Origin of the sequence: Variovorax sp. 22077, from assembly GCF_052044195.1 — a bacterium.
Taxonomy (GTDB): domain Bacteria; phylum Pseudomonadota; class Gammaproteobacteria; order Burkholderiales; family Burkholderiaceae_C; genus Variovorax; species Variovorax atrisoli.
Genome location: NZ_JBQEQC010000002.1, coordinates 1 through 96,225 on the forward strand (window position 1 = coordinate 1; position 96,225 = coordinate 96,225).

Annotated in this window: 89 protein-coding genes, 2 tRNA genes and 3 pseudogenes; 34 read left to right on the forward strand and 60 right to left on the reverse strand. The window is 67.7% G+C overall.

The window, feature by feature from the left end:
- Window positions 1–116, reverse strand: a pseudogene (locus ACTJLF_RS02460) (superoxide dismutase [Fe]); the annotation flags it as partial.
- 50 nt (window positions 117–166) lie between these two features.
- Window positions 167–1,480, reverse strand: coding sequence for an exodeoxyribonuclease VII large subunit (gene xseA / locus ACTJLF_RS02465; RefSeq protein ID WP_132751114.1), 1,314 nt, complete (start codon window positions 1,478–1,480; stop codon window positions 167–169).
- 313 nt (window positions 1,481–1,793) lie between these two features.
- On the opposite strand from xseA, the gene ACTJLF_RS02470 reads away from it, so the two are divergent.
- The 6 genes from ACTJLF_RS02470 (at window position 1,794) to adk (ending at window position 5,702) form a co-directional block, all read left to right on the forward strand.
- The gene (locus ACTJLF_RS02470) at window positions 1,794–2,426 is read left to right on the forward strand and encodes a MotA/TolQ/ExbB proton channel family protein (RefSeq protein ID WP_019652464.1); all 633 of its coding nucleotides are present in this window, start codon (window positions 1,794–1,796) and stop codon (window positions 2,424–2,426) included.
- Window positions 2,427–2,526: 100 nt separating this feature from the next.
- Window positions 2,527–2,952, forward strand: coding sequence for an ExbD/TolR family protein (locus tag ACTJLF_RS02475; protein ID WP_409327440.1), 426 nt, complete (start codon window positions 2,527–2,529; stop codon window positions 2,950–2,952).
- Window positions 2,953–3,975, forward strand: a complete 1,023-nt coding sequence (lpxK, locus tag ACTJLF_RS02480) for a tetraacyldisaccharide 4'-kinase (RefSeq protein ID WP_132751115.1) — start codon at window positions 2,953–2,955, stop codon at window positions 3,973–3,975.
- Window positions 3,956–4,138, forward strand: coding sequence for a Trm112 family protein (locus ACTJLF_RS02485; protein WP_019652461.1), 183 nt, complete (start codon window positions 3,956–3,958; stop codon window positions 4,136–4,138). The genes lpxK and ACTJLF_RS02485 overlap by 20 nt, the downstream gene beginning before the upstream one ends.
- On the forward strand, window positions 4,135–4,908 hold the full coding sequence (gene kdsB / locus ACTJLF_RS02490) for a 3-deoxy-manno-octulosonate cytidylyltransferase (RefSeq protein WP_132751116.1): 774 nt from the start codon (window positions 4,135–4,137) through the stop codon (window positions 4,906–4,908). The genes ACTJLF_RS02485 and kdsB overlap by 4 nt, the downstream gene beginning before the upstream one ends.
- A gap of 137 nt (window positions 4,909–5,045) precedes the next feature.
- Complete coding sequence (adk, locus tag ACTJLF_RS02495; RefSeq protein ID WP_019652459.1) at window positions 5,046–5,702, forward strand: adenylate kinase; 657 nt, start codon at window positions 5,046–5,048, stop codon at window positions 5,700–5,702.
- A gap of 63 nt (window positions 5,703–5,765) precedes the next feature.
- On the opposite strand, the gene ACTJLF_RS02500 is transcribed toward adk, so the two are convergent.
- Window positions 5,766–6,731, reverse strand: a complete 966-nt coding sequence (locus tag ACTJLF_RS02500) for an asparaginase (protein ID WP_132797969.1) — start codon at window positions 6,729–6,731, stop codon at window positions 5,766–5,768.
- 73 nt (window positions 6,732–6,804) lie between these two features.
- Between ACTJLF_RS02500 and lexA the strand changes: the two genes are divergently transcribed.
- From lexA to ACTJLF_RS02545, 9 genes are all read left to right on the forward strand, one after another.
- Entirely contained in the window at window positions 6,805–7,488 is a 684-nt protein-coding gene (gene lexA, locus ACTJLF_RS02505; RefSeq protein WP_019652457.1) for a transcriptional repressor LexA, read from the forward strand.
- Window positions 7,489–7,636: 148 nt separating this feature from the next.
- Window positions 7,637–8,014 carry a hypothetical protein gene (locus ACTJLF_RS02510; RefSeq protein ID WP_019652456.1) on the forward strand — a complete coding sequence of 126 codons (378 nt, stop codon included), beginning with the start codon at window positions 7,637–7,639 and terminating at the stop codon, window positions 8,012–8,014.
- Window positions 8,015–8,126: 112 nt separating this feature from the next.
- Complete coding sequence (locus ACTJLF_RS02515) at window positions 8,127–9,134, forward strand: D-2-hydroxyacid dehydrogenase family protein (protein WP_132797971.1); 1,008 nt, start codon at window positions 8,127–8,129, stop codon at window positions 9,132–9,134.
- Window positions 9,131–10,288, forward strand: coding sequence for an MFS transporter (locus tag ACTJLF_RS02520; RefSeq protein ID WP_132751118.1), 1,158 nt, complete (start codon window positions 9,131–9,133; stop codon window positions 10,286–10,288). Before ACTJLF_RS02515 ends, ACTJLF_RS02520 begins: the two co-directional genes overlap by 4 nt.
- Before the next feature lie 155 nt (window positions 10,289–10,443).
- Window positions 10,444–11,964, forward strand: coding sequence for a 3-hydroxyacyl-CoA dehydrogenase (locus ACTJLF_RS02525; protein WP_354408806.1), 1,521 nt, complete (start codon window positions 10,444–10,446; stop codon window positions 11,962–11,964).
- A gap of 33 nt (window positions 11,965–11,997) precedes the next feature.
- Window positions 11,998–12,780 (forward strand): oxepin-CoA hydrolase, alternative type, encoded by a 783-nt coding sequence (locus ACTJLF_RS02530; protein ID WP_019652452.1) that lies wholly within the window; start codon window positions 11,998–12,000, stop codon window positions 12,778–12,780.
- A gap of 81 nt (window positions 12,781–12,861) precedes the next feature.
- The gene (locus ACTJLF_RS02535; protein WP_019652451.1) at window positions 12,862–13,581 is read left to right on the forward strand and encodes a Crp/Fnr family transcriptional regulator; all 720 of its coding nucleotides are present in this window, start codon (window positions 12,862–12,864) and stop codon (window positions 13,579–13,581) included.
- Between the two features lie 50 nt (window positions 13,582–13,631).
- A complete protein-coding gene (locus ACTJLF_RS02540; RefSeq protein WP_132797973.1) occupies window positions 13,632–14,738 on the forward strand; it encodes a phosphotransferase in 1,107 nt (368 codons plus the stop codon).
- Between the two features lie 28 nt (window positions 14,739–14,766).
- Complete coding sequence (locus tag ACTJLF_RS02545; RefSeq protein ID WP_019652449.1) at window positions 14,767–16,038, forward strand: acyl-CoA dehydrogenase family protein; 1,272 nt, start codon at window positions 14,767–14,769, stop codon at window positions 16,036–16,038.
- Between the two features lie 80 nt (window positions 16,039–16,118).
- Here ACTJLF_RS02545 and ACTJLF_RS02550 read toward each other — a convergent pair whose 3' ends face one another.
- From ACTJLF_RS02550 to ACTJLF_RS02570, 5 genes are all read right to left on the reverse strand, one after another.
- A complete protein-coding gene (locus ACTJLF_RS02550; protein WP_132797975.1) occupies window positions 16,119–16,616 on the reverse strand; it encodes a GNAT family N-acetyltransferase in 498 nt (165 codons plus the stop codon).
- On the reverse strand, window positions 16,613–17,950 hold the full coding sequence (glmM, locus tag ACTJLF_RS02555; protein WP_132751124.1) for a phosphoglucosamine mutase: 1,338 nt from the start codon (window positions 17,948–17,950) through the stop codon (window positions 16,613–16,615). Before glmM ends, ACTJLF_RS02550 begins: the two co-directional genes overlap by 4 nt.
- Entirely contained in the window at window positions 17,947–18,831 is an 885-nt protein-coding gene (gene folP / locus ACTJLF_RS02560) for a dihydropteroate synthase (protein WP_132751125.1), read from the reverse strand. Before folP ends, glmM begins: the two co-directional genes overlap by 4 nt.
- 59 nt (window positions 18,832–18,890) lie before the next feature.
- A complete protein-coding gene (gene ftsH / locus ACTJLF_RS02565) occupies window positions 18,891–20,810 on the reverse strand; it encodes an ATP-dependent zinc metalloprotease FtsH (protein ID WP_019652445.1) in 1,920 nt (639 codons plus the stop codon).
- Window positions 20,811–20,976: 166 nt separating this feature from the next.
- Window positions 20,977–21,645 carry an RlmE family RNA methyltransferase gene (locus tag ACTJLF_RS02570; protein ID WP_126181958.1) on the reverse strand — a complete coding sequence of 223 codons (669 nt, stop codon included), beginning with the start codon at window positions 21,643–21,645 and terminating at the stop codon, window positions 20,977–20,979.
- A 33-nt stretch (window positions 21,646–21,678) separates the two neighbouring features.
- Between ACTJLF_RS02570 and ACTJLF_RS02575 the strand changes: the two genes are divergently transcribed.
- Entirely contained in the window at window positions 21,679–22,158 is a 480-nt protein-coding gene (locus ACTJLF_RS02575; RefSeq protein ID WP_019652443.1) for a YhbY family RNA-binding protein, read from the forward strand.
- Between the two features lie 5 nt (window positions 22,159–22,163).
- A complete protein-coding gene (locus ACTJLF_RS02580) occupies window positions 22,164–22,922 on the forward strand; it encodes a hypothetical protein (protein WP_019652442.1) in 759 nt (252 codons plus the stop codon).
- Between the two features lie 63 nt (window positions 22,923–22,985).
- On the opposite strand, the gene ACTJLF_RS02585 is transcribed toward ACTJLF_RS02580, so the two are convergent.
- The 21 genes from ACTJLF_RS02585 to rpsB form a co-directional block, all read right to left on the reverse strand.
- Window positions 22,986–23,411, reverse strand: coding sequence for a DUF4149 domain-containing protein (locus tag ACTJLF_RS02585; RefSeq protein ID WP_165940848.1), 426 nt, complete (start codon window positions 23,409–23,411; stop codon window positions 22,986–22,988).
- Between the two features lie 11 nt (window positions 23,412–23,422).
- The gene (gene greA, locus ACTJLF_RS02590; RefSeq protein WP_019652440.1) at window positions 23,423–23,899 is read right to left on the reverse strand and encodes a transcription elongation factor GreA; all 477 of its coding nucleotides are present in this window, start codon (window positions 23,897–23,899) and stop codon (window positions 23,423–23,425) included.
- A gap of 68 nt (window positions 23,900–23,967) precedes the next feature.
- Complete coding sequence (locus ACTJLF_RS02595; RefSeq protein WP_132797977.1) at window positions 23,968–24,837, reverse strand: Kdo hydroxylase family protein; 870 nt, start codon at window positions 24,835–24,837, stop codon at window positions 23,968–23,970.
- 14 nt (window positions 24,838–24,851) lie between these two features.
- Complete coding sequence (gene carB / locus ACTJLF_RS02600) at window positions 24,852–28,100, reverse strand: carbamoyl-phosphate synthase large subunit (RefSeq protein ID WP_019652438.1); 3,249 nt, start codon at window positions 28,098–28,100, stop codon at window positions 24,852–24,854.
- On the reverse strand, window positions 28,093–29,286 hold the full coding sequence (carA, locus tag ACTJLF_RS02605; protein WP_019652437.1) for a glutamine-hydrolyzing carbamoyl-phosphate synthase small subunit: 1,194 nt from the start codon (window positions 29,284–29,286) through the stop codon (window positions 28,093–28,095). Before carA ends, carB begins: the two co-directional genes overlap by 8 nt.
- 141 nt (window positions 29,287–29,427) lie before the next feature.
- Window positions 29,428–30,213 carry a TrmH family RNA methyltransferase gene (locus ACTJLF_RS02610; protein WP_354408824.1) on the reverse strand — a complete coding sequence of 262 codons (786 nt, stop codon included), beginning with the start codon at window positions 30,211–30,213 and terminating at the stop codon, window positions 29,428–29,430.
- 11 nt (window positions 30,214–30,224) lie between these two features.
- Window positions 30,225–30,950, reverse strand: a complete 726-nt coding sequence (rnhB, locus tag ACTJLF_RS02615) for a ribonuclease HII (RefSeq protein ID WP_019653463.1) — start codon at window positions 30,948–30,950, stop codon at window positions 30,225–30,227.
- The gene (gene lpxB / locus ACTJLF_RS02620; RefSeq protein ID WP_184603589.1) at window positions 30,922–32,070 is read right to left on the reverse strand and encodes a lipid-A-disaccharide synthase; all 1,149 of its coding nucleotides are present in this window, start codon (window positions 32,068–32,070) and stop codon (window positions 30,922–30,924) included. The genes rnhB and lpxB overlap by 29 nt, the downstream gene beginning before the upstream one ends.
- Window positions 32,071–32,080: 10 nt before the next feature.
- On the reverse strand, window positions 32,081–32,869 hold the full coding sequence (gene lpxA, locus ACTJLF_RS02625) for an acyl-ACP--UDP-N-acetylglucosamine O-acyltransferase (RefSeq protein WP_019652434.1): 789 nt from the start codon (window positions 32,867–32,869) through the stop codon (window positions 32,081–32,083).
- A gap of 34 nt (window positions 32,870–32,903) precedes the next feature.
- Window positions 32,904–33,353 carry a 3-hydroxyacyl-ACP dehydratase FabZ gene (gene fabZ / locus ACTJLF_RS02630; protein WP_038113972.1) on the reverse strand — a complete coding sequence of 150 codons (450 nt, stop codon included), beginning with the start codon at window positions 33,351–33,353 and terminating at the stop codon, window positions 32,904–32,906.
- A gap of 23 nt (window positions 33,354–33,376) precedes the next feature.
- Window positions 33,377–34,354 carry a UDP-3-O-(3-hydroxymyristoyl)glucosamine N-acyltransferase gene (gene lpxD / locus ACTJLF_RS02635; protein WP_440882432.1) on the reverse strand — a complete coding sequence of 326 codons (978 nt, stop codon included), beginning with the start codon at window positions 34,352–34,354 and terminating at the stop codon, window positions 33,377–33,379.
- 14 nt (window positions 34,355–34,368) lie between these two features.
- Window positions 34,369–34,920 carry an OmpH family outer membrane protein gene (locus ACTJLF_RS02640; protein ID WP_126181965.1) on the reverse strand — a complete coding sequence of 184 codons (552 nt, stop codon included), beginning with the start codon at window positions 34,918–34,920 and terminating at the stop codon, window positions 34,369–34,371.
- A complete protein-coding gene (gene bamA / locus ACTJLF_RS02645) occupies window positions 34,921–37,353 on the reverse strand; it encodes an outer membrane protein assembly factor BamA (RefSeq protein WP_019652430.1) in 2,433 nt (810 codons plus the stop codon).
- Between the two features lie 38 nt (window positions 37,354–37,391).
- The gene (gene rseP / locus ACTJLF_RS02650; protein ID WP_440882433.1) at window positions 37,392–38,765 is read right to left on the reverse strand and encodes an RIP metalloprotease RseP; all 1,374 of its coding nucleotides are present in this window, start codon (window positions 38,763–38,765) and stop codon (window positions 37,392–37,394) included.
- Between the two features lie 45 nt (window positions 38,766–38,810).
- The gene (gene ispC, locus ACTJLF_RS02655; RefSeq protein WP_440882434.1) at window positions 38,811–39,971 is read right to left on the reverse strand and encodes a 1-deoxy-D-xylulose-5-phosphate reductoisomerase; all 1,161 of its coding nucleotides are present in this window, start codon (window positions 39,969–39,971) and stop codon (window positions 38,811–38,813) included.
- A 26-nt stretch (window positions 39,972–39,997) separates the two neighbouring features.
- Complete coding sequence (locus tag ACTJLF_RS02660; RefSeq protein WP_440882435.1) at window positions 39,998–40,843, reverse strand: phosphatidate cytidylyltransferase; 846 nt, start codon at window positions 40,841–40,843, stop codon at window positions 39,998–40,000.
- A gap of 18 nt (window positions 40,844–40,861) precedes the next feature.
- Window positions 40,862–41,584, reverse strand: a complete 723-nt coding sequence (gene uppS, locus ACTJLF_RS02665; RefSeq protein ID WP_019652426.1) for a polyprenyl diphosphate synthase — start codon at window positions 41,582–41,584, stop codon at window positions 40,862–40,864.
- Window positions 41,585–41,592: 8 nt separating this feature from the next.
- The gene (gene frr / locus ACTJLF_RS02670; RefSeq protein ID WP_019652425.1) at window positions 41,593–42,153 is read right to left on the reverse strand and encodes a ribosome recycling factor; all 561 of its coding nucleotides are present in this window, start codon (window positions 42,151–42,153) and stop codon (window positions 41,593–41,595) included.
- A gap of 11 nt (window positions 42,154–42,164) precedes the next feature.
- The gene (gene pyrH / locus ACTJLF_RS02675; RefSeq protein WP_019652424.1) at window positions 42,165–42,887 is read right to left on the reverse strand and encodes a UMP kinase; all 723 of its coding nucleotides are present in this window, start codon (window positions 42,885–42,887) and stop codon (window positions 42,165–42,167) included.
- 95 nt (window positions 42,888–42,982) lie between these two features.
- Window positions 42,983–43,906 (reverse strand): translation elongation factor Ts, encoded by a 924-nt coding sequence (gene tsf, locus ACTJLF_RS02680; protein ID WP_126181970.1) that lies wholly within the window; start codon window positions 43,904–43,906, stop codon window positions 42,983–42,985.
- A gap of 80 nt (window positions 43,907–43,986) precedes the next feature.
- Window positions 43,987–44,739 carry a 30S ribosomal protein S2 gene (rpsB, locus tag ACTJLF_RS02685; RefSeq protein WP_126181971.1) on the reverse strand — a complete coding sequence of 251 codons (753 nt, stop codon included), beginning with the start codon at window positions 44,737–44,739 and terminating at the stop codon, window positions 43,987–43,989.
- Window positions 44,740–44,945: 206 nt separating this feature from the next.
- Between rpsB and ACTJLF_RS02690 the strand changes: the two genes are divergently transcribed.
- Together ACTJLF_RS02690 and ACTJLF_RS02695 are read left to right on the forward strand one after the other, a co-directional pair.
- The gene (locus ACTJLF_RS02690; protein ID WP_132797992.1) at window positions 44,946–46,268 is read left to right on the forward strand and encodes an amidase; all 1,323 of its coding nucleotides are present in this window, start codon (window positions 44,946–44,948) and stop codon (window positions 46,266–46,268) included.
- 56 nt (window positions 46,269–46,324) lie between these two features.
- A complete protein-coding gene (locus ACTJLF_RS02695; RefSeq protein WP_019652420.1) occupies window positions 46,325–47,578 on the forward strand; it encodes a D-amino acid dehydrogenase in 1,254 nt (417 codons plus the stop codon).
- Here ACTJLF_RS02695 and ACTJLF_RS02700 read toward each other — a convergent pair.
- Complete coding sequence (locus ACTJLF_RS02700) at window positions 47,568–47,996, reverse strand: hypothetical protein (protein ID WP_440882436.1); 429 nt, start codon at window positions 47,994–47,996, stop codon at window positions 47,568–47,570. The two genes, ACTJLF_RS02695 and ACTJLF_RS02700, sit on opposite strands and share 11 nt — an antisense overlap.
- A gap of 52 nt (window positions 47,997–48,048) precedes the next feature.
- On the opposite strand from ACTJLF_RS02700, the gene ACTJLF_RS02705 reads away from it, so the two are divergent.
- Window positions 48,049–49,509 (forward strand): NAD(P)H-hydrate dehydratase, encoded by a 1,461-nt coding sequence (locus ACTJLF_RS02705; RefSeq protein ID WP_440882437.1) that lies wholly within the window; start codon window positions 48,049–48,051, stop codon window positions 49,507–49,509.
- 6 nt (window positions 49,510–49,515) lie between these two features.
- On the opposite strand, the gene ACTJLF_RS02710 is transcribed toward ACTJLF_RS02705, so the two are convergent.
- Together ACTJLF_RS02710 and rnr are read right to left on the reverse strand one after the other, a co-directional pair.
- A complete protein-coding gene (locus ACTJLF_RS02710) occupies window positions 49,516–50,280 on the reverse strand; it encodes an SDR family oxidoreductase (protein ID WP_019652417.1) in 765 nt (254 codons plus the stop codon).
- A gap of 67 nt (window positions 50,281–50,347) precedes the next feature.
- A complete protein-coding gene (gene rnr / locus ACTJLF_RS02715) occupies window positions 50,348–52,618 on the reverse strand; it encodes a ribonuclease R (protein ID WP_240649879.1) in 2,271 nt (756 codons plus the stop codon).
- 81 nt (window positions 52,619–52,699) lie between these two features.
- On the opposite strand from rnr, the gene ACTJLF_RS02720 reads away from it, so the two are divergent.
- Window positions 52,700–52,784, forward strand: a tRNA-Leu gene (locus ACTJLF_RS02720).
- A gap of 81 nt (window positions 52,785–52,865) precedes the next feature.
- On the opposite strand, the gene rimO is transcribed toward ACTJLF_RS02720, so the two are convergent.
- The 6 genes from rimO to ACTJLF_RS02750 form a co-directional block, all read right to left on the reverse strand.
- A complete protein-coding gene (gene rimO, locus ACTJLF_RS02725) occupies window positions 52,866–54,272 on the reverse strand; it encodes a 30S ribosomal protein S12 methylthiotransferase RimO (RefSeq protein WP_132751135.1) in 1,407 nt (468 codons plus the stop codon).
- A gap of 66 nt (window positions 54,273–54,338) precedes the next feature.
- Window positions 54,339–54,899: a polyhydroxyalkanoate synthesis repressor PhaR gene (phaR, locus tag ACTJLF_RS02730; RefSeq protein ID WP_019652414.1), complete on the reverse strand. Its 561-nt coding sequence runs from the start codon at window positions 54,897–54,899 to the stop codon at window positions 54,339–54,341.
- A 74-nt stretch (window positions 54,900–54,973) separates the two neighbouring features.
- A complete protein-coding gene (locus ACTJLF_RS02735) occupies window positions 54,974–55,324 on the reverse strand; it encodes a hypothetical protein (protein ID WP_165924454.1) in 351 nt (116 codons plus the stop codon).
- A 188-nt stretch (window positions 55,325–55,512) separates the two neighbouring features.
- A tRNA-Val gene (locus ACTJLF_RS02740) sits at window positions 55,513–55,589 on the reverse strand.
- A gap of 48 nt (window positions 55,590–55,637) precedes the next feature.
- On the reverse strand, window positions 55,638–57,827 hold the full coding sequence (locus ACTJLF_RS02745; protein ID WP_051127524.1) for a RelA/SpoT family protein: 2,190 nt from the start codon (window positions 57,825–57,827) through the stop codon (window positions 55,638–55,640).
- A 94-nt stretch (window positions 57,828–57,921) separates the two neighbouring features.
- On the reverse strand, window positions 57,922–58,923 hold the full coding sequence (locus ACTJLF_RS02750; RefSeq protein WP_132751136.1) for an alpha/beta fold hydrolase: 1,002 nt from the start codon (window positions 58,921–58,923) through the stop codon (window positions 57,922–57,924).
- Between the two features lie 26 nt (window positions 58,924–58,949).
- Here ACTJLF_RS02750 and ACTJLF_RS02755 point away from each other — a divergent pair, with 26 nt between their 5' ends.
- Entirely contained in the window at window positions 58,950–59,720 is a 771-nt protein-coding gene (locus ACTJLF_RS02755; protein ID WP_132751137.1) for a 3-hydroxybutyrate dehydrogenase, read from the forward strand.
- A gap of 47 nt (window positions 59,721–59,767) precedes the next feature.
- On the opposite strand, the gene ACTJLF_RS02760 is transcribed toward ACTJLF_RS02755, so the two are convergent.
- Window positions 59,768–60,478, reverse strand: coding sequence for an SIMPL domain-containing protein (locus ACTJLF_RS02760; RefSeq protein ID WP_440882438.1), 711 nt, complete (start codon window positions 60,476–60,478; stop codon window positions 59,768–59,770).
- A 79-nt stretch (window positions 60,479–60,557) separates the two neighbouring features.
- Window positions 60,558–60,917 carry a hypothetical protein gene (locus tag ACTJLF_RS02765; RefSeq protein WP_019652408.1) on the reverse strand — a complete coding sequence of 120 codons (360 nt, stop codon included), beginning with the start codon at window positions 60,915–60,917 and terminating at the stop codon, window positions 60,558–60,560.
- A gap of 173 nt (window positions 60,918–61,090) precedes the next feature.
- Between ACTJLF_RS02765 and ompR the strand changes: the two genes are divergently transcribed.
- Together ompR and ACTJLF_RS02775 are read left to right on the forward strand one after the other, a co-directional pair.
- Complete coding sequence (gene ompR, locus ACTJLF_RS02770) at window positions 61,091–61,822, forward strand: osmolarity response regulator transcription factor OmpR (protein ID WP_007837017.1); 732 nt, start codon at window positions 61,091–61,093, stop codon at window positions 61,820–61,822.
- Between the two features lie 74 nt (window positions 61,823–61,896).
- Window positions 61,897–63,321, forward strand: coding sequence for a sensor histidine kinase (locus ACTJLF_RS02775; protein WP_019652407.1), 1,425 nt, complete (start codon window positions 61,897–61,899; stop codon window positions 63,319–63,321).
- A 29-nt stretch (window positions 63,322–63,350) separates the two neighbouring features.
- Here the strand turns inward: ACTJLF_RS02775 and ispF are convergent, their stop codons facing one another.
- Together ispF and ispD are read right to left on the reverse strand one after the other, a co-directional pair.
- The gene (gene ispF, locus ACTJLF_RS02780) at window positions 63,351–63,842 is read right to left on the reverse strand and encodes a 2-C-methyl-D-erythritol 2,4-cyclodiphosphate synthase (RefSeq protein WP_019652406.1); all 492 of its coding nucleotides are present in this window, start codon (window positions 63,840–63,842) and stop codon (window positions 63,351–63,353) included.
- Entirely contained in the window at window positions 63,839–64,561 is a 723-nt protein-coding gene (ispD, locus tag ACTJLF_RS02785; protein ID WP_126181982.1) for a 2-C-methyl-D-erythritol 4-phosphate cytidylyltransferase, read from the reverse strand. Before ispD ends, ispF begins: the two co-directional genes overlap by 4 nt.
- A gap of 118 nt (window positions 64,562–64,679) precedes the next feature.
- Here ispD and mfd point away from each other — a divergent pair, with 118 nt between their 5' ends.
- From mfd to ACTJLF_RS02800, 3 genes are read left to right on the forward strand one after another with little or no spacing between them, the layout of a single operon-like run.
- Complete coding sequence (mfd, locus tag ACTJLF_RS02790; RefSeq protein WP_132751140.1) at window positions 64,680–68,162, forward strand: transcription-repair coupling factor; 3,483 nt, start codon at window positions 64,680–64,682, stop codon at window positions 68,160–68,162.
- Window positions 68,159–68,869, forward strand: coding sequence for a phosphoserine phosphatase SerB (gene serB, locus ACTJLF_RS02795; protein ID WP_019652403.1), 711 nt, complete (start codon window positions 68,159–68,161; stop codon window positions 68,867–68,869). The genes mfd and serB overlap by 4 nt, the downstream gene beginning before the upstream one ends.
- On the forward strand, window positions 68,866–69,948 hold the full coding sequence (locus ACTJLF_RS02800; RefSeq protein ID WP_440882439.1) for an Ldh family oxidoreductase: 1,083 nt from the start codon (window positions 68,866–68,868) through the stop codon (window positions 69,946–69,948). The genes serB and ACTJLF_RS02800 overlap by 4 nt, the downstream gene beginning before the upstream one ends.
- A 7-nt stretch (window positions 69,949–69,955) precedes the next feature.
- Here ACTJLF_RS02800 and ACTJLF_RS02805 read toward each other — a convergent pair.
- A pseudogene (locus tag ACTJLF_RS02805) lies at window positions 69,956–70,278 on the reverse strand (DUF6172 family protein).
- A 62-nt stretch (window positions 70,279–70,340) separates the two neighbouring features.
- Between ACTJLF_RS02805 and ACTJLF_RS02810 the strand changes: the two are divergent.
- Entirely contained in the window at window positions 70,341–70,568 is a 228-nt protein-coding gene (locus tag ACTJLF_RS02810; protein WP_019652400.1) for a hypothetical protein, read from the forward strand.
- A 15-nt stretch (window positions 70,569–70,583) separates the two neighbouring features.
- Here ACTJLF_RS02810 and ACTJLF_RS02815 read toward each other — a convergent pair whose 3' ends face one another.
- Window positions 70,584–71,771: an aminotransferase-like domain-containing protein gene (locus tag ACTJLF_RS02815; RefSeq protein WP_019652399.1), complete on the reverse strand. Its 1,188-nt coding sequence runs from the start codon at window positions 71,769–71,771 to the stop codon at window positions 70,584–70,586.
- Between the two features lie 121 nt (window positions 71,772–71,892).
- Between ACTJLF_RS02815 and nth the strand changes: the two genes are divergently transcribed.
- A complete protein-coding gene (nth, locus tag ACTJLF_RS02820; RefSeq protein WP_019652398.1) occupies window positions 71,893–72,540 on the forward strand; it encodes an endonuclease III in 648 nt (215 codons plus the stop codon).
- Between the two features lie 35 nt (window positions 72,541–72,575).
- Entirely contained in the window at window positions 72,576–73,433 is an 858-nt protein-coding gene (locus tag ACTJLF_RS02825) for an Ivy family c-type lysozyme inhibitor (protein ID WP_020722928.1), read from the forward strand.
- A 15-nt stretch (window positions 73,434–73,448) separates the two neighbouring features.
- Here ACTJLF_RS02825 and ACTJLF_RS02830 read toward each other — a convergent pair whose 3' ends face one another.
- Window positions 73,449–75,011, reverse strand: a complete 1,563-nt coding sequence (locus ACTJLF_RS02830) for a methyl-accepting chemotaxis protein (RefSeq protein WP_019652396.1) — start codon at window positions 75,009–75,011, stop codon at window positions 73,449–73,451.
- A gap of 146 nt (window positions 75,012–75,157) precedes the next feature.
- Between ACTJLF_RS02830 and ACTJLF_RS02835 the strand changes: the two genes are divergently transcribed.
- On the forward strand, window positions 75,158–77,911 hold the full coding sequence (locus tag ACTJLF_RS02835) for a LuxR C-terminal-related transcriptional regulator (RefSeq protein ID WP_440882440.1): 2,754 nt from the start codon (window positions 75,158–75,160) through the stop codon (window positions 77,909–77,911).
- A gap of 30 nt (window positions 77,912–77,941) precedes the next feature.
- Here ACTJLF_RS02835 and ACTJLF_RS02840 read toward each other — a convergent pair whose 3' ends face one another.
- The 4 genes from ACTJLF_RS02840 to ACTJLF_RS02855 form a co-directional block, all read right to left on the reverse strand.
- Window positions 77,942–78,499 carry a histidine phosphatase family protein gene (locus ACTJLF_RS02840; RefSeq protein ID WP_440882441.1) on the reverse strand — a complete coding sequence of 186 codons (558 nt, stop codon included), beginning with the start codon at window positions 78,497–78,499 and terminating at the stop codon, window positions 77,942–77,944.
- A complete protein-coding gene (locus ACTJLF_RS02845; protein WP_132798001.1) occupies window positions 78,496–79,290 on the reverse strand; it encodes an adenosylcobinamide-GDP ribazoletransferase in 795 nt (264 codons plus the stop codon). The genes ACTJLF_RS02840 and ACTJLF_RS02845 overlap by 4 nt, the downstream gene beginning before the upstream one ends.
- 191 nt (window positions 79,291–79,481) lie before the next feature.
- Window positions 79,482–80,522, reverse strand: coding sequence for a nicotinate-nucleotide--dimethylbenzimidazole phosphoribosyltransferase (gene cobT / locus ACTJLF_RS02850; RefSeq protein ID WP_440882442.1), 1,041 nt, complete (start codon window positions 80,520–80,522; stop codon window positions 79,482–79,484).
- Window positions 80,519–81,985, reverse strand: coding sequence for a cobyric acid synthase (locus ACTJLF_RS02855; RefSeq protein WP_440882443.1), 1,467 nt, complete (start codon window positions 81,983–81,985; stop codon window positions 80,519–80,521). Before ACTJLF_RS02855 ends, cobT begins: the two co-directional genes overlap by 4 nt.
- Before the next feature lie 152 nt (window positions 81,986–82,137).
- Here ACTJLF_RS02855 and ACTJLF_RS02860 point away from each other — a divergent pair, with 152 nt between their 5' ends.
- Window positions 82,138–82,368, forward strand: coding sequence for a hypothetical protein (locus ACTJLF_RS02860; protein WP_440882444.1), 231 nt, complete (start codon window positions 82,138–82,140; stop codon window positions 82,366–82,368).
- Window positions 82,369–82,530: 162 nt separating this feature from the next.
- Here the strand turns inward: ACTJLF_RS02860 and ACTJLF_RS02865 are convergent, their stop codons facing one another.
- The 4 genes from ACTJLF_RS02865 to ACTJLF_RS02880 all read right to left on the reverse strand — a co-directional run bounded on the left by ACTJLF_RS02865 (window position 82,531) and on the right by ACTJLF_RS02880 (window position 89,673).
- A complete protein-coding gene (locus ACTJLF_RS02865; RefSeq protein ID WP_440882445.1) occupies window positions 82,531–84,045 on the reverse strand; it encodes an efflux transporter outer membrane subunit in 1,515 nt (504 codons plus the stop codon).
- A 25-nt stretch (window positions 84,046–84,070) separates the two neighbouring features.
- Entirely contained in the window at window positions 84,071–87,349 is a 3,279-nt protein-coding gene (locus ACTJLF_RS02870; protein ID WP_019652388.1) for an efflux RND transporter permease subunit, read from the reverse strand.
- A 40-nt stretch (window positions 87,350–87,389) separates the two neighbouring features.
- Window positions 87,390–88,640: an efflux RND transporter periplasmic adaptor subunit gene (locus tag ACTJLF_RS02875; protein ID WP_019652387.1), complete on the reverse strand. Its 1,251-nt coding sequence runs from the start codon at window positions 88,638–88,640 to the stop codon at window positions 87,390–87,392.
- 148 nt (window positions 88,641–88,788) lie between these two features.
- Window positions 88,789–89,673, reverse strand: coding sequence for an alpha/beta hydrolase (locus tag ACTJLF_RS02880; RefSeq protein WP_440882446.1), 885 nt, complete (start codon window positions 89,671–89,673; stop codon window positions 88,789–88,791).
- Between the two features lie 203 nt (window positions 89,674–89,876).
- Here ACTJLF_RS02880 and ACTJLF_RS02885 point away from each other — a divergent pair, with 203 nt between their 5' ends.
- The gene (locus ACTJLF_RS02885; protein WP_019652385.1) at window positions 89,877–90,791 is read left to right on the forward strand and encodes a LysR family transcriptional regulator; all 915 of its coding nucleotides are present in this window, start codon (window positions 89,877–89,879) and stop codon (window positions 90,789–90,791) included.
- Window positions 90,792–90,997: 206 nt separating this feature from the next.
- The gene (locus tag ACTJLF_RS02890; RefSeq protein WP_240649856.1) at window positions 90,998–91,735 is read left to right on the forward strand and encodes a flagellar brake protein; all 738 of its coding nucleotides are present in this window, start codon (window positions 90,998–91,000) and stop codon (window positions 91,733–91,735) included.
- Between the two features lie 15 nt (window positions 91,736–91,750).
- Here ACTJLF_RS02890 and ACTJLF_RS02895 read toward each other — a convergent pair whose 3' ends face one another.
- The 7 genes and pseudogenes from ACTJLF_RS02895 to ACTJLF_RS02925 form a co-directional block, all read right to left on the reverse strand.
- Window positions 91,751–92,215 carry an OsmC family protein gene (locus ACTJLF_RS02895; protein WP_145758578.1) on the reverse strand — a complete coding sequence of 155 codons (465 nt, stop codon included), beginning with the start codon at window positions 92,213–92,215 and terminating at the stop codon, window positions 91,751–91,753.
- A 53-nt stretch (window positions 92,216–92,268) separates the two neighbouring features.
- Window positions 92,269–92,853, reverse strand: a complete 585-nt coding sequence (locus ACTJLF_RS02900; protein WP_440882447.1) for a GNAT family N-acetyltransferase — start codon at window positions 92,851–92,853, stop codon at window positions 92,269–92,271.
- A gap of 7 nt (window positions 92,854–92,860) precedes the next feature.
- Entirely contained in the window at window positions 92,861–93,589 is a 729-nt protein-coding gene (locus tag ACTJLF_RS02905) for an LrgB family protein (protein ID WP_440882448.1), read from the reverse strand.
- Window positions 93,590–93,943 carry a CidA/LrgA family protein gene (locus tag ACTJLF_RS02910; protein ID WP_440882449.1) on the reverse strand — a complete coding sequence of 118 codons (354 nt, stop codon included), beginning with the start codon at window positions 93,941–93,943 and terminating at the stop codon, window positions 93,590–93,592. It lies immediately after the preceding gene.
- 48 nt (window positions 93,944–93,991) lie between these two features.
- Window positions 93,992–95,008 (reverse strand): aminotransferase class I/II-fold pyridoxal phosphate-dependent enzyme, encoded by a 1,017-nt coding sequence (locus tag ACTJLF_RS02915; RefSeq protein ID WP_440882450.1) that lies wholly within the window; start codon window positions 95,006–95,008, stop codon window positions 93,992–93,994.
- On the reverse strand, window positions 95,005–95,973 hold the full coding sequence (cbiB, locus tag ACTJLF_RS02920) for an adenosylcobinamide-phosphate synthase CbiB (RefSeq protein WP_019652378.1): 969 nt from the start codon (window positions 95,971–95,973) through the stop codon (window positions 95,005–95,007). Before cbiB ends, ACTJLF_RS02915 begins: the two co-directional genes overlap by 4 nt.
- A 21-nt stretch (window positions 95,974–95,994) precedes the next feature.
- Window positions 95,995–96,225 (reverse strand): annotated as a pseudogene (locus ACTJLF_RS02925) (hypothetical protein); the annotation flags it as partial.

The following is a 96,225-nucleotide window of genomic DNA, read 5'->3' on the forward strand; positions in this document are numbered from 1 at the left end:
AGGTTCACCACGTAGGCGTTGTGGTGCTTGCCGTAGTGGTACTCGAGGGTTTCCTTCGAATACTCGGGTGCCAGTGCGTCCAGGGCGTACGGCAGGGGTGGGAGCACATGTTCCATGGTTTTTTACTCGTGGGTTGGTTGCGGGAAAGAGGGATTCTAGGAAGTAATCATCGAGACGGCGTCGGACGCGTTCCCGTCGCACCGCCCGGTGTGACGGTCAGGTCGACCTCGCCGTCGGCGAGCCGCGCCTTGACGGCATCGCCGGGCCCAAGCTGCCCTGCGCTGACGATCGCATGGCCGTCCACATCGGTGAGCCAGGCGTAGCCGCGCTGCAGCACCAGCGCCGGATCGAGCAGCCGCATGCGCAGAGCCACGCGCTCCAGCCGATCGCGGCGCTGGGTCACCGCGCGCTCAAGCTTCTGCGGAAAGTCGGCGGCGATCCGGCGCGGCGCCTGCGTGAGGCGCTCCCTGCGGGCCAGCACCGTGTAGCGCAGGCGCTGCGCATGATGGGCAAGGCGCACCTGCTGCCGGCTCACCAGGCCCGACGGACGCCCCAGGCGCCCCGCTGCCTGGTCGAGCCGCTGCCCGAGCGTATCGAGGCGCCCGCCCAAGGCATCGCCCAAGCGCTCCTCGATCAGGTCTAGAGCTCCCAGCCACACGTCGCGCGGCGCGCTGACCAGCTCCGCGGCGGCGGTGGGCGTCGGCGCGCGCAGGTCGGCGCAGAAATCGGCGATGGTGAAGTCGGTTTCGTGCCCCACCCCGCTGACCAGCGGCACCGGGCTGCGCACGATGGTGCGGGCCAGCGTCTCGTCGTTGAAGGCCCAGAGGTCTTCGATGGAGCCGCCGCCACGCACCAGCAAGATCACATCGACGGCAGGCGTCAGTTCGTACAGCGACTGCAGCGCCCGCACCAGCTCTCCCGGCGCATTGGCGCCCTGCACCGCCGCAGGCGCAAGCACGACCGGGATGTGCGGAACACGTCTTCGCAGCGCAGTGACCACGTCGTGCAGCGCGGCCGCGCCAAGCGAAGTGACGATGCCGATCGAACGCGGCATGGTCGGCAGCGCACGCTTGCGTGCCGGATCGAAGAGGCCTTCCGCTTCGAGGCGCGCCTTGCGCTGAAGGAACTGCTCGAACAGGGCGCCCTGCCCCGCCCGGCGCAGGCTCTCGACCACCAATTGCAGATCGCCGCGCGGCTCGTAGACGGCGAGCCGCCCGCGCACCTCGACCTGGTCGCCGTCGCGCGGCGAAAAATCGAGCAGGCCGGCAGCACGACGAAACATCGCGCAGCGCAGTTGGCCGGATTCGTCCTTGAGCGCGAAATAACAATGTCCGCTCGAAGCACGGGAAAAGCCCGAGATTTCGCCGCGCACGGACACCGGGTTGAAGCGCGCGTCGAGCGCATCGGCAACAGCTCGGCACAGCGCGCCGACAGCCCAGACGCGCGGCCCCGGCACGGAATTCGGTTCACGCAAGCTCACAAAGTGCACGCTCGGCCGAATGCCACTCTTCCACAACGGGCGCCATGGCCCCCGCATTCAGCCCTCGGGGCAGGACAGCTGCACGGTTTCTCGTGCAACCTGTTGATTTCATTGAAAAAAGTGCTGCTCAAAATTCAGTCGATCCAGCGAAAAGGCCGTCCCATGCGGGTCCGGACACGTTGCGCAGCAGGTTAATCACAAAGTTATCCACAGAATCTGTGCGTCCTTGCTGACACAAAAACAAGGCGCGTGACGATGGTGACCTCAGTGGATAATCGCCGCGCATTTGCAGTCTACGGGCCGGAGGATTTTCTTGTTTTCCATCATAGTTGCCGCAGGTTGGCCGATCTGGCCCCTGCTTGCTTGTTCGGTCATCGCGCTCGCGCTGGTTATAGAACGTTTCACGAGCCTCAAGACGGTGAGGGTCCTTCCGCCGAAGCTGCTCGATGAAACCATCACCGCTTCGCATGGCGCGATTCCCGGGCCCGATGTGGTGACCAAACTGGAACGCAACTCGATGCTCGGCCAGGTGCTGGCCGCCGGCCTGCGCGCGCTGAACGCCAATCCGCGCTGCACCGAGGACGACCTGCGCGCCGCGATGGAAGCCTCGGGTCGCACCGTGGCGCACAGGCTAGAGCGCTACCTTCCTGCGCTGGCCACCATCGCCTCGGCAGCCCCGCTGCTGGGCCTGCTGGGTACCGTGATCGGCATGATCGAGATCTTCGGCTCGCAGTCGCCCGGCAGCGGCGCCGTAGGCTCGGGCAACCCGGCCCAGCTGGCGCACGGCATCTCGATCGCGCTCTACAACACTGCCTTCGGCCTGATCGTCGCCATTCCGACGCTGATCTTCTGGCGCTACTTCCGCAGCAGGGTCGACGAGTACCTGTTGAACCTCGAGCTCTCCGGCGAGCGCTTCGCCCGCCATCTGAACGCACTGCGCAAATGATGGCCCCAACGCCTGTCACTGCGTGCTCTGCGCTGCCGCCCGAGCGGGCAGCCGCCTCCTTGCAGCGTCGCGACGGAGACTTGTCATGACCCGCGGCCGCATGCAGTTCCGCCACGGCGCGCGCGACGAGCCGGAGATCAACCTGATCCCGTTCATCGACGTGCTGCTGGTGATCCTGATCTTCCTGATGCTGTCGACCACCTACAGCAAGTTCACCGAGATGCAGCTGCGCCTGCCCACGGCGGACGTCGACGCGCAGCGCGACTATCCGAAGGAAGTGATCGTTTCGGTGTCGGCCGACGGCCGCTATTCGATCAACAAGAATCCCGTGGCCGACCGCAGCGTGGAGACCGTGACGGCCGCTCTCGCCGCCGCGGCCACCGGCGGCAAGGACAGCGTCGTGATCATCAGCGCCGACGCGACCAGCCCGCACCAGGCCGTGGTGACGGTGATGGAGGCCGCGCGCCGCGCGGGCCTGATGCAGATCACCTTCGCGGCCCAGTCGACGGCGCAGGCCGGCCGCTGAGTGCCTTCCGAAGGCAGCGGCAACAGCGGCCACACAGGTTCGCGCCTGCAGCAGGCCTGGCTGCACCGCGGCCTCCTGGCCTGCCTGCTCTGGCCCCTGTCGCTCGTCTATGCCGCGCTGTTCGCCTTGCGCGGCCTGCTCTATCGCGCGGGATTGCTGAGGGTTGAGCGAGTGCAGGTACCCGTGATCGTGGTCGGCAACGTGATCGCGGGGGGTGCAGGAAAAACGCCGGTCGTGATGGCCGTCGTGCGTCACCTGCAGGCGCGCGGCAAGCGGGTCGGCGTGGTGTCGCGCGGCTATGGCCGGCGCACCGACGACTGCCGCGAAGTGCTCGGCGACAGCGATCCGCAGGACGTTGGCGACGAACCGGCGCTGATCCACCATGCGACCGGGGCACCGGTGTTCGTGGCGCGCCGGCGCATCGATGCGGCGCGCGCCCTGCTCGAGCGGCATCCGGCCACGCAGGTCATCGTCAGCGACGACGGGCTGCAGCACCTGGCCCTGGCGCGCGACATCGAGATCTGCGTATTCGACGACCGCGGAATCGGAAACGGCTGGCGCCTGCCTGCCGGCCCGTTGCGAGAAGCCTGGCCGCGCCGCTGCGACCTGGTGCTGCACAGCGGATCGCGGCCGGCTTTCGCGGGCGGGCATACCGCCACGCGTGCTCTTTCGGACACCGCCGTGGGCAGCGACGGCAAGCGCGTGCCCCTGGCATCCCTGGCCGGCAGGCCCCTGGTCGCACTGGCGGCGATCGCGCGGCCCGAGGCCTTCTTCGAGATGCTGCGCGCCCGCGGCCTGACGCTTGCCGACACCATCGCGCTGCCCGATCACTTCGATTTCGAGAGCTGGCAACGCCCATCGGGTCTGGACCAGACCCTCGTCTGCACCGAGAAAGACGCCGTCAAGCTGTGGCGCAAGGCGCCCGACGCACTGGCAGTGCCGCTGGAGTTCTCGCCCTCTGCGGATTTCTTCGCGGCACTCGACGCAAAGCTATCATCGCTCGATGGATACCAAGCTGCTTGAACTGCTCGTCTGCCCCGTCACCAAGGGGCCGCTGACCTGGAACCCCGAGAAGCAGGAGCTGTGGTCGCGCAGCGCCCGACTCGCGTATCCGGTGCGAGACGGCATTCCGGTGCTGCTCGAGAACGAGGCACGCGCGCTCTCCGACGAAGAGCTCGGACTGTGAGCTTCACCGTTCTGGTTCCGGCGCGGCTCGCGTCGACGAGGCTCCCCAACAAACCCCTGGCCGACATCGCAGGCGTGCCGATGGTGGTACGCGTGGCGCGGCGGGCAAGCGAATCGGGCGCGGCACGCGTGGTGGTCGCGGGCGACGATCCCTCCATCATCGAGGCCTGCAAGGCGCACGGCGTCGATGTCGTCCTCACACGACAGGACCATCCCAGCGGCACCGACCGGCTGGCCGAAGCCTGCGAACAGCTGGGTCTCGATGGCGACGACATCGTCGTCAATGTCCAGGGCGACGAGCCGCTGATCGACCCCGCGCTGATCGATGCCGTGGCATCCACGCTGGCCACGCATGCCCAGGCGGCGATGAGCACCGCCGCCCACGAGATCGACTCGGTCGGCGACTTCATGAATCCCAACGTGGTGAAGGTCGTGCTCGACGCTCAGGGCGACGCGATGTATTTCAGCCGCGCGCCCATTCCATGGTGGCGCGACGGCTCGGCCAATGGTGCCGCACCCACGGTGCTGCCTGCAGCCCCTGCCCCGCTGCGCCACATCGGCATCTACGGGTACCGCGCGGGCTTCGTACGGCGCTTTCCTTCCCTGCCGCCTTCCCCCGTGGAGGCGACGGAAGCGCTCGAACAGCTGCGCGCCCTGTGGCACGGCCATCGCATCGCGGTGCACGTGAGTGACGCTGCCCCGGGGCCCGGCATCGACACGCCCGAGGACCTGGCACGCGTCCGTGCGGTCTTCGCGGCCGCCGGGCACTGAGCCTTCGCGTCCTTCCGGCTGCAAGTAGCGGGATTTCCCGAAGGGCACGCATGCTATCCTCGAAGCAACTCCGCCCAGCCCAGCCATGGGGCCGAAGCTCGGCGCGACACAAGATCTAAGAACCGTCCGAGGACACCATGAGACTAATTTTGCTGGGCGCGCCCGGGGCGGGCAAAGGCACGCAAGCGGCCTTCATTTGCCAGAAATACAGCATTCCCCAGATTTCCACGGGCGACATGCTGCGCGCAGCCGTCAAGGCCGGCACGCCGCTCGGACTGCAGGCCAAGGCGGTCATGGACGCCGGCGCTCTGGTCAGCGACGACCTGATCATCAACCTCGTAAAGGAACGCATCGCGCAGCCCGACTGTGCCAGCGGCTTCCTGTTCGACGGTTTTCCTCGCACCATCCCCCAGGCCGACGCCATGAAGGCGGCAGGCGTCAAGCTCGACTACGTGCTCGAGATCGACGTGCCCTTCAGCGACATCATCGAGCGCATGAGCGGCCGCCGTTCGCATCCGGCTTCGGGCCGCACCTACCACGTCAAGTTCAATCCACCCAAGGTGGAAGGCAAGGACGACGTGACCGGCGAGGACCTGATCCAGCGCGAGGACGACAAGGAAGAAACCGTTCGCAAGCGGCTCGACGTGTACAGCCAGCAGACGCGTCCGCTGGTCGACTACTACTCGGCCTGGGCCAAGGCCGATCCGGCCGCCGCGCCGAAATACCGCGCCATCAAGGGCGTGGGCACGGTCGACGAGATCACCCAGCGTGCCTTGGCCGCGCTGAGCAGCTGATCGAAACATCGACCGAGCATCCGACCCGCACCGAACCGCCCCTCCAGAGGGGCGGTTCTGCTTTCAGCCCAGCAACTCGAGCACCAGGGCGATTCGGGCCTTCACGGGCGTCAGCTCGCCCGCATCGCGAAGCAGGTCGCCCGTCTTCGGCAGGATGCGCCCGTTCGAGCAGCGCGTCGCGCGGAGCACTGCGATACCCGCATCCTGCGCCTTGAACGCGGCAGCTTCCAGCGCATGGTGCAAGGTGCCGTTGCCGGTGGTCGCCAGCACCAGTCCGCGCAGAGGGTCCGGTCCGCCCGCCTGAAGCAGTGCTTCGACCACGGCGCCGCTGGCGCCGGCGTGGCTCATCACGATCTCCACCCTTGGCCATTGCAGCTCGGCCGCTTCGAAGAGCTTCGCGACCGACATTCCGCCACCCTGCGGCCACGGCCGGACAAGGCGCAGTTCGCCCTCCTCCACATAGCCCACGGGCCCCGCATCGCCCGAAGCGAAAGCGTCGAGGCGGTAGGTGTGGACCTTCTGAATGTCGACGCCGGAATGGATCGCACCGGCGCACACCACCGTCACGCCGCTCGCACCCCGGGTCGCGGCGACACCGATGGCGTCGCGCACGTTCTGGGGGCCGTCAGGCGACAGTGCGGTGGCCGGGCGCATCGCGCAGGTCAGCACCACCGGTTTGGAGGAGGCGAGCACCGAGTGCAGGAAGAAGGCCGTCTCCTCGATCGTGTCGGTGCCGTGGGTGATCACCACGCCTGCCACGTCGGGCTGCGCCAGCCAGTGCGCGCAGCGCCTGGCCAGTTGCTGCCAGATGGCGAAGGACATGTCCTTGCTGTCGACCTGCGCAACCTGCTCGGCCTCCAGCGTCACGCCTGCGGGCGCCTCGATGTCACCGAGCAGGTCGGCCACGCTCACCTGCGCGGCCGTGTAGCCGATGTTGTCGTCACTGCTGGCGGCGCGGCCCGCGATGGTGCCGCCGGTGCCCAAAACCACGACCCGACGTGGCAGCCCGGACGAAGAGGAATTGACCATGGCTTGTCAACTTCTAAAAACTGGTTAAAAATACAGGCACTGGATATCCAACCAGTGCCGCAAGGAACCACACATGCAGTTCGCCGTGAAGCTTACAGCCCGCCAGCAGCAGATCCTGGACCTCATCCAGAGTGCCATCGCCCGTACAGGTGCGCCGCCCACGCGCGCCGAAATCGCCAATGAACTCGGGTTCAAGTCCGCCAACGCCGCCGAAGAACACCTGCAGGCACTGGCTCGCAAGGGCGTCATCGAGCTGGTCAGCGGCACCTCGCGCGGCATCCGCCTCAAGGGCGACGCGCTGCGCTCTCTCAACGAAACGCGCCATCGCGAAGGCAACCAGTTCTCGCTCTCGCTGCCCGGAATGGCCCAGCTGGCGCTGCCGCTGATCGGTCGCGTCGCAGCCGGCTCGCCCATCCTGGCCCAGGAGCACGTCGACCAGACCTACTACGTCGAGAACACGCTGTTCCAGCGCCAGCCCGACTACCTGCTCAAGGTGCGCGGCATGTCGATGCGCGACGCCGGCATCATGGACGGCGACCTGCTCGCGGTACAGGCCACCAAGGAAGCACGCAACGGCCAGATCGTGGTCGCGCGCCTCGGCGACGAAGTAACGGTCAAGCGCCTGAAGCGCAACAAGCAGGTCATCGAGCTGCACGCCGAGAACCCCGACTACCCGACCATCATCGTGCAGCCCGGCGAGCCCTTCGAGATCGAGGGCCTCGCGGTCGGCCTCATCCGCAACACCATGCTGATGTAGGCCGCGGCTGCCTGCTTTCCAGAGCAACAGCACCCCATCCGGCAGCGACAGGTGGCGGGCGTATGGCGAAGCTTCTTCGCCATCACCCTGTCGCAGCCGACTCAAGAAATCCTGCCTGTGTTCAACCTCATACTTTCTTGGAGTTCACATGGGAATCGCCCTCCTCGCCATCGCCGACATCTGGATGCCGCTGCAATCGCTGGCCAATCGACTGATGCCGGCGCGCCGCCCCTCCCGCCGCGGGGACCATCTCGACACCGCCGAATCTTCGGCTGGCCTGCGCTACGTGGCGGTTCGCCCTGCCTGTACCGCCCGCAGCAGCGGTACCACGCCATCCGAATCGGCCGCTCAGGCACGCCCTCTTCGCGTCGTCCGCGTGGTCGATGGCAAGGGACAGCAACGCGGCAACAACCGCATGGTGATCTCCGGCCGCATGGCCGACGTGTGCGCCGAACTCGACCGGCTGGCCGCCCTGGAAGCCGCCGAGACCATGGCCGCCGCGCCTCGCTCGACGCGACTGCATTGAGCCTGAACCGAGCCCTTTAGCGGGCTCCTGACGCCCTGCGATCGGCTGCGGGGCGGGTATCCAAACGTTTGCCAGCGCGACATTCCAATGCTGCGAGGCACAATGGCGTGCCATGAACATTGTGATCCTCGACGATTACCAGGACGCCGTACGCAAGCTGCGCTGCGCTTCCAAGCTGGACGCATACGCGGCCAAGGTCTATACCAACACGGTGAAGGGCATTGGACAGTTGTCGGTTCGCCTCAAGGACGCCGACGTGATCGTGCTGATCCGCGAACGCACCCAGATCTCGCGCCAGCTGATCGAAAAGCTCCCGAAGCTCAAGCTCATTTCCCAGACCGGGCGCGTGGCCGGGCACATCGACGTCGCGGCCTGCACCGAGCGGGGCGTGGCGGTGGCAGAGGGCTCCGGCTCTCCCCAGGCGCCCGCCGAGCTCACCTGGGCGCTCATCATGGCGGCCATGCGCCGGCTGCCGCAGTACATCAGCAACCTCAAACATGGCGCCTGGCAGCAGTCGGGCCTGAAGTCGGCCTCCATGCCGCCCAACTTCGGCATCGGCTCGGTGCTCAAGGGCAAGACGCTGTGCATCTGGGGCTACGGGCGCATCGGCCAACTGGTCGCGCGCTACGGACAGGCTTTCGGCATGCAGGTCGTGATCTGGGGCCGTGAAGCCAGCTGCGCCAAGGCGCGTTCCGACGGTTTCCAGGTGGCCCAGAGCCGCCATGAATTCTTCGCCGCTGCCGACGTGCTGTCGGTCCACCTGCGGCTCAACGAAGAGACCAACGGCCTCATCACGCTCGAAGACCTCTCGCGCATGAAGCCGACCGCCCTGTTCGTGAACACCTCCCGCGCGGAACTGGTCGAGGCCGACGCCCTTCTCGCGGCCCTCAACCGCGGCCGCCCCGGGCTCGCGGCCGTCGACGTGTTCGAGAGCGAGCCGCCGCTGCAGGGCCACGCGCTGCTGCGCCTAGAGAACTGCATCTGCACGCCGCACATCGGCTACGTCGAGCAGGAAAGCTACGAGAGCTATTTCGGCCAGGCCTTCGACAACGTCGTGAGCTTCATCAAGGGCAACCCCACCAACATCGTGAATCCCGGCGCGCTGCAGGTCCGCCGGTGAGCCAGCCGGCGCCACAGAGAGCGCTCTGGGCGCTGCTTGCCGGCAACTTCGTGATCGGCACGGGCGTCATGGTCGTGCCCGGTACGCTCAACGAGATCAGCGCCTCGCTCTCGGTCACGGCCGCCACGGCCGGGCAGTTGATCACTGCCGCCGCCGCGGTCATGTGCGTCGGCGCACCGCTGCTGGCCGCCGCAGTGGCCGGATGGGACCGGCGCCAGCTTCTCGCCCTCACCCTGCTCTGGTACGCCTTCGGCCACGTGGCCTGCGCGCTGATGCCCAGCTTCGGCGCGCTGCTGCCGGTGCGCATGCTCACGGTGATCGCGCCGGCCATCTTCACGCCCCAGGCCGCCGCCTGCGCCGGCCTGCTGGTGCCGCCGGAGCATCGCGGGCGGGCCGTCACCTTCGTCTTTCTCGGCTGGTCGATGGCCTCGGTGCTGGGACTGCCCATCGGCGCGCTGATCGGCGGGCATCTTGGCTGGCGCATGGCTTTCGGCGCGATTGCGGCGCTCAGTGTCGCGAGCGCGACATCGGTGTGGCTCACCTTGCCGATCGGCATCCGTCCTGCCGCGCTGACGGCTGCTGCATGGTCGCGCGTGCTGCGCAGCCCGGTGCTGATGGGCATCGTCTCGGTCACGGCGCTGCAGGGCGCGGGCCAGTTCGTGCTCTTCAGCTACTTCGGGCCGATCCTCAAGCAGAGCTACGGCGCCGACGCCACCACGCTCAGCGTGATGTGGGCGCTGTTCGGCGTGTGCGGGCTGGTGGGCAACATGCTGGTCAGCCGATTCATCGACCGCGTGGGCGCCGGGCGCATGGTGCTCGTCACCACGCTGCTGATCTCGCTGAGCCTGCTGCTGTGGCCCATGGCCTCCACGCTGGCCTTGCTGGCCGCGGTGCTCGTTCCATGGGGGCTGGGCTGCTTCGCGGCCAACTCGGCACAGCAGGCGCGGCTGGTGGGCCTGGCGCCCGCGCTGGCGCCGGGCTCGGTGGCGCTCAACAGCTCCGGCATCTACACCGGCCAGGCCGTCGGTGCGGCGCTGGGCGGATGGCTGCTGGCCCATGACGCCAGCGCCTGGATGAGCTGGGTCGGCCTCGGCCTGCTGATGGTCGCCATCTCGCTGAGCGTTGCGATCGACCGCAGCCGGCGCGCCCCCTGAAAGCGCGCCCCCGCGTAAAACCCGTCACGGCCCCTGCGCGCGGGGCTGCAAAATCGGAGTCCTCGACTGCGGCAGCGGCATCCATCGATGCCGCGTCGCGTCGGCGCCTGCACGGCGGGCCCGGATACCACCCAACCAGTGAAAATCTCCAGCAAATGACAGTGAACTACTCCCGAATCGGCGTCGTCGGCGCCGGCGCCATGGGGCGCGGCATCGCGCAGATCGCAGCGCAGGCAGGCAGCGAAGTGCTGCTGCTCGACAGCTTCGCAGGCGCCGCCGAGCGCGGGCGCGAAGCTCTCGGCGCCCAATGGAACAAGCTGCACGAGAAGAACAAGATCGATGCCGCCACACGCGACGCCTGCATCGCCCGCGTGAAGGCTGTCGATTCGATCCAGGCGCTGGCCGGCTGCGACCTGGTGGTCGAGGCCATCGTCGAAGATCTCGAAGTCAAGCGCAAGCTGTTCCGCGAACTCGAAGGCGTGGTGGCCGAGACCGCCACGCTTGTCACCAACACCTCGTCCCTCTCGGTGACGGCCATCGCAGCGGGGCTGAAGCATCCGGCGCGCGTCGCGGGCTTCCACTTCTTCAACCCGGTGCCGCTGATGAAGGTGGTCGAGGTGGTCGCGGGCTTCAAGACCGCCCCCGAAGTCTGCAGGCAGCTCGCCGGCTACGCCACGCAGATGGGCCACAGCGCAGTGCAGGCGCAGGACACGCCCGGCTTCATCGTCAACCATGCAGGCCGGGGCTACGGCACCGAGGCGCTGCGCATCGTCGGTGAAGGCGTGGCCGATTTCGCGACCGTCGACCGCATCCTCAAGGACCAGGCCGGCTTCCGCCTCGGCCCCTTCGAGCTGCTGGACCTGACGGCGCTCGACGTGTCGCATCCGGTGATGGAGTCGATCTACCACCAGTACTTCGAGGAGCCGCGCTTCCGACCCAGCGTGATCACCGCACAGCGCCTGGCTGCCGGCGCGCTGGGCCGCAAGACCGGCGAAGGTTTCTACCGCTACGACGACGGCGTGATGCAGCAGGCGCCCGAGGCGCCCGCGCCGGTCGTCGAGGGTACGCCTTCGGTGTGGGTGTCGCCGCGTGCGGCACGCCGCGCCGAACTGCTTCGCCTGGTGAACACGCTGGGCGCGCAGATCGACAGCGGCGCCACTGCCGCGCCGCAATCGCTGATCCTGGTCGCGCCGCTGGGCTTCGACGTGACCACGGTCGCCGCCGTCGAGCGGCTGGACGCCACGCGCACCGTCGGCATCGACATGCTGATCGACGATGCAGCCACCAAGCGCCGCGTACTCGCCACCAACCCGGCCACGCGCCGCGACATCCGCGATGCCGCGCACGCCCTCTTCGCACGCGACGGCAAGGCCGTAAGCGTGATCCGCGACAGCGGCGGCTTCGTCACGCAGCGCGTGATCGGCACCATCGTCAACATCGCCGCCGACATGTGCCAGCAGCGCGTGTGCACGCCGGCCGACCTCGAGACCGCCGTGCAGCTGGGCCTGGGCTATCCGCGCGGCCCGCTCGCCATGGGCAACCTCTACGGGCCGACCAACATGCTCGAGGTGCTGTTCAACCTGCAGACGGTGTATGGCGACCCGCGCTATCGCCCGAGCCCCTGGCTACGCCGCCGCGGCGCGCTGGGCCTGAGCCTGTTGCACGAAGAAGAATGATCGCGAAATAACAGACGAGCACGGAAACGATCCATGAGCACCGCAGAACTCAAGAGCACGAGCGAGGGCAGCACCATGGTGCTGACGATCTCCAACCCCACCCAGCGCAACGCGCTGGGCCCCGACATCTACGCGGCGGGCATCGAGGCGCTCAACGGCGCCGAGAACAGCGCGGAGATTCGCAGCGTGGTCATCGTGGGCGAAGGCTCATGGTTCTGCGCCGGCGGCTCGCTGCAGCGGCTGCTGGCCAACCGGCAGCTCGACCGCTCAGTGCAGGCCGAGAGCATCGAGGGCCTGCACAACTGGATCGATTCGATCCGCACCTTTCCCAAGCCGGTCATCGCTGCCGTCGAAGGCGCTGCGGCGGGCGCGGGCTTCTCGCTCGCGCTGGCCTGCGACTTCGTGGTGTCGGCGCGCGATGCGGTGTTCGCGGCCTCGTACAGCAACGTGGCGCTGTCGCCCGACGGCGGCCTGAGCTGGCACCTCGGCCGGCAGCTGCCGCGCCAGCTTGCGAGCGAATGGCTGATGAACGGCGAGCGCATCGCGGCTTCGCGCCTGCATGCGCTGGGCCTCGTCAACGAGCTCACCGAAAGCGGCCAGGCCCTTGCGGGCGCACTGGCACTGGCGGGCAGGCTCAACGCGCGTGCGCCGAATTCGCTGGCCAGCATCAAGGAGCTGCTGAGCGAGGCCCGGGGCGCCACGCTGGCCTCGCAGCTCGCGCAGGAGCGAGATCACTTCGTGCGCAACCTGCATCACGCGAACGCGGGCATCGGCATCGCCGCGTTCCTCGAGAAGAAGCCGCCGCAATACGAGTAAGTACCCATGTGACGAGCCGGCGCCCGACGGCGTCGCTCCCGTGACACCCACCAGCTTTCCAGTCGCCGAGAGGACAGACCAATGGACGACCCCATTCTTACCATCGAAGAACGTGAAGCGATCAACAGTGGTCGCTGGTTTTCTTCCCTTTCTCCATCGCTGCGGCACGACATCCTCCGATGCGCCTTCGTCAAACGCTACAAGGACGGCGACCTGATCGCTGCCCGCGGCGATCCGCCCGAACACTGGATCGCCTGTGCCAAGGGCGCAGTGCGCGTGAGCTCGACGGCCGTCTCGGGCAAGCAAGTGACGCTGACCTACGTGGAGCCGGGCATCTGGTTCGGCGACGTGGCGATGTTCGACGGGGACCGGCGCACGCACGACACCTACTCGCATGGCGACACCACCATCCTGTGCGTGGCGCGCGCCGACTTCCAGAAGATCCTGGCCTCGCACGTGGAGCTGTACGAGGCGCTGATGCGGCTGCAGGCGCGGCGCATCCGCACGCTCTTCGGGCTGGTGGAAGACCTCAACACCCTGCCCCTGCGCGCGCGGCTGGCCAAGCAGCTCATCCACCTGGTGCGCAGCTACGGCGTGCCCAACCTGGAAGACGGCAGCCAGATGCGCATCGGCCTGCAGCTGGCGCAGGAAGAACTGGCGCAGCTGCTGGGCGCATCGCGCCAGCGGGTGAACCAGGAGCTCAAGACCATGGAGCGCGAGGGCACCATCCGCATCGAGCCGGGCGGCCTCGTGGTGCTCGACCGGGCGGCGCTGATGCGCGTCTCGGAAGCTGAGAGCTAGGGCGGCAACGACCACCAGAACAACAACCACAGGCAGACAAACACACCGACATGAGCCAGGACTTCTCCTCCTTCATCGGCACCCGTGCCGTCTCGCAACAGCACGCCTTCGACGTCGACGCGCTCGCGGCCTGGCTCGGGAAGAACCTCGACGGCTTCAAGGGCCCGCTGACGGTCGAGATGTTCAAGGGCGGCCAGTCGAACCCGACCTACAAGCTGGTCACGCCCACGCAGAGCTTCGTGATGCGCGCCAAGCCGGGCCCGGTCGCGAAGCTGCTGCCCTCGGCCCACGCGGTGGAGCGCGAGTACAAGGTGATGAGCGGCCTGGCCGGCACCGACGTGCCCGTGCCGCGCATGTACTGCCTGTGCGAAGACGAGAGCGTGATCGGCCGTGCCTTCTACGTCATGGAGTTCATGCAGGGCCGCGTGCTGTGGGATCAGTCGCTGCCCGGCATGAGCAACGCCGAGCGCGCCGCCCATTACGACGAGATGAACCGCGTGATCGCGGCGCTGCACACCGTCGACTTCGCCGCCCGCGGCCTGGCCGACTACGGCAAGCCCGGCAACTACTTCGAGCGCCAGATCGGCCGCTGGAGCAAGCAGTACAAGGCATCGGCCGACGGCGCGGGCGAGCTCTCGCAGCCCATCGAAGCCATGGAGCGGCTGATCGACTGGCTGCCGGCCCACATGCCCGCAAGCGCGCGCGACGAGAGCAAGGTGTCGATCGTCCATGGCGACTACCGCCTCGACAACGTGATGTTCCATGCCACCGAGCCGCGCATCATCGCGGTGCTCGACTGGGAGCTGTCGACGCTGGGCCATCCGCTGGCCGACTTCAGCTACCACTGCATGTCGTGGCACATGCCGCCGACCACCGGACGCGGCATCGGCGGTGTCGATGTCGCCTCGCTGGGCATCCCCACCGAGAACGAATACATCCGCCGCTACTGCGAGCGCACCCGCATCAGCACGCCCGAGGCGCTCGCGCCCGACTGGAACTTCTACCAGGCCTACAACCTGTTCCGCATGGCCGCGATCCTGCAAGGCATTGCCAAGCGGGTCGAGGCCGGCACCGCGTCGAGCGAGCAAGCCGTGGCATCCGCCCGCGGCGCCCGCCCCATGGCCGACATGGCCTGGCAGTTTGCCCAGAAGGCATAAGCCGCCCCACCCCACCAGGAGAGACAAGATGGACTTCGAATACTCGGCCAAGACCAAGGACCTGCAGAAGCGCGTGCAGGCATTCATGGACGACCACATCTATCCGGCCGAAGCCGAGTACGCCGCCGAACTTGCCGCGAACACCGCCGCCGGCAAGCGCTGGACGGCGCTCAAGACGGTCGAGAAGCTCAAGGAGAAGGCAAAGGCCCAGGGCCTGTGGAACCTGTTCCTGCCGGTCGACAGCGCAGCAGCCTCCGGCTACGACGGCGCCGGCCTGACCAACCAGGAATACGCCCCGCTGGCCGAGATCATGGGCCGGGTGCCATGGGCATCGGAGGCCTTCAACTGCTCGGCGCCCGACACCGGCAACATGGAGACCATCGCGCGCTACGGCTCGGAAGAGATCAAGGCACGCTGGCTCAAGCCGCTGCTCGAAGGCCAGATCCGCTCGGCCTTCGCGATGACCGAACCCGAAGTGGCCTCGAGCGACGCCACCAACATCTCCACGCGCATCGAGCGCCAGGGCGACGAGTACGTCATCAACGGTCACAAGTGGTGGATCTCCGGCGCGGCCGATCCGCGCTGCGCGGTCTTCATCACCATGGGCAAGAGCGACCCCGAGGCGCCGCGCCATTCGCAGCAGAGCATGATCGTCGTGCCGGCCGACGCCAAGGGCATCCGCATCGTGCGCCCGCTGAACGTGATGGGCTACGACGACGCGCCGCACGGCCACGTCGAGATGTACTTCGAGAACGTGCGCGTGCCCGCGAGCAACATGCTGCTGGGCGAAGGCCGCGGCTTCGAGATCGCCCAGGGCCGCCTCGGCCCCGGACGCATCCACCACTGCATGCGCCTGATCGGCCTGGCCGAGCGCGCGCTGGAGCTGATGTGCAAGCGCGCCTCGTCGCGCGTGGCCTTCGGCAAGACCGTGGCTTCGCAGACGGTGACGCAGGAGCGCATCGCCGAAGCCCGCTGCAAGATCGACATGGCCCGCCTGCTCACTCTGAAGGCCGCATGGCTGATGGACGTGGCCGGCAACAAGGTCGCGAAGAACGAGATCGCGATGATCAAGGTGGTGGCTCCCTCGATGGCCTGCCAGGTGATCGACTGGGCCATGCAGGTCCACGGCGGCGGCGGCATGTGCGACGACTTCCCGCTGGCATCGGCCTATGCCGGCGCACGCACGCTGCGCTTCGCGGACGGTCCGGACGAAGTGCACCGCAATGCGATCGCCAAGTGGGAGCTGGGCAAGTACGCACCGGGCAAGGCCGACGCCGAAATGCCGGTGACGCGCTTCTGATCTGACTTGCGCGCTCTCCCCCTGGGAGAGCGCTGGGGTGAGGGCCGACGGCGATCGATTCGCCCCGGCCCTTTTCTTTTTCAGAGCTTCTTCTGCAGGAAGACAGCCGTGCCGAAAGCCGGGTCGAGCTGGTAGCCCGCGAAGCCTTCGCGCTCATAGGCGCGCAACGCCGGCGCGTTGCCCGACAGCACCTCCAGCGTCAGCTTGCAGGCACCGCGCCTGCGGGCCTCCTCTTCCACCAGCGCAAACATCTGCTGCGCAACGCGCTTCCCACGATGGCTGGGCAGCACCACCACGTCGTGGATATTCACGAGCGGCCTGGCGGCGAAAGTCGAGAAGCCCTCGATGCAGTTGACAAGGCCCACGGGCTGGCCGCCTTCATACGCCAGCACGCTGAACGCCTGGGGCCGCGCAGCCAGTTCAGCCGGCAGCCTCTGGCGCACGGCAGCCTCGAGCGGCTTGCCGCCCCCGGCCGGATCGCTGGCATAGGCATCGAGAAGGTCGACCAGCGCGGCCGCGTGGGCGGTATTGCGATAGTCGGCAATGAACACCTCGATCGGCGTCGGCGCCGCCGTCATCGCGCGGGCTCCAGCGTCGCCGCGAGGCGCTTGGCGCAGGACTCGGCCTGCTTCGCATCGCGTGCCTCGACCATCACGCGCACCAGCGGCTCGGTGCCGCTCGCGCGGATCAGCACGCGGCCGGAATCGCCGAGCTCGGCTTCGATGCGCTCGGTTTCGCTGGCCAGCGCCTTGTTGGCCTTCCAGTCCTGGTCGGGCGAGATGCGCACGTTGATGAGCGTCTGCGGGAACAGGGTTACGCCCTCGAGCAGCTGCGCCACCGTCTTGCCGCTGCGCACGCAGGCCTGCAGCACCTGCAGCGCACTCACGATGCCGTCGCCGGTGGTGTGGCGGTCGAGCGCCAGCAGGTGGCCGGAGCCCTCGCCACCCAGCAGCCAGCCGCGCTTGTCGAGCTCTTCGAGCACGTAGCGGTCGCCGACCTTGGCGCGCACGAACTCGATGCCCTGCTTGCGCAGGGCCATCTCGACGGCCTTGTTGGTCATGAGCGTGCCGACCACGCCCACCGGCTTGTCGCCGCGCGCGATGCGCTCGGACACCATGAGGTAGAGCAGTTCGTCGCCGTTGAAGAGGCGCCCGCTCGCGTCGACCAGCTGCAGGCGGTCGGCGTCGCCGTCGAGTGCGATGCCGTAGTCGGCCTTCTGCGCCGTCACCGCTGCGATCAGCGCCTCGGGATGCGTGGCGCCGAAGCCCTTGTTGATGTTCAGTCCGTCGGGGGCGACGCCGATGCTGGTCACTTCAGCGCCCAGTTCGTGGAACACGTTGGGTGCCACCTGGTAGGCCGCGCCGTGGGCCGCATCGACCACCAGCTTCATGTCGCGCAGGCTCAGGTCATTGGCGAAGGTGCTCTTGCAGAACTCGATGTAGCGCCCGGGCGCGTCGTTCAGGCGGCGCGCCTTGCCGAGGTTGGCGGAATCGACCCATACCGGGTCTTCTTCCAGCGCGGCCTCGACGGCCAGTTCCCAGGCGTCGTCGAGCTTGGTGCCCTGCGCGCTGAAGAACTTGATGCCGTTGTCCGGATACGCGTTGTGGCTGGCGCTGATCACCACGCCGAGGCTCGCACGCTGCGCGCGGGTGAGATAAGCGACGCCGGGCGTCGGCAGCGGCCCCAGCAGCACCACGTCGACACCGGCAGAGTTGAAGCCGGACTCGAGCGCGGATTCGAGCATGTAGCCCGAGATGCGCGTGTCCTTGCCGATGAGCACCGTGGGGCGCGACTGCGTCTTCTTGAGCACGCGGCCCACGGCGTGCGCGAGGCGCAGGACGAAGTCGGGAGTGATGGGCGCCTTGCCTACGGTGCCACGGATGCCGTCGGTGCCGAAATATTTGCGGGTCATGTTGAGGGTGTCTGCTCTTGTGTTTGTTGTAGTGACTCTTGCGCCTTCATGGCGCGCCATACCGCGAGTGCCGCGACGGTGTCGCGCACGTCGTGTACGCGCACCACGGCCGCTCCCCTGTCCACCGCCAGCACCGCCGCGGCGACGCTGGGCACGATTCGCTCCCCCGCCACCTCGATGCCGGTGACCGCACCGATCGACGACTTGCGCGACCAGCCCAGCAGCAGCGGATAGCCACCGGCGAGCAACTCGCGCTGCCGCGCGAGCAAGGCGAAGTTCTGTGCCACCGTCTTGCCGAAGCCAACACCAGGATCGAGTGTGATGCGCGAGGAATCGACTCCCATCGCGCGCAGGAGTTGCACCTGGGCCGAAAGGAATGACAGCACTTCGGGAACCACATCGCCCACCATGGGCAACGCCTGCATGGTCTGCGGATCGCGATGCATGTGCATCAGGCAGATGCCACACGAGGGGTGCGCGGCGACCGCCTCGCGCGCGCCCGGCTGACGCAGCGCCCAGATGTCATTGACGATGTCCGCGCCCAGGTCGAGCACCGCGCGCATGACTTCGGGCTTGTAGGTGTCGATGGAGATCGGTACGTTCAGCCTGACAGCCTCGCGCACCACCGGCACCACGCGCGCCAGTTCGGCATCGAGCGGCACCGCGGGGCTGCCGGGACGGGTCGACTCGCCGCCGATGTCGAGGATGTCGACGCCTTCCTTCAGCAGCTGCTCGCAGTGCCGGAGGGCCGCCTCGGTAGAGGCATGGGTGCCGCCATCGGAAAAGGAATCGGGCGTGACATTGACGATGCCCATGACGCGCGGCTGCGCGAGGTCGATGCGGAAGCGGGAGGTCTGCCAGAAGGCGCCGCCGGCGCTCATCTGTCCGCCATCGAAAACGGGGCCAGAGGCCCCGTTGTTGTCTGACGCCAAGCTCGCGCTCACGCTGCGTTGGGAGCCGGGTCGGTCGTCACGGCCGGCGTGCCGCCGCTGCCGCCACCGCTGCCCGAAGGCGGGATGCGGGGCGTCCAGTCCTTGGGAGGACGGGGCGCGCGGCCGGCCATGATGTCGTCGAGCTGCTCGGTGTCGATGGTTTCCCATTCGAGCAGCGCCTTGGCCATGGCGTGCATCTTGTCGCTGTTCTCCTCGATCAGGCGGCGCGCCAAGGCGTACTGCTCGTCGATGATGCGGCGGACTTCCGAGTCGACCTTCTCCATGGTCTGCTCGCTCATGTTCGTGGTCTTGGTGACCGAGCGGCCCAGGAACACTTCGCCTTCGTTCTCGGCGTAGACCATCGGGCCGAGCGCATCGCTCATGCCGTACTTCATGACCATGTCGCGCGCCAGGTTGGTGGCACGCTCGAAGTCGTTGCTCGCGCCGGTGGTCATCTGGTGCATGAACACTTCCTCGGCGATGCGGCCGCCGAACAGCATGCTGATCTGGTTCAGCATGTACTCGCGGTCGTAGCTGTAGCGGTCCTGCGACGGCAGGCTCATGGTCACACCGAGGGCGCGGCCGCGCGGAATGATCGTGACCTTGTGGACCGGGTCGCACTTGGGCAGCAGCTTGCCGATGAGGGCATGGCCGGACTCGTGGTAGGCCGTGTTGCGGCGCTCTTCCTCGGGCATGACCATGCTCTTGCGCTCGGGGCCCATGAAGATCTTGTCCTTGGCCTTCTCGAAGTCCTGCATCTCGACCACGCGCGCATTGCGGCGGGCGGCCATCAGGGCGGCTTCGTTGCAGAGGTTGGCCAGATCGGCGCCGGACATGCCGGGCGTGCCGCGGGCGATCACGCTCGGATTCACGTCCTGGCCCAGCGGGACCTTGCGCATGTGCACGCCGAGGATCTGCTCGCGGCCGCGGATGTCGGGCAGCGTGACGTAGACCTGGCGGTCGAAACGCCCCGGGCGCAGCAGAGCGGCGTCCAGGATGTCGGGGCGGTTGGTGGCAGCCACCACGATCACGCCGAGGTTGGTTTCGAAGCCGTCCATCTCGACCAGCATCTGGTTGAGCGTCTGCTCGCGTTCATCGTTGCCGCCGCCGAGGCCGGCGCCGCGCTGGCGGCCCACCGCATCGATTTCGTCGATGAAGATGATGCAGGGAGCGTTCTTCTTGGCGTTCTCGAACATGTCGCGGACACGGGCAGCACCCACGCCGACGAACATCTCGACGAAGTCGGAACCCGAGATCGAGAAGAAAGGCACCTTGGCTTCGCCGGCGATCGACTTGGCCAGCAGCGTCTTGCCGGTGCCCGGAGGGCCGACCAGCAGCAGGCCGCGCGGGATGCGGCCGCCGAGCTTCTGGAAGCGCTGCGGGTCCTTCAGGAAGTCGACGACTTCACGGACTTCTTCCTTGGCCTCGTCGCAGCCCGCGACGTCGGCGAAGGTGACCGTGTTGTTGTTCTCGTCCATCATGCGGGCCTTGCTCTTGCCGAAGCTGAACGCCCCGCCCTTGCCGCCGCCCTGCATCTGTCGCATGAAGTAGATCCAGACGCCGATCAGCAGCAGCATCGGGCCCCAGCTGACCAGCAGGGTCATGAGCAGGGAGCTTTCTTCGCGCGGCTTGACGTCGAACTTGACGTTGTGGTCGATCAGGTCGCCCACGAGACCGCGGTCGAGCACGGTTGCGGTCGTGCGGATCTTGCGGTCGTCGTTCGTGACGGCGACGATCTCGCCGCCTGCTGCGCCTTCAGGAATGACGGCGCTCTTGATCTGGTTGTTGCGGACCTGATCCAGAAACTCGGAGTAGCTGACTGTCCCCGAGCCGACGCCACCGCGGGTGTCGAACTGCTTGAAGACAGTGAACAACACCATGGCAATGACGAGCCATACGGCAACTTTGGAAAACCACTGATTGTTCAAACGAAGCTCCAGGCTAAAGCGCGTGACAGGTGAATGAAAAAACGCGCTGTGGGTACGCAATTGCGCCCCATTTTAGGCTTTTCAAGCTACGAAAAGCTGGCATTTCCCTAATGCAGCCATAGCCTGACATGGGTTTGCGCCGCAAAGGATGTTGCTCGGGCCGGTATCAAGGCGTATCCGCTGCCTTCAGCCCCACCCCGACCAGGAATGTCTCGGCCGATTTGTCCCGCGACGCCTTGGGCTTGAAAGGTTTCACGACACGGAAATTGGCCTTGAAGAGCTTCACCAGCTCGTCGTAGCCGCTGCCATGGAAAACCTTGGCCACCAGCGCCCCCTCGGGCTTCAGGTGGTTCTGGGCGAAGTCGATGGCCAGCTCGATCAGGTGCGAAACGCGGGCCGCGTCGGCCGAATGGATGCCCGACAGGTTGGGCGCCATGTCCGAAACCACAAGATCGGCCTTGCGTCCGGCGAGCACGCCGAGCAACTGTTGCAGCAGGTCGTCCTCCCGGAAATCGCCCTGCAGGAAGGTCACGCCCTCGATGGGCTCCATCGGCAGCAGGTCGAGCGAGATGATGGTGCCGTTCAGTTCACCTGCGGCAGCCCCGCCCGGCGACATGCGCCGGCGCAGGTACTGGCTCCAGGCGCCCGGCGCGGAGCCGAGGTCCACCACCAGCTGGCCCGGCTTGATCAGGCCGAGCGACTCGTCGATCTCCTTGAGCTTGTAGGCGGCGCGAGCCCGGTAGCCCTCCTTCGTAGCGAGCTTCACATAGGGGTCGTTGATATGGTCGTGCAGCCACGCCTTGTTGACTTTCTTGCTTTTGGCTTTGGTGCTCATGGGGGTCTTCGTGTACGGGTCGATAATACGGGGATGCCCGCCATTCAACTTACCCCTGCCGAGCGCAAGGTGCATCGCGCCGAAGCTCACCACCTGGATCCGATCGTCATGGTCGGTGGAGACGGGCTCACCCCTGCCGTGAAGAAGGAAGCCGACGCGGCGCTCAAGGCCCATGGCCTGATCAAGATCCGCGTCTTCTCCGACGACCGCCTGGCCCGCGACGCCATGCTGCGCGAACTGGCCGACGAACTCGATGCCGCCCCGATCCAGCACATCGGCAAGCTGCTCGTGCTGTGGCGCCCGAAGCCCGAGAAGGAACGCGTGGTCGACGAAGACCGCATGCCCGGCCCGCGCGACGTGAAGATCGTCAAGTACAGCAAGCGCGGCGGCCAGCGCCCTGAAATCAAGACCCTGCGCGTGCTGGGCAACCAGCGTCTCACCCCGGGCGGCACCATCAAGCGCGCCAAGGCGAAGCGGCCGCTGTCGGCCAAGAAGCGCAACCAGGCGGATTGAGCCTGGTGGCAGCCGCCGAAGGCGCTCAGCGCCACATCCTCTGCATGAAGTGGGGCACGAAGTACGGCCCCGAGTACGTCAACCGGCTCTACGCGATGGTCCGCCGCCACCTGAGTGGCGACTTCAAGTTCGTCTGTCTGACCGACGACGGCAACGGCGTGCGTCCCGAGGTGACCTGCCTGCCGATTCCGCCGCTGAACCTGCACCTGGCCCCCGGCCAGCGCGATGGCGCCTGGAAGAAGCTCACCACCTTCGAGAAGGACCTGCACGGCCTGCGCGGCCCCGCCCTCTTCCTCGACCTCGACGTGGTCGTCGTGGGCAGCCTCGACGCCTTCTTCGAGCAGCCGGGCGAGTTCCTGATCATCCACGACTACGACCGGCCCTGGCGGCGCGGCCGGATCACGGGCAACTCCTCGGTTTATCGCTTCGAGCTCGGCGCCCATGCCGATGTGCTGGCGTATTTCCGGGCCAACATGGACAAGGTCCAGGCCGAATACCGCAACGAGCAGACCTACCTGTCGGACGTGCTCCACAAGCAGGGCAAGCTGGCCTACTGGCCCGACGGCTGGTGCCCGAGCTTCAAGTACCACGGCATCCCGACCTGGCCGACCAACTACTGGGAAGAGCCCTTCGTGCCCGAAGGCGCCCGCATCATGGTGTTCCACGGCGAATGCAACCCGCCGGACGCGCTGGCGGGCCGCCGCAACCGGGCATTCCGCTTCATCAAGCCGGCTCGCTGGGTCGCGGAATACTGGAAAGAGTAGGAAGCGGCAGGCAAAAAGCGAAAGGCGGCCCGGGCCGCCTTTTTTTCTTGCTCCTACGTCGCTTCAGCCTGCAGTGCGTCCCCCGATGCGCCACAGCACTACGCCGGCGCACAGCCACTGCACGAAGTACATCCCGGTGCCCATGGCGTGCCACAGCTTGAGGTTCTCGCGCGCCACGATGCGCGGCGCCACCGCGTACTGCTGCAACAGCGCCAGCAGCAGCGCACCCAGGATGAAGAAGATGGTCGTCATCGCCGGTCCGCTCATCCGCTCGTCGGCCTTGGAGCGGAAATGGATCAGCAGGATCACCCCGCAGGCGATGGCGATCCAGCTCTGCGCCTCGAACAGCTGCGCTGCGAAATTACCCGCCACCGACGGGTTGCCCAGCTTCGCAAAGAGCATGGGCACGACCAGAAAGCCGATCGTCGTCAGGCTGCCCCACCAGAAGGCGGCCAGAATCAGCGCAATACGATCCTTCAGGTCCTTCATGCGCGCCGCGATCAGACGTAACTGACCGCCACGATCTCGTAGCGCTTGAGGCCGCCGGGAGTCTGCACTTCGGCGGTGTCGCCCTCTTCCTTGCCGATCAGCGCGCGGGCGATCGGGCTGGACACGTTGATCAGGCCCTGTTTCAGGTCGGCCTCGTCCTCGCCCACGATCTGGTACTTGACGGCATCGCCGCTGTCTTCTTCCTCGAGTTCGACGGTGGAGCCGAAAACCACCTTGCCGCCGGCGTCGAGCTCGCTGGGATCGATCACCTGCGATGCGGAAAGCTTGCCCTCGATCTCCAGGATGCGGCCTTCGATGAAGCCCTGGCGATCCTTGGCGGATTCATATTCGGCGTTCTCGCTGATGTCACCCTGCGCGCGCGCTTCGGCGATCGCATTGATGACAGCAGGACGGTCCACCGACTTGAGCCGGCGCAGTTCTTCGCGCAGCTTCTCCGCGCCGCGCTTGGTGATGGGGATGGTCGCCATGTCTAGTTTTCTCTCCATAAAGCGAAACCGCCGAACGCTGCCGTTCGGCGGTCGATGGGGGACTGCGCTCAGACGAGCGTTCGTCCTGTCAGCCGGCTCAGGATGGCGAGCGGGCTCGAAGCCGGATTGTATTGCTTGGAAGCATCCAGGTGGAGGGTCTGCTCCAGCATGAACTGGCCGGCCATCACGGCGTGCGAGGTCTGGTCCGAGAAGCAGACCCACACCGAACCCGGCGGAAACTTCGCAGTTTCCTGCGGCGAGTTTTCCTGGTAGGCCATGTCCGACTTCATGCCGTCGTGCAGCTGCAGCATCAGGTGGTCGTATTCGCTGCGGAACGACTTGGTGACGTGCAACGCCTGCAGCAGCTTCGCCTGCAGGCGCGAGTAAGGCTTGGCGCGCGGCAGGAAACGCTTCGCGATGTCTTCGAAAGGCTCGCCCACGCGCCACACCCGCGGTGCGCCGTCGGGGTTCACGTTGGTGAAGACGCGCAGGATGCGCTCGCCGTAGTTCGGCCGCGACGGGAATGCATCGACATGCAAGCGACGGTCGTCGGCACGCCACGACTGCACGCGCGTCTCGACCTGTGCCGGCCGATAGCTGGTCGGCGCGAGCCGCAGGGCCGGCGCATAGTGCGGCAGCAGCCCGTGGATGAGCTGCGTGGCCTGCGCCCTGAATCGCCCTACCATCGCTGCCGCCTTGCGCTGCACCGTCTCGTCACCCACGGCGCCCTTGAGCTTGCCGTTGGCGTCGAGGCTGATGTTGCGCACGTCGGGCGACAGCAGGCCGGGCGTGAGCAGGCTGCGCTCTTCGGGCAGCAGCTCGAAGCCCAGGCGCGGGAAGTACAGCACCTTGCCCGCCTCCAGCTCCGCGATCCACGCCTCGTTGGGCGTGGCCGCGTTCCAGTCGGTCAGGCCGAGTTCGACGAGCTGCGTTTCCATGGTCGCGATGACGCTCAGGCCGCAGCCAGTTGCGCGTGCATTTCCTGCACCGAGATCACGCCGAGCTCGTCCATGAAGCCCATGCCTTCCACCGCGGCTTCGGCGCCGAAGATCGTGGTGAAGGTGGTCACGCGGGCCTGCAGCGCCGAGGTACGGATCTGGCGCGAGTCGGTGATGGCGTTGCGGCGCTCCTCCACCGTGTTGATGACCAAGGCAATCTCGTTGTTCTTGATCATGTCCACGATGTGCGGACGGCCTTCGGTCACCTTGTTCACCGTCGCGCACTCGATGCCCGCGGCATTGATGGCAGCGGCCGTGCCCTTGGTCGCGATCAGCTCGAAGCCCAGCTTGGCCAGGCCGCGCGCCACTTCGACGGCACGTGCCTTGTCGTTGTTCTTCACCGAGATGAAGACCTTGCCCGACTTCGGCAGGTGCGTGCCCGCGCCCAGCTGCGACTTCACGAAGGCTTCGCCGAAGGTCTTGCCCACGCCCATCACTTCGCCGGTCGACTTCATCTCGGGGCCGAGGATGGTGTCCACGCCCGGGAACTTGACGAACGGGAACACGGCTTCCTTCACGCTGAAGTACGGCGGCGTCACTTCCTTCTCGATGCCCTGCGACTTCAGGGACTGGCCGGCCATGCAGCGTGCCGCCACCTTGGCGAGCTGGATGCCGGTGGCCTTGCTCACGTAGGGCACGGTGCGCGATGCACGCGGGTTCACTTCGAGCACGTAGATGACGTCCTTGCCGTCCTTCTGCTGGATGGCGAACTGCACGTTCATCAGGCCGACCACGTTCAGCGCGGCCGCCATGGCGGCGCTCTGGCGCTTGAGCTCGGCCACCGTCTCGGCGCTCAGGCTGTACGGAGGCAGCGAGCAAGCGGAGTCGCCCGAGTGCACCCCGGCCTGCTCGATGTGTTCCATCACGCCGCCGATGAGCGTCTGGCCCTCGGCGTCGCGCAGGCAGTCGACGTCGCATTCGACCGCGTCGTTCAGGAAGCGGTCGAGCAGCACCGGCGAGTCGTTGCTGACCTTGACGGCCTCGCGCATGTAGCGCTCGAGGTCGCGCTGCTCGTGCACGATTTCCATCGCACGGCCGCCCAGCACGTAGCTCGGACGCACCACCAGCGGGTAGCCCAGTTCGGAGGCCTTCTCGAGCGCCTCGGCTTCGGTGCGCGCGGTGGCGTTCGGCGGCTGCAGCAGCTTGAGCTCGTGCAGCAGCTTCTGGAAGCGCTCGCGGTCTTCCGCGGCGTCGATCATGTCGGGCGAAGTGCCGATGATCGGCACGCCGTTGGCCTCGAGGTCGAGCGCGAGCTTCAGCGGCGTCTGGCCGCCGTACTGCACGATCACGCCCAGGGGCTTTTCGCGGTCGACGATCTCGAGCACGTCTTCCAGCGTCAGCGGCTCGAAGTACAGGCGGTCGGACGTGTCGTAGTCGGTCGACACGGTCTCGGGGTTGCAGTTGACCATGATGGTCTCGTAGCCGTCCTCGCGCATGGCAAGCGCGGCGTGCACGCAGCAGTAGTCGAACTCGATGCCCTGGCCGATGCGGTTGGGACCGCCGCCGAGCACCATGATCTTCTTCTTGTCGCTCGGATCGGCCTCGCACTCGTCCTCGTAGGTCGAGTACATGTAGGCCGTGTTGGTGGCGAACTCGGCCGCACAGGTGTCCACGCGCTTGTAGACCGGGCGCACGCCCAGGGCGCGGCGCTTTTCGCGGATGGCGGTGTCGGTCGTGCGCAGCTGCTTGGCCAGGCGGCGGTCGGAGAAGCCCTTCTGCTTCAGCAGGCGCAGCGTGGCGGCGTCGATGTCGTCGAGCGACTTGGTTTCCAGCTCGAGCTCGATCTTCACGATCTCCTCGATCTGCACCAGGAACCACGGATCGATCTTCGTGAGCGCGAACACCTCCTCGACGCTCATGCCCTGGGCGAAGGCATCGCCCACGTACCAGATGCGCTCGGGGCCGGGCTCGCCCAGTTCCTTCTCGAGCACTTCGCGGTCCTGCGTCTTCTCGTTCATGCCGTCGACGCCGACTTCGAGGCCGCGCAGCGCCTTCTGGAACGACTCCTGGAAGGTGCGACCCATGGCCATCACCTCGCCCACAGACTTCATCTGCGTGGTGAGGCGCGAATCGGCCTGCGGGAACTTCTCGAATGCGAAGCGCGGGATCTTGGTGACGACGTAGTCGATCGAGGGCTCGAACGACGCCGGCGTGGCGCCGCCGGTGATCTCGTTGCGCAGCTCGTCGAGCGTGTAGCCCACGGCCAGCTTGGCCGCGACCTTGGCGATCGGGAAGCCGGTGGCCTTGGAGGCCAGCGCCGACGAACGCGACACGCGCGGGTTCATCTCGATGACGACCATGCGGCCGTCCTTCGGATTGATCGAGAACTGCACGTTAGAGCCGCCGGTGTCCACGCCGATCTCGCGCAGCACGGCCAGCGAGGCGTTGCGCAGGATCTGGTATTCCTTGTCGGACAGCGTCTGCGCGGGTGCCACGGTGATCGAGTCGCCGGTGTGCACGCCCATCGGGTCGAGGTTCTCGATGGAGCAGACGATGATGCAGTTGTCGGCCTTGTCGCGCACGACCTCCATCTCGTACTCCTTCCAGCCGAGCAGCGACTCTTCGATCAGCAGCTCGTTGGTCGGCGAGGCTTCGATGCCGCGCTTGCAGATGGTCTCGAACTCTTCCGGGTTGTAGGCGATGCCGCCGCCGGTGCCGCCGAGCGTGAAGCTGGGGCGGATCACCGTCGGGAAGCCAACGTGCTTCTGCACCGCCCAGGCCTCGTCCATGGAGTGCGCGATGCCGGAGCGGGCGGAGCCCAGTCCGATCTTGGTCATCGCGTCCTTGAACTTCAGGCGGTCTTCCGCCTTGTCGATGGCTTCGGGCGTGGCGCCGATCAGCTCGACGGGCTTGTTGGTGGATGCGCCCGTGTACTTGTCGAGCACGCCGTTTCGCCACAGGTCGAGCGCGCAATTCAGCGCGGTCTGGCCGCCCATGGTCGGCAGGATCGCGTCGGGGCGTTCCTTGGCGATGATCTTCTCGACCGTCTGCCAGGTGATGGGCTCGATGTAGGTGACGTCGGCCGTGGCCGGGTCGGTCATGATCGTCGCGGGGTTGCTGTTGATCAGGATGACCTTGTAGCCTTCTTCGCGCAGCGCCTTGCAGGCCTGCACGCCGGAGTAGTCGAACTCGCAGGCCTGGCCGATGATGATCGGGCCGGCGCCGATGATGAGGATCGATTTGAGGTCTGTGCGCTTAGGCATTCTCTTTCTCCGTCTTTTCCGTCTTGTTCTTTTCCATGAGTGCCGTAAAGCGATCGAACAGGTAGCCGATGTCGTGCGGGCCCGGCGAGGCTTCGGGGTGGCCCTGGAAGCAGAAGGCGGGCTTGTCGGTGCGTGCCAGGCCCTGCAGCGTGTTGTCGAACAGGCTGATGTGGGTGGGTCGCAGGTTGGCCGGCAGCGACTTCTCGTCGACCGCGAAACCGTGGTTCTGGCTGGTGATGCTCACGCGGCCGTTGTCGAGGTCCTTCACCGGGTGGTTCGCCCCGTGGTGGCCGAACTTCATCTTGAAGGTCTTGGCGCCGGAGGCCAGCGCCATGATCTGGTGGCCCAGGCAGATGCCGAAGGTCGGGATGCCGGTCTCGATCAGCTCCTTGACGGCGCTGATGGCGTAGTCGCAGGGCTCCGGGTCGCCGGGGCCGTTGGCCAGGAAGATGCCGTCCGGCTTGAGCTTGAGCACATCGGCCGCGGGCGTCTGCGCCGGCACCACGGTGATGCGCGCGCCGCGCTGGGCGATCATGCGCAGGATGTTCTTCTTGACGCCGTAGTCGAAAGCCACGACGTGGAAGCGCGGCGTGATCTGCACGCCGTAGCCCGCGCCCAGCTTCCACTCGGTCTCGGTCCACTCGTAGGTCTGCTTGACCGACACCACCTTCGCCAGGTCGAGGCCCGCCATGCTCGGCGCGGCCTTGGCGGAGGCGATGGCCTTGTCGATCAGCGCCTGCGTCACGGTCTCGCCCGCGGCCAGGCCGAGGATGCAGCCGTTCTGCGCACCGTTGGTTCGCAGGTGGCGGGTGAGCTTGCGGGTGTCGATGTTCGCGATGGCCACGGTGTTGCCGGACACGAGGTACTCGGTCAGCGTGGCGGTCTTGCGGAAGTTGGAGGCGACGAGGGGCAGGTCCTTGATGATCAGGCCCGCGGCATGGATCTTGTCGGCTTCGATGTCCTCGCCGTTGACGCCGTAGTTGCCGATGTGCGGATACGTGAGCGTCACGATCTGCTGGCAGTAGCTCGGGTCGGTGAGGATTTCCTGGTAGCCGGTCATGGCGGTGTTGAACACCACTTCACCGGTCGTGGAGCCGGTGGCTCCGATCGAGTTGCCGAGAAAGACCGTGCCGTCTGCGAGCGCCAGGATGGCGGGCGGGAAACTTCCCTTGAGAGACAAAAGCACTGGGTTCTCCGGATGGTTACGGTCGCCCGGAGCCTCAGGCGCGTGCCTGGGGACTGCTGCTTAAGGGGAAGATGGCGTTGTAGGCGGCCGGGCGACGCTGATTTGCGAGTAAGCCCCCGATTGTAGCCCGGACTGGGTGTGTTATTTGGCCAGCAGGGCTGCTCCGCTCGCATGGAGGCAGATCGCGGCCGCGGCGGCCACGTTCAGCGACTCCTCACCGCCTGGCTGGGCGATCCGGATGTGGTGCGAAGCCCGTGCCTCCAGCGCCGCCGAGACGCCCTGCCCTTCATGCCCCATCAACCAGGCACAGGGATGGGGCAATTCGGCCCTGTGCAGCCAGTCGCCGCGGTGGGAGCTGGTGGCGACCAGCGGCACCTTCAGGCCATCGAGCGCGTCGGCGTCCACGCCTTCGATAAGCCGCAGGCCGAAATGCGCCCCCATGCCGGCGCGCAGCACCTTGGGCGCCCACAGCGCGGCCGTGCCCTTTAGCGCGATCACCTGGGCGAAGCCGAACGCCGCGGCGCTGCGCAGGATGGAGCCGGCGTTGCCGGCGTCCTGGAGGCGGTCGAGCACGACGCTGGGCGCATCCGCAAGCAGCTCGGGCCGAGACGGCACATCGAGCACGAAGCCCATCGGCGCCGGCGATTCCAGGCCGCTGATGTCGCGCAGGAGGTTGTCGGCAACCACTACGGTTTTGATAGCACCAGCCGACCACTCGGCCGGCGCCTTGGGCCAGAACGACTCCGAGAACACCGCCACGGCGGGCTTGACGCCCCGCGCCAGCGCAGCCCGGCAAAGATGATCGCCTTCGAGCCAGATCCGTCCCAGCTTGCGATAGGCGCCCGGGTCCTGCGCGAGCTTGCGCAGGTCTTTGAGGAGCGGGTTGTCGCGCGAGCTGATGTGGCTGGCGCCGGTGTCGGAAGTCATCGGGGCAAGGCTCAGGGGGCTGCGCGAAGCTCGGGCCGCGACACTTCGATGGCGCCGAGGCCCATCGGCGGCTGGCCGTCGGTTTCGACGGGCAGCGCCACCTTCAAGGTTCCACCGGTACGTGCCAGCGCCGCCGCCACCGGGCTGAAAGACTTGCGGTGGTGCACGCAGGCGCCATGGCGCTGCAGCGCCTCCAGGTGTTCGGGCGTGCCGTAGCCCTTGTGGCCGGCGAAGCCGTAGTGCGGGAACTCGACGTGCAGCTGCTCGCAAAGCCGGTCGCGGTGCACCTTCGCGAGGATCGACGCGGCCGAGATCGCCTTGACCCGCGCATCGCCCTTGACGATGGCCTCGGCCAGCACGTCGAGCGTCGGCAGGCGGTTGCCGTCGACCAGCACCTTCGCCGGCCTGAGCCGCAGCCCTTCGACGGCCCGGCGCATCGCCAGCATGGTCGCCTGCAGGATGTTGTGGGTGTCGATCTCCTCGACGGTGGCCTGCGCGATGGAGCAGCACAGCGCCTTGGCCAGGATCTGGTCGTGCAGGCGTTCGCGCTGCAGGGCCGTGAGCGTCTTGGAATCCGCGAGACCGCGGATAGGCCGCAGGTCGTCGAGGATCACGGCGGCCGCCACCACCGGCCCGGCCAGGGGGCCCCGGCCCGCCTCGTCGACACCGGCGATCAGGCCGGGCGCGTCCCACGCCAGCGGGGCCTGCTCAGCCTTCAAGAACTTTCTGGATCGCATCGGCGCAAAGTGTGGGCGTATCGCGCTGCAATTGCACATGCAGCTCTGAAAATCTTTGTTGCAGTGCCCGGGTCTTCTCCGGCGCATCGAGCCAGTCGAGGGTGGCGCGGGCAAGTGCCTCGGGCGTGGCGGCTTCCTGCAGCAACTCGGGCACCACGAAGTCCCGGCACAGGATGTTGGGCAATCCCACCCAGGGCTGCAGCTGCTTGCGCTGCATCAGGCGCCACGAGAGCGCGTTCATGTTGTAGGCGATGACCATCGGCCGCTTGAACAGCGCCGCCTCGAGCGTGGCGGTACCGCTGGCGATCAGCGTGGCGTCGCAGGCGGCCAGCACGGCATGCGACTGGCCGTCGAGCAGCTTGACGCGGCCGGCCATGCCGCTGGCCTGCAGCAGGGTTTCGACTTCGGCACGCAGGCCCGGGATGATCGGAGCTACGAACTGCAGCGCCGGTCGCTCCTTCTGCATCAGCGCCGCAGCGGCGAAGAAGCGGGCGGCCAGGTAGCGGATCTCCGAACGGCGGCTGCCCGGCAGCAGGGCCACGACCGGCGCATCGGGCGCCAGGCCGATCGCCGCACGCGCGCCGGCGCGGTCGGGCACCATCGGAATGACGTTGGCGACGGGGTGGCCGACATAGCTCGCGGCGACCCCCTTCTCCGCCAACAGTTCGGGCTCGAAGGGGAAGATGCACAACACGTGGTCGGCTGCGGCGCGGATCTTCTCGATGCGCTCGGGCCGCCAGGCCCAGATCGACGGGCAGACGAAGTGCACCGTCTTCATGCCCTGGCTGCGCAGGCCGGCCTCGAGGTCGAGGTTGAAATCGGGCGCGTCGACGCCGATGAAGAGCTGAGGCCGCTCCTGCAGCAGCCGCGCCTTGAGCTGTCGGCGGATGCCGGCGATCTCGGCGTAGTGCCGCAGCACCTCGATGTAGCCGCGCACCGCGAGCTTCTCCTGCGGCCACCAGCTCTGGAAGCCGTGGGCCAGCATGCGTGGGCCGCCGATACCGGCGGTCTGGAGATCAGGCCAGCGCGCCAGCAGGCCGTCGAGCAGCAGGCCGGCGAGCAGGTCACCGGACGCTTCGCCCGCGACCAGCGCGAAGCGTCGCTGTCCGTCGTTCTGCATGGCCGTCACTTCAGCGCGCGATGCCGCGCGTCGAATTGGCGAGGAAGGATTCCATCAGCGCGACGTCGCCGGCCGCCTCGGGCATTTCGGTCGCGAGTGCGGCGATGCCTGCCCGCGCCTCGTCGAGCGTCTTGCCCTGGCGGTACAGCAGGCGGTGCATCTGCTTCACCGCCGCGATCCGCTCGGCGGAGAAATCGCGCCGGCGCAGGCCGACGATGTTGAAGCCGCGCACCGCCAGCGGATTGCCATCGACCAGCATGAAAGGCGGCACGTCCTGCGTGACCGCGCTCGCGAAGCCCAGCATGGCGTGGGCGCCCACGGAGACGAACTGGTGGATGCCCGTGAGCCCGCCGACCGTGACCCAGTCGGCCAGGTGCACGTGCCCGGCCAGCGTCGTGTTGTTGGCCAGCGTGGTGTGGTCGTCCACACGGCAGTCGTGGGCGATGTGCGTGTAGGCCATGATCCAGTTGTCGTTGCCGACACGCGTCACGCCACCTGCCCCGGGCACGCCGAGGTTGAAGGTGCAGAACTCGCGGATCACGTTGCGGTCGCCGATGACGAGCTCGGTCGGCTCGCCGGCGTATTTCTTGTCCTGCGGAACGGCGCCGAGCGACGAGAACTGGAAGATCCTGTTGTCGCGCCCGATGGTGGTGCGCCCCTCGATCACGCAGTGCGCGCCGATGGTGGTGCCCGCGCCGATCCGCACGTGCGGACCGATCACGGCATAGGGCCCGACCGACACCGAGGCGTCGAGCTGTGCCTGGGGGTCGACGATGGCCGTCGAGTGAACCTGGGTCATGCCTTGTGGATGAGCGACTGGCTGCGGCCGGCCATCAGTTGATCTGGCGCATGGCGCACATCAGCGACGCCTCGCAGGCGAGTTCGCTGCCCACCAGGGCCCGGCCCTTGAACTTGGAAATGCCCGCCTTCATGCGCTCGATCTCGACTTCGAGGGTCAGCTGGTCGCCCGGCTCCACGGGGCGCTTGAAGCGGGCACCGTCGATCGCGGCGAAGTAGTAGACGGTGTTGTCGTCCGGCACGATGTCCAGCGAATGGAACGACAGCAGCGCCGCCGCCTGCGCCATCGCTTCGAGCATCAGCACGCCCGGCATCACAGGGCGGTGCGGGAAGTGGCCGTTGAAAAACGGCTCGTTCATCGTCACGTTCTTGAGCGCCGTGATGCGCTTGCCCTTTTCCATGTCCAGCACGCGGTCCACCAGCAGGAACGGGTAGCGGTGAGGCAGCAGCTTGAGGATTTGATGGATATCGAGCGTCGTCGTCATGATTTTCTGTTCCTGCATCGTCGTCATTTTTTCGAGGGAGCCTTCTCCAGCGCCTTCAGTCGTTCGCGCAGGCTGTGCAACTGCTTGAGCGTTGCCGCATTCTTTTCCCAGTTCGCATTGTCATCGATGGGAAACATGCCGGTGTATTGGCCGGCCTTGTGGATGGAACGGGTGACCACGGTCGCGGCCGACACGTGCACGCCGTCGGCGACGGTCAGGTGCCCCAGCACGATGGCACCGCCACCGAAGGTGCATCCGGCACCGATGTTCGCGCTGCCGGCCACGCCGACGCAACCCGCCATGGCCGTGTTCCTGCCGACCCGCACGTTGTGGCCGATCTGGATCAGGTTGTCGAGCTTCACGCCGTCTTCGATGACGGTGTCGTCCAGCGCGCCGCGGTCGATGCAGGTGTTGGCGCCGATCTCGACGTCGTTACCGATGCGCACCGCGCCGAGCTGCTCGATCTTGACCCAGCGCCCCTCGTGCGGGGCGAGCCCGAAGCCGTCGGCACCGATCACCACGCCTGGATGCAGCAGGCATCGTTCACCGATGACGCAGTCCTCGCTGACCGTCACGCGCGACTTCAGCACGGTGCCCGCACCGATGCGGGCGCCCCGCTCCACCACGCACAGCGCGCCGATGCGCGCCGTGGCGTCGACCTGCGCTTCAGGGTGGATCACCGCGCTGGGATGGATGCGGTCGGCCTCCGGACGCGCGTGATGCGACTTCCAGAGCTGCGTGAGACGGGCGAAGTAGAGATACGGATCAGGCGTGACGATGTAGGCGCCGCGCGCCGCGGCCGCCTCCCGCATGGCGGGCGACACGATCACGCAGGCGGCCTTGGAGGCCGCCAGCTCCTGCTGGTATTTGGGATGGCTCAGGAAGCTGAGCGCATCGGGCTGCGCATTCTGGAGCGGCGCAAGCCGCTCGATGGACAGCGCCGCATCGCCATGAAGCTCGCCCCCAAGGGCGTCGACAATGGCTCCGAGCTGCAGTGACACGCCGGTTCGCGGCGTTACTTGCCGGCCGCGGGCGCAGGAGAAGCGACGGACGCGTTCAGCGCCTTGATCACCTTGTCGGTGATGTCGTGCTTCGGATTGATGTAGATCGCTTCCTGCAGGATGGCGTCGTACTTCTCGGCTTCAGCCACCTGCTTCACCACGCGGTTGGCGCGCTCGTAGACCTGCTGGAGCTCCTCGTTCTTGCGCGCGTTGAGGTCTTCCTGGAACTCACGGCGCTTGCGCTGGAAATCGCGGTCCTGATCCACCAGCGCGCGCTGGCGGGCGACACGTTGCGACTCGGCCAGGGTCGGCGCCTCGCGCTCGAATTTTTCCGATGCGGCCTTCAGGGCATCGCCCTGCGCCGTCAGGTCCTTCTCGCGCTTGAGGAATTCCGCCTCGAGTTTCGCCTGGGCGTTCTTGGCCGGCTGCGCCTCACGCAGCACGCGGTCCGGATTCACGAAGCCGATGCGAAAGGTTTCCTGCGCCTGGGCCTGGGCCGGAGCCGCGCCAAGTGCAAAAACGGGAATCAACAACGCGCCGGCCGCGGCGCGAATCAAATGCTTCATTTAGAAAGACGTTCCGATCTGGAATTGGAGGCGCTGGATTCTATCCTTGGGGATATAGCCCGCCGTGAAGGGTTGTCCCACTTCCTTCTGGGACCTGACCGGGAAGGCATAGGCGAGGCGCAGCGGACCCAGCGGCGAAATCCAGCTGATACCCAGGCCGACCGAGGCCCGCAGCTTCTTCTCGGCACTCCATTGTTCGTCGGTCACGCCGGGCGCCCGGGTGCCGAACACGTTGCCGATGTCGAAGAAGCCATACAGACGCAGGGTGCGGTCGTTGCCGGCACCCGGGAACGGAGTGCTCAGCTCGGCGTTGAAGATCGCCTTCTTCGTACCGCCGATGGCCGCGCCTTCGCTCTGGAGGAACAGCGGGGCGTCGCGCGGGCCGAGCGAGTTCTGCTCGAAGCCGCGCACCGAACCCAGGCCACCCGCGTAGAAGTTCTTGAAGATCGGGTAGACCTTGTTGCCGAAGGCCTTGGCATAGCCGACTTCGCCGTTGATCGAGAACGTGTACTGCTTGTTGATCGCGAAGAACTGCTGGTACTGGTAGTTCGTCTTGACGTACTTCATGTCACCGGCGGCGCCGACTTCGAGGTTGGCACGTTGCAGGCGACCTGTGGTCGGGATCAGGGCACTGTCGCGGCTGTCGCGGCCCCAGCCGACGCTCAGCGGGACGCCCCAGACGCTCTTCTGGCTGCAGTTCACCACCAGCAGGCCCGTGGCGTCCTTCTGGCATCCGAAGTAATTGAGGTACGACGGCGGCGTATACAGGCCGGAGAAAGCAGTCGAGCTGTTCGGGTCGAACGCATAGCGCTCCAGACCGATGCCGAAGAAGACGGTGTCGACTTCGCTGAACGGCACGCCGAAACGGATGGAGGCGCCCTGGTTCACCAGCTTGTAGTCACCGTCGGTGGAGGTCTGGTACGGACGCGTCGTCGTGTGATAGATGCTGAACGTGCGCGAAATGCCGTCCGCCGTGAAGTACGGATCGGTTGCGGTCAGCGACAGCGTACGGTTGTACTTGCTGGTGTTGACCTGCACGCCCAGGAAGTTGCCCGAGCCGAACACGTTCTCCTGCGAGATGCCGAAGGTCAGTGCGACCTTTTCGGCGCTGGAGTAGCCGGCGCCGAGCTGCAGGCTGCCGGTGGGCTTCTCGACCACGCTGACGGTCAGGTCCACCTGGTCCGGCGAGCCGGGCACTTCCTGGGTGTCGACGTTGACTTCGGTGAAGAAGCCCAGGCGGTCCACGCGATCGCGGGACAGCTTGATCTTGTCGCCGTCGTACCAGGAGGCCTCGTACTGGCGGAATTCGCGGCGGATCACCTCGTCGCGGGTCTTGTTGTTGCCGCCGACGGAAACGCGGCGAACGTAGACGCGGCGCGAGGGCTCGGCCTGCAGCGTGAGGGCCACACGGTTGTTGACGCGGTCGATCTCGGGACGCGCCTGCACGCGCGCGAAGGCGTAGCCGAAGGTGCCGAAGTAGTCGTTGAAGGCCTTGGTGGTCTCGGTGACCTGTTCGCCGTTGTAGGGCTCACCCGGCTTGATGGTGATCAGCGACTTGAACTCGTCGTCGCGGCCGAGGTAGTTGCCGTCGAGCTTGACGCTCGACACCACGAACTTCTCGCCTTCGGTGATGTTGACGGTCACCGTCAGGTCCTTGCGGTCCGGCGAGATCGCGACCTGGGTCGAGTCGATGCGGAACTCGAGATAGCCGCGCGTGATGTAGTACGAGCGCAGGGTTTCGAGGTCGGCGTTGAGCTTGGTGCGCGAATACTGGTTCGACTTCGTGTACCAGCTCATGAAGCCGCCGCTGTCCTGGTCGAACAGGCTCAGCAGCGTCGATTCGCTGAAGGCCTTGTTGCCCACCACGCGCACTTCGCGGATGCGGGCCGACTCGCCTTCGGTCACGGTGAAGGTCAGGTTGACGCGGTTGCGCTCGATCGGCGTGACGGTGGTCACGACCTGCGCGTTGTACAGGCTGCGGCTCACGTACTGACGCTTGAGCTCCTGCTCGGCGCGGTCGGCCAGAGCCTTGTCGTAGGGCCGGCCATCGGCAAGGCCGACTTCGCGCAGTGCCTTCTGCAGCGCGGCCTTGTCGAACTCCTTGGTGCCGACGAAGTCGACGTCGGCGATGGTCGGGCGCTCTTCCACGATGACCACCAGCACGTTGCCGTTCACGTCGATGCGAACGTCCTTGAACAACCCCAGATCGAACAGCGCGCGAATGGCGGCGGAACCGCGCTCGTCGCTGTAGGTATCGCCCACGCGCAGCGGCAGCGACGCGAAGACCGTACCGGCCTCGACGCGCTGCAGACCTTCGACGCGGATGTCGCGCACCGTGAAGGGTTCGACGGCCCAGGCGGCCGAAGCTGCAAGCGCACTTGCAACCACCGCGACAACGCTACGCAGGCGAAAGCGACTGAAGTTTTTGTTCATCTGTGAATTGAGCCGGCACGGAAAGGGCCGGCAGAAAGTTAACCAAAGAGCCGCGTGACGTCGTTGAAGAGTGCGACCGACATCATGACCAGCAACAGGGCCACACCCCCGCGCTGAAGCCGTTCCATCCAGGCGTCGGAGACGCTCTTGCCGGTCAGGCCCTCCCAAAGATAATACATCAGGTGTCCTCCATCGAGGACCGGCAGCGGCATGAGATTGAGCACCCCGAGGCTCACGCTGATGAGCGCCAGGAACACCAGGTACTGGGTCAATCCGAGGCTCGCGGACTTGCCTGCGTAGTCGGCGATCGTGAGAGGACCGCTGAGATTCTTGATCGACGCTTCGCCGATGACCATCTTGCCCATCATGCGAACGGTCAGCGCGGACACCTCCCAGGTGCGCACCACGCCACGCCAGATGCCATCGATCACCCCCTGGCGCACAGTCACCATTTCAGCCGGTGCGCCGACATAGGCGCCCACACGCCCCACCTTGGCGCCGCCCTCTTCGCGAACCTCGGGCTTCACGTCGATGGTGAGCGGACGGCCGCCGCGCTCGATCTGCCAGGCCTGCGTGCGCGGCTGGCCGTTGTCGACCGATGCGCGGATCGCTTCGCGCAATTGCTGGCCATCGATGATCGCCGTGGCGCCGATGGCGCGGACCACGTCGCCCTTGAGCAGGCCGGCCGACTCGGCTGCACTGCCCTTCATGACCTCTCCGATCTCGGGCCGGGTCAGAGGTGCCAGCACGCCGATCTTGCGGAACATCTGCGGATCGGCGTCCCTGGCCTCCATGCGGCTCAGCGGAAGCACCAGTTCACGTGCAGGCCGACCGCCCTCGCCCGCGACCTCGATGGTCAGGTCCCGGCCGTCGAGCGCACCGCGCGTCATGCGCCAGCGCAGATCCTCGAAGGACTGGACCGGCGTCAGGTCGCCGTCGAAACCGGCACGGGTGATGTGCTCGCCGCCCTTCAGGCCGGCCGATTCGGCGATCGAGCCCGCCACCGGGCGCGCCAACGTGGCAACAGGCTCCTGCACGCCGATCCAGTTGACCGCCGTGTAGAGCACCACCGCCAGCAGCAGGTTGGCGATCGGCCCGGCCGCCACGATGGCCGCACGCGAACGCAGGGGCTGGGTATTGAAGGCGCGGTGGCGTTCCTCGGGCGCGACGGGACCTTCGCGCTCGTCGAGCATCTTGACGTAACCACCGAAGGGAAATGCGCCGATCACGAACTCGGTCTTCTGGCCCGGATGTTGCCGTTTCGGCTCCCATCGGAGAAGCGCCCTGCCGAAACCGACGGAGAAACGCTCCACCTTGACGCCACAGGCCACCGCGACGCGGTAATGGCCGTACTCATGCACCGCGATCAGGACACCGAGTGCAACCACAAAGGCTATGACAGTAAGCAGCATCGGGGTCCTTGCTTTTCGGGGAAAGGCGTCGCTCGGTCAGGTACTTCAGGCAGCGAATCGCAGGGCCGCGGCATTGGCTGCCGCCCGGGCGCTGGCGTCGATCGCCAGCAGGTCGGCCAGCGATGCCGGCTTGGAGGGAGCCACTCTTTCCAAAGTTTCCATGTTGACTGCATGTATGCAATCGAACCGCAAACGGCGGGCAAGGAAGGCCTCGACCGCGACTTCGTTGGCAGCGTTGAGCACCGCAGTCGTGCCCGGCGCGGCTCGCAAGGCGTGCCAGGCCAGGCCCAGCCCCGGAAAGAGCGCCGAATCGGGCGACTCGAAGGTGAGCGAGCCCATCTGGCGGAAGTCGAGCCGCGCTGCGCCGCTTTCGACGCGCTCGGGCCAGGCCAGGCCTACCGCGATCGGCACACGCATGTCGGGCGTGCCGAGCTGGGCGATGACGGAGGCGTCGGTGAACTGAACCATCGAGTGCACCACGCTCTGCGGATGGATGACCACCTCGATCTGCTCAGGCGACACGCCGAACAGATGGCGCGCCTCGATCACCTCGAGCGCCTTGTTCATCATGGTGGCCGAATCGACCGAGATCTTGCGGCCCATCACCCAGTTCGGATGCGCACAAGCCTGCTCGGGCGTCACCGTCCGGAGGGTCTCGGGCGCGCGGGTACGGAACGGGCCGCCCGAGGCGGTCAGGATGATCTTGTCGATGCGCCGCGCCCACGTGGATGGGTCCTCGGGCAGCGACTGGAAGATGGCCGAATGCTCGCTGTCGATGGGCAGCAGCGTCGCCCCGCCCTCACGCACAGTACGCATGAAGAGCTCGCCGCCGACGACGAGCGCCTCCTTGTTGGCCAGCAGCAGCCGCTTGCCGGCGCGCGCCGCGGCCAGGCACGGCCCCAGGCCGGCAGCGCCGACGATGGCGGCCATCACGGCATCGGTTTCGTCGTGCGACGCTATCGTTTCAAGAGCATCGTCGCCCATCAGCACGACCGTCTTCAGGCCGTTCTGCTTCAGCTTCTCGGCCAGCAGCGCGGCGTGCGGCGCACTGGCCATCACCGCGAATTTCGGGGAGAACTGCGCGCACTGCGCCAACAGCTCGTCGACCCGGGTGGCCGCGGAAAGCGCGAAAACCTCGAATTGCTCCGGGTGGCGCGAAATGACGTCGAGCGTGCTCACACCGACCGAACCGGTCGATCCGAGCACCGTAACGCGTTGTCTTCTGGATGAATTCACAGGAAAGCCAGCATCATGGCAATGGGCAACGCCGGCAAGAGGGCATCCACGCGGTCGAGGACGCCGCCATGGCCGGGCAGCAGCCGGCTGCTGTCCTTGGCGCCGGCGCTGCGCTTGATGAGAGATTCGACGAGGTCGCCCACGACGCTCATGGCCGCAAGGAACAGCGCAGCCAGCAGCAGCAGCCACCAGCCGCGATCGGCGAGACGTGTGTACAGGCTGGTCACCGTGGCGCCGGTTGCCTTGTCGGCCCAGACCCAGGCGAAAGCCAGCACCACCACGCCGATCATGCCGCCCCAGACGCCCTCCCAGCTCTTGCCGGGGCTGATGGCCGGAGCGAGCTTGCTGCGGGTGAACTTGAGGCCGAAGGCGCGGCCGGCGAAATAGGCGAACACGTCGGCCACCCACACCAGCACGAGGATCGACAGCAGGAAGTTGATGCCGATCATGCGCGCCTGCACCGCGGCAAGCCAGGCAACCCACAACGCCAGCAGGCCGCCGACCAGGCGCAGCCCCCGCGGAATGCGCGGCCAGCCGGGCACGGCGACTCGAAGCAAGGCTGCGCCGCCCAGCACCCAGGCCGCGCTGGCCAGGGTCCACATCAGGATCAGCGGCTGCGCCAGCAACCCGAGCCACCAGGACAACGCGCACAGCGCGATGGTTTCGGCACCCAGGAAAAGCGACACGCCCTGCCCGTAGCCGTTCAGGCGGCCCCATTCCCAGGCGCCGGCGCCGATCAGCACCAGCATGACGCAGCCGAAGGGGATGTAACTTGGATAGAACAGCGCCGGCAGCAGGATCGCGAGAAGCACGATCGCCGTGATGATTCGTTGCTTGAGCATGCGGAGGCTGCCGGGCCGTCAGGCCTCGGCGGTGGAAGAGACTTGCGCCGAGGTCTGGCCGAAGCGCCGTTCGCGCCCCTGGAAGGCCGCGATGGCCTCGTCGAGCGCGGCCTCGTCGAATTCGGGCCACAGCTTGTCGCTGAAGAAAAGCTCGGCGTAGGCGCTCTGCCAGAGCAGGAAATTGGAAAGACGCTGCTCTCCGCCGGTGCGGATGAACAGGTCGGGATCGGGCACATGGGCCAGCGCCATGGCGCGATCGAGGCTGAGTTCCGTGATCGGCTCGCCCTTCGCAGCGAGCTTGGCGGCAGCCTGCGCGATGTCCCACCGGCCGCCGTAGTTGAAGCAGACGTTGAGCACGAGCCGCGTGTTGTGCGCCGTGGCGGCTTCGGCCTCGAGCAGGCCGTTCACCATCTTGGGCGACAGGCCTGCGCGTTCGCCGACGAAATGCAGCTGCACGCCGTCGGCGCTGAGCTTGGGCACTTCGCGGGCGAGCGCGCCGACCATCAGCTCCATGAGCCCGGAAACCTCCTCGACAGGACGATTCCAGTTCTCGGAAGAAAACGCGAACACGGTGAGCACACCCACGCCGCGCTCGGCGCAGGCCTTGACGCAGCGGCGCAGCGATTCGACGCCCTGCTTGTGCCCTGCGATACGGGGAAGAAAGCGCCGCGTCGCCCAGCGGCCGTTGCCGTCCATGACGATGGCAACGTGGTGGGGAATGCGCGGCGCCGACGAGGCCATGGCAGGCCTCAAACGGCCATGATCTCCGCTTCCTTGGCCGCGACCAGGCGGTCGATTTCCGCGATATGGCGGTCGGTGACCTTCTGGATCTCGGCTTCGGCGCGCTTCTGCTCGTCCTCGGAGGCCAGCTTTTCCTTGACCAGCTTCTTGACCGCCTCGTTCGCATCGCGGCGCAGGTTGCGCGTGGCGATCTTGGCGCTCTCGCCTTCGTTGCGGACCAGCTTGGTCATTTCCTTGCGGCGCTCTTCGCTCATGGCGGGCAGCGGCACGCGGATCAGGTCGCCCATCGAGGCAGGGTTGAGGCCCAGGTCGCTTTCGCGAATGGCCTTCTCGATCTTGGCGCCCATGCCCTTTTCCCACGGCTGCACGCTGAGGGTGCGCGAATCGAGCACCGACACGTTGGCAACCTGGCTCAGGGGCACCTGGGAGCCGTAGTACTCCACGTGGATCGAGTCGAGCAGCGCCGAATTGGCACGGCCCGTACGGATCTTGGTGAGGTTGTTCTGGAATGCGGCGATCGACTGGTTCATCTTCGCGTCGGTCGCACTGCGGATGTCTGCAATGGTCATCTCAAATACTCCTAGGCATGCACCAGCGTGCCTTCGTCCTCGCCCATGACGACGCGCTTGAGCGCGCCATTCTTGAAAATCGAGAACACCTTGATCGGCAGCTTCTGGTCGCGGCACAGCGCAAAGGCCGTGGCGTCCATGATGCCGAGGTTCTGCGCAATCGCCTCGTCGAAGGTCAGCGTGGCGTAGCGGGTTGCGTCGGGGTTGGTCTTGGGGTCGGCGGTGTAGACGCCGTCGACCTTGGTCGCCTTGAGCACCAGCTCGGCGCCGATCTCGGCGCCGCGCAGCGCAGCGGCCGTGTCGGTGGTGAAGAACGGGTTGCCCGTACCGGCCGCGAACACCACGACCTTGCCCTCTTCGAGGTACTGCAGCGCCTTGGGGCGCACATAGGGCTCGACCACCTGCTCGATCGCGATCGCGGACATCACGCGGGCCACGAGGCCCTGCTTGTCCATCGCGTCGGCCAGGGCCAGCGAATTCATGACCGTGGCCAGCATGCCCATGTAGTCGGCCGTGGCTCGATCCATGCCGACCGAACCGCCTGCGACGCCGCGGAAGATGTTGCCGCCGCCGATCACGACCGCCACCTGGACGCCCATGTTCACGACCTCGGCCACCTCCTGCACCATGCGCACGATGGTCGCGCGGTTGATGCCGAAGGCATCGTCACCCATCAACGCCTCTCCCGACAGCTTCAACAAGATTCGCTTGTGGGCTGGACGGGCATCAGACATGGGCAATTTCCTTTGGTTGGGCGGGACGAGTGTAAAACGTGACGATGAAAAAACGACGGTGCGCGCGAACGCACCGTCGCTGGAGCCATAAAGGCTTAGGCGGCAGCCTTGGCTGCGGCGACTTGAGCGGCGACCTCTGCAGCGAAGTCGTCAACTTTCTTCTCAATGCCTTCGCCGACCACGTACAGGGTGAAGCCCTTGATCGTGGTGTTGGCGGCCTTGAGCATCTGCTCGACGGTCTGCTTGTCGTTCTTCACGAAAGGCTGGTTGTGCAGCGAGACTTCCTTCAGGAACTTCTGCACGCCACCTTCGATGCGCTTGGCGACGATGTCGGCCGGCTGGGGCTTCTTGCCTTCTGCTTCGGCGGCCTTGCGGTCTTCTTCCGCCTTGCCGGCAGCAATGGCGCGTTCCTTCTCGATCAGCTCGGCAGGCACGTCCGAAGCAGCGATCGACACGGGCTTCATGGCGGCGATGTGCATCGCGACGTCCTTGGCGGCAGTGTCGTCACCTTCGAACTCGACCATCACGCCGATGCGCGTGCCGTGCAGGTACGAAGCCAGCTTGCCGTTGCCGGCGAAGCGCTTGAAGCGGCGGAAGGTCATGTTCTCGCCGATCTTGCCGATCAGGCCCTTGCGCACGTCCTCGAGCGTGGGGCCGAAGCCGTCCTGCTCGTAGGGCAGTGCACCGAGTGCAGCGATGTCGGCGGGATTCTTCTCGGCGATGAGCTTGGCGGCGGCGTTGACCAGGGCCAGGAAGCTGTCGTTCTTCGAGACGAAGTCGGTTTCGCAGTTGACTTCGATCATCGCGCCGGCGTCACCGGCAGCGTATGCGGCCACCACGCCTTCGGCGGTGATGCGGCTCGAAGCCTTGCCAGCCTTGTTGCCGAGCTTGATGCGCAGCAGCTCTTCTGCCTTTTCCATGTTGCCGTCGGCCTCGGTCAGGGCCTTCTTGCACTCCATCATCGGCGCGTCGGTCTTCGCGCGCAGTTCGCCGACCATGCTTGCGGTGATTGCAGCCATTTTGTATCTCCGTGAATTCAAAAATCAGGTTAAAAAAAAGGGGCACCAAAGCCCCTTCTTCAGGCTCGCGGGCGCGCCAATCAGGCCGAGGCACCCTCTTCGACTTCGACGAATTCGTCATTGCCTTCGGCGATGGCCTTCACCACGTCGCCGGTGGCGCTGTTGCGGCCTTCGATGATCGCGTCGGCGATACCGCGGGCGTACAGCGTGACAGCCTTCGACGAGTCGTCGTTGCCGGGGATCACGTAGTCGATGCCTTCGGGCGAGTGGTTGGAGTCCACCACGCCGATCAGCGGGATGCCCAGCTTCTTGGCTTCAGCCACGGCGATCTTGTGGAAGCCCACGTCGATCACGAAGATGGCGTCAGGCAGGGCGCTCATGTCCTGGATGCCGCCGATGTCCTTCTCGAGCTTCTCGATTTCACGCGTGAACGTGAGCTGCTCTTTCTTGCTCAGGTTGTCGAGGCCGGCTTCCTGCTGGGCCTTCATGTCCTTCAGGCGCTTGATCGAGGTCTTGACCGTCTTGAAGTTGGTCAGCATGCCACCCAGCCAGCGGGTGTCGACGTACGGCACGCCGGCACGGCGGGCTTCGGTCGCCACGATGTCACGGGCCTGGCGCTTGGTACCGACCATCAGGATGGTGCCGCGGTTGGCGGTGAGCTGCTTGGCGTACTTCATCGCCTCCTGGAACATCGGGAGCGACTTTTCCAGGTTGATGATGTGGATCTTGTTGCGATGGCCGAAGATGTACGGGGCCATCTTGGGGTTCCAGAAGCGGGTTTGGTGACCGAAATGGACACCTGCCTCCAGCATTTCGCGCATGGTCGTGGACATTGAAATTACTCCAAAGGTTGGGTCTAAAATCCAGCCCGTTTTGCGCTCTTCGAATCGAGTCACAACACCTTGATTGGGCCGGTTTGCGGATGTGTCTGGCTGGGAGCAATGAAAGCCGTTGCCCGGCCAGCGAAACCCAAAGAGTATAGCACGGGCGTCGCCCCTCCCCTGAACCTGAACCGCCCCGGCGGCACCCTGCAGCTCCCATGAACGACCTCCACGCCACCCGTCTCGACCTTCTGGCAGGTGGCACCGACGCCCGCACCGAAATGGAGCGCGCGCTCGACATCTCCAGGTCCGCCGCCTGCACCCACGCCTTCACCCGGACGATGTTCGACGAGGCCCTGGGTTCGGCCCAGGCCTGCGACCCGGCGAGCCGCCTGGCCGGGCTCGCCTTCACGGCAAAAGACCTTTTCGACGTCGAGGGCCAGGCCACCCCTGCCGGCTCCGCCGTCCTCGCCCACGCCCCGGCCGCAAAGGCCGATGCTCCTGCCGTTGCTCGGCTGCGCGCCGCCGGTGGCGTGCTGACGGGCCGGACCAACATGACGGAGTTCGCCTTCTCTGGCGTCGGCGTCAATCCACACCATGGAACGCCGGCCAACGTCAGCGACGCCGCGGTGCCGCGCATTCCGGGCGGTTCCTCGTCCGGGGCGGCGATCTCGGTGGCGAGTGGGGCCGCCTTCATCGGGCTGGGCTCCGACACCGGCGGCTCGATCCGCATTCCCGCGGCACTCAACGGCATCGTCGGCTTCAAGAACACGGCCCGGCTGACGCCCACCGCCGGCGCCCTGCCGCTGTCGACCACCCTGGACACCGCCTGCGCCATGACCCGATCGGTGCGCGATGCCATCACCGCGCACGAGATCCTCGCCGCCCGGCGCGTGACCGCCGGCAACGCCCCGCTCTCCGCCTACAGGCTGGCCGTGGTGAAGAACCTGTTCTTCGATGGCATCGAGCCCGCCGTCGCCACCGCCTTCGAGCGCTCGCTGAAGGCTCTGCGTGCCGCCGGCGCCCGCATCGTGGAGATCGAACTGCCCGAGCTCGCCGAACTCGGCGCCATCAATGCCACCGGCGGCTTCTCGGCTGCCGAGGCCTACGCCTGGCATCGCCTGCTGCTGGAACGCAGCGGCGCCGGCTACGACCCGCGCGTGGCCCAGCGCATCCTGCGCGGCGCGACGATGAAGGCGCACGAGTACATCGACCTGATCAACGCACGACGCGACTGGATCGGCCGTGTCGAAGCCGCGCTCGCACCATTCGACGCCGTGCTGTCGCCGACCGTGCCGATCACCGCGCCGCCCATCGCCAGCGTGGCGCCGGGCGCCGAGCGCGACGAAGAATTCTTCCGCGTCAATGCGCTGCTGCTGCGCAACCCGTCAGTCATCAACATGCTCGACGGGTGCGCCATCTCTCTGCCCTGCCACGTCCCCGGTGAATTGCCGGTGGGCCTGATGCTGTGGCATGCCGCGCTGCACGACGACGCCGTCCTTGCGGTGGCGCTCCAGACCGAACGCGCACTGCAAGAATAGCGGCCGACGGCGTCCGCTCCGCTGGCGCCGGCCATCTCTCTCATCCTGAACATTCAATGAAAATCGCGATCGTGGGCGCCGGCATCATCGGCGTCACCACCGCCTGGGAACTGGTTTCCGACGGCCATGAAGTGACCGTGTTCGAGCGCCGAGGCGCCGCCGCCGAGGAAGCCAGCTTCGCCAATGCCGGCGTGGTCGCTCCCGGATACGTCACGCCGTGGGCCGGTCCCGGCATGCGCGGCAAGGTGCTGCGCTCCCTGCTCTCTTCGCACGGCGCCATCAAGCTGCGCTGGCCCCTGGGCTCGCGCGACCTCGGCTGGCTCTCCCGCTGGCAGAAGGCCTGCAAGCTCGACACCTACCTCGCCAACCGCGCCCGCATGCAGCGTCTTGCCTTCTACAGCCGCAACCGGCTGCACGAGGTGACCGAGGCGCGCGAACTCAGCTACGAGCGCAGCGACGGCTACCTGGTGCTGCTGCGCTCCAAGCGCGAGAAGAAGCTGGTGCAGCCCGGGCTCGACGTGCTGCGCGCGGCCGGCAGCGTCTTCAAGGAAGTCGACGCCGACGAGGCCCGGCTGATCGAACCCGCCCTGAACCCCGATACCCCGCTGGCAGGCGCCATCCATCTGCCCGAGGACGAAGTGGCCAACTGCCGCCAGTTCGCACTGCTGCTCAAGTGGGAGGCCGAATCCTTCGGCGCCCAGTTCCATTTCAACTGCGACATCGCGCCGCTAAGCCGCGCAGCGCCCACCTCTCTCTCGCTCGCCAGCGGCTCGGACCCGGTCCGCTACGACGCCGTGGTGGTCTGCGCCGGCCTGGAATCGGCCGCGCTGCTGCGGCCCCTGGGCCTGCGGATTCCGATGGCGCCGGTCTACGGCCATTCCGTCAGCGCGCCGATCCGCGAGCCGCTCAATGCGCCGCGCAGCGCGGTGATGGACGAGCGCTTCAAGGTCGCGATCTCCCGGCTGGGCCAGCGGGTGCGCGTGGCCGGCAGCGCGGAGATCGGCGGCTCGCTGGAGACGATGAATCCCGCCGCGGTGCAAACGCTATACAAGGTGCTGCACGACTGGTTTCCGGGTGCCGCGACGCTGCAGTCGGGCATCCAGCAGTGGAAAGGCGCCCGGCCGATGCTGCCCGACGGTCCGCCGGTGCTGGGTGCCAGCGGCATTCCCGGCGTCTGGCTCAACCTCGGGCACGGATCGAGCGGCTGGGCACTCTCGTGCGGCAGCGCGCGCGTGCTGGGCGACCTGATCGCAGGGCGCGAGCCGGGCATCGACCTCGAAGGACTCGGGGTCGAACGGCTCAGTCTCTAGGCCCCCATCGACGCAAGGCCTCCGGGCTTGCCGGCTTTTCGACGGGAAGCTCCGGCTCCGGAGGAGGCCGGAACCTGCCGGCCATCCAGCCCAGCAATCCGGGGCAGACAAACCCGAAGAAGACCAGGCACAAGCCGGCAGCCCCCAGGAGTGCCAGGCGCTCCAGCCCGGAAGTCGCTTCGGCCGGCAGGTCGAACCAGCGGACCACGCTGATGCCGAAACCGACATTGGCGGCCCAGGCCACGTCCCGCAGCGGAATCCATCGCCTGAACTCGGCCAGCAGGAAGACGCCCCACACAATGCACAGCAGGCCGAGAACCCACGCGAATCCGGCGATCCACGCCAGCGTCGCGGCGAGGAACGACACCAGCGCCGCGACGAGCAGAACAAGCAGCCAACCGGCGCCCTTGAAATTCATCCCCGGATCATAGGCAGGCAAGCCGCTGGCAGGCCGGCGGCACAATGCGTCGATGCAACGCATCACCTCCGCCACTGCTGCCGATCTGTTCGACATCGCTGCAACTCGCCGCATCGAGCAGGCAGCGTCGGCCGCCCTGCCCGCCCACACGCTGATGCAGCGCGCGGGCCTCGCGGTGGCGCGGCTCGCGATGGCGATCGCGCCGCATGCGCGCACGATCTGGGTGGCTTGCGGACCAGGCAACAACGGCGGGGACGGCTTCGAAGCTGCTGCGCAGTTGCGTCACCGGGGCTTCTTCCCGGTCGTCACCTTCCTCGGCGATGAAGGCAGGCTGCCGCCGGACGCCAAGGCATCGCTGCAGCGGGCCCGCGATGCAGGCGTCACCTTTGCCACGACGCCGCCTTCGGCCTTTGAACTCGCGATCGACGCATTGCTCGGCATCGGCTCGGCGCGTCCGCCCGACGGCACGATGGCCGATTGGCTCGAGCAGATGCACGCCAGCGGCCAACCCGTGCTGTGCGTCGACGTGCCCTCCGGGCTGAATGCGGATACCGGCACGCTGCCTCGGGGCGCCGGTCACGCACGGGCAGCCGCCCGCAGCTGCATCACCTTCCTCACGCTCAAGCCCGGCCTGTTCACGGCGCAAGGCCGCGACGCGGCGGGCACGGTCTGGTTCGACGATCTGGGTTGCGGCGCCTTCAGGGACCACCCCGTGGCGCGCATCGCCGGAGCGCCCGATGCGCAGCCTCGCGAGCATGCCTCGCACAAGGGCAGCTATGGCGACGTCGCGGTGATCGGAGGCGCCTCCGGCATGGCAGGCGCGGCGTTGCTGGCCGGCTCGGCGGCTCTGCATGGGGGCGCCGGCCGCGTGTTCGTCGGGCTGCTCGATCCGAGCGCAGCGCCCGTCGATACCGCGCAGCCCGAACTGATGCTGCGCGATGCACGAACGCTCGATCTCTCGAACATGACGGCCGTCTGCGGCTGCGGCGGAGCAGAAGCCGTGCGCGAACTTCTGCCACGTGTGCTCTCGACGGCGGCCGCGCTGGTGCTCGATGCAGATGCGCTCAATGCCATCGCAACCGACAACACACTGCAAGCCCAGCTGGCATCGCGCGGAAAAATTGGATCGCCAACGGTGATCACGCCGCATCCGCTGGAAGCGGCGCGCCTGCTGGGCAGATCGGTCGGGGAAGTCCAGGGCGACCGGATGGCCGCGGCGCGAGAACTCGCGGCGCGCTTCGGCGTCGTTGCCGTGCTCAAGGGATCAGGCACCGTCATCGCCGGCGCCGGCCAACCGACGCCCGTCATCAACCTGACCGGCAACGCCCGGCTCGCAACCGCGGGCACCGGCGACGTGCTGGCCGGAATGATCGGCGCAGCGCTGGCGGCGGGCCGCCCAGCGTTCGAAGCGGCACGCGAATCCGTCTGGCAGCACGGCCACATCGCCGACACCTGGCCGGCCGATGCGGCCCCGCTCACTGCCGGCGCGCTGGCCCGCCGCGCATCCGACTGAAAGACCCTAGCCGCGACCGACGAAGGGCATCTTCGTCGCCATGACGGTGTGGAACAGCACGTTGGCTTCCAGCGGCAGGTTCGCCATGTAGAGCACCGACTGGCCGACGATCTTGACGTCGATCAGCGGTTCGATCGCGAGCTCTCCGTTGGCCTGCGGCACGCCCTTGGCCATGCGCGCGGCCAGCTCGGTCATGGCGTTGCCCACGTCGATCTGGCCCACCGCGATGTCGTACTTGCGGCCGTCGAGTGACGCGGTCTTGGTCAGTCCTTCGACCGCGTGCTTGGTCGCGGTGTACGCGGCCGAGTTCGGGCGCGGCGCCGTGGCCGAAATCGAGCCGTTGTTGATGATGCGGCCGCCCATCGGCGTCTGAGCCTTCATCGTGCGGAAGGCCTGCTGGATGCAGAAGAACATGCCGGTCAGGTTGATGTCGACCACGCCCTGCCACTGCTCGGGTGTCCAGTCCTCGAACGGCCCCGGCGGGTTGCCCACGCCGGCGTTGTTGAACAGCAGGTCGACGCGGCCGAAGCGCTCGACCGTCGCGGCGAACAAGGCCTGCACCGAGGCTGCGTTCGACACGTCGGTGGGCACCGCGAAGGCGCGCGCGCCGGCGCCCGATTCTTCCGCCACCTGCTCCAGCGGCTCCAGGCGACGGCCTGCGAGCGCCACGCTCCAGCCGTCGGCCAGCAGCGCCAGCGCGGCTGCACGGCCGATGCCGGAGCCGGCACCCGTGACGATGGCGATACGGCCCTTGTTGTCTTCAGCGCTCATGCTGTCTGTCTCTTTCTTCTCGGTTGTCGATGGTTCGTTCGTTTAGATCATGGCGATGCGAGGCCGGTCAGCGGCGCGGCTTGCGCCCCTTGCCCTTCATCTTGCTGGCGGCTTTCTTCACCGCCGACTTGAAGGCCTGCATCGCCGACTGCGCACCGGCCGTGGCCGAAGTCGGCCGCTCGCCGCGGGGCTCGGCATTGCCGGCTTCCGCCTTGTTGCGCGTGCTGCGCTTGGCCGAGGCCTTCACGGGCACACCCGATGATGCCGCACCCTTGTCCTTCATCGCCCGCGTCGTCAGCTCCTCGCCTTCGCGAACGAGGCGGAAGTCGATCTTGCGGCCGTCCAGGTCGACGCGGCTCACCTGCACCCGCACCCGCGTGCCGATGGCGTAGCGGATGCCGGTGCGCTCGCCGCGCAGCTCCTGGCGCATCTCGTCGAACTTGAAGTACTCGCCGCCGAGCTCGGTGATGTGCACCAGGCCCTCGACGTACATCGCGTCGAGCGTGACGAAGATGCCGAAGGTGGTGGCCGCAGTAACCACCCCGCCGTACTCCTCGCCGAGGTGTTCGCGCATGTACTTGCACTTGAGCCATGCCTCGACGTCGCGGCTGGCCTCGTCGGCACGGCGCTCGTTGGCGCTGCAGTGCAGGCCCGCGGCCTCCCATGCCAAAACTTCCTTGCTGGGCGCGACGGTGGCCTTCTGAGGCTTGGCCGTCGGCGCCTTCACGCGAGACGCGAGGCGCTTGGCCAGCTTGGCGTGTGCCTCGCCAGGGGTCGGCAGCATCGGCAGCTGGTAGCGCGTGTTGCCGAGGATCGCCTTGATCACGCGGTGCACCAGCAGGTCGGGATAACGCCGGATCGGACTGGTGAAGTGCGTGTAGGCCTCGTAGGCCAGGCCGAAGTGGCCGCTGTTGATCGGCGTGTAGATCGCCTGCTGCATCGAGCGCAGCAGCATGGTGTGGATCTGCTGCGCGTCGGGGCGGTCCTTGGTTGCTTCGGCGATCGCCTGGAACTCGCCCGGCCTCGGCTCATCGGTGATGCTCAGGCCCACGCCCATCGCTTTCAGGTAGCCGCGAAGGATTTCCTTCTTCTCGGGCGTGGGGCCTTCGTGCACGCGGTACAGGCCAGGGTGCTTGCCCTGGGCGATGAAATCGGCGCTGCAGACGTTAGCGGCGAGCATCGCCTCCTCGATCAGGCGGTGCGCCTCGTTGCGCGTGCGCGGCACGATCTTCTCGATGCGGCCGGCGTCGTCGCAGATGATCTGGGTCTCGGTGGTCTCGAAGTCGACGGCGCCGCGCTTGCCGCGCTGCTTGAGCAGCGCCTTGTAGACGTCGGCGAGGTTCAGCAGGTCCTTGACGCGTTCCTTGCGCTTCGCAGCCTCGGGGCCGCGGGTGTTGCCGAGGATCGCAGCCACCTCGGTGTACGTGAAGCGCGCGTGGCTGAACATCACTGCCGGATAGAACTGGTAGGCGTAGATCTCGCCGTCGGCATCGACCAGCATGTCGCACACCATGCACAGGCGCTCGACTTCGGGATTGAGCGAGCACAGGCCGTTCGACAGCTTCTCGGGCAGCATCGGGATCACCCGGCGCGGGAAGTAGACGCTGGTGGCGCGGTCGTAGGCGTCGATGTCGATGGGCGAGCCGGTCTGCACATAGGCGCTGACATCGGCAATGGCAACCAGCAGGCGCCAGCCCTTGCCGCGGCCCACCTTCGCGGGCTCGCAATAGACGGCGTCGTCGAAGTCACGCGCGTCTTCACCGTCGATGGTGACGAGCGGGACGTCGGTGAGGTCGACGCGGCCTTTCTTGTCGGCCGGGCGGACCTTCTCGGGCAGTGCCTTGGCCGCGGCCAGGCACTCCGCGGAAAATTCATGCGGCACGCCGTACTTGCGCACGGCAATCTCGATCTCCATGCCGGGGTCGTCGATCTCGCCCAGCACCTCCTTCACGCGGCCCACGGGCTGGCCGAAAAGGGCCGGCGGTTCGGTGAGCTGCACGACTACGACCTGCCCCACCTTCGCAGGACCGGTCGCTCCCTTGGGAATCAGGACGTCCTGGCCGTAGCGCTTGTCTTCCGGTGCGACGAGCCAGATGCCGCCTTCGTGCAACAGGCGGCCAATGATGGGCTGCTCAGGGCGTTCGACGATCTCCACCACGCGCCCTTCGGGACGTCCGCGGCGGTCCTGGCGCACGATGCGCGCCTTGACGCGGTCCTTGTGCAGCACCGCGCGCATTTCGTTCGGGGGCAGATAGATGTCCGCTTCGCCATCGTCGCGCTGCACGAAGCCGTGCCCGTCGCGATGTCCTTGAACAGTTCCTTCGATTTCATCCAGCAGGCCGCTGGAAGTGACATTATTTTTGATATGATCTCCTTCTTTCCTGAAATTCAAAACGTAGTTGCTTCTGCAACTACGTGGGCCCAGATGGCGGAATTGGTAGACGCACTAGTTTCAGGTACTAGCGAGTAACATCGTGGAGGTTCGAGTCCTCTTCTGGGCACCAGATCCAAATTGACCCCCGCCAGGTCATCCGAAACAAGCCACCGGTCTCCGGTGGCTTTTTTCATGGTCGATCGGATCCGCATCAAACGGGCAGCGCGATCAGGTCGTGGCCCTCTGCACCCACGATGCGCGCGCGGGTGAACTCACCCACCTTCAGCGTCTTGCTGATCTTCTCGGGCGGCAGCAGACGGACCGTGCCGTCGATCTCCGGCGCATCTGCGTACGTACGCCCCACCCCGCCCTTGCGACCCAGGGCGGGCGCCGAATCGACCAGCACCTGCATCGTCGAGCCGATGCGCCTTTGCAGCTTGGCGATCGACACGGCCTCGGCCACCTCCATGAAGCGCGCACGGCGCGCCTCGCGCTCGGCCTCCGGCAGCATGCCGGGGATGTCATTGGCGGTGGCGCCTTCGACGGGGCTGTAGGCAAAGCAGCCGGCGCGGTCGATCTCGGCTTCGCGGATGAAATCGAGCAGGTGCTCGAACTCCTGCTCCGTCTCGCCAGGAAAGCCCGCGATGAAGGTACTGCGGATGACGAGCTCGGGGCACACCTCGCGCCAGCGCGCCAGTCGCTCCAGGTTCTTCTCGCCGCTGGCCGGGCGCTTCATGCGCTTGAGCACATCAGGATGGCTGTGCTGCAAGGGCACGTCGAGGTACGGCAGCACTTGGCCGCTCGCCATCAGCGGAATGATCTCGTCGACGCTGGGGTACGGGTACACGTAGTGCAGTCGAACCCAGGCGCCGTACGGCTCGGCGATTTCACCAAGCGTGCGCACCAGTTCAAGCATGCGCGTCTTCACGGGCTTGCCGTCCCAGAAACCGGTCCGGTACTTCACGTCGACCCCATAGGCCGAAGTGTCCTGGCTGATCACCAGCAGTTCTTTTACGCCGCCTTCGAACAAGGCCTTGGCCTCGCTCAGCACATCGCCCACAGGCCGCGACACGAGGTCGCCGCGCATCGATGGAATGATGCAGAAGGTGCAGCGATGGTTGCAGCCCTCGCTGATCTTCAGGTACGCATAGTGCCTCGGCGTCAGCTTCAGGCCGGCGACCCCGAAGGTATTCGGCACCAGGTCGATGAAAGGATCGTGCGGCTTCGGCAGATTGGCATGCACCGCATCCATCACCTCCTGCGTGGCGTGCGGACCGGTCACGGCCAGCACGCTCGGATGCATCTGGCGCACCAGATTGCCGCCCTGGTCGCCGGTCTTGGCGCCGAGGCAACCGGTGACGATCACGCGGCCGTTCTCGGCCAGCGCCTCGCCGATCGTGTCGAGGCTCTCCTTCACGGCGTCGTCGATGAAGCCGCAGGTGTTGACGATCACCAGATCGGCGCCTTCGAAAGTCTTGGCAGTTTGATAACCCTCGGCACTCAGCTGGGTCAGGATCAGTTCGGAATCGGTCAGGGCCTTGGGGCAGCCCAGGCTCACGAAGCCGACCTTGGGGGCGGTCGGCGTGGCCATGCGTTCGGGGGAGGCAACTTCGCTCATATGCCTCTATTGTCCCAGCTATCGGAGACGGCGGGGCAACCACCGCTTGCGGGCACCTGCCGCAGGTCAGGAACGCTTGATGCCAAAGGCCCCCAGCACCTGCTCGGTGTTCTTCTGCATCTGCTCCTGCATCTGAAGGAAGACGTTCTTCGATTGCTCGACGTAGCTGCCCATCAGCCCCTGCAGCATCGGCGACTGCATGGTCATGAAGCGGGCCCACATCTCGGGGGTCAGGCCCTCGGCCTTTTCGGCGAGCTGCGCCTGCACCTCGGTCATGGCCTGGATGTTCTTCTCGAGGTACGGCCCCATGTAGCCCTGCATGGCCTGACCGTAGAAGCGGATGATGTTGGCCAGCACCTGCTCGGTGAACATCGGCGCGCCGCCCGCTTCTTCTTCGAGAATGATCTGCAGCAGGATGCTGCGCGTGAGGTCGTCGCCGGTCTTGGCATCACGCACCACGAACTGGGCATTCTGGATGACCAGCTGCTTCACCTCGGTCAGCGTAATGTACGTGGATGTCTCGGTGTCGTAGAGCCTTCGGTTCGGGTACTTCTTGATCACACGCTGTACCGGCTTGACCCCGGACTTCTTGCTCTGCACTGCGGACTCCTTCACATGGACGCCCATGTCGTCGGATGATTCTAGGGAGCGGTTTTGCTGCGCCGCGACAAGGTTTACCCTGACCGGACCGGGCACTTGCCTCAATCGGATGAGGTCGCGTATTCGGCGCCGCACACATTGCAGGCGGCAACCTCGGGCCTCTCTCCCTCGGCTTCGCGGAATCGCAGCGGCGTCTTGTGGCCATAGACCACCCAGCAGCGCGGACAGTGCTCCTGTCCGACGGTAGGCAGATAGGCCCGCGCACGCTGCTCGGCACGCTCTTCCGTCAGGGGCATGCCCTGGCGGTGCGCACGCGCCACTTCCCGGGCAGCCATCGTGTCGGTGCGCCCGCTCGCGTAGTCGTTGATGCCGTAGACGGCACGCGCAAACTCGATGGGAGCCTGCTTCAGCAATGCGGCCAGGCGCTTGTCGGCATGAGTCCGATCAGCCATGTTCGACCGCGTATTCATCGAATCGCTTATCAAGAAAAATGGAATGAAGTTGCAGAGCAACCAAGGTAGCACAAGTACGTGGCCAAGGTCTTTGCCTGCATCATCACAAGGGGCGATATACACACCGGAGAACCCGGTGGATGCTCTGTTCAATTGACCCGGTGGTTGGCCGGGGTTGAAACAGAAATTGGTAGGCGCGATTGGACTCGAACCAACGACCCCCACCATGTCAAGGTGGTGCTCTAACCAGCTGAGCTACGCGCCTAAGGATGTGTCCGAGAAGCAGTTATTGTAGCAGGAGAAATCGCGTTTTTCAGCGACGACGTGCAGATCGCACACCAATAACTGCAGTGACCAGTCCGAGAACCTGCGTGAGGCGCGCTGCATCTGCGATTTCCACGGTGAACGTCATCCACGCAGTGCCCTTGATCGACTGCGTCTGCACGCCGATCACGTTCATCTTCTCGCGCGCGAAGACATCCGAGATATCGCGCAGGAGGCCCTGGCGGTCGGCCGCTTCGACAGCCACGTCGACCGCATACACAGGCGCCTCGGCGCCCTTCTTCGCAACGCCCCACTCCACGTCGATGACGCGTTCGCCATCTTTCGCGGCCATCGTGCGGAAGTTGCTGCAATCGCTGCGATGCACGCTGACGCCATGGCCGCGCGTGACGAAGCCGCGGATCGCATCGGGCGGCGCCGGCTTGCAGCACTTGGCCAGTTGCGTCATCAGCGAAGACACGCCCACCACGAGCACGCCGCCCTTGCCCGACTTCTCGCTGCCGCGTGCCTTCTTGATGAGTACGCCGTCGTCGGGGCCCTGTGCGGGTTCGGGCGGACGCAGCAGCGTCTCGATGTTGCGCAGGGAGAACTCGTCCTTGCCGACGACTTCGAACAGATGGTCTGCCGACTTGAAGCCGAGCTGCGAGGCAAGATCCTCGAGCCGCACCGCGGTCTTGCCTTCGCGCTGCAGCAGCTTCTCGACGGCCTCGCGTCCACGCGCCACGGTCTCGTGCGTGATCTGCGCGTTGAACCATGCACGCACCTTCGCGCGCGCACGGTTGCTGGCGAGATAACCGAGCTCCGCGTTCAGCCAGTCGCGCGAAGGGCCGCCCTCCTTGGCCGCGATGATCTCGACCGTCTGTCCGTTCGACAGCGGCGTGTTCAGCGGAACCATCGCGCCATCGACGCGAGCCCCTCTGCAGCGATGCCCCAGCGTCGTGTGCACGGTATAGGCAAAGTCGACCGGCGTCGCCCCTTGAGGCAACTCGACGATCGCCGCATCGGGCGTCAGCACGTAGATGCGGTCGTCGAACAGGCCCTGCCCCTGCAGGCCGCCCGAAAGATCGCGCTCCCACGCGAGCAGTTGCCGAAGCACCGCGATCTTCGCGTCGTACTCACCGCTGGCCCACACGCCCGCGTAGCCCTTGTGGCCCGCTTCCTTGTAGGCCCAGTGCGCAGCCACGCCATGCTCGGCGTGGTCGTGCATCTCTTCTGTGCGGATCTGGATCTCGATCGGCTTGCCGGCCTTGCCATCGACCAGCTCGCGCACCACCGTGTGCAGCGACTGGTAGCCATTGGGCTTGGGGCGCGCGATGTAGTCGTCGAACTCCTCGTCGATGGGCTGGAAGTGCGAGTGCACCCAGGCCAGCGCCGCATAGCAGTCCTTCACGTCGGGCACCACCACGCGCAGCGCGAGGATGTCGAAGACCTGCGCGAAGTCGAGCGACTTGCCGCGCATCTTCTTCACGATGCTGTAGATGTTCTTGGGCCGCCCCTGCACCGCGGCCTTGATGCCCTCGGTCTGCAGCTCGCGCTCCAGCTTGGAGCGCAGTTGCTCCACGTAACCCTCGCGCTCGACGCGCTTCTCGTCAAGAAGCCGTGCGATCAGCTTGTAGGTCTCGGGCTCGAGGAAGCGGAACGAAAGATCCTCGATCTCCCACTTCACCTGCCAGATGCCCAGCCGGTTGGCCAGCGGCGCGAAGACCTGCAGCGACTCGCGCGCGACCCCCTCGGGGGCTGGCTGCTTGCTTGCGGCCGCATGGCGCAGGGTCTGCAGGCGCGAAGCCAGCCGCAGCATCACGACGCGCAGGTCGCGCGAGAACGCAAGCAGCATCTTGCGCACGTTCTCGGTCTGCGCGCCGGCGCCCTCGATGTGATGCCCCTGCGAGGCCGAGCGGGCCTGCTCCTGCACGCGTACCAGCTTGGTCGTCTCGACGGCGAGAGAGGCGAAGTTGTCGCCGAACACCTTGGCGATCACCTCCTGCGGACGGTTCAGGTGCTGGCACGAATAGACCAGGTAGCTCGCCGCCTGCATCGCCTCGGAGCCGCCCATCTTCGCAACGATGGCAGCCACCGCGTCGGCGTGCGCGAGCGTGTTCTCTCCTGTATCGAGCTTCTCGTCGGCGATCAGCGGCTCGGCGAAGGCGCGCGCGCGGGCCAGCATGTTCTCCATCACCGGCGTGCGCTCTGCCGTCGCCGCGGACAGCGGGTAATCGACCATGACCGCCTCTGACGCGGTTGCCGTCTGCAGACTCGATGAATCGCGCTTCACGCTTCGCTCACTCACTTGCTCAAATCAGTCAATCGGCTGCGGATCAGTCGAAAAGGAACCTGGTGACGACTGCTATCTGAGCGGGATCGACGAAGGTCGGCGCATGGCCCACGCCTTCGAACTCGACCAGCGTGGCGTGCGGTCCGCGCTGCGTCATGGCCACGGCCGTGTCGCGCGACAGGAGGTCCGATTCGGCACCGCGGGTGAGAAGCGTGCGCGCCTCGATGGCGTCGTACAGGCTCCACATGATCGCACCGCCCTGCGCCGCGGCTTCCGGCGTGATCGCACGAAGCGCCACGCCGATGGCCGGGTCGTAGTGAAGCAGCCAGCGGCCGCCTTCGCCGGGTTCATCGTCCTGTGCCTCGACCTTCGCCGAACCATCGGACGTGCGCTGCGAGGCAGGCACCACCATGTGCTGCGACAGCGCCAGCCACTGCTGCGGCGTGTGCGGACCGAAGGTGGTCGACAACGCCCACATGGCATCGGCCGCCGCCTGCACGCTCTCGTAGCTGCCGCTCTTGCCGACGTAGGCGCCGATGCGCTGAAGCGCCACCGGCTCGATGGTCGGGCCGACGTCGTTCGCGACGAAACGGCGGATGGGCCGCGCCAGCGGCAATTCCTTGTGGCCTGCCAGCACGAAGCCGATCAGCCCGCCCATGCTGGTGCCGATGTAGTCGAGCGTGCCGATCGGCTGCTCGCGATGCAGTCGGGCGATCAGCGCGACCATGTCGGCCGCATACACCGGCACCTGGTAGAGAGATGGATCGCGCAGCCAGTCGCTGCGCCCACGGCCCACCACGTCCGGGCAGACCACGCGCACGTCGCCGCCAGCACGCTCCACGATGGACTGGGCCAGCAGGTCGAAATCGCGCCCCTGCCGGGTCAGTCCATGCACGCAGACCACGACGTGTTCGCTGCCCGCGTCGCCCCATTGCCAATAGGCCATGCGGTGGCCGCCCTGGGCGTCATCGCACGCCACGTGATGAAGCGTCGGTTCGGTCATGGAAACGAAGGTGTCCTGGTGCGGATAATTGTCTCGTCGCATCCTAATTCATCCGGAGATTGATCTTCATGCTCAAAGGCAAAACCGCGCTTGTTACGGGGTCCACCAGTGGCATCGGCCTCGCCATCGCCAAGTCCCTCGCCCAGCAGGGCGCAGACGTCGTGCTCAACGGCTTCGGCGATTACGCCGCGCCCAAGTCCGAGGTCGAGGCGCTGGGCGTGCGCGCCGAGTACCACGGCGCCGACATGAGCAAGCCCGAGCAGATCGAGGACATGATGAAGTTCGCCGCGTCGAAGTTCGGCCGCGTGGACATCCTGGTGAACAACGCCGGCATCCAGCATGTCGCCAAGGTGGAAGACTTCCCGCCCGAACGCTGGGACGCGATCATCGCGATCAATCTCACCAGCGCCTTCCACACCACGCGGCTGGCAATCCCCGCGATGCGCGAGGCCAACTGGGGCCGGGTCATCAACATCGCCTCGGCGCACGGACTGGTGGCGTCGGCGCAGAAGTCGGCCTATGTCGCGGCCAAGCACGGCATCGTCGGCCTGACCAAGGCGGTCGCGCTGGAAACCGCGACCACGGGAGTCACCGTCAACGCGATCTGCCCCGGCTGGGTGCTGACTGCGCTGGTGCAGAAGCAGATCGACGACCGCGCAGCGCGCGAAGGCATCACCGTCGCGCAGGCCCGGAACGACCTGCTCGGCGAAAAGCAGCCTTCGCTGCAGTTCACCACCGTCGAGCAACTGGGCGGCCTGGCCGTCTTCCTGTGCTCGCCGGCTGCCGATCAGGTCCGTGGCCAGGCCTGGGCGATGGACGGCGGCTGGACTGCCCAATAGAGGGTAGCCCGCCGGAGAGGACCGTCCTCTCTAGCTATATATGGGCTCTACTTGAGCTGCACGGAGCCCGACACCGTCACCACCACGGCAGTCTTTCCGGCCTCGACCGGCACCGCCGAATCGGCGGAGGAGAAGGACTTGGCCTGCACCGCCATCATGCGCGGGCGGATCGGGCCGTTGTCGCTCGCGTTCACCGACACCTCGCGCAGCGTGTAGCCGCCGAAGCCGAAGCCCTTGGCCAGTTCGTTGGCCTTCTGCTTGAAGTTCTCGATGGCGATGTTCTGCGCCTCGGTCTCGGTCTTGGCCCTCTGCTCGCGGCTCAGGCCGAAGCCGACATTGCCGACGTTGAGCGTGGTGATGCGCCCTGCCGTCTGGGTGATGCGCGGGAAGTCGCGGCCTTCGAGCACCAGCTCGGTCGAGCCCTGCCAGCCGTTGATCTTGCCTTCCTTCGTGTAGCGCGGCGACAGGCTGAAGTTGCCGGTGCGCACGTCGAGCTGGCCGGTCTGGGCGTTCTTCTTCGCCTCGGACAGCGCGGCGTCGAGCGCGGCCTTCAACTGGGTCTGCACGGTGGCGGCGTCGGCGGCATCGCGGGTGGTCACGAGGGTCATGCTCAGCATGTCCTGCTGGACTTCGACGGTGCCCGATGCCGTCAGCTGCAGCACGTTCTGGGGCGCGGGCGCGACGACGTTCTGGGCCAGCGCGTTGCCGGCGGCAGCCAGGGCGACGCAGGCCGCAAGCAGTTTGATCTTTTTCTTCATGGCGAAGTACTCCCGATGTTGGTATGGAAAGGCAGGCGCCGGGCTTGCCGCGGCAGGCCGCAGGCGCATCGATGCCGCATCAGCGGCGCTGGCTGCGCGGCGCCAGCGGCAAAGTGCCCACCGCGGGCGGCGGCACCGGCACGATGCGCTCGGCCGGCTGCGATTCTGCCGAATTGAGCAAAGCACCCGCGGCGGGCGGGGCCCATTGGCCGCGTACCTGCTGGCGCAGTTCGAACAGCTCGGCGGGCGTGAGGCGCCTTCCGGCGATCGCTTCTCCGCGGCGCTTCTCCTCGCGCTGCTCGGCACGGTGGGCGGCGACGGCGTCGCGGACTTCGTTGCGTCTTGCCTCGCCGACCCGGAGGAAGTCGCCGGAAACCGCCAGCGAGGGGCCGCAGGCGAAAACGAGGATGAGCGGCAGTGCGGGGAAAGGACGTCTCATTGAGGCGAAAGTCATCGGTACACGTGACTTTGCCACTGCCGGACTAACGTCGAATGACCAGACCGCGAGTGTCCGCAAGTTTTGTAACTTAGTGTCAAACCCCAAGCAAATCCGGCTCAACCGGACCGCAACGCCTTCAGAATCGGCGCTGTTACAAATTCGACGTTGTAGAAATGACTCAAGTTCCCGCTCGCACCGACAAGATCGTGATCGTCGACGACGACGCCCGCATCCGCGACCTGCTGCGCCGCTACCTGACGCAGGAAGGCTTCGAAGTGATCGTGGCCGAGGACGGCAAGGCGCTCAACCGCATCCTGTTGCGCGACACGGTCGACCTGATCGTGCTCGACCTGATGATGCCCGGCGAGGACGGCCTGTCCGTCTGCCGCCGCCTGCGTGCCGCCAACGACCGCACGCCGATCATCATGCTCACCGCCAAGGGTGAGGACGTGGACCGCATCGTCGGCCTCGAAGTCGGCGCCGACGACTACCTCGGCAAGCCTTTCAACCCCCGCGAACTGCTGGCCCGTGTGCACGCCGTTCTGCGCCGCCGCCCGCCGCTCGAGGCGCCCGGCGCGCCCTCCACCGAGAACGAGACAGTCACCTTCGGCCCGTTCGCCTTCGACCTCGGCTCGCGCACCCTGAAGAAGGATGGCGAAGAGCTCTCGCTGACCACCGGCGAGTTCGCGATGCTGAAGGCGCTGGTGCGCCATCCGCGTCAACCGCTGTCGCGCGAGAAGCTGGCGCAGCTGGCGCGCGGCCGCGAGTTCGAGCCTTTCGACCGCAGCCTGGACGTGCAGATCTCGCGCCTGCGCAAGCTCGTGGAGTCCGACGCCGCTGCGCCCCGCTACATCCAAACCGTCTGGGGCGTGGGCTACGTGTTCGTGCCGGACGGCACGGCCTGACGCCACGTTGAAAGGTGGCCGTCGGCCAACCCCCTAGACCCGGCGCTGCCCAGGAGGACGGCGCGCAGGTCACGATGCCGAGCCCGCTCGAAGCGAGCTCGCAGCGTGACCGCCGCCCCGGCCTCAAGCTGGGCTTCAGCCTTTTCTGGCGCACCTTCTTCCTGCTCGCTCTGCTGCTGATCGGCTGCACGGTCGCCTGGCTGCAGACTTTCCGCTCGCTCGAATACGAGCCGCGCGCCATCCAAACGGCGCACCAGATCGCCTCGCTCGTGAACCTCACGCGGGCTGCGCTGGTGTACTCCGACGCCATCACTCGCGTGTCGCTGATCAAGACGCTGGCCGACCAGGAGGGCGTGCGCATCCTGCCGCGCGAGCCCAACGACCGCTTCCAGCCCTACACCAGCGGCGCGCTCGACCTGCGCGTGACCGAGGAGCTTATCGAGCAGCTCGGCGAAGGCACGACCGTGGCCAGCCGCGTGAACGACGAGGCGGGCCTGTGGATCGGCTTCACCATCGAGAGCGACACCTACTGGCTGCTTCTCGACCCCACCCGCTTCAGCCGCGTGGGCGGACGCACCTGGCTGGTATGGCTGAGCACCGCCATGGCGCTGTCGCTGGCGGGTGCGGCGCTGATCACGCGGCTCATCAACCTGCCGCTCAAGCAGCTGTCGCGCGCGACCATGCAGGTGCGCGAAGGCGAGTACGAGGCTCACCGCCTCGACGAGCGCGCCCGCACCAACGAGATCCGCGCGGTCAACATCGGCTTCAACCGCATGGCGGACCAGCTCGCCAAGATCGAGCAGGACCGCGCCATCATGCTGGCCGGCATCTCGCACGACCTGCGCACGCCGCTGGCCCGGCTGCGGCTGGAAACCGAGATGAGCGTGGCCGACGAGGACGCGCGCGACCACATGGCCGCCGACATCGCCCAGCTCGACGCGATCATCGACAAGTTCCTCGACTACGCGCGGCCCGACCACGTCGACCCCAAGCCGGTGCTGCTGCGCGACGTGGTCGATGCCTGCACCTACGCCGTGCAGGACTACGAGGAGATGAACATCAAGGTCGAGGTGCCGCCCGACCTGCGCGTGATGGGCGACGAGGTCGAGCTCACGCGCGTCATCTCCAACCTGGTCGAGAACGCGCGCCGCTACGGCAAGACGCCCTCCACCGGCGTGGCCGATGTGACGATCCAGGCGCAGGCCAACAACGACGCGGTGCTCATCAAGGTGCGCGACCACGGCGCGGGCGTGGAGCCGGCCCTGCTCGCGCAGCTGACCAAGCCCTTCTTCCGCGGCGACACCGCGCGGACATCTGCGGCCGGTGCAGGACTGGGCCTGTCGATCGTGGCGAAGAACATCGAGCGCATGGGCGGCACCTTCGCGCTGACGAGCACGCCGGGCCGCGGTCTGGCAGCGCACATCCGCATGCCGCGCGCGATGCCGCCCGGCACCAAGCCCGGCGAACCGCAGGGCGGCAGCGGAAAGAAGCCCGCCTGACTGGTGGCCGCCGGCCGCGCTGGTCTTGCTTATCTGTGGAGAAGAACGGCCGCGCGAGCCTCCATCGCGCGGCCCTCGCCCACCGGGCCGAGCTTCTCGGCGGTCTTGGCCTTCACGTTCACCTGCTCCAACGCCACGCCCAGCGTGTCGGCGATGCGCTGGCACATGAGCGGAATGTGCGGCGCGAGCTTGGGCGCCTGCGCGATCACCGTGCTGTCGACGTTGCCGATCTCCCAGCCCGCGGCACGCACCCGGCGCGCCGCCTCGGCCAGCAGCACGGCCGAATCGGCGCCGCGGAACTGCGGATCGGTGTCCGGAAAGTGCCGGCCGATGTCGCCGAGCCCCGCGCCGCCCAGCAGCGCGTCGGTGATGGCATGCAGCAGCACGTCGGCGTCCGAATGGCCGAGCAGGCCGGTGGTGTGCGGCACTTCGATGCCGCCGAGGATCAGCTTGCGCCCCGCCACCAGCTGATGGACGTCCCAGCCTTCGCCGATGCGGATGTTGAAAGTCGCAGCGGTCATGCCAGCTCCTTCCTGCGGCCCAGCAGCACGGCCTCGGCCAGGGCGAAGTCTTCCGGAAAGGTGACCTTGAAGTTCTGGGCGCTTCCGGGTACCAGCAGTGGCGACAGTCCGATCGCCTCGATGGCGCTGGCCTCGTCGGTGACGGCGTCGCCGGCGCGTTCCAGCGCGTCGAGCAGCATGCCGATGCGGAACATCTGCGGCGTCTGCGCCAGCCACTTGTCGGCGCGCGGCAGGGTCTGCGCCACGCGGCCTTCGGTGGTGGACGACTTCAGCGTGTCGGCCAGCCGCTGAGCCAGCAGGCCGCCGACGGCATCGTGCTCACAGGCGGCGATGAGCGCCTCGATCTGGCTGGAGGTGACGAGGCAGCGGGCCGCGTCGTGCACCAGCACCCAGTCGTGCGCGCCGGCGCCCTTCTGGCGCAGCGCCGCGAGGCCGTTGCGCACGGTGGCGGCGCGGGTCACGCCGCCCACGCGCAGCAGGTACTCGTTCTCGGCCGGAAAGCGCGGCAGCACCGCGTTCACGTCCCGGTCGTCCGGCGACACCACCAGCGCCAGCCCGGCGAAGCGCCCCGACATCGCGCGGAAGGCCTCCAGCGTATGGGCCACCATCGGCAGGCCGGCCAGGCGCCGGTACTGCTTGGGTTGCGTGGACTGCGCATGCCCCGCGCGATGGCCGGAGCCGGCGCACGGGATCAGCACGAAGAGTCGGGAAGAGGACATGGGGCCCAGCGTCGGCCGTGGCCGACAAGCGGATAAAGGGCCGCCATTCTAGAATTGCCCGTTACGCACACCCCTCGCCAGCCGGCGCGGGGTGTTGTGCATTTCCATCAAGCGTTCCATGGACCTCCCCCACCTCACGGCGGGCAAGCGATTCACGCTGCCGCGTCCTCCCTTGTCGGCAGATGCCTTGCTGCTGGCGCAACTGGCCATGCGCGAGAAGGCCGCCGGGCGCGCCACCGCGATGTTCACGGCCGACGCCAACGACGCCCAGCGCCTGATCGACGAGATCGCGTTCTTCGCTCCCGACCTGCGCTGCGCCCTGTTCCCCGACTGGGAGACGCTGCCCTACGACAGCTTCTCGCCCCACCAGGACCTGATCAGCGAGCGCCTGGCCACCCTCTGGCGCATCAGCCAGAAAGAGGCCGACGTGGTGCTGGTGCCGGCCACCACCGCGCTCTATCGGCTGGCGCCGCCCTCCTTCCTGGCCGGCTACACCTTCCACTTCAAGGCCAAGCAGAAGCTGGAGGAGTCGAAGCTCAAGGCCCAGCTCACGCTGGCCGGCTACACCCACGTGACGCAGGTGGTGAGCCCCGGCGAATACGCGGTGCGCGGCGGCCTGATCGACCTGTTCCCCATGGGCTCGCTCGTGCCCTTCCGCGTCGACCTGTTCGACGACGAGATCGACACCATCCGCACCTTCGACCCCGACACCCAGCGCAGCCTCTACCCGGTGCCCGAGGTCCGGCTGCTGCCGGGGCGCGAGTTCCCGATGGACGACGACGCGCGCGGGCGCTTCCGCAGCCGCTGGCGCGAACTGCTCGAAGGCGACCCGACCAAGAGCCGCATCTACAAGGACATGGGCAACGGCGTGGCCACCGCCGGCATCGAGTACTACCTGCCGCTGTTCTTCGACGAGACGGCCACCGTGTTCGACTACCTTGGCGCCGACGCCACCGTGGTGCTGCACGGCGACCTGGAACCGGCCTTCCAGCATTTCTGGCAGGACACCAACGAGCGCTACCGCCTCGTGCGCGGAGACCCCGAGCGCCCCGCCCTGCCGCCCGAGGCGCTGTTCCTGAACGCCGAACAGTTCTACCAGCGCGCCAAGCCGCATGCGCAGCTCGCCATCCGCGGCGACGTGGACACCGACACGCCCTACGCCGAGTTCGACAGGCTGCCGCCCTTTGCCGTGGTGCGCGGCGCCGAAGATCCGCTGGTCGGGCTGAAGGCCCACATCGCGAAGACGCCGCACCGCGTGCTGCTGATCGCCGAGAGCGAAGGCCGCCGCGAGAGCCTGCTCGACTTCCTGCGCGCCAGCGGCGTGAATCCACCGGCCTTCGATTCGCTGGCCGAGTTCGAGGCCTCCGGCGACGAGAAGACGGGCATCGCCACCGCCGCGCTGGCCTCTGGCTTCGCGTGGCGCGAGCAGGGCATCGACTTCGTCACCGAAACCGAACTCTTCGCCACCGCGCCCACCACGCGCCGGCGCAACAAGAAGCAGGAGCAGGTCAGCGACGTCGAGGCGCTCATCAAGGACCTGTCGGAGCTCAACGTGGGCGACCCGGTGGTCCACAGCGCGCACGGCATCGGCCGCTACCGCGGCCTGATCCACATGGACCTGGGCCAGGGTAACGGCCCCGACGGCAAGCCGCTGCTGCAGGAAATGCTGCACCTGGAGTACGCCGACAAGGCCACGCTCTACGTGCCCGTGAGCCAGCTGCACCTGGTCAGCCGCTACACCGGCGTCAGCGCCGACGAGGCACCGCTGCACAAGCTGGGCTCCGGCCAGTGGGAAAAGGCCAAGCGCAAGGCCGCCGAGCAGGTGCGCGACTCGGCCGCCGAGCTGCTCAACATCTATGCCCGCCGTGCGGCGCGCGAAGGCCATGCCTTCCGCTACTCGCCGGCCGACTACGAGGTGTTCGCCAACGACTTCGGCTTCCAGGAGACCGCCGACCAGAAGGCGGCCATCCACGCCGTGGTGCAGGACATGATCTCGCCGCAACCCATGGACCGCCTCGTGTGCGGCGACGTGGGCTTCGGCAAGACCGAGGTGGCGCTGCGCGCGGCCTTCATCGCCGTCACCGGCGGCAAGCAGGTGGCCTTCCTCGCGCCCACCACGCTGCTGGCCGAGCAGCACTACCAGACGCTGGTCGATCGCTTCGCCAAGTGGCCGGTGAAGGTGGCCGAGATGAGCCGCTTCCGCTCCGCCAAGGAGGTCGCCGCCGCCGCCAAGGGGCTGGCCGACGGACAGGTCGACATCGTGGTCGGCACGCACAAGCTGCTTTCGCAGTCGGTCAAGTTCAAGAACCTGGGCCTGCTCATCATCGACGAGGAGCATCGCTTCGGCGTGCGCCACAAGGAGGCGATGAAGGCCATGCGCGCCGAGGTCGACGTGCTCACGCTCACCGCCACGCCGATCCCGCGCACGCTGGGCATGGCGCTCGAAGGGCTGCGCGACCTGAGCGTGATCGCCACCGCGCCGCAGCGGCGCCTGGCCATCAAGACCTTCGTTCGCAACGAGGGCACCGGCGTGATCCGCGAGGCCGTGCTGCGCGAGCTCAAGCGCGGCGGGCAGGTCTACTTCCTGCACAACGAGGTCGAGACCATCGAGAACCGCCGCCAGAAGCTGGAAGAGATACTTCCAGAGGCGCGCATCGCCGTGGCCCACGGCCAGATGCCAGAGCGCGAGCTGGAGCGCGTGATGCGCGACTTCGTGGCGCAGCGCCACAACCTGCTGCTGTGCTCGACCATCATCGAGACCGGCATCGACGTGCCGACCGCCAACACCATCGTGATCAGCCGCGCCGACAAGTTCGGCCTGGCGCAGCTGCACCAGCTGCGCGGGCGCGTCGGCCGTTCGCACCACCAGGCGTACGCCTATCTCATGGTGCCCGACACCGAGGGCCTGACCAAGCAGGCCGCGCAACGGCTCGATGCCATCCAGCAGATGGAGGAGTTGGGCTCGGGCTTCTACCTCGCCATGCACGACCTGGAGATCCGCGGCACCGGCGAGGTACTGGGCGAGAACCAGAGCGGCAACATGATGGAGATCGGCTTCCAGCTCTACAACGAGATGCTGAGCGAGGCCGTGCGCGCACTGAAGGCCGGGCAGGAGCCCGACCTGCTGTCGCCGCTGTCGGTCACCACCGAGATCAACCTGCACGCCCCCGCCCTGCTGCCCGACGACTACTGCGGCGACGTGCACCTGCGCCTGTCGTTCTACAAGAAGCTGGCGACGGCGAAGACGCCCGACCAGATCGACACGCTGCTGGAGGAAATCGTCGACCGCTTCGGCAAGCTGCCGCCGCAGGCGCAGACGCTGATCGACACCCACCGCCTGCGCGTGCTCGCGCGGCCCTACGGCGTGGTGAAGGTCGACGCGGCGCCGGGCATCATCAACATCACCTTCAAGAAGGATCCGCCGGTGGACGGCATGGCCATCATCCAGCTGATCCAGAAGAACAGGCACATCAAGCTAGCCGGCAACGAGAAGCTGCGCATCGAGCGCGAACTGAAAGAACCCAAGGACCGGGCCCAGATGGTGCGCGACGTGCTGCGCAGCCTGGGCCAGCCCACCGTCAAGGAAAACGCTACCGCATGAGCGCTACTGAAATCTCCCCCGGCCTCGTCATCCAGCGCGTGAAGCCGCCGCTGAAGCTTGCCGACTTCAAGCTGATCGCCTTCGACATGGACTCGACGCTGATCAGTATCGAGTGCATCGACGAGATCGCCGATGCCGTCGGCAAGAAGGCGGAGGTGGCCGCGATCACCGAAGCCACGATGCGCGGCGAGATCAAGGACTTCAAGGAAAGCCTGCGCCGCCGCGTGGCGCTGCTCAAGGGCGTGCCGGTCGAGGCGCTGCAGCAGGTGTACGACGAGCGCCTGAAGCTCAACCCCGGCGCGGCCGAACTGGTGTCGGCCTGCAAGGCGGCCGGCCTCAAGGTGCTGCTGGTGTCGGGCGGCTTCACCTTCTTCGCGAACCGCGTGAAGGACCGCCTGGGCATCGATTTCGCACGCTCCAACCTGCTCGACGAGGCCGACGGCAAGCTCACCGGCGAGGTGGTCACGCAGAGCTGGGGCGACATCTGCGACGGCGCCGAGAAGCGCCGCACGCTGCTGGAGGTGGCCTCGCTCATGGGCATCTCGCCGCAGGAAACGATCGCCGTGGGCGACGGCGCCAACGACCTGCCGATGATGGGCGAGGCCGGTCTCTCGGTGGCCTACCACGCCAAGCCGAAGGTGCGCGAGCAGGCCATGGTGGCCATCAACGAAGGCGGCCTCGACCGCGTGCTGGAAATACTCAAATGACCGACGCCGCCGCGCCTGCTTCATCGGCTCCTCTCTATCGCGCCGATGCACTCGTCGCCTACGCGGACGCCCTGCTGCAGAAGACCGGCCTCGCCGCGCCGAAGGCGGCCGTGGTCGCGCGCACGCTGGTCGAAGGCGACCTGCTGGGCCACGACACGCACGGCCTCGCGCTGCTGGCGGGGTACGTCAAGGAGCTGGAATCCGGCGGCATGACGCGCGACGGCGCGCCCGAAGTGCTGTCCGACCGCCCCGCCGCCGTGCTGTGGGACGGCAGGCGCCTGCCCGGCCCGTGGCTGATGGACCAGGGCATGAACCTGCTGGTGCCGCGTGCGCGCGAGCTGGGCACGGCGTCGCTGGTCATCCGGCGCAGCCACCACATCGCCTGCCTCGCCGTCTACATGCTGCGCGCGCTGAACGAAGACATGCTGATGCTGCTGGCCTGCTCCGACCCCAATGCCGCCAGCGTCGCGCCCTTCGGCGGCACGCAGGCGGTGTTCACGCCGAATCCGCTGGCCATGGGCTTTCCGCTGTCGCAGGGCGGCGTGATGGTCGACATCTCCGCCTCCATCACCACCAACGGCATGAGCAACCGCAAGCGCGCGGCCGGCGAGACCTTCGCCGAAGAGTGGCTGATCGACGCCGCCGGCAAGCCCACCAACGATCCTCAGGTGCTGTTCGACCAGCCCCCCGGCACGCTGCTGCCCGTGGGCGGACTGAGCCACGGCCACAAGGGCTATGGCATGGCGCTGCTGGTGGAGACGCTCACGGCCGGCCTCGCAGGCCACGGCCGCGCCGACCCGCCAGAGGGCTGGGGCGCGACGGTGCACGTCACGCTGCACGACTTGAACGCCTTCGGCGGCAAGGAAGCCTTCCTGCGCCAGATGGACCACGTGGCAGCGCAGTGCCGCGGCAATGCGCCCATCGACCCGGCAAAACCTGTGCGGCTGCCTGGCGAAGGCGGGTTGAAGCGTCGGGAATTGCAGTCGAAGGACGGGGTGCGGCTGCACCCCTCGATCGCGCGCTCGCTGCAGGATGCGGAGCAGCGCCACGGCCTGCGGCTGGCGCAGGCGCTGGTCTGAGCGGGGCTCAGCCTTCCTCGGGCGATTCGGATTCCGGTGAGCCGGCCGGGCGCGCCTTGCGCTGCGCCGGCTTGGCGAGAATCTCGATGTAGAACTGCTTGCCGCCCTCCTTCACCACGCCGTCGATCAGGCCGGTGATGGCGGAAAGGTGGATGACTTCGCGGATTCCTGCGACGCGCCGAAGCGGCAGTCGAAGTCCCAGTAGTCCATGCCCTCGGGCAGTTCGCGGCGCCGCTCGCGCTTGATGTACTTGCGGATCTCGTGCTTGATGGCTTCGAGTAGACGGTCGGGGTGCTTGCCCTCGACCTGAAGCTGGAAGGTTTTTCTCATGGGTGATCCTAACCCGCTGTGTACAGTCGCCTCATTCCACGGACAACAGGACAGGTGACGACATGGCGCGCGCGAACGACTGGGCAAGCAAGGTGATGGCATTGATCAACGGCGGCAACCCCAGCGCGGCCATCGCGCAGATCAAGGTCGCGCCCTCGGTCAAGGATTTGAAGGCGCTGCAGACGATCATGACGCTGTCGAAGATGAAAGGCCGCTATCCGAACGTGGATGCGGCCATCACGGACAACCTGGACCTGCTCGCGGCGCCCCGGCTGCACCGGTCGCCCTGAGCCTGAGCCGGCCCCTTACAGGGCCTGGCCGAGGCGCTTCACGCCCTCTTCGATCTTCGCCACGTCGGCCGTGGCGAAGCTCAGGCGCAGCGTGGCGACGTCGGGCTTCTCCGCGAAGAACGGCGCGCCGGGCACGAAGGCCACCAGCTTCTCGATGGCGCGCTTGGCCAGTTCGTTCGCATCGGCCAGCTTGCCGTTGGCGCCCGTCAGGCGGGCCCAGAAGAACAGGCCGCCGTTGGGCTGGGTGAAGCTCACCGCGTCGCCCAGCTCGCGCTTGAGCGCCGCGCCCATAGCCTGCGCGCGCTGGCCGTACACCTCGCGCACATGGGCCAGCGTGGCGGGCATGCGGCCGCTCTTGAGGTACTGGGCGGCCGTGGCCTGCGAGAAGGTGCTGGTGTGGGCGTCGCTGAACTGCTTGCACATGGTGGCCTTGGCCAGCAGCTCGGGCGGGGCGATCATCCAGCCGATGCGCAGGCCGGGGCTCAGCACCTTGCTCAGGCTGCCACAGTGCGCCAGCAGCTCGCGGCTGCCGGGCACGTCCTTGCTCAGCGCCATGATCGAGGGCGGCGGGGCCTCGCCGAAGTAGAGGTCGCCGTAGGGGTCGTCCTCGACGATCAGCGTCTGGTACTTCACGGCCAGCTCCAGCACCTTCTTGCGGCGCTCCAGGCTCAGCGTGGCACCGCTGGGGTTGCCGAAGGTGGGAATGAGATACACGAGCTTGGGCTTGTGCTCGGCGATGAGCTTTTCGAGCTCGTCGGTCTTCACGCCGTTGGCGTCGACGGGTGCGCTGACGAGCTGCGCGCCGTACAGGCGGAAGCACTGGATGGTGGCCAGGAAGGTCGGGCCCTCGACGATCACCTTGTCGCCGGGCGAGATCATGGTCTTGCCCAGCAGGTCCAGCGCCTGCTGGCTGCCGGTGGTGACGATCAGTCCGCTGGGGTCAACGTCGACGCCCTTGGTCTTCATGAACGAGCTGAGCTGGCTGCGCAGGGGCTCGTAGCCTTCGGTCGCGCCGTACTGCAGAGCGCCGCCAGGTTCCTCGGCCAGGGCCTTCTGGCTCGCCTCCTTGAGGCCTTCGACGTCGAACATGGCGCTGTCGGGGAAGCCGCCCGCGAAGCTGATGATGCCGGGCTTGCCCAGCAGCTTGAAGAGTTCGCGGATGGCGGAGGTCTCGACGTTGTCGAGGCGGGAGGCGAATTGCATGGTCGGTCTCACTTTCTGGGGTTGCATTGTCGCCAAAGCGCGGTCAATAAAGCTGCGTAAGGCCATCCGCTTTCGACGATATATTGCGGCTGGCGGCCTTGCCTGCCCCTTCCGAAGCCCCATGAAAAAAGACAACATCCCCCTCTTCTTCGCCACCCTGCAGGCGGCCAACCCCGAACCCGAGACCGAGCTGGAATACAGCACCCCCTTCGAGCTGCTGGCCGCCGTGCTGCTGTCGGCCCAGGCCACCGACGTGGGCGTGAACAAGGCCACCCGCAAGCTCTTTCCGGTGGCGAACACGCCTCAGGCCATCCTGGAACTGGGCGTGGAAGGGCTGGAGGAGTACATCAAGACCATCGGGCTGTACCGCAGCAAGGCCAAGCACCTGATCGAGGCCTGCCGCATCCTGGTCGAAAAGCACGGCGGCGAGGTGCCCCGCACCCGCGCCGAGCTGGAGGCCCTGCCGGGCGTCGGGCGCAAGACGGCGAACGTGGTGCTCAACGTGGCCTTCGGCGAGGCGACGATCGCGGTCGACACGCACATCTTCCGCGTGGGCAACCGCACCGGCCTGGCCCCCGGGAAGACGCCGCTGGAGGTGGAACTCAAGCTCGAGAAGCGCGTCCCACCGGAGTACCGGCTGCACGCCCACCACTGGCTGATCCTGCATGGCCGCTACATCTGCGTGGCGCGCAAGCCGCGCTGCTGGGAATGCGCGGTGGCCGCCTTCTGCGCCTACAAGCCGAAGACGCCCGCGCCCAAGTCGCCCTGAGACAAGAGAACGAAACAACGACAACGAAAAGACGAATGACGAGACGCCAGACCACAGCGAAGACGACGAACGACTCCCGAGCCCTGCTTCTTGCCGTGCTGGCCGCGCTGCTGCCGGCCGCTGCCTGGTCGCAGCAGGGTGGCCAGCAGCTTCCCAACTACGTCGGCCAGTACACCGGCCGATGGTCGGCCGACTGCGCGAACAACTCGGCCGCCGCGCTGCAGGTCCGGGAGGATTCCCTGATCGCCGAAAGCGGCAAGCGCCGCGTGGTCACCCGCGAGCCGCAGACGGTCCACAGCCTCTTCGGCAACAGCCCGCCGCCTGCGGGCTTCGACGTGGCGCTGGTGGGCGAGACGGACAAGGCCGGCGCGCTGACCTTCCTCGTCTACCGCAGCCCGCGCGGCCAGTACGTCACGCTCGATGCCGACAAGCCCCTGGCCGGCCAGCTCGGCCCCGAGATGATGAAGCTGCGCTACTGGCGCTGCAACGGCGCCGCCCGCGCGCTGCCGCCGCCACCCGAGCCTGCCGCCAAGGTGCCGCCCCCGCCCACCGGCAGCCCCGCCGCGCTGGCGCGCGGCCCCGCCATGCAGAAGGCCTGGCGCACCGCCCTGGGCACGCGCGAGACCGAGCCATGGCTGGTGCGCCGCGAAGGCCCGGCGCCCGAGCCGAAATGGGTGACCGTCGACGGCACGCGCTACCTGCTGCACGCCTTCTGCAAGCCGCACGACTGCTACGACAACAACGCCATCGCGCTCTACGACCAGGGCTCCGGCCGCATCTATGGCCTGGTGCAGCGCAACGGCGGCAACCGCCTGCTGGGCTCGCCGCCCGCCGCGCTCGCGCCGCAGCTCGACAAGCTCTGGCGCGAGCAGTGGCGCAGCAAGTCGAACTGACCGCGGCCGGCCCGCTCAGGCCAGCTTGAACATCCGCACCGCGTGCACCAGCCCCGCGGCCTGGTCGTTCATCGACTGAGCTGCGGCTGAGGCCTGCTCGACCAGCGCCGCGTTCTGCTGGGTCGTGCGGTCCATCTGCTTGATGGCGTCGTTGACCTGGCCGATGCCGGCGGCCTGCTCCTGGCTGGCCGCGGTGATCTCCGCCATGATGTCCGTCACCCGGCGCACGCTGCCCATGATCTCCTCCATGGTCCTGCCGGCCTGGTTGACCAGCGTGCTTCCCGCCTCCACCTCGCCCACCGAGTCGCCGATCAGCGTCTTGATCTCCTTGGCCGCCGCGGCCGAGCGCTGCGCCAGGCTGCGCACCTCCGAGGCCACCACCGCGAAGCCGCGCCCCTGCTCGCCGGCACGGGCCGCCTCCACCGCCGCGTTGAGCGCGAGGATGTTGGTCTGGAACGAGATGCCGTCGATCACGCCGATGATCTCCACCACCTTCCTCGACGATGCGTTGATGGACGCCATCTTCTCCACCACCTGGTCGACCACAGCCCCGCCGCGCGAGGCCACCTGCGAGGCGGAGTCGGCGAGTTCGTTGGCCAGGCGCGCGTTGTCGGCGTTCTGCCTGACGGTGCCGGTGAGTTCCTGCATGGCCGCCGCCGTCTGCTCCAGCGAGCTGGCCTGCGCCTCGGTGCGCGACGACAGGTCGCGGTTGCCCGAGGCGATCTGGCTCGATGCCGAGGCGATGGAATCGGTGCCCTCGCGCACCTGACCCACCACCTTGGCGAGCTCGTCGTTCATCGAGCGCAGCGCGCGCATCAGCATGCCCGACTCCGAGGCGTCGGCCACCTCGATGCGGGCCGTGAGATCGCCCGACGCCACCTGCTGGGCCACGGTCACGGCCTGGCCCAGCGGCCGGGTGATGGAGCGCGTCATGCGGAACGCCAGCAGCAGCCCGCCGGCCATCGACGCGCAGCTGATCCACACGATCATCCACTTGGCGCGCTGGTAGGCGGCCTGTGTCGACGCGGTGCTTTCGTCCGCGCCCTTCCTCAGCAGCGCCTGGAAGGCCGAGGCATGCGCCAGCACCTGGTTGAGCAGCGGCATGCATTCCTGGGTGAGCACCTTCACGGCCGCGTCGGTCTGGCGCGAGGTGGCGAGCCCGACCACGTTCTTCGCGATCGGCAGGTACTGCGCCTCGAGCGCGCCGAGCTTCTCCAGCATCCTGCGCTCGTCGGGCGTCGCGGCATCCGGCGCGGCCATGACCGCGGCCAGGCTCTGCAGGCCGGTGTCGATCTCGCGCTGCGAGCTGCCGACCAGTTCGATGTCGCCCTTCTGCGCGGCCGGGTCGGACACCAGCGCCAGGTTGCGCGCCGCGATGGCCCGCTTGCCGATGGCGGACTGCACGTTGTTGAGCTCGTTGAGCTTGCGTTCGCCGACCTCGGTGGCGAAGGCCACACGCTCCGACAGATGCGCCATCTCGCGCAGGCCGATGCCGGTGATGACGAGCTGAAGCAGCAGCAACAGCGCAAATCCCAGCCCTAGGCGGGCTCCGATCCTGAGATTCGAAAGATCGAACATGAGGCGTTCTCCAGTCTTGTTTGCGGGGGCTCCGCCGAGTCATCGGCATCGCCCCTGCACGCCACCCCACCCCCGAAGGGTGGGGATGGGCAAACCCTCGAATATGGGATTCGATCCGCTTGCGGGATGACTCAGAATCCGCACGGATGCAACCTGTCCCCATACCCGGTACGCCGGCACTGCGCACGCGAAGCCGCCGACTGCTGGTCCGCCGAAGCCTGCTCGAAAGGCTCGACGGGCCAGACACCCGACGGTGCGTGGTGCTGCGCGCGCCAGCCGGCTTCGGCAAGAGCTCGCTGCTGCTGACCTGGCAGCGCGAACTGGTCTCCGCGGACGCGGGCATCGCCTGGCTCAGGCTCGCCGACCTGCCCGAAGGCGACCTGCACTTCATGACCGGCCTGATGTCGGCGCTGGCGGGCATCGACTCCGTCATTCCCCGGCAGGCGATGGCGCACGCCGTTCCCGACGCGCTCGCCATGGAGCGCATGGTCATCGCGCTGGTGCGGGGCATCGCGGCGCACGGACGCAGGGTGGTGCTGATCGTGGACGACGTGCAGCGCGCGCAGAGCGGCCTCGTGCTGCACGCGCTGCAACTGCTCGTGGAGTACGCGCCGCCCAACCTGATGTGCGTCTTCGCCAGCCAGGACGAACTGCCGATGACGCTGGCGCACGCCCCCGCCTCCAAGACGGTGCTGGAACTGCGCAACGACGACCTGCGCTTCAGCCTGCCGGAATCGATCGACTACCTCGGCATGCGCCTGCCCCGGCTCGACGAGCGCGCCGCCGCGGCGATCCACCGGCTGACGGAAGGTTGGCCGGCTTTGCTGCGGCTGGCCAGCGCCGACGTGCGCCGCCGGCGCGGCGTGCAGTCGCCGCTGGTGCACGGCGTGGCCGACCCGGAGCCCTTCGCCGCCTACTTCGACGCGCACGTCTTCCCGCGCCTGTCCGAAACCCAGCTGCGCCTGCTCACCTTCTGCGCCGCCGCCACCCGCTTCAGCGCCCCGCTGTGCGCCGACCTGGCAGGCGAAGGCTTCACGCCGGCCATGTGCGCCGAGCTTCTGGAACCGCTGGTGCACGAGGGCCTGCTGTCGCTGGTGACCGAAACGCCGGAGACGGCCCCCCACGAGCGCTGGTGGCACATGCATCCGCTGCTGCGCAGCGTGCTGCTGGTGCGTTTCGAGGCCTGGCCCGAAGCCACGCGCCTGCGGGTGCATGCCACGGCCTGCCAGGCCTTCGCGATCCGCGGCATGCACCACCAGGCGGTACGCCACGCGCTGGCGGCCGACGACCACGACGCCGCTGCCCGGCTGGCCGTGCGGGGCGCGGAGGCGCTTTTCACGCGGGGCCGGATGAGCGAGGTGATCGCGCTCATGCGCCAGATCGACCCCGGAAAGATCGGCGACAACGCAAACCTCGCTCTCTGGATTGCCTGGGTCGAGTTGGCCGACTACCGGCTCGACGACTGCGCCCGCAGCATCGAACGGCTGCGCCAGATGCCCGGCGCGCTCGACCCCGCCATGCGCTACCGGCTGACGCTGCTCGGCTGCCTTTTCGCCATCCGCAACGACGACAACGACGCGCTCTCGTGGCTGCTGCCCGAACTGCTGGCACCGCCGCCGGCGGCCGACGAGTTCGCGCTCGCCGGGCGACGCAACGTGCTGACCTGGCTGCACCTGCACCGCGGCGAATTCGAGGAGGCGCGGCGCATCCAGCGTGACGAGCCGGCGCCGCGCATCGATGGCGAGCCGGTCGCCGGCACGCTGTTCGGCTCGCTGGTGGGCCAGTGCCTGGTCGGGCTTTCATACGCCATCGAGGGCCACATGCACCGGGCCGAACGCATCTACCGCCAGGTGCTGGCGGAGGCGCAGGAGCGCGGCGCCCGCTGCCGCGAGGCCGCGCGGCTGACCGCCCAGCTGCTGGTCGAGGTGCTGTACGAGCAGCAGGGCCCGCTCGCGGCCGCGCGCTTCATGCAGGAACAGCTCGGCACGCACGACGGCCTGATCCCCGACACCACCCTGCGCATGATGATCGTGGCCAACCGCGCTCAGCAGGCCGCCGGCCGCTGGACCGAGGCGCTCGAGCACCTCGCGCAGGCCGGCGGCTTCATGCGGCGCTTCGCCATGGACCGCGCGCTGGCCTGCGTGCTGCTGGAACAACAGGGCATCCAGCTCGCGACCGGCGACGCCGACGGCGCGCGCGAGTCGTTGCGGGAGATGGAGGCGCTGCACGCCAGGCACCCGGGCGTGGGGCCCGGCACCCTGCGGCGCATCGCCGACATCGTGGAGCGCGCGCGCATCCGCATGGCGATGCACGACGGCGAGCTTCCCGATGCGCTGGAGAAGATCGAACGCCTGTCCAACCACTACCAGCAGCGCGGACAGGTCGGCCTCGTCGCCTCCCTGCAGATGCTGGCAGCGGAGGTCGAACACAGGCTCGGCCGCGCCGAGGCCTCGAGAACGCGCGTTTGCGCGGCGCTGCGACTGGGGCACCGGCTCGGGCTGATGCAGACCCTGCTGAGCGCGCACGGCAATGCGCTGTCGCTCATCGTCTCTGCCGCGGCCATTCCCAATCTCGATCCGGTGCTCGGCTTCTTCATCGAGCGGATCGAGTCGCTGGCCCGCTTGCAGCGCGACGCGCGTGCCGAGCCGCCGCCCATGCCGCTGCTGCGCGACGACCGGCGCCTGACGCGCCTGCTCACCCTGCGCGAGGCCGAGATCGCCGAGCTGCTGCTGCAGTCCCTGCCCAACAAGAAGATCGCCCTCACCCTCGGACTGTCGCTGGACACGGTCAAGTGGCACCTGAAGAACATCTACCTGAAGCTGGACGCTCACGGACGAAGCGCCGTCGCGCGGCGCATGCGGCAGGAGCTCGAACGCGACGACGGGGGGCGTTCGGTCTAGGGCCTGCCGCGCCTGTCGGGTCAGGCCGGGTCAGGCCGGATTGTCGAAAACCAGCCAGCCGCCGAAAGGTATCTCGCCTGACGGCCAGTCGCCGGCAGCAGCCGGGCAGCGGATGCCGCGCCGCAGCAGGCTCACGGCGCGCAGCACCCCGGCATGCGTGACCCACAGCGTGTCGCGCGGCTGCGCCAGCCACTCGTCGTGCGCCTCGGCAATGCGCGACATGAAGGTGCGCACGCTCTCGCCGTGCGTGCCGGCGCGCAGGTCGGCGAAATCGGCCGTCCAGGCATCGAAGTCTTCACGCGGGATGTCGGCCCACGGCCGGCCTTCCCAGGCGCCGAAATCCATCTCGGCCAGCCGCGCGTCCTGCATCACCGACAGGTCCGGGCGCAGCGCGGCGATGGCCTCGGCCAGCGCGACGCAGCGCCTGAGCGGAGAGCTGCACAGCAGCACGTCGGCCGGCAGCAGCGGTGCGATGCGGCGGGCGGCGGCCAGCGTGGCATCGGCATGCGCTTCGAGGTCCGTCGCCCCGTAGCAGAGGCCGGGTTCCGCCACGACCGGCGCGTGGCGCTGGAGCCAGAGCGTGCTCATGCCTTCCAGGCCAGCGCGAGGTAGATCGCGAGTTCGCAGACCTGCTGGGTCGCGCCCAGCCCGTCGCCCGTGAAGCCCTGCAGCCGCCGCATGAAGAGCCGGGCCATCCAACCTGCCGCCAGCATGGCCGCGAGCACCGCCGCCGCGACGTGAACCGCGTCGTGTGCCTGCAGCAGCAGCGCCACGGCGGGCACCGTCCACACGATGGCGATGAGCAGCGCCCCCGGGCTGATCGCATCCGCCAGCGGCTTGGCCTTGCTCGCGCCGCTGTCGCCCACGTAGGGCAGCCAGCGGATCAGGAAGAGCGGCATCAGCCGCGACAGCACATGCGCGCCGACGATGGCGATCGCCGCCGCCTGCAGACCCCGCCCCGCCAGCGCGGCGAGCAGCGCGAACTTGAGTCCGAGCGCCAGTACCAGCGCCACTGCACCGAAGGCGCCGATGCGCGAGTCCTTCATGATCTCCAGCGCCCGCTCGCGGCTAGCCGATCCGCCCAGGCCGTCGGCCACGTCGGCCAGCCCGTCTTCATGGAAGGCGCCGGTCAGCATCACGGTGGCGACGGTGCTGAGCACCGCGGCGGCCAGTGCACCCGCCACGCCGGGCAAGCCCCAGGCCACGCCCGCGAACACCAGCGCCGCCACCCCGCCCGCCAGCCAGCCGATGCCCGGCAGGTGCGCCGCGCTCGCGCGCAGCATCTGCGGGCTGAAGCCGACCCACTCGGCCAGTGCGCCCGTCACCGGTATCCGGGTGAAGAACTGCAGCGCGAGCAGGAAATGGCGGATGCCGCTCATCGGGGAACCTCCGTGCTTCGCACTGCGGTGCGAGCTTGCCTGGGGCGGCGCGGCGCGGCGCTCATTGGAGCACCTCCGTGCTTCGCACTGCGGTGCGAGCTTGCTTGGGACGGCCCGGCGCGGCGCTCATTGGAGTACCTCCGTGCTTCGCACTGCGGCGCGAGCTTGCTTGGGGCGGCCCGGCGCGGCGCTCATGCGTCCTTTCGCGAGACGCCGGCCGATTCGAAGCTCGCCATCTCGCGCAGGATGCGGCAGGCGGATTCGAGCAGCGGCCAGGCCAGCGCGCCGCCCGAGCCCTCGCCCAGGCGCAGGTCGAGCTGCAGCAGCGGATCGAGCCCCAGCCGCTCCAGCAGCAGCGCATGCCCAGGCTCGGCCGAGCGGTGCGCGGCCACGCAGCGCTGCACCACGTGCGGCTGCAGCGACTGCGCCACCAGCACCGCAGCGCTGGCGATGTAGCCGTCGACCACGATCACCCGCCGCTCGCTGGCCGCCTGCAGCACCGCGCCGGCCAGCGTCGCCAGCTCGAAACCGCCGAACGCGGCCAGGGCCTCCAGCGGAGCCGACGCGCCCGCGTGCAGCGCCAGCACCTGCCGCAGCACCTCGCGCTTGCGCGCCAGGCCGGCCGCGTCGAGGCCCGTGCCGATGCCGATGCAGGCGTCGATGTCGAGCCCGCCCAGGCGCGAGAGCAGCAATGCGGCCGAGGAGCTGTTGCCGATGCCCATCTCGCCGAGCAGAAGTGCGTTGCCGGGCAGCGCACGCACCACCTCGCGGCCGTTGGCGATCGCCTGCGCGCATTGCCCGGCGCTCATCGCCGGACCCGCGCAAGCGTCGGCCGTGCCGGCCGCGATGCGGCGCGACACCAGGCCCGGGCGGGCCTGGAAGTCGCGTCGCACGCCGCAGTCCACCACCGTCAGCGCCAGGCCGTGCTGCCGCGCGAGCACGCTCACGGCGGCACCGCCGGCCAGGAAGTTCTCGACCATCTGCCAGGTCACCTCGCTCGGGTAGGCCGAGACGCCGCGCGCCGCCAGCCCGTGGTCGGCGGCGCAGACCAGCATCTGCGGCGCCTCCAGCACCGGCCTGTCGGTGCCCAGGACGCTGCCGATGCGCAGCGCCAGCGCCTCCAGCCGGCCCAGCGCGCCCAGCGGCTTGGTCTTGTTGTCCAGTGCGGCCTGCAGGCGGGCGGCGAGCGCGGCGTCGGAAATGTCGGGGATCGTGGGGATGGGTTCGGTCATGCAATCAGCCCGGCGAGAACACCGGGTTCGAAATGGGTGTCGATGAAATCGGCCAGGCCGTCGAAGGTGGATTCCAGCGTGGGCGCCGAGGCGCCGAAGAGCGCGTGCAGCGCACCCGGGTCCTCGAACAGGCCGTGGAGATAGATGCCCAGCACGTTGCCGCGCGCGTTCTGCCAGGCCAGCCCGTCGGGCATCACCGCCCTGCCGTCGTGCGCGAGCTGCGGGTGCTCGGCGGTCTGGCCGTGGTGGATCTCGTAGCCGCCCACCGCCACGCCTGAGAGCGGGCTCCAGGCGCCGGTCAGCTCGCCGAAGCCGGCCGTGCGATGCCGCACCGTCTTCTCGCGCTCGAACACCGTCACCAGCGGCAGCAGGCCGAGCCCCGGCGCATTGCCGTCGATGCCGTGCGGATCGACCAGCGCCTCGCCCAGCATCTGCAGGCCGCCGCAGATGCCGAGCACTGCACCGCCGCGCTCGGCATGCGCGGCCACGGCGCGGTCCAGCCCCTGCGCGCGCAGCCAGGCCAGGTCGCCGCTGGTGTGCTTGGAGCCGGGCAGCACGATCCAGTCGGCGGCGGCCACGTCGGCGGGCGTGCGCGCCCAGATCAGCCGCACGCCGGGCACGTTCTTGAGCGCCTGGAATTCGTCGAGGTTGCTGATGCGCGGATAGGCCACGACGGCCACCGTGCGCGTGACGGCGCCGCTGGCGCGGCTGCGGTCGTCGAACACGCCGTCTTCCTCGGGCAGGCCGTGCTGCCACCACATGGGCAGCGTCGCCACCGTGGGCACGCCGGTCAGCTCCTGCAGCTGCTGCGGGGCCGGCGCGAGCAGCGAGGCGTCGCCCCGGAACTTGTTCAGCACGAAGCCGCGCAGCAGCGCCCGGTCGGGCTCCGGCAGCAGCGCCCAGGTGCCGTACAGGTGGGCGAAGGCGCCGCCCCGGTCGATGTCGGTCGCGAGCAGGCAACGCGCCTGGGCATGGCGGGCGATGCGCATGTTGACGATGTCGCTGGCCATCAGGTTGATCTCGGCCGGCGAGCCGGCGCCTTCGATCACGACCACGTCGTTCTCGGCACGAAGTTCGTCGAGCGCGGCCGAAATCTCGGGCCACACGCGCTCGCTGCGGCCGCGCCAGGGCAAGGCCGAGAGCGCCTCGCTCACCTGCCCCATCAGCACCACCTGGCTGTGGGTGTCGCGCTCGGGCTTGAGCAGCAGCGGGTTCATGCGCACCTCGGGCACCGTGTTCGCGGCCAGGGCCTGGAAGTACTGGGCGCTGCCGATCTCGCCGCCATCGACCACGCGGGCGTTGTTGCTCATGTTCTGCGCCTTGAAGGGCGCCACCTTCAGGCCCCGGCGGGCATACCAGCGGCACAGTGCGGTGGCTAGCCAGCTCTTGCCGGCGCCGCTGGTGGTGCCCAGGACCATGACGCAGCGCGCCGGTTTGCCGATTGCCCTTGCCTTTGAACTCATCCGGGGATTGTCGTTGAGCGCCACGGCTGAGCGTCCGGAATGCGACATCTTTCACGCCCGGGCACTGCAAATGCGACTGGTGAATCCGTTCGGCGCTTTCCCGCGTACCCCCTGGCGTCGCACACTGTCACAACAACGCACCCCAGGGACCCATGCCAGCCTTGAACGATTTGGCGCTGACCGTCGAGGAACCCGAGCCGGGCCAGTTCTACTGGACCCTGCTCGAGGCCCACCACGCCGACGAAGCCTCCGAAACCCTGGACTACCGGGTCTACCGGCGGGCGCCCCAGGCGCAGACCAGTTATTCCAACGCCATGGCCATGGGCGTGCTGGAACTCAAAAAAATATGCGCCGCCGCAGACACAGCCGGCGAAACCGACTGAACCTGCGACGGCGCAAGACCGCCTTGCGGCGTTCAGGCTGTCAATTCGAAAAAGGCGGACTTCCGGCCGCGAAAGACAAACACAAGAAGCTGGACGTCTTCCGCGCCCTTCTCGAATCCTTCGCGTCCCCTGCGCCCGGCTACTCAGCCGCGCCGGCCCTACCTACCTGGCGGCAGCCACGGCGGTGCGGGCGCCGTCCGCCGAAGCCACCGGCGCCGACGCGTCCCAGCCGCCGCCGATGGCGCGGACCAGCCCCACGGCCGCCTGGTACTGGGCCGACTTCACCTGCAGCGCCTGGCGACGGTTGCGCAGCTCGCTGCGGCGGGCGTCGAGCAGGTCGAGCTGGCTGATGTAGCCGTTGCGGTAGCGCGTGTCCGACAGGCTGGTGGCGCGCGCCGCCGAGGTGACGGCCTGCGCCTGCACCACCGACTGCTCCTGCAGCGTGCGGATGGCGGCCAACTGGTCTTCCACCTCCTGGAAGGCCACCAGCACCTGCGTGCGGTAGCTCGCGAGCGCGCCGTCGAGCTGGGCGTTGGCGCCCTGCACGCCGGCCTCGCGCCGGCCGCCGTCGAAGATCGGCAGCGACAGCAGCGCGCCCACGCCCCACGAGCGGGCCGACCACTTGAAGAGGTCGCCGATCTCGGGCGAGGCATAGCCGGCGGCGCCGGTCAGCGAGATGTCGGGGAACCACGCGGCCTGCGCCACGCCGACGCGGGCCTGCGCGGCCAGCACGGCGCTCTGCGCGGCCGACACGTCGGGGCGACGCGTGAGCACCGTGGCCGGCACGCCCGGCGGAATGCTCGGCAGCGTGGTTGACCACTCGGCGCTGCTCAGGCCGAAGCTGGAGGCCGAATCGCCCACCAGCACCGCGAGCGCATGCTCCACCTGGGCGCGCTGGCGGTCGAGCGCGAGCGCGTCCGATTCGGTGGACGACACCTCGGTCTGCACGCGCGCCACGTCGAGCTCGGCAATGTCGCCGGCCTGCTCGCGGCGCTGCGACAGGCGCAGCGTGTCACGGTAGGCCTCGACCTGCTCGCGCACCAGCACGCGCTCGGCGTCGAGCGCGCGCAATTGCAGGTAGGTCTGCGCCGTTTCGGCCTGCACCGCCAGGCGCGTGCTCTGCAGCAGCGCCTCGCGGCCGGCCGCGTCCAGGTTCGCCGCCTTGCTCGCGCCCGAGAGGCGGCCGAACAGGTCGACCTCATAAGAGAAGGTGGCGCCGATGTTGGTCATCGTGGCCGGCCGCGTGCTGGCGGTGGCCTTGTCCAGGCCTGCACCGCGGTTGGCGCCGGCGCCCAGGCCGATCTGCGGCAGGCGGTCGGCATTGGCGCTGCGCGCCAGCGCGCGGGCCTCGGCCAGCCGCGCGGCGGCGGCCTGGATGTTGCCGTTGTTGACGTCGGCCTTCTCGACCAGCGAATTGAGCACCGGGTCGTTGAACGCCAGCCACCAGGCGCCGCGCGGCTGCGCCTCTGCAGGCACTGCACGCGTGAAGCCGGCGGGCGGCGTGACGCCCTGCTGCTGCTCCTTGCCCTGCTCCTTGAACTGGGCGGTGGTCGTGATCTCGGGCAGGCCCGAGGGCACGGTGGCACAGCCGGCCAGCACCAGGGCGGCCATCAGCGGCACCAGGGCCGTGCGAAGCATGTGGACGGGCTTCACCAAGGGTTGTACTGAGAGTTTCATGATCAGCTTTCTTCTTCTCGATACATCAGTCATGCGAACCGTGCGAGGGACGCGGCGACGCAGGCACCGGATTCAGTCCGCCGCCGCCCGAGCCACCGTGCGATGCAGGCGCAGCGGGATGGCCGGCCGACACGAAGTCCTCGCCATGCGGCACCTGGCCGTGCAGCTTGAGCTGGCGGTTGCCCGCGAGGCGGCGCATCAGCACGTAGAACACCGGCGTCAGAAACAGGCCGAAGGCCGTCACGCCGATCATCCCGGCGAACACCGCCACGCCCATCGCCTTGCGCATCTCCGAGCCCGCGCCGGTGGACAGCACGAGGGGCAGCACGCCCATCACGAAGGCCAGCGAGGTCATCAGGATCGGGCGCAGGCGCAGGCGGCTGGCTTCGATCGCGGCCTGCACGGGCGTGCGGCCGGCGAACTCGAGCTCCCGTGCGAACTCCACGATCAGGATCGCGTTCTTCGCACTCAACCCGACAAGCACGATCAGCCCGATCTGCGTGAAGACGTTGTTGTCGCCCCCCGAGATCCACACGCCGGTCATCGCGGCCAGGATGCCCATGGGCACGATCAGGATGATCGCGATCGGCAGCGTCAGGCTCTCGTACTGGGCAGCCAGCACCAGGAACACCAGCAGGATGGCCAGCGGGAACACCAGGAAGGCTGAGTTGCCGGCCAGGATCTCCTGGTAGGTCAGCTCGGTCCACTCGAAGGTCACGCCCTTGGGCAGCGTCTCGGCCGCGATCTTGACGATCGCGTCCTGCGCCTGGCCCGAGGAATAGCCCGGCGCCGGGCCGCCGTTGATGTCGGCGGCGAGGTAGCCGTTGTAGCGCATGGCGCGTTCGGGCCCGAAGGTCGAGTTCACCTTCATCAGCGCCGACAGCGGCACCATCTCGCCCGAGGTCGAGCGCACCTTCAGGAGGCCGACGTCCTCGGCACGGGCGCGGTAAGGCGCATCGGCCTGGACGCGCACGGAGTACGTACGGCCGAACTTGTTGAAGTCGTTCGCATACAGGCTGCCGAGGTAGATCTGCATGGTGTCGAAGATGTCCGTCACCGGCACGCCGAGCTGGCGGGCCTTGGTGCGGTCGATGTCGGCGTACAGCTGCGGCACGTTGACCTGCCAGCTGGTGAACATGCCGGCCAGCTCGGGCGCCTGGTAGGCCTTGGCCATGAAGGCCTTCACCGCCGCGTCCATCTGGTCGTAGCCCACCGAGCCGCGGTCTTCCAGCTGAAGCTTGAAGCCGCCCGTGGTGCCCAGGCCCGCCACCGGCGGCGGCGGGAACATCACGATGAAGGCGTCCTGGATGCCCGCGAAGGCCTGGTTCAGCTGCCCGGCCACCGCACCGCCGCTCTGGTCGGCGCGCTTGCGCTGGTCGAAGGGCTTGAGCGTCGCGAACACGATGCCCGAGTTGGAGCTGTTGGTGAAGCCGTTGATCGACAGGCCCGGGAAGGCGATGGCGTCTTCCACGTTCGGGTTCTTCTTCATGATGTCGCCCATGCGCTGGATCACCTCGTCGGTGCGGTCCAGCGTCGCGCCGTCGGGCAGCTGGGCGAAGCCGATCAGGTACTGCTTGTCCTGCGCCGGCACGAAGCCGCTGGGCACCGCCTTGAACAGGCCGAAGGTCACGCCGATCAGCGCGAGGTAGATGGCCAGCATCAGGGTCTTGCGCGAGATCACGCGCTTGACGCCGCCGCTGTAGGCCTCGGAGCCGCGGTGGAAGAAGCGGTTGAAGCCGCGGAACAGCCAGCCGAAGACGCGGTCCATGCCGCGCGTCAGCGCGTCCTTGGGCGCATCGTGGCCGCGCAGCAGCAAGGCGGCGAGCGCAGGCGACAGCGTCAGCGAGTTGATGGCCGAGATCACCGTCGAGATCGCGATGGTCACCGCGAACTGGCGATAGAACTGGCCCGTCAGGCCGCTGATGAAGGCCAGCGGGACGAACACGGCCACCAGCACCAGCGCGATGGCGATGATCGGGCCCGACACCTCGCGCATCGCGCGGTAGGTCGCCTCACGCGGCGTGAGTCCCGCCTCGATGTTGCGCTCCACGTTCTCCACCACCACGATCGCGTCGTCCACCACGATGCCGATGGCCAGCACCAGCCCGAACAGGCTCAGCGCGTTGATCGAGAAACCGAGCACGTGCAGCACCGCGAAGGTACCGATCACCGACACCGGCACGGCCAGCAGCGGGATGATGGAAGCGCGCCAGGTCTGCAGGAACAGGATCACGACCAGCACCACCAGCATGATGGCTTCGAGCAGCGTGTGGATCACCGACTCGATGGACGCACGCACGAACTGCGTCGGGTCGTAGGCGATGCGGTATTCCAAGCCCTCGGGCATGTTCTTGTTGAGCTCAGCCATCGTCTTGCGAACGTTGGCCGAGATGTCGAGCGCGTTGGAGCCGGGCGCCTGGAACACGCCCATGCCGACGGCCGGGTCGTTGTTCAGCAGCGAGCGCAGCGAGTAGTCGGCGGCGCCCATCTCCAGGCGGCCGATGTCGCGAAGACGCGTGACGGCGCCGTCGGTGCCGCTCTTGACGATGATGTCGCCGAACTCTTCCTCGCTCTGCAGGCGGCCCTGCGCATTGATCGACAGCTGCATGTCCACGCCCGACAGGCCCGGCGAAGCGCCGACCACGCCGGCCGCGGCCTGCACGTTCTGGCCGCGGATGGCAGCGACCACGTCGGAAGCCGACAGGCCGCGCTGCGCGACCTTCTGCGGGTCGAGCCACACGCGCATGGAGTAATCGCCGCCGCCGAAGATCTGGACCTGGCCCACGCCTTCGATGCGCGCCAGCGGGTCCTTCACGTTCAGCACCGCGTAGTTGCGCAGGTAGTTGATGTCGTAACGGTTGTTCGGCGAGACGAGGTGGACCACCATCGTCAGGTCGGGCGCGCTCTTGACGGTCGTGATGCCGAGCCGGCGCACTTCCTCGGGCAGGCGCGGCTCGGCTTGCGAGACGCGGTTCTGCACCAGTTGCTGCGCCTTGTCGGGGTCGGTGCCCAGGCGGAAGGTGACGGTGAGCGTGAGCACGCCGTCGGTGGTCGCCTGGCTGCCCATGTAGAGCATGCCTTCGACGCCGTTGATCTGCTCTTCCAGCGGGGTGGCCACCGTTTCGGCGATCACCTTCGGATTGGCACCGGGGTACTGGGCGCGCACCACCACCGAAGGCGGCGCGACTTCCGGGTACTCCGAGATCGGCAGACCGCGCAACGCGATCAGGCCCGCTATCAGCATCAAGAGCGACAGCACGCCGGCAAAGATCGGCCGGTCGATGAAGAATTTTGAGAGATTCATGTTGGTTCTCCGGCGGGCGCGGATGCGCCCTCCTCCGAAATCAGGACTTCGCGGCCTCTGCCACGCGTTCCGGTTGTTGTTGCTTGGGGTCCGCCTTGGCGTCCATCGTCACTTGCTGCGGCGCCACCAGCGCACCCGGGCGGATGTGCTGCAGGCCGTTGACGATCACGCGGTCACCCGCCTTCAGGCCCTTGCTTACGACACGCAGGCCGTTGATCGAGGCGCCCAGCGTCACTTCGCGGTAGACAGCCTTGCTGTCCTCGCCCACGACCATCACGAACTTCTTGTTCTGGTCGGTGCCGATGGCACGTTCGCTCACCAGCAGCGCGGTGTCGTTGCGGGCCTGGCCCATGCGGATGCGGGCGAACTGGCCGGGGATCAGGGCGCCGTCCTTGTTGTCGAACGAGGCGCGCACGCGCACGGTGCCGCTGCGGGCGTCGACCTGGTTGTCGATCAGCTGCAGCTTGCCGGTGAAGGGCGTGCCGTCCATGCCGGCGGTGCCCATCTGCACGGGGATGCTCTCGATCTGGCCGCGCGCGCTGGAGCCGCTGGGCAGTTCCTTCAGCGCGCGGGTGATGACCTGCTCGTCGGCATCGAAGCTCGCGTAGATCGGACTCACCGACACCAGCGTGGTCAGCACCGGGGCGCCCGGACCGGCCGCCACCAGGTTGCCCACCGTCACCTCGATACGGCCGATGCGGCCCGACACCGGTGCGCGCACCTGGGTGTAGCCCAGGTTCAGGCGCGCCGACTGCAGCGAGGCCTGGGCCGCGCGCAGGTTGGCTTCGGCTTCACGGCCGGCATTCACGCGCTCGTCGTACTCGCGCTGGGCGATGGCCTTGTCATCCCACAGGCGCTTGGCGCGCTCCTGCTCGCTGCGGCTGAAGGACTGGCGGGCCTGGGCAGAAGCCACCTGCGCCTCGGCGCGCTCGACCTCGGCCGCGTACGGCGCGGGGTCGATGGTGACCAGCAGGTCGCCCTGCTTCACCAGCGCGCCTTCGCGGAAGTGCACCGCCTGCACGGCGCCCGCCACGCGGGAACGCACGTCGACGCGTTGCACGGCTTCGAGCCGGCCCGAGAACTCGTCCCAGGCGTTGATCTCGCTCGCCGCCACCGTGGCGACCGACACCGGCGTGGCCTGGGGCGCCGCCGGAGCGTTGTTGGCTTCGGCCTTGAAGCTGTACATGCCCACCACCGCCGCGGCCACGGCCAGCAGCGCGGTGAGGCCGGTCAGGGCGGGCCAGAGGCCCTTGCGGGCGGCGGAAGACAGCTTTTTCTCGTTGTTCGACATGATGTTCAGTCCTTCTCGATGACTTTTGGGATGCAACAAGCCACCCCGGCGCTTTTGGCACCAGGAGGCGGGATTTCAGGAAAAAAGGGGCCCCGGCACGCGGCCGCGCTGGCAGCGTGTCGATCAGGCAGCCGGTGACCGGCGGGAACTAGCTGGGGTGGTCGGCCGTCGCGGGCGGCGGTGTGGTCGCGCTGAAGAACTCGCGGAAGTGCTGCTGCACCGCCGCTTCACAGGCCACGCAGCCCGTGTTCTCGGTGTCGTACAGCGCCTTCGGCCAGTTGGAGGCGCTGGGCAGCACGCTGCTCGTGACCTCGATGCCGGCCGCGCGCAGGCGGTTGGCGAAGGTCATCGCCTCGTCGTGCATCGCGTCGTCGGCGCCGACCAGCACCAGCGCCGGTGCCAGCGCCGACAGCCGCAGCGAGCCGCTGGGCACCGCATAGGGGTGCATGGCGTTCGAGGGGCAGCTCAGGTATTTCTCCCATCCGCTGGCCCAGCGGCACTCGGTCGCATCGCTGGTGGCGTTGCGCAGCGACGCGGTGCCGGCGCAGGGGTCGAGCATGGGCGACAGCAGTATCTGGCCTGCGATCGGCGGATGGGCCCGGTCACGGGCGATCAGCGCCACGGCTGCCGCCAGGTTGCCGCCGGCCTCCTCGCCGGCCAGGTAGACCTGGGAGCCCTTGCCGCCGAGCTTGGTGCGCTGCTTGTAGAGCCATTCGAGGGCCGCATAGCCCACTTCGATGGGTTCCGGGAACGGCGACTGGGGCGCCAGCGGATAGGCCAGCGAGACCACCACCGCGCCCGCGCCGGCCAGCAGCCTTGCCACGTTGCGGCCGTTGTCCAGGCCGCCGCAGACGAAGGTGCCACCGTGGAAATGCAGCACCAGCGGTGCCACCTCGCCCTTGGCGCGCTGGCCGTACACGCGGGCACCGACCGGTTCGCGGCCGGGCAGCTCGATCGACAGATCGGCTTCCACGCCTTGCGCCGCAGCGCGGGCGACGGCTTCGGCAGAACGGGACGATGGAACGGGTGACATGGGCGACCTCGGGGATTTGGGCGATGGTTGAAATATAAGTCGGCCGATCTGTACATAAACAGGCCGGCCGACCCCACTCTGTTTCCAAACGGACAACAATCAGCACAGCTCAAGGCAACAGGCGGTGCCACCGGAGGGAATTGTCTCCTTGTGTGAGAATCCGCCTCCCCCGGTGTGGGCCGGGTACCCAGAACAGGCATTCGATGGATCAAATCCAGGCCATGCGGATCTTCGTCCGCGTCGTGGAAGCCGGCACCTTCACCCGGGCAGCGGACTCGCTGGCCCTCCCCAAGGGCACGGTCACCAAGCAGATTCAGGCGCTCGAATCGCGCCTGCGCGTGAAGCTGCTCAACCGCACCACGCGCCGCGTCACGGTCACGCCCGACGGCGCGGCCTACTTCGAGCGGGCGGCACGCCTGCTCAACGACTTCGACGACATGGAAGCCAGCATGACGAACGCGCAGGCCAACCCCACGGGGCGGCTGCGCATCGACGTCGGCACATCGGTGGCCAGGCTGCTCATCCTGCCCGCGCTGGCCACCTTCTGCGACCGCTACCCCGACATCCAGGTCGACCTGGGCGTGAGCGACCGCACGGTCGACCTCATCAGCGACAACGTCGACTGCGTGATCCGCGCGGGCGAGCTCAGCGACCAGTCGCTGGTGGCTCGGCGCATCGGCACGCTCGACTTCGTCACCGTGGCCTCGCCGGCCTACGTGAAGCGCTACGGCATTCCGCAGCACCCGAACGACATCGAGAAGCGCCACCACGTGGTCAGCTACTTCTCGGGCACCACGCGGCGCGTGTACCCGCACGAGTTCAAGAAGGGCGACGAGGTGATCGAGCTCAACGGCCCCTATCGGGTGTCCGTGAACGAGAGCAACGCGCACATCACCGCGGTGCTGGGCGGCTTCGGCATCTCGCAGTGCATCACCTTCATGGCCGAGCCGCTGCTCGAGAGCGGCGAGCTGGTGCAGATCCTGCCCGACTGGCACCGCGACCCGCTGCCGATCCACGTGGTGTACCCGCCCAACCGCCACCTGAGCGCCAAGGTGCGCGCCTTCGTGGACTGGGCCGCCGAGCTTTTTGCGAAGAACCCGAGGCTGCAGCGCCGCTGACCACGGGGCCGCGGCGGCTGCGGCCGACAATTCGCCGTGCCGCCCTAAATTCCCGGCGGCAAATGCCGTTAACCAGTTCGGCCGGATGCCGAAAAGCCGTCCCGATTCCGCCCGCATGCGTACCGCGGCCCGATCAGTGGCGTCCGCAGGCAGGCCCCGGGAGCGGCGGTGCAATGCGCGCGCCGGACAACACACACCACAAGCTCATGGATACAGAACAGTCGAATGCAGCCGAGCACACCAGCGGATTCGCCCGCCGCACGCCGGTGGAGATCGGCGTGCACCTGCGCAACCTCGCAAGCCGCCGCGACAACCTCACGGTGCAGTACGCGGGCGGCCACCTGGTGACGCAGCTGCTCGACGTGGACACCCGCGCCCGCGTCTTCACCTTCGACTGGGGCGCCTCGCCCGAGCAGAACCAGAGCCTGCTGGCGGCGCCGCGCTGCCACTTCGAAGCCCAGCAGGACGGCGTGCGCATCGAGTTCTCCATCGCCTCGCCGCGCGAGACCCGCTACGAGGGCCTGCCGGCGTTCGAAGCCGACTTTCCGGAGATGCTGGTCTACCTGCAGCGGCGCGAGTACTTCCGCGTGGATGCGCCGATCGCCGATTCGTACACCTGCTCCGGCACCCTGCCCCAGGGCGAGGCGTTCTCCTTCGAGGTACAGGACCTGTCGCTGGGCGGCGTCGGCCTTCGCACCCGCGACGAACGCGCAGCCGCGCTGCCGGTAGGCACCTTCCTGAGGGACTGCGAACTGTCGCTGGGCGCGCTGGGGCGCCTCACGCTCGACCTGGAACTGGTGTCGCTGCGCCCCGGCCTGCAGCCCAACGGCACGCCGCGCTACCAGCTGGGCTTCCGTTTCCTGGCGCTGCCACCAGGCGCGGAAAGCGCGCTGCAGCGCCTCGTCACCCGGCTCGAGATGAAGAGCCGCTCGCTGGTCGGCTGACCCCGCGCGGCCGGGTCAGAACACCGGCTCGCAGCGCACCTCGGTCTTCACCGAGTTGGCGATGAAGCATTCCTCGTGCGCCCGGTGGTGCATCTGCTCGACCTGCTCGCGCGTGGGCAGGTTCTCGCCGGAGAAGCTCACCTGCGGGCGCAGCGTGACCACCGTCATCGCCATCTTTCCTTCGGCGTTCTTCTCCATCACGCCGACGGCCGCGTCGAAGTAGCGGTCGACCACGAAGCGGCGCTTCACCGCCATCGTGAGGAACCACAGCATGTGGCAGTTCGACAGCGAGGCCACGAACATCTCCTCGGGGTCGACGGCCGATGCGTCGGACATCGGCAGCGGCACCACGTGCGGCGAGGAAGACGCAGCCACTTCGGCGCCGCCGTCGAAGCGCAGCGAATGCCGCCGGCTGTAGGTGTTCGACAGGAAGTCCTGCTCGCCGCGCAGCCAGAGGACTTCCGCTGTGTACTGGGCCATGTGATTCTTCTCCGGCTCGGTTTGCGGGAGTGCGATTCTGCGCCAGGGGCGGCTCAGGCAAGCACGATGCGGTAGCGCAGCTTCGCCACGCTTCCCTGACTCGGCAGGGTGACGAAGGTCTCGACCAGCTCGCCGCCATTGGCCACGATCACCTTTTGCGAGGCGAAGTTGTCGGGGCTGGTCGTGATCTCCACGCGCCGGAGGCCTTCCCGCGCCGCGAGCCTGAGCATCTCGCCGAGCGCGCGTGTGGCGTAGCCCCTGCGCTGCTTCCAGGGCACCACGCTGTAGCCGATGTGACCCAGGCAGTAGAGCGGCAATGCGTCGGTGCCGGGCTGCCAGCGCAGGTCGATGCTGCCGCAGAACTCGCCGTCCCACATCCAGCACTTGTAGCCCGGCAGCCGCCGCACCTTGGAGCCGTCGGGCAAGACGATGCGTCCGCCCTTCGCCTCGCGGTCCACCAGGCTCGCGAGGAAGCGGTCCGCATCGGCCTCGATGGCGGCGCGCTCCTCGGCGCCCGACTCCGGCCGCGTCTCGTCGCGCGACCAGCCGCGGTTGAGCGCCGCGACGTAGCCGGGCAGGCGGGCCCGGGAGGGCCACACCAGCTCCATCGGACGCGGCTCGACGGCTGTCTTGCCCATGCGTTCGCTACGCCCCCATCAGCTTGACGATCAGCGGCACCATCAGCGCGGTCGCGATGCCGTTGAGCCCCATCGCCAGCGCCGAGAACGCGCCCGCCGTCTCGTTCACCTGGATGGCGCGCGCCGTGCCGATACCGTGCGCCGCCATGCCGACCGCGAAGCCGCGCACCGCCGGCTCCCTGATGCGCAGCAGGTTCAGCAGGCCGGTGGCCATGATCGCGCCCGAGATGCCCGCCACGGCCGCGGCCACCGCCGCCAGCGAAGGCAGCCCGCCGATCTTCTCGGCCACGCCCATCGCGATGGGCATGGTGGCCGACTTGGGCGCGAGCGACATCATCAGCTCGTGCGAGCCGCCCAGCACCCAGGCGATGCCCACGGCCGAGACGATGGCCGCGACCGAACCCACGATGAGCGCCACGCCGATCGGCAGCCACAGCCGGCGCAGCCTCTCGAGCTGCCCGTACAGCGGCACGGCCAGCGCCACCGTGGCCGGGCCGATCAGGAAGTGCACGAACTTCGCGCCCTCGAAATAGGTGTCGTAGGGCGTGCGCGTGAGCAGCAGCACCGTGACGATGACGATCACCGAGATCAGCACCGGGTTGACCATCGGGTTGCGCCCGCTGCGCGTGTGCAGCCACAGCGCGCCCAGGTACGCCAGCAGCGTGAGCGACAGCCACAGCAGCGGCGACTGGGCCAGGAACACCCAGATCTCGAAGAGCTTCGCGGGTGCCGTCATTTACCGGGCGTCCTTGCCGGTGATGCGGATCATCCAGCGGAAGGTGAGCGCGGTGACCGTCATGGTGAAGGCCGCCCCCACGATGCCGGCCGCGAGGAACGGCAGCCACTCGCGCCCCACCCGCTCGAAATGCAGCATCACGCCAGTGACGGCCGGAATGAACAGCAGCATCAGGTTGCGCAGCAGATGGCCCGAGGTGTCGCTCAGCACCTGCGGCACGCTGCCGCGCACCAGCAGGACGATGAACAGGAAGACCATGCCGATCAGCGGACCGGGAACGGGCAGCCCCAGCCACTGCACGAGCAGTTCGCCGGCAAGCTGGCAGAGGAAAAGCGTGGTGATGGCGTAGAGCATCTGTTTCTTCCGTACTTGGGTTTCTGGCTGGTCCGGGCGTTCAGGTGTTCAGGCGGCGCCTGTCCAGGCCTGCTTCAGCGCCTGCTGGCTGGCCGGCGGCAGCACGCCCATGCGCACATGGCCCGGCAGGCCGAAGGAGGCGCAGTCGCGCAGCTTGATGCCCGACGCGCGCAGGCGCTCGAGCATGCCGGCGAAATCGTCTGCACCCGGCCTGGCGACGTGGAAGTTCGCCTCGCTCGGCCAGACCTGCCAGCCCATCTCCCGGCACAGGGCCGTCTGCGAATTCTTCCATTCGCGCAGGGTGGCGAGACTGTCGCGCAGCCACTGCTGCACACCGGGCTGCGTCCAGGCCGAGAGCATTGCCACGCCGTCCGCGCCCACCGGCCACGAGGCCGCGAGGCGAACCAGCGCTTGCACCGCGTCCTGCGCATCCACCGGGGCGATCGCATAGGCCGCGCGCACGCCGGTCATGCCGAGCGCCTTGTTGGGCGACCACATCTGCCAGACGCGATCCAGCTGACGCTGGTTGAGCGCGAGGCGGCCTTCCAGCCGCAGAGGCTCGTAGGCGCGGTCGAGCACGCAGGGCACGCCTTCGGGCAGCGCGTCGACGGTTTCGCCGATGCCCGGCTGCGCCTGCCCGAGCGGCGTGGAGGGTTCGCAGCACCAGGCCAGCAATGGCCGTCGCGCCGCAGCCGGCGCACGCACCGCCTGCAACCCGAGCGCCCGGGCACTTGCGGCGTAGTCTCCGTAAGACATGGCTGGCAGCACGACCTCGCCATGCCCGCCACGGTCTTCGAGCGCCACCCAGGTCGTGATGCGCCGGATGAATTCGCTGGCCCCGGCCGCGAGCACGATGCGCCAAGCCTGCACGCCATGCATGGCCGCAAGCTGCTCGCGCAGCGCCGTGTAAGCCGGATCGGGATAGCGGGACAGGTCGGCGGCACGCACCCGCTCCAGCGCCTCGGGGCACGGGCCGCATGCGTTCGCGTTGGTGGAGAAGTCGTGCGCGGGCGCGCCGAGCGCGTCCGGGCCGCCGTGGGTGAACAGGGAATCGGCGTCGGTCATGGCACGAAGAGCAGCACCGCGGCCGCGATCAGGAGGACAGCGCCGGCCAGCAGCAGCACGCCGCGCTGGCCGAGCTGCGCGGCGCGGCCGGTATCGGCCGGCGTCGGCGCGGCGCCTTCGGCGTTCAGCGCGTACACGCCGGGCTTCGCCAGCCGCACGCCCAAGAGCAGCGCCATCGCGGCCATCGGCCAGCCGCTGTTGGGCGATGGCGTGCGGCGCGCCTCGAACGCCAGCCCGCCGGGCCAGCGCCATGCCGCCAGCGCGAGCAGCGCCACGGTGATGCGCGCGGGAATCCAAGAGAGCACGTCGTCGGCACGCGCGGCCCATTTGCCGAACCAGGTCCAGTCGCGGCCGCTGCGCTCGCCGCGATAGCCCCACATCGCATCGGCGGTGTTGGCGAAGCGGTAGAGCGCCGCGCCCGGCAGCCCGAGCAGCACGAACCAGAAGACGGGCGCCACCAGCGAGTCGTTGAGGTTCTCGGCGAGCGATTCGATGGCGCTCTCGCGCACCTCGCGCTCGCTGAGCCGCTCGACGTCACGGCTGACGAGGCGCGCCAGCTGCTGGCGGCCGGCATCGAGCGAAACGCCCAGTGCCGCCTCGACAGCGAGCACCTCGTCGCGCAGCATGCGCCAGGCGAAGAGCGGCTTGAGCAGCAGGCCCAGCGCCAGCGCCACCGCCCAGGCCGGCAGATGCAGCATCGCCAGCGTCTGCAGGCCCATCGCGATGCCCCAGACGCACATCGCCCCCACGCACCACACCAGCGCGCCGCAGAAGAACATCGGCAGATCGACCGCCTTCGCCTGATGCATGCGCGGCGCGATGCGCGACCCCATGCCCAAATAGCGACCCATCCACACCACCGGATGCAGCGCCGCGGGCGGCTCGCCCAGCCAGCGATCGACGGCCAGCGCGATCCACAGCGCGGCAGCGAAGGCGATGGCGTATTCGGAACTCGGCAAGGGCATGGGAGCCGCCATTCTCGCGAATCAGGCGGCCGCCCTGCCCCGGCGCCATTGCATCGTCGCGCCGAACGCAAGAAGCAGCGCGGCGCCCAGCGCCATCCAGAGCCGCAGGACGATGGCTTCGCCGGCCTTGAGCGGTGGTGCTTCCGCCGGTGTCGGCTCGAGCTTCAGGCCGCTGACGGGCTTCGGGCCGTCTGGAGCGGGAGCAGATTCAGGGGCCGGGGTAGGCGCCTGCACCCCCGCGGGCGCGACCAC

Coding starts and splice junctions, on each gene's coding strand:
- ACTJLF_RS02855 (WP_440882443.1), bottom strand. CDS start 81,985: ATGAGTTCAAAGGCAAGGGCAATCGGCAAACCGGCGCGCTGCGTCATG.
- greA (WP_019652440.1), bottom strand. CDS start 23,899: ATGGCGACCATCCCCATCACCAAGCGCGGCGCGGAGAAGCTGCGCGAA.
- cobT (WP_440882442.1), bottom strand. CDS start 80,522: ATGACCGAACCCATCCCCACGATCCCCGACATTTCCGACGCCGCGCTC.
- ACTJLF_RS02710 (WP_019652417.1), bottom strand. CDS start 50,280: ATGAGCGCTGAAGACAACAAGGGCCGTATCGCCATCGTCACGGGTGCC.
- ACTJLF_RS02575 (WP_019652443.1), top strand. CDS start 21,679: ATGCCCGCCATTCAACTTACCCCTGCCGAGCGCAAGGTGCATCGCGCC.
- ACTJLF_RS02870 (WP_019652388.1), bottom strand. CDS start 87,349: ATGAATCTCTCAAAATTCTTCATCGACCGGCCGATCTTTGCCGGCGTG.
- ACTJLF_RS02500 (WP_132797969.1), bottom strand. CDS start 6,731: ATGGTCAATTCCTCTTCGTCCGGGCTGCCACGTCGGGTCGTGGTTTTG.
- ACTJLF_RS02835 (WP_440882440.1), top strand. CDS start 75,158: ATGCAACCTGTCCCCATACCCGGTACGCCGGCACTGCGCACGCGAAGC.
- ACTJLF_RS02510 (WP_019652456.1), top strand. CDS start 7,637: ATGGGAATCGCCCTCCTCGCCATCGCCGACATCTGGATGCCGCTGCAA.
- rseP (WP_440882433.1), bottom strand. CDS start 38,765: ATGCTGCTTACTGTCATAGCCTTTGTGGTTGCACTCGGTGTCCTGATC.
- ACTJLF_RS02895 (WP_145758578.1), bottom strand. CDS start 92,215: ATGGCCCAGTACACAGCGGAAGTCCTCTGGCTGCGCGGCGAGCAGGAC.
- ispD (WP_126181982.1), bottom strand. CDS start 64,561: ATGTCCTCTTCCCGACTCTTCGTGCTGATCCCGTGCGCCGGCTCCGGC.
- ACTJLF_RS02745 (WP_051127524.1), bottom strand. CDS start 57,827: ATGGTCGATTACCCGCTGTCCGCGGCGACGGCAGAGCGCACGCCGGTG.
- ACTJLF_RS02905 (WP_440882448.1), bottom strand. CDS start 93,589: ATGACGGCACCCGCGAAGCTCTTCGAGATCTGGGTGTTCCTGGCCCAG.
- ACTJLF_RS02585 (WP_165940848.1), bottom strand. CDS start 23,411: ATGAAGGACCTGAAGGATCGTATTGCGCTGATTCTGGCCGCCTTCTGG.
- ACTJLF_RS02535 (WP_019652451.1), top strand. CDS start 12,862: ATGGACGACCCCATTCTTACCATCGAAGAACGTGAAGCGATCAACAGT.
- ACTJLF_RS02735 (WP_165924454.1), bottom strand. CDS start 55,324: ATGGCTGATCGGACTCATGCCGACAAGCGCCTGGCCGCATTGCTGAAG.
- ACTJLF_RS02880 (WP_440882446.1), bottom strand. CDS start 89,673: ATGTCACCCGTTCCATCGTCCCGTTCTGCCGAAGCCGTCGCCCGCGCT.
- ACTJLF_RS02775 (WP_019652407.1), top strand. CDS start 61,897: ATGCCGAGCCCGCTCGAAGCGAGCTCGCAGCGTGACCGCCGCCCCGGC.
- ACTJLF_RS02830 (WP_019652396.1), bottom strand. CDS start 75,011: ATGTTCGATCTTTCGAATCTCAGGATCGGAGCCCGCCTAGGGCTGGGA.
- ACTJLF_RS02570 (WP_126181958.1), bottom strand. CDS start 21,645: ATGAGCACCAAAGCCAAAAGCAAGAAAGTCAACAAGGCGTGGCTGCAC.
- ACTJLF_RS02825 (WP_020722928.1), top strand. CDS start 72,576: ATGACGAGACGCCAGACCACAGCGAAGACGACGAACGACTCCCGAGCC.
- ACTJLF_RS02595 (WP_132797977.1), bottom strand. CDS start 24,837: ATGGAAACGCAGCTCGTCGAACTCGGCCTGACCGACTGGAACGCGGCC.
- ACTJLF_RS02915 (WP_440882450.1), bottom strand. CDS start 95,008: ATGACCGACGCCGATTCCCTGTTCACCCACGGCGGCCCGGACGCGCTC.
- ACTJLF_RS02815 (WP_019652399.1), bottom strand. CDS start 71,771: ATGCAATTCGCCTCCCGCCTCGACAACGTCGAGACCTCCGCCATCCGC.
- ACTJLF_RS02750 (WP_132751136.1), bottom strand. CDS start 58,923: ATGCGACGAGACAATTATCCGCACCAGGACACCTTCGTTTCCATGACC.
- ACTJLF_RS02800 (WP_440882439.1), top strand. CDS start 68,866: ATGACCGACGCCGCCGCGCCTGCTTCATCGGCTCCTCTCTATCGCGCC.
- lpxA (WP_019652434.1), bottom strand. CDS start 32,869: ATGACCCAGGTTCACTCGACGGCCATCGTCGACCCCCAGGCACAGCTC.
- carB (WP_019652438.1), bottom strand. CDS start 28,100: ATGCCTAAGCGCACAGACCTCAAATCGATCCTCATCATCGGCGCCGGC.
- nth (WP_019652398.1), top strand. CDS start 71,893: ATGAAAAAAGACAACATCCCCCTCTTCTTCGCCACCCTGCAGGCGGCC.
- mfd (WP_132751140.1), top strand. CDS start 64,680: ATGGACCTCCCCCACCTCACGGCGGGCAAGCGATTCACGCTGCCGCGT.
- ACTJLF_RS02640 (WP_126181965.1), bottom strand. CDS start 34,920: ATGAAGCATTTGATTCGCGCCGCGGCCGGCGCGTTGTTGATTCCCGTT.
- ACTJLF_RS02810 (WP_019652400.1), top strand. CDS start 70,341: ATGGCGCGCGCGAACGACTGGGCAAGCAAGGTGATGGCATTGATCAAC.
- cbiB (WP_019652378.1), bottom strand. CDS start 95,973: ATGCCCTTGCCGAGTTCCGAATACGCCATCGCCTTCGCTGCCGCGCTG.
- phaR (WP_019652414.1), bottom strand. CDS start 54,899: ATGGGCGTCCATGTGAAGGAGTCCGCAGTGCAGAGCAAGAAGTCCGGG.
- ompR (WP_007837017.1), top strand. CDS start 61,091: ATGACTCAAGTTCCCGCTCGCACCGACAAGATCGTGATCGTCGACGAC.
- serB (WP_019652403.1), top strand. CDS start 68,159: ATGAGCGCTACTGAAATCTCCCCCGGCCTCGTCATCCAGCGCGTGAAG.
- rnhB (WP_019653463.1), bottom strand. CDS start 30,950: ATGCGATCCAGAAAGTTCTTGAAGGCTGAGCAGGCCCCGCTGGCGTGG.
- ACTJLF_RS02840 (WP_440882441.1), bottom strand. CDS start 78,499: ATGAGCACGCTCTGGCTCCAGCGCCACGCGCCGGTCGTGGCGGAACCC.
- ACTJLF_RS02515 (WP_132797971.1), top strand. CDS start 8,127: ATGAACATTGTGATCCTCGACGATTACCAGGACGCCGTACGCAAGCTG.
- glmM (WP_132751124.1), bottom strand. CDS start 17,950: ATGACCCGCAAATATTTCGGCACCGACGGCATCCGTGGCACCGTAGGC.
- ACTJLF_RS02540 (WP_132797973.1), top strand. CDS start 13,632: ATGAGCCAGGACTTCTCCTCCTTCATCGGCACCCGTGCCGTCTCGCAA.
- ACTJLF_RS02875 (WP_019652387.1), bottom strand. CDS start 88,640: ATGTCGAACAACGAGAAAAAGCTGTCTTCCGCCGCCCGCAAGGGCCTC.
- adk (WP_019652459.1), top strand. CDS start 5,046: ATGAGACTAATTTTGCTGGGCGCGCCCGGGGCGGGCAAAGGCACGCAA.
- fabZ (WP_038113972.1), bottom strand. CDS start 33,353: ATGACGACGACGCTCGATATCCATCAAATCCTCAAGCTGCTGCCTCAC.
- ACTJLF_RS02890 (WP_240649856.1), top strand. CDS start 90,998: ATGGATACAGAACAGTCGAATGCAGCCGAGCACACCAGCGGATTCGCC.
- ACTJLF_RS02660 (WP_440882435.1), bottom strand. CDS start 40,843: ATGCTCAAGCAACGAATCATCACGGCGATCGTGCTTCTCGCGATCCTG.
- ACTJLF_RS02610 (WP_354408824.1), bottom strand. CDS start 30,213: ATGACTTCCGACACCGGCGCCAGCCACATCAGCTCGCGCGACAACCCG.
- ACTJLF_RS02900 (WP_440882447.1), bottom strand. CDS start 92,853: ATGGGCAAGACAGCCGTCGAGCCGCGTCCGATGGAGCTGGTGTGGCCC.
- ACTJLF_RS02760 (WP_440882438.1), bottom strand. CDS start 60,478: ATGAAGAAAAAGATCAAACTGCTTGCGGCCTGCGTCGCCCTGGCTGCC.
- ACTJLF_RS02705 (WP_440882437.1), top strand. CDS start 48,049: ATGCAACGCATCACCTCCGCCACTGCTGCCGATCTGTTCGACATCGCT.
- ACTJLF_RS02475 (WP_409327440.1), top strand. CDS start 2,527: ATGCAGTTCCGCCACGGCGCGCGCGACGAGCCGGAGATCAACCTGATC.
- uppS (WP_019652426.1), bottom strand. CDS start 41,584: ATGGCCTCGTCGGCGCCGCGCATTCCCCACCACGTTGCCATCGTCATG.
- ACTJLF_RS02485 (WP_019652461.1), top strand. CDS start 3,956: ATGGATACCAAGCTGCTTGAACTGCTCGTCTGCCCCGTCACCAAGGGG.
- lexA (WP_019652457.1), top strand. CDS start 6,805: ATGCAGTTCGCCGTGAAGCTTACAGCCCGCCAGCAGCAGATCCTGGAC.
- lpxB (WP_184603589.1), bottom strand. CDS start 32,070: ATGCAGAACGACGGACAGCGACGCTTCGCGCTGGTCGCGGGCGAAGCG.
- ACTJLF_RS02690 (WP_132797992.1), top strand. CDS start 44,946: ATGAACGACCTCCACGCCACCCGTCTCGACCTTCTGGCAGGTGGCACC.
- ACTJLF_RS02530 (WP_019652452.1), top strand. CDS start 11,998: ATGAGCACCGCAGAACTCAAGAGCACGAGCGAGGGCAGCACCATGGTG.
- bamA (WP_019652430.1), bottom strand. CDS start 37,353: ATGAACAAAAACTTCAGTCGCTTTCGCCTGCGTAGCGTTGTCGCGGTG.
- ACTJLF_RS02765 (WP_019652408.1), bottom strand. CDS start 60,917: ATGAGACGTCCTTTCCCCGCACTGCCGCTCATCCTCGTTTTCGCCTGC.
- rpsB (WP_126181971.1), bottom strand. CDS start 44,739: ATGTCCACGACCATGCGCGAAATGCTGGAGGCAGGTGTCCATTTCGGT.
- ACTJLF_RS02550 (WP_132797975.1), bottom strand. CDS start 16,616: ATGACGGCGGCGCCGACGCCGATCGAGGTGTTCATTGCCGACTATCGC.
- ACTJLF_RS02755 (WP_132751137.1), top strand. CDS start 58,950: ATGCTCAAAGGCAAAACCGCGCTTGTTACGGGGTCCACCAGTGGCATC.
- ispF (WP_019652406.1), bottom strand. CDS start 63,842: ATGACCGCTGCGACTTTCAACATCCGCATCGGCGAAGGCTGGGACGTC.
- ACTJLF_RS02700 (WP_440882436.1), bottom strand. CDS start 47,996: ATGAATTTCAAGGGCGCCGGTTGGCTGCTTGTTCTGCTCGTCGCGGCG.
- pyrH (WP_019652424.1), bottom strand. CDS start 42,887: ATGTCTGATGCCCGTCCAGCCCACAAGCGAATCTTGTTGAAGCTGTCG.
- folP (WP_132751125.1), bottom strand. CDS start 18,831: ATGAGCGCCGGCGGCGCCTTCTGGCAGACCTCCCGCTTCCGCATCGAC.
- ACTJLF_RS02695 (WP_019652420.1), top strand. CDS start 46,325: ATGAAAATCGCGATCGTGGGCGCCGGCATCATCGGCGTCACCACCGCC.
- ACTJLF_RS02885 (WP_019652385.1), top strand. CDS start 89,877: ATGGATCAAATCCAGGCCATGCGGATCTTCGTCCGCGTCGTGGAAGCC.
- ACTJLF_RS02860 (WP_440882444.1), top strand. CDS start 82,138: ATGCCAGCCTTGAACGATTTGGCGCTGACCGTCGAGGAACCCGAGCCG.
- ACTJLF_RS02910 (WP_440882449.1), bottom strand. CDS start 93,943: ATGCTCTACGCCATCACCACGCTTTTCCTCTGCCAGCTTGCCGGCGAA.
- frr (WP_019652425.1), bottom strand. CDS start 42,153: ATGACCATTGCAGACATCCGCAGTGCGACCGACGCGAAGATGAACCAG.
- ACTJLF_RS02865 (WP_440882445.1), bottom strand. CDS start 84,045: ATGAAACTCTCAGTACAACCCTTGGTGAAGCCCGTCCACATGCTTCGC.
- ACTJLF_RS02845 (WP_132798001.1), bottom strand. CDS start 79,290: ATGAGCGGCATCCGCCATTTCCTGCTCGCGCTGCAGTTCTTCACCCGG.
- ACTJLF_RS02545 (WP_019652449.1), top strand. CDS start 14,767: ATGGACTTCGAATACTCGGCCAAGACCAAGGACCTGCAGAAGCGCGTG.
- tsf (WP_126181970.1), bottom strand. CDS start 43,906: ATGGCTGCAATCACCGCAAGCATGGTCGGCGAACTGCGCGCGAAGACC.
- ACTJLF_RS02525 (WP_354408806.1), top strand. CDS start 10,444: ATGACAGTGAACTACTCCCGAATCGGCGTCGTCGGCGCCGGCGCCATG.
- rimO (WP_132751135.1), bottom strand. CDS start 54,272: ATGAGCGAAGTTGCCTCCCCCGAACGCATGGCCACGCCGACCGCCCCC.